The sequence below is a fragment of the Pseudomonas sp. FW300-N1A1 genome (genome assembly GCF_058789115.1).
In genome coordinates this window covers 1-108727 of the sequence record NZ_JBYTBK010000011.1, presented here as the reverse complement: position 1 = coordinate 108727, position 108727 = coordinate 1, and the positions used below count along the sequence as shown (strand labels likewise).

At 56.7% G+C, this 108727-nt stretch carries 128 protein-coding genes, 1 tRNA gene and 3 pseudogenes (1 of these 132 cut by a window edge); 84 read left to right on the top strand and 48 right to left on the bottom strand.

All coding sequences use genetic code 11. The annotated features are described in order from the left end of the window. The 5 genes and pseudogenes from AC3WQN_RS10745 to AC3WQN_RS10725 all read right to left on the bottom strand — a co-directional run. Window positions 1–195, bottom strand: partial view of an SGNH/GDSL hydrolase family protein gene (locus tag AC3WQN_RS10745; RefSeq protein WP_103399269.1) — the beginning only. It extends 531 nt beyond the left edge of the window; the window shows 195 of its 726 coding nt (coding positions 1–195); its start codon is at window positions 193–195; the stop codon falls past the left edge of the window. A 15-nt stretch (window positions 196–210) separates the two neighbouring features. Next, window positions 211–411, bottom strand: a pseudogene (locus AC3WQN_RS10740) (LysE family translocator); the annotation flags it as partial. A gap of 190 nt (window positions 412–601) precedes the next feature. Further along, window positions 602–1405, bottom strand: a complete 804-nt coding sequence (locus AC3WQN_RS10735) for a 2OG-Fe(II) oxygenase (RefSeq protein WP_103399268.1) — start codon at window positions 1403–1405, stop codon at window positions 602–604. 83 nt (window positions 1406–1488) lie between these two features. Further along, window positions 1489–2298, bottom strand: a complete 810-nt coding sequence (locus AC3WQN_RS10730; RefSeq protein WP_103399267.1) for a glycosyltransferase family 2 protein — start codon at window positions 2296–2298, stop codon at window positions 1489–1491. Window positions 2299–2800: 502 nt separating this feature from the next. Then, window positions 2801–2980, bottom strand: a pseudogene (locus AC3WQN_RS10725) (LysE family translocator); the annotation flags it as partial. A 242-nt stretch (window positions 2981–3222) separates the two neighbouring features. On the opposite strand from AC3WQN_RS10725, the gene katG reads away from it, so the two are divergent. Continuing rightward, on the top strand, window positions 3223–5418 hold the full coding sequence (gene katG / locus AC3WQN_RS10720; protein WP_103399266.1) for a catalase/peroxidase HPI: 2196 nt from the start codon (window positions 3223–3225) through the stop codon (window positions 5416–5418). A gap of 385 nt (window positions 5419–5803) precedes the next feature. On the opposite strand, the gene AC3WQN_RS10715 is transcribed toward katG, so the two are convergent. From AC3WQN_RS10715 to AC3WQN_RS10705, 3 genes are read right to left on the bottom strand one after another with little or no spacing between them, the layout of a single operon-like run. Further along, window positions 5804–6166, bottom strand: a complete 363-nt coding sequence (locus AC3WQN_RS10715) for a hypothetical protein (RefSeq protein ID WP_103399265.1) — start codon at window positions 6164–6166, stop codon at window positions 5804–5806. Further along, on the bottom strand, window positions 6163–6525 hold the full coding sequence (locus tag AC3WQN_RS10710) for a P-II family nitrogen regulator (RefSeq protein WP_103399264.1): 363 nt from the start codon (window positions 6523–6525) through the stop codon (window positions 6163–6165). Before AC3WQN_RS10710 ends, AC3WQN_RS10715 begins: the two co-directional genes overlap by 4 nt. Next, window positions 6522–8306 (bottom strand): DUF1538 domain-containing protein, encoded by a 1785-nt coding sequence (locus AC3WQN_RS10705; protein WP_103399263.1) that lies wholly within the window; start codon window positions 8304–8306, stop codon window positions 6522–6524. Before AC3WQN_RS10705 ends, AC3WQN_RS10710 begins: the two co-directional genes overlap by 4 nt. A 1050-nt stretch (window positions 8307–9356) precedes the next feature. Here AC3WQN_RS10705 and AC3WQN_RS10700 point away from each other — a divergent pair. Next, window positions 9357–9443: transfer RNA gene (locus AC3WQN_RS10700), tRNA-Leu, on the top strand. Between the two features lie 93 nt (window positions 9444–9536). Here the strand turns inward: AC3WQN_RS10700 and AC3WQN_RS10695 are convergent. Genes AC3WQN_RS10695 through AC3WQN_RS10655 form a run of 9 tightly spaced genes read right to left on the bottom strand, consistent with a single transcriptional unit; the run spans window position 9537 to window position 13431 of the window. After that, complete coding sequence (locus AC3WQN_RS10695) at window positions 9537–10568, bottom strand: site-specific integrase (protein ID WP_103399262.1); 1032 nt, start codon at window positions 10566–10568, stop codon at window positions 9537–9539. Beyond that, window positions 10569–10778, bottom strand: coding sequence for a DUF4224 domain-containing protein (locus AC3WQN_RS10690; RefSeq protein WP_103399261.1), 210 nt, complete (start codon window positions 10776–10778; stop codon window positions 10569–10571). It abuts the gene before it with no gap. Beyond that, window positions 10775–11059, bottom strand: a complete 285-nt coding sequence (locus AC3WQN_RS10685; RefSeq protein WP_103399260.1) for a hypothetical protein — start codon at window positions 11057–11059, stop codon at window positions 10775–10777. Before AC3WQN_RS10685 ends, AC3WQN_RS10690 begins: the two co-directional genes overlap by 4 nt. Continuing rightward, window positions 11056–11598 carry a phosphohydrolase gene (locus AC3WQN_RS10680; RefSeq protein ID WP_103399259.1) on the bottom strand — a complete coding sequence of 181 codons (543 nt, stop codon included), beginning with the start codon at window positions 11596–11598 and terminating at the stop codon, window positions 11056–11058. The genes AC3WQN_RS10685 and AC3WQN_RS10680 overlap by 4 nt, the downstream gene beginning before the upstream one ends. Further along, window positions 11595–12011 carry a hypothetical protein gene (locus tag AC3WQN_RS10675; RefSeq protein WP_103399258.1) on the bottom strand — a complete coding sequence of 139 codons (417 nt, stop codon included), beginning with the start codon at window positions 12009–12011 and terminating at the stop codon, window positions 11595–11597. The genes AC3WQN_RS10680 and AC3WQN_RS10675 overlap by 4 nt, the downstream gene beginning before the upstream one ends. Window positions 12012–12062: 51 nt before the next feature. After that, window positions 12063–12389: a pyocin activator PrtN family protein gene (locus AC3WQN_RS10670; protein WP_103399257.1), complete on the bottom strand. Its 327-nt coding sequence runs from the start codon at window positions 12387–12389 to the stop codon at window positions 12063–12065. Further along, window positions 12382–12522: a hypothetical protein gene (locus AC3WQN_RS10665; RefSeq protein ID WP_178081884.1), complete on the bottom strand. Its 141-nt coding sequence runs from the start codon at window positions 12520–12522 to the stop codon at window positions 12382–12384. Before AC3WQN_RS10665 ends, AC3WQN_RS10670 begins: the two co-directional genes overlap by 8 nt. A gap of 25 nt (window positions 12523–12547) precedes the next feature. Beyond that, entirely contained in the window at window positions 12548–12832 is a 285-nt protein-coding gene (locus tag AC3WQN_RS10660) for a phage antirepressor KilAC domain-containing protein (protein WP_103399255.1), read from the bottom strand. Window positions 12833–12840: 8 nt separating this feature from the next. Beyond that, window positions 12841–13431, bottom strand: coding sequence for a hypothetical protein (locus tag AC3WQN_RS10655; protein ID WP_103399254.1), 591 nt, complete (start codon window positions 13429–13431; stop codon window positions 12841–12843). Window positions 13432–13824: 393 nt separating this feature from the next. On the opposite strand from AC3WQN_RS10655, the gene AC3WQN_RS10650 reads away from it, so the two are divergent. Then, window positions 13825–15216: an AAA family ATPase gene (locus tag AC3WQN_RS10650; protein ID WP_103399253.1), complete on the top strand. Its 1392-nt coding sequence runs from the start codon at window positions 13825–13827 to the stop codon at window positions 15214–15216. Next, window positions 15216–16151, top strand: coding sequence for a DUF4435 domain-containing protein (locus AC3WQN_RS10645; protein ID WP_103399252.1), 936 nt, complete (start codon window positions 15216–15218; stop codon window positions 16149–16151). The genes AC3WQN_RS10650 and AC3WQN_RS10645 overlap by 1 nt, the downstream gene beginning before the upstream one ends. A 27-nt stretch (window positions 16152–16178) precedes the next feature. On the opposite strand, the gene AC3WQN_RS10640 is transcribed toward AC3WQN_RS10645, so the two are convergent. Beyond that, a complete protein-coding gene (locus AC3WQN_RS10640) occupies window positions 16179–16826 on the bottom strand; it encodes a LexA family protein (RefSeq protein WP_103399251.1) in 648 nt (215 codons plus the stop codon). A gap of 663 nt (window positions 16827–17489) precedes the next feature. On the opposite strand from AC3WQN_RS10640, the gene AC3WQN_RS10635 reads away from it, so the two are divergent. The 35 genes from AC3WQN_RS10635 (at window position 17490) to AC3WQN_RS10465 (ending at window position 46179) form a co-directional block, all read left to right on the top strand. Then, window positions 17490–18008: a phage regulatory CII family protein gene (locus tag AC3WQN_RS10635; protein WP_178081883.1), complete on the top strand. Its 519-nt coding sequence runs from the start codon at window positions 17490–17492 to the stop codon at window positions 18006–18008. Continuing rightward, complete coding sequence (locus tag AC3WQN_RS10630; protein WP_103399293.1) at window positions 18001–18228, top strand: TraR/DksA family transcriptional regulator; 228 nt, start codon at window positions 18001–18003, stop codon at window positions 18226–18228. The genes AC3WQN_RS10635 and AC3WQN_RS10630 overlap by 8 nt, the downstream gene beginning before the upstream one ends. Beyond that, window positions 18218–20434, top strand: coding sequence for a VapE domain-containing protein (locus tag AC3WQN_RS10625; RefSeq protein WP_103399248.1), 2217 nt, complete (start codon window positions 18218–18220; stop codon window positions 20432–20434). The genes AC3WQN_RS10630 and AC3WQN_RS10625 overlap by 11 nt, the downstream gene beginning before the upstream one ends. Beyond that, window positions 20427–20792 carry a PA0613 family protein gene (locus tag AC3WQN_RS10620; protein WP_103399247.1) on the top strand — a complete coding sequence of 122 codons (366 nt, stop codon included), beginning with the start codon at window positions 20427–20429 and terminating at the stop codon, window positions 20790–20792. Before AC3WQN_RS10625 ends, AC3WQN_RS10620 begins: the two co-directional genes overlap by 8 nt. 514 nt (window positions 20793–21306) lie before the next feature. Beyond that, a complete protein-coding gene (locus tag AC3WQN_RS10615) occupies window positions 21307–21651 on the top strand; it encodes a phage holin family protein (RefSeq protein ID WP_103399246.1) in 345 nt (114 codons plus the stop codon). Window positions 21652–21796: 145 nt separating this feature from the next. Beyond that, entirely contained in the window at window positions 21797–22399 is a 603-nt protein-coding gene (locus tag AC3WQN_RS10610; RefSeq protein WP_103399245.1) for a terminase small subunit, read from the top strand. A 4-nt stretch (window positions 22400–22403) separates the two neighbouring features. Then, the gene (locus tag AC3WQN_RS10605; RefSeq protein ID WP_103399244.1) at window positions 22404–24407 is read left to right on the top strand and encodes a phage terminase large subunit family protein; all 2004 of its coding nucleotides are present in this window, start codon (window positions 22404–22406) and stop codon (window positions 24405–24407) included. A gap of 1 nt (window position 24408) precedes the next feature. Beyond that, window positions 24409–24615, top strand: coding sequence for a phage head-tail joining protein (locus AC3WQN_RS10600; RefSeq protein WP_103399243.1), 207 nt, complete (start codon window positions 24409–24411; stop codon window positions 24613–24615). Next, window positions 24615–26096 (top strand): phage portal protein, encoded by a 1482-nt coding sequence (locus AC3WQN_RS10595; RefSeq protein WP_103399242.1) that lies wholly within the window; start codon window positions 24615–24617, stop codon window positions 26094–26096. Before AC3WQN_RS10600 ends, AC3WQN_RS10595 begins: the two co-directional genes overlap by 1 nt. Then, the gene (locus AC3WQN_RS10590) at window positions 26093–27244 is read left to right on the top strand and encodes a head maturation protease, ClpP-related (protein WP_103399241.1); all 1152 of its coding nucleotides are present in this window, start codon (window positions 26093–26095) and stop codon (window positions 27242–27244) included. Before AC3WQN_RS10595 ends, AC3WQN_RS10590 begins: the two co-directional genes overlap by 4 nt. Next, on the top strand, window positions 27241–27585 hold the full coding sequence (locus AC3WQN_RS10585) for a head decoration protein (RefSeq protein WP_103399240.1): 345 nt from the start codon (window positions 27241–27243) through the stop codon (window positions 27583–27585). Before AC3WQN_RS10590 ends, AC3WQN_RS10585 begins: the two co-directional genes overlap by 4 nt. A gap of 61 nt (window positions 27586–27646) precedes the next feature. Then, entirely contained in the window at window positions 27647–28642 is a 996-nt protein-coding gene (locus AC3WQN_RS10580) for a major capsid protein (protein ID WP_103399239.1), read from the top strand. Between the two features lie 2 nt (window positions 28643–28644). Further along, window positions 28645–28965: a head-tail joining protein gene (locus AC3WQN_RS10575; protein ID WP_103399238.1), complete on the top strand. Its 321-nt coding sequence runs from the start codon at window positions 28645–28647 to the stop codon at window positions 28963–28965. Then, on the top strand, window positions 28962–29618 hold the full coding sequence (locus AC3WQN_RS10570) for a hypothetical protein (protein ID WP_103399237.1): 657 nt from the start codon (window positions 28962–28964) through the stop codon (window positions 29616–29618). The genes AC3WQN_RS10575 and AC3WQN_RS10570 overlap by 4 nt, the downstream gene beginning before the upstream one ends. After that, complete coding sequence (locus AC3WQN_RS10565) at window positions 29611–30144, top strand: hypothetical protein (protein WP_103399236.1); 534 nt, start codon at window positions 29611–29613, stop codon at window positions 30142–30144. The genes AC3WQN_RS10570 and AC3WQN_RS10565 overlap by 8 nt, the downstream gene beginning before the upstream one ends. Next, complete coding sequence (locus AC3WQN_RS10560; RefSeq protein ID WP_103399235.1) at window positions 30145–30720, top strand: phage baseplate assembly protein V; 576 nt, start codon at window positions 30145–30147, stop codon at window positions 30718–30720. It begins immediately after the preceding gene. Between the two features lie 58 nt (window positions 30721–30778). Beyond that, complete coding sequence (locus AC3WQN_RS10555; protein WP_103399234.1) at window positions 30779–31057, top strand: hypothetical protein; 279 nt, start codon at window positions 30779–30781, stop codon at window positions 31055–31057. 5 nt (window positions 31058–31062) lie between these two features. Beyond that, a complete protein-coding gene (locus tag AC3WQN_RS10550) occupies window positions 31063–31389 on the top strand; it encodes a GPW/gp25 family protein (RefSeq protein WP_103399233.1) in 327 nt (108 codons plus the stop codon). Next, window positions 31386–32369, top strand: coding sequence for a baseplate assembly protein (locus AC3WQN_RS10545; protein WP_103399232.1), 984 nt, complete (start codon window positions 31386–31388; stop codon window positions 32367–32369). The genes AC3WQN_RS10550 and AC3WQN_RS10545 overlap by 4 nt, the downstream gene beginning before the upstream one ends. Then, window positions 32366–33091, top strand: a complete 726-nt coding sequence (locus AC3WQN_RS10540) for a phage tail protein I (protein WP_103399231.1) — start codon at window positions 32366–32368, stop codon at window positions 33089–33091. Before AC3WQN_RS10545 ends, AC3WQN_RS10540 begins: the two co-directional genes overlap by 4 nt. After that, window positions 33088–33774 (top strand): phage tail-collar fiber domain-containing protein, encoded by a 687-nt coding sequence (locus tag AC3WQN_RS10535; protein ID WP_103399230.1) that lies wholly within the window; start codon window positions 33088–33090, stop codon window positions 33772–33774. The genes AC3WQN_RS10540 and AC3WQN_RS10535 overlap by 4 nt, the downstream gene beginning before the upstream one ends. Window positions 33775–33778: 4 nt before the next feature. Next, entirely contained in the window at window positions 33779–34525 is a 747-nt protein-coding gene (locus tag AC3WQN_RS10530; RefSeq protein ID WP_103399229.1) for a hypothetical protein, read from the top strand. Between the two features lie 7 nt (window positions 34526–34532). Then, entirely contained in the window at window positions 34533–34997 is a 465-nt protein-coding gene (locus AC3WQN_RS10525; RefSeq protein WP_103399228.1) for a hypothetical protein, read from the top strand. 63 nt (window positions 34998–35060) lie between these two features. Beyond that, window positions 35061–35372, top strand: coding sequence for a hypothetical protein (locus AC3WQN_RS10520; RefSeq protein ID WP_103399227.1), 312 nt, complete (start codon window positions 35061–35063; stop codon window positions 35370–35372). Between the two features lie 87 nt (window positions 35373–35459). Then, window positions 35460–36623, top strand: a complete 1164-nt coding sequence (locus AC3WQN_RS10515; RefSeq protein WP_103399226.1) for a phage tail sheath subtilisin-like domain-containing protein — start codon at window positions 35460–35462, stop codon at window positions 36621–36623. Between the two features lie 12 nt (window positions 36624–36635). Next, a complete protein-coding gene (locus AC3WQN_RS10510) occupies window positions 36636–37139 on the top strand; it encodes a phage major tail tube protein (protein ID WP_103399225.1) in 504 nt (167 codons plus the stop codon). 12 nt (window positions 37140–37151) lie between these two features. Beyond that, window positions 37152–37466 carry a phage tail assembly protein gene (locus tag AC3WQN_RS10505; protein ID WP_103399224.1) on the top strand — a complete coding sequence of 105 codons (315 nt, stop codon included), beginning with the start codon at window positions 37152–37154 and terminating at the stop codon, window positions 37464–37466. A 149-nt stretch (window positions 37467–37615) separates the two neighbouring features. Further along, complete coding sequence (locus tag AC3WQN_RS10500; RefSeq protein ID WP_492589236.1) at window positions 37616–40696, top strand: phage tail tape measure protein; 3081 nt, start codon at window positions 37616–37618, stop codon at window positions 40694–40696. Window positions 40697–40705: 9 nt separating this feature from the next. Further along, window positions 40706–41551 carry a phage tail protein gene (locus AC3WQN_RS10495; protein WP_103399223.1) on the top strand — a complete coding sequence of 282 codons (846 nt, stop codon included), beginning with the start codon at window positions 40706–40708 and terminating at the stop codon, window positions 41549–41551. Next, window positions 41526–41732 carry a tail protein X gene (locus AC3WQN_RS10490; protein WP_103399222.1) on the top strand — a complete coding sequence of 69 codons (207 nt, stop codon included), beginning with the start codon at window positions 41526–41528 and terminating at the stop codon, window positions 41730–41732. The genes AC3WQN_RS10495 and AC3WQN_RS10490 overlap by 26 nt, the downstream gene beginning before the upstream one ends. Before the next feature lie 65 nt (window positions 41733–41797). Continuing rightward, entirely contained in the window at window positions 41798–42841 is a 1044-nt protein-coding gene (locus AC3WQN_RS10485) for a phage late control D family protein (RefSeq protein ID WP_103399221.1), read from the top strand. Window positions 42842–42917: 76 nt separating this feature from the next. Further along, on the top strand, window positions 42918–43481 hold the full coding sequence (locus AC3WQN_RS10480) for a glycoside hydrolase family 19 protein (RefSeq protein WP_103399220.1): 564 nt from the start codon (window positions 42918–42920) through the stop codon (window positions 43479–43481). Next, a complete protein-coding gene (locus AC3WQN_RS10475) occupies window positions 43463–44005 on the top strand; it encodes a lysis system i-spanin subunit Rz (RefSeq protein ID WP_103399219.1) in 543 nt (180 codons plus the stop codon). The genes AC3WQN_RS10480 and AC3WQN_RS10475 overlap by 19 nt, the downstream gene beginning before the upstream one ends. Window positions 44006–44155: 150 nt before the next feature. Further along, the gene (locus tag AC3WQN_RS10470; protein ID WP_103399218.1) at window positions 44156–44950 is read left to right on the top strand and encodes a DNA adenine methylase; all 795 of its coding nucleotides are present in this window, start codon (window positions 44156–44158) and stop codon (window positions 44948–44950) included. Between the two features lie 53 nt (window positions 44951–45003). After that, window positions 45004–46179, top strand: a complete 1176-nt coding sequence (locus AC3WQN_RS10465; RefSeq protein ID WP_146038361.1) for a HEPN domain-containing protein — start codon at window positions 45004–45006, stop codon at window positions 46177–46179. A 41-nt stretch (window positions 46180–46220) separates the two neighbouring features. On the opposite strand, the pseudogene AC3WQN_RS10460 reads toward AC3WQN_RS10465, so the two are convergent. The 4 genes and pseudogenes from AC3WQN_RS10460 to AC3WQN_RS10445 all read right to left on the bottom strand — a co-directional run. After that, window positions 46221–46553 (bottom strand): annotated as a pseudogene (locus AC3WQN_RS10460) (SOS response-associated peptidase family protein); the annotation flags it as partial. A 65-nt stretch (window positions 46554–46618) separates the two neighbouring features. Continuing rightward, window positions 46619–47125, bottom strand: a complete 507-nt coding sequence (locus tag AC3WQN_RS10455; RefSeq protein ID WP_103399216.1) for a HEPN domain-containing protein — start codon at window positions 47123–47125, stop codon at window positions 46619–46621. Continuing rightward, the gene (locus tag AC3WQN_RS10450) at window positions 47122–48261 is read right to left on the bottom strand and encodes a DUF262 domain-containing protein (RefSeq protein ID WP_103399215.1); all 1140 of its coding nucleotides are present in this window, start codon (window positions 48259–48261) and stop codon (window positions 47122–47124) included. Before AC3WQN_RS10450 ends, AC3WQN_RS10455 begins: the two co-directional genes overlap by 4 nt. 366 nt (window positions 48262–48627) lie before the next feature. Continuing rightward, window positions 48628–49560, bottom strand: a complete 933-nt coding sequence (locus tag AC3WQN_RS10445; RefSeq protein ID WP_256587221.1) for a methyltransferase — start codon at window positions 49558–49560, stop codon at window positions 48628–48630. A 599-nt stretch (window positions 49561–50159) separates the two neighbouring features. Between AC3WQN_RS10445 and AC3WQN_RS10440 the strand changes: the two genes are divergently transcribed. Beyond that, window positions 50160–50654, top strand: coding sequence for a hypothetical protein (locus AC3WQN_RS10440; protein WP_103399214.1), 495 nt, complete (start codon window positions 50160–50162; stop codon window positions 50652–50654). Window positions 50655–50899: 245 nt separating this feature from the next. Here the strand turns inward: AC3WQN_RS10440 and AC3WQN_RS10435 are convergent, their stop codons facing one another. Together AC3WQN_RS10435 and AC3WQN_RS10430 are read right to left on the bottom strand one after the other, a co-directional pair. Further along, window positions 50900–51115: a hypothetical protein gene (locus tag AC3WQN_RS10435; protein ID WP_103399213.1), complete on the bottom strand. Its 216-nt coding sequence runs from the start codon at window positions 51113–51115 to the stop codon at window positions 50900–50902. A gap of 169 nt (window positions 51116–51284) precedes the next feature. Then, window positions 51285–52610, bottom strand: coding sequence for a hypothetical protein (locus tag AC3WQN_RS10430; RefSeq protein WP_103399212.1), 1326 nt, complete (start codon window positions 52608–52610; stop codon window positions 51285–51287). Between the two features lie 567 nt (window positions 52611–53177). On the opposite strand from AC3WQN_RS10430, the gene AC3WQN_RS10425 reads away from it, so the two are divergent. Further along, entirely contained in the window at window positions 53178–54404 is a 1227-nt protein-coding gene (locus AC3WQN_RS10425; RefSeq protein ID WP_103399211.1) for a tyrosine-type recombinase/integrase, read from the top strand. Here the strand turns inward: AC3WQN_RS10425 and AC3WQN_RS10420 are convergent. Further along, on the bottom strand, window positions 54377–54619 hold the full coding sequence (locus tag AC3WQN_RS10420) for a helix-turn-helix transcriptional regulator (RefSeq protein ID WP_103399210.1): 243 nt from the start codon (window positions 54617–54619) through the stop codon (window positions 54377–54379). The two genes, AC3WQN_RS10425 and AC3WQN_RS10420, sit on opposite strands and share 28 nt — an antisense overlap. 308 nt (window positions 54620–54927) lie before the next feature. Here AC3WQN_RS10420 and AC3WQN_RS10415 point away from each other — a divergent pair, with 308 nt between their 5' ends. Further along, entirely contained in the window at window positions 54928–55572 is a 645-nt protein-coding gene (locus AC3WQN_RS10415) for a hypothetical protein (protein WP_256587220.1), read from the top strand. Window positions 55573–55595: 23 nt separating this feature from the next. On the opposite strand, the gene AC3WQN_RS10410 is transcribed toward AC3WQN_RS10415, so the two are convergent. Next, on the bottom strand, window positions 55596–57401 hold the full coding sequence (locus AC3WQN_RS10410) for a DNA cytosine methyltransferase (protein ID WP_103399208.1): 1806 nt from the start codon (window positions 57399–57401) through the stop codon (window positions 55596–55598). 82 nt (window positions 57402–57483) lie between these two features. On the opposite strand from AC3WQN_RS10410, the gene AC3WQN_RS10405 reads away from it, so the two are divergent. Then, window positions 57484–57981: a hypothetical protein gene (locus AC3WQN_RS10405; protein WP_103399207.1), complete on the top strand. Its 498-nt coding sequence runs from the start codon at window positions 57484–57486 to the stop codon at window positions 57979–57981. A gap of 1 nt (window position 57982) precedes the next feature. Further along, window positions 57983–58114 (top strand): hypothetical protein, encoded by a 132-nt coding sequence (locus tag AC3WQN_RS10400; protein ID WP_256587219.1) that lies wholly within the window; start codon window positions 57983–57985, stop codon window positions 58112–58114. A gap of 10 nt (window positions 58115–58124) precedes the next feature. Here the strand turns inward: AC3WQN_RS10400 and AC3WQN_RS10395 are convergent, their stop codons facing one another. The 8 genes from AC3WQN_RS10395 to AC3WQN_RS10360 all read right to left on the bottom strand — a co-directional run bounded on the left by AC3WQN_RS10395 (window position 58125) and on the right by AC3WQN_RS10360 (window position 61405). After that, window positions 58125–58490, bottom strand: a complete 366-nt coding sequence (locus AC3WQN_RS10395; RefSeq protein WP_103399206.1) for a hypothetical protein — start codon at window positions 58488–58490, stop codon at window positions 58125–58127. A gap of 90 nt (window positions 58491–58580) precedes the next feature. Then, complete coding sequence (locus AC3WQN_RS10390) at window positions 58581–59039, bottom strand: hypothetical protein (RefSeq protein WP_103399205.1); 459 nt, start codon at window positions 59037–59039, stop codon at window positions 58581–58583. Continuing rightward, entirely contained in the window at window positions 59036–59266 is a 231-nt protein-coding gene (locus AC3WQN_RS10385) for a hypothetical protein (protein WP_103399204.1), read from the bottom strand. The genes AC3WQN_RS10390 and AC3WQN_RS10385 overlap by 4 nt, the downstream gene beginning before the upstream one ends. Window positions 59267–59274: 8 nt before the next feature. Continuing rightward, window positions 59275–59838, bottom strand: a complete 564-nt coding sequence (locus AC3WQN_RS10380) for a siphovirus Gp157 family protein (RefSeq protein ID WP_103399203.1) — start codon at window positions 59836–59838, stop codon at window positions 59275–59277. Beyond that, complete coding sequence (locus tag AC3WQN_RS10375; RefSeq protein ID WP_103399202.1) at window positions 59835–60563, bottom strand: hypothetical protein; 729 nt, start codon at window positions 60561–60563, stop codon at window positions 59835–59837. The genes AC3WQN_RS10380 and AC3WQN_RS10375 overlap by 4 nt, the downstream gene beginning before the upstream one ends. Window positions 60564–60720: 157 nt before the next feature. Next, complete coding sequence (locus AC3WQN_RS10370) at window positions 60721–60909, bottom strand: hypothetical protein (protein ID WP_103399201.1); 189 nt, start codon at window positions 60907–60909, stop codon at window positions 60721–60723. After that, window positions 60906–61121 carry a hypothetical protein gene (locus tag AC3WQN_RS10365; protein ID WP_103399200.1) on the bottom strand — a complete coding sequence of 72 codons (216 nt, stop codon included), beginning with the start codon at window positions 61119–61121 and terminating at the stop codon, window positions 60906–60908. The genes AC3WQN_RS10370 and AC3WQN_RS10365 overlap by 4 nt, the downstream gene beginning before the upstream one ends. Beyond that, on the bottom strand, window positions 61118–61405 hold the full coding sequence (locus tag AC3WQN_RS10360) for a hypothetical protein (RefSeq protein WP_103399199.1): 288 nt from the start codon (window positions 61403–61405) through the stop codon (window positions 61118–61120). The genes AC3WQN_RS10365 and AC3WQN_RS10360 overlap by 4 nt, the downstream gene beginning before the upstream one ends. 170 nt (window positions 61406–61575) lie before the next feature. Between AC3WQN_RS10360 and AC3WQN_RS10355 the strand changes: the two genes are divergently transcribed. Further along, window positions 61576–62538: a lysozyme inhibitor LprI family protein gene (locus AC3WQN_RS10355; RefSeq protein ID WP_103399198.1), complete on the top strand. Its 963-nt coding sequence runs from the start codon at window positions 61576–61578 to the stop codon at window positions 62536–62538. A gap of 165 nt (window positions 62539–62703) precedes the next feature. Here the strand turns inward: AC3WQN_RS10355 and AC3WQN_RS10350 are convergent, their stop codons facing one another. From AC3WQN_RS10350 to AC3WQN_RS10335, 4 genes are all read right to left on the bottom strand, one after another. After that, window positions 62704–62904: a hypothetical protein gene (locus tag AC3WQN_RS10350; protein ID WP_103399197.1), complete on the bottom strand. Its 201-nt coding sequence runs from the start codon at window positions 62902–62904 to the stop codon at window positions 62704–62706. Continuing rightward, complete coding sequence (locus tag AC3WQN_RS10345) at window positions 62891–63388, bottom strand: hypothetical protein (RefSeq protein ID WP_146038360.1); 498 nt, start codon at window positions 63386–63388, stop codon at window positions 62891–62893. Before AC3WQN_RS10345 ends, AC3WQN_RS10350 begins: the two co-directional genes overlap by 14 nt. Before the next feature lie 421 nt (window positions 63389–63809). Next, window positions 63810–64058: a DUF1654 domain-containing protein gene (locus AC3WQN_RS10340; protein WP_103399196.1), complete on the bottom strand. Its 249-nt coding sequence runs from the start codon at window positions 64056–64058 to the stop codon at window positions 63810–63812. Window positions 64059–64390: 332 nt separating this feature from the next. Continuing rightward, window positions 64391–65113: a LexA family transcriptional regulator gene (locus AC3WQN_RS10335; protein WP_103399195.1), complete on the bottom strand. Its 723-nt coding sequence runs from the start codon at window positions 65111–65113 to the stop codon at window positions 64391–64393. A 108-nt stretch (window positions 65114–65221) separates the two neighbouring features. Between AC3WQN_RS10335 and AC3WQN_RS10330 the strand changes: the two genes are divergently transcribed. The 8 genes from AC3WQN_RS10330 to AC3WQN_RS10295 all read left to right on the top strand — a co-directional run bounded on the left by AC3WQN_RS10330 (window position 65222) and on the right by AC3WQN_RS10295 (window position 70148). Continuing rightward, window positions 65222–65422, top strand: coding sequence for a Cro/CI family transcriptional regulator (locus tag AC3WQN_RS10330; RefSeq protein WP_103399194.1), 201 nt, complete (start codon window positions 65222–65224; stop codon window positions 65420–65422). A 54-nt stretch (window positions 65423–65476) separates the two neighbouring features. Beyond that, window positions 65477–66097, top strand: a complete 621-nt coding sequence (locus AC3WQN_RS10325; protein ID WP_103399193.1) for a DUF8585 domain-containing protein — start codon at window positions 65477–65479, stop codon at window positions 66095–66097. A gap of 183 nt (window positions 66098–66280) precedes the next feature. Beyond that, a complete protein-coding gene (locus AC3WQN_RS10320; protein WP_103399192.1) occupies window positions 66281–67213 on the top strand; it encodes a hypothetical protein in 933 nt (310 codons plus the stop codon). Beyond that, window positions 67200–67994, top strand: coding sequence for a hypothetical protein (locus AC3WQN_RS10315; protein ID WP_103399191.1), 795 nt, complete (start codon window positions 67200–67202; stop codon window positions 67992–67994). The genes AC3WQN_RS10320 and AC3WQN_RS10315 overlap by 14 nt, the downstream gene beginning before the upstream one ends. Continuing rightward, window positions 67994–68494 carry a hypothetical protein gene (locus AC3WQN_RS10310; RefSeq protein ID WP_103399190.1) on the top strand — a complete coding sequence of 167 codons (501 nt, stop codon included), beginning with the start codon at window positions 67994–67996 and terminating at the stop codon, window positions 68492–68494. Before AC3WQN_RS10315 ends, AC3WQN_RS10310 begins: the two co-directional genes overlap by 1 nt. A gap of 9 nt (window positions 68495–68503) precedes the next feature. After that, window positions 68504–68974: a hypothetical protein gene (locus tag AC3WQN_RS10305; protein ID WP_103399189.1), complete on the top strand. Its 471-nt coding sequence runs from the start codon at window positions 68504–68506 to the stop codon at window positions 68972–68974. Beyond that, entirely contained in the window at window positions 68971–69558 is a 588-nt protein-coding gene (locus AC3WQN_RS10300; RefSeq protein ID WP_103399188.1) for a recombination protein NinG, read from the top strand. Before AC3WQN_RS10305 ends, AC3WQN_RS10300 begins: the two co-directional genes overlap by 4 nt. Further along, window positions 69555–70148 carry a hypothetical protein gene (locus tag AC3WQN_RS10295; protein ID WP_492589240.1) on the top strand — a complete coding sequence of 198 codons (594 nt, stop codon included), beginning with the start codon at window positions 69555–69557 and terminating at the stop codon, window positions 70146–70148. The genes AC3WQN_RS10300 and AC3WQN_RS10295 overlap by 4 nt, the downstream gene beginning before the upstream one ends. Window positions 70149–70562: 414 nt before the next feature. Here AC3WQN_RS10295 and AC3WQN_RS10290 read toward each other — a convergent pair whose 3' ends face one another. Both AC3WQN_RS10290 and AC3WQN_RS10285 read right to left on the bottom strand, forming a co-directional pair. Further along, complete coding sequence (locus AC3WQN_RS10290) at window positions 70563–70889, bottom strand: helix-turn-helix domain-containing protein (RefSeq protein WP_103399187.1); 327 nt, start codon at window positions 70887–70889, stop codon at window positions 70563–70565. Next, window positions 70873–71127, bottom strand: coding sequence for a type II toxin-antitoxin system RelE family toxin (locus AC3WQN_RS10285; RefSeq protein WP_103399186.1), 255 nt, complete (start codon window positions 71125–71127; stop codon window positions 70873–70875). Before AC3WQN_RS10285 ends, AC3WQN_RS10290 begins: the two co-directional genes overlap by 17 nt. 203 nt (window positions 71128–71330) lie before the next feature. On the opposite strand from AC3WQN_RS10285, the gene AC3WQN_RS10280 reads away from it, so the two are divergent. The 30 genes from AC3WQN_RS10280 (at window position 71331) to AC3WQN_RS10135 (ending at window position 98130) form a co-directional block, all read left to right on the top strand. Continuing rightward, on the top strand, window positions 71331–71657 hold the full coding sequence (locus AC3WQN_RS10280) for a phage holin, lambda family (RefSeq protein ID WP_103399185.1): 327 nt from the start codon (window positions 71331–71333) through the stop codon (window positions 71655–71657). A 128-nt stretch (window positions 71658–71785) separates the two neighbouring features. After that, complete coding sequence (locus AC3WQN_RS10275) at window positions 71786–72241, top strand: DUF1737 domain-containing protein (RefSeq protein WP_103399184.1); 456 nt, start codon at window positions 71786–71788, stop codon at window positions 72239–72241. A 543-nt stretch (window positions 72242–72784) separates the two neighbouring features. After that, the gene (locus tag AC3WQN_RS10270) at window positions 72785–73342 is read left to right on the top strand and encodes a terminase small subunit (RefSeq protein ID WP_095083716.1); all 558 of its coding nucleotides are present in this window, start codon (window positions 72785–72787) and stop codon (window positions 73340–73342) included. A gap of 4 nt (window positions 73343–73346) precedes the next feature. Then, on the top strand, window positions 73347–75353 hold the full coding sequence (locus AC3WQN_RS10265) for a phage terminase large subunit family protein (protein ID WP_103399183.1): 2007 nt from the start codon (window positions 73347–73349) through the stop codon (window positions 75351–75353). A 66-nt stretch (window positions 75354–75419) separates the two neighbouring features. Further along, window positions 75420–75626, top strand: a complete 207-nt coding sequence (locus AC3WQN_RS10260; protein WP_027923826.1) for a phage head-tail joining protein — start codon at window positions 75420–75422, stop codon at window positions 75624–75626. After that, a complete protein-coding gene (locus AC3WQN_RS10255; protein WP_103399182.1) occupies window positions 75626–77110 on the top strand; it encodes a phage portal protein in 1485 nt (494 codons plus the stop codon). The genes AC3WQN_RS10260 and AC3WQN_RS10255 overlap by 1 nt, the downstream gene beginning before the upstream one ends. After that, window positions 77107–78264: a head maturation protease, ClpP-related gene (locus AC3WQN_RS10250; protein WP_103399181.1), complete on the top strand. Its 1158-nt coding sequence runs from the start codon at window positions 77107–77109 to the stop codon at window positions 78262–78264. Before AC3WQN_RS10255 ends, AC3WQN_RS10250 begins: the two co-directional genes overlap by 4 nt. Beyond that, window positions 78261–78605 (top strand): head decoration protein, encoded by a 345-nt coding sequence (locus AC3WQN_RS10245; protein WP_103399180.1) that lies wholly within the window; start codon window positions 78261–78263, stop codon window positions 78603–78605. Before AC3WQN_RS10250 ends, AC3WQN_RS10245 begins: the two co-directional genes overlap by 4 nt. A 72-nt stretch (window positions 78606–78677) precedes the next feature. Further along, window positions 78678–79673 (top strand): major capsid protein, encoded by a 996-nt coding sequence (locus tag AC3WQN_RS10240; protein ID WP_103399179.1) that lies wholly within the window; start codon window positions 78678–78680, stop codon window positions 79671–79673. Window positions 79674–79675: 2 nt separating this feature from the next. Next, complete coding sequence (locus AC3WQN_RS10235) at window positions 79676–79990, top strand: head-tail joining protein (protein ID WP_103399178.1); 315 nt, start codon at window positions 79676–79678, stop codon at window positions 79988–79990. Beyond that, the gene (locus AC3WQN_RS10230; RefSeq protein ID WP_103399177.1) at window positions 79987–80622 is read left to right on the top strand and encodes a phage tail protein; all 636 of its coding nucleotides are present in this window, start codon (window positions 79987–79989) and stop codon (window positions 80620–80622) included. Before AC3WQN_RS10235 ends, AC3WQN_RS10230 begins: the two co-directional genes overlap by 4 nt. After that, window positions 80615–81178, top strand: coding sequence for a hypothetical protein (locus tag AC3WQN_RS10225; protein ID WP_103399176.1), 564 nt, complete (start codon window positions 80615–80617; stop codon window positions 81176–81178). The genes AC3WQN_RS10230 and AC3WQN_RS10225 overlap by 8 nt, the downstream gene beginning before the upstream one ends. Further along, window positions 81145–81705, top strand: coding sequence for a phage baseplate assembly protein V (locus tag AC3WQN_RS10220; RefSeq protein ID WP_103399175.1), 561 nt, complete (start codon window positions 81145–81147; stop codon window positions 81703–81705). Before AC3WQN_RS10225 ends, AC3WQN_RS10220 begins: the two co-directional genes overlap by 34 nt. A 56-nt stretch (window positions 81706–81761) precedes the next feature. Beyond that, complete coding sequence (locus AC3WQN_RS10215) at window positions 81762–81992, top strand: hypothetical protein (protein ID WP_256587216.1); 231 nt, start codon at window positions 81762–81764, stop codon at window positions 81990–81992. Between the two features lie 5 nt (window positions 81993–81997). Beyond that, on the top strand, window positions 81998–82324 hold the full coding sequence (locus AC3WQN_RS10210) for a GPW/gp25 family protein (RefSeq protein ID WP_103399174.1): 327 nt from the start codon (window positions 81998–82000) through the stop codon (window positions 82322–82324). Next, on the top strand, window positions 82321–83199 hold the full coding sequence (locus tag AC3WQN_RS10205; RefSeq protein ID WP_103399173.1) for a baseplate assembly protein: 879 nt from the start codon (window positions 82321–82323) through the stop codon (window positions 83197–83199). Before AC3WQN_RS10210 ends, AC3WQN_RS10205 begins: the two co-directional genes overlap by 4 nt. A 1-nt stretch (window position 83200) precedes the next feature. Then, the gene (locus AC3WQN_RS10200) at window positions 83201–83812 is read left to right on the top strand and encodes a phage tail protein I (protein WP_095148166.1); all 612 of its coding nucleotides are present in this window, start codon (window positions 83201–83203) and stop codon (window positions 83810–83812) included. Further along, window positions 83805–86375, top strand: a complete 2571-nt coding sequence (locus tag AC3WQN_RS10195) for a phage tail-collar fiber domain-containing protein (protein ID WP_103399172.1) — start codon at window positions 83805–83807, stop codon at window positions 86373–86375. The genes AC3WQN_RS10200 and AC3WQN_RS10195 overlap by 8 nt, the downstream gene beginning before the upstream one ends. After that, the gene (locus AC3WQN_RS10190) at window positions 86375–86806 is read left to right on the top strand and encodes a tail fiber assembly protein (protein ID WP_103399171.1); all 432 of its coding nucleotides are present in this window, start codon (window positions 86375–86377) and stop codon (window positions 86804–86806) included. Before AC3WQN_RS10195 ends, AC3WQN_RS10190 begins: the two co-directional genes overlap by 1 nt. A gap of 102 nt (window positions 86807–86908) precedes the next feature. Continuing rightward, window positions 86909–88072, top strand: a complete 1164-nt coding sequence (locus AC3WQN_RS10185; protein ID WP_103399170.1) for a phage tail sheath subtilisin-like domain-containing protein — start codon at window positions 86909–86911, stop codon at window positions 88070–88072. A gap of 12 nt (window positions 88073–88084) precedes the next feature. Then, the gene (locus AC3WQN_RS10180) at window positions 88085–88588 is read left to right on the top strand and encodes a phage major tail tube protein (protein ID WP_103399169.1); all 504 of its coding nucleotides are present in this window, start codon (window positions 88085–88087) and stop codon (window positions 88586–88588) included. A gap of 11 nt (window positions 88589–88599) precedes the next feature. Next, window positions 88600–88908: a phage tail assembly protein gene (locus tag AC3WQN_RS10175; protein ID WP_103399168.1), complete on the top strand. Its 309-nt coding sequence runs from the start codon at window positions 88600–88602 to the stop codon at window positions 88906–88908. Between the two features lie 143 nt (window positions 88909–89051). Continuing rightward, on the top strand, window positions 89052–91415 hold the full coding sequence (locus AC3WQN_RS10170) for a phage tail tape measure protein (protein WP_103399167.1): 2364 nt from the start codon (window positions 89052–89054) through the stop codon (window positions 91413–91415). A 9-nt stretch (window positions 91416–91424) separates the two neighbouring features. Then, window positions 91425–92282 (top strand): phage tail protein, encoded by an 858-nt coding sequence (locus tag AC3WQN_RS10165; protein WP_103399166.1) that lies wholly within the window; start codon window positions 91425–91427, stop codon window positions 92280–92282. Beyond that, the gene (locus AC3WQN_RS10160) at window positions 92257–92463 is read left to right on the top strand and encodes a tail protein X (protein WP_103399165.1); all 207 of its coding nucleotides are present in this window, start codon (window positions 92257–92259) and stop codon (window positions 92461–92463) included. The genes AC3WQN_RS10165 and AC3WQN_RS10160 overlap by 26 nt, the downstream gene beginning before the upstream one ends. 57 nt (window positions 92464–92520) lie before the next feature. After that, window positions 92521–93555, top strand: coding sequence for a phage late control D family protein (locus AC3WQN_RS10155; protein WP_103399164.1), 1035 nt, complete (start codon window positions 92521–92523; stop codon window positions 93553–93555). Between the two features lie 202 nt (window positions 93556–93757). Continuing rightward, entirely contained in the window at window positions 93758–94552 is a 795-nt protein-coding gene (locus tag AC3WQN_RS10150; RefSeq protein WP_103399163.1) for a DNA adenine methylase, read from the top strand. Window positions 94553–94740: 188 nt separating this feature from the next. After that, entirely contained in the window at window positions 94741–95838 is a 1098-nt protein-coding gene (locus AC3WQN_RS10145; RefSeq protein WP_103399162.1) for an ABC-three component system protein, read from the top strand. Continuing rightward, on the top strand, window positions 95831–96319 hold the full coding sequence (locus AC3WQN_RS10140) for an ABC-three component system middle component 2 (RefSeq protein WP_103399161.1): 489 nt from the start codon (window positions 95831–95833) through the stop codon (window positions 96317–96319). Before AC3WQN_RS10145 ends, AC3WQN_RS10140 begins: the two co-directional genes overlap by 8 nt. Next, window positions 96316–98130, top strand: coding sequence for a coiled-coil domain-containing protein (locus tag AC3WQN_RS10135; protein ID WP_103399160.1), 1815 nt, complete (start codon window positions 96316–96318; stop codon window positions 98128–98130). Before AC3WQN_RS10140 ends, AC3WQN_RS10135 begins: the two co-directional genes overlap by 4 nt. Window positions 98131–98583: 453 nt before the next feature. Here the strand turns inward: AC3WQN_RS10135 and AC3WQN_RS10130 are convergent, their stop codons facing one another. Continuing rightward, entirely contained in the window at window positions 98584–99525 is a 942-nt protein-coding gene (locus tag AC3WQN_RS10130; protein ID WP_103399159.1) for an RES domain-containing protein, read from the bottom strand. A gap of 684 nt (window positions 99526–100209) precedes the next feature. On the opposite strand from AC3WQN_RS10130, the gene AC3WQN_RS10125 reads away from it, so the two are divergent. Then, window positions 100210–101013, top strand: coding sequence for a DUF2971 domain-containing protein (locus tag AC3WQN_RS10125; RefSeq protein ID WP_103402325.1), 804 nt, complete (start codon window positions 100210–100212; stop codon window positions 101011–101013). A 342-nt stretch (window positions 101014–101355) separates the two neighbouring features. Here AC3WQN_RS10125 and AC3WQN_RS10120 read toward each other — a convergent pair whose 3' ends face one another. From AC3WQN_RS10120 to AC3WQN_RS10090, 7 genes are all read right to left on the bottom strand, one after another. Continuing rightward, a complete protein-coding gene (locus AC3WQN_RS10120) occupies window positions 101356–103419 on the bottom strand; it encodes a hypothetical protein (protein WP_146038407.1) in 2064 nt (687 codons plus the stop codon). A 213-nt stretch (window positions 103420–103632) separates the two neighbouring features. Further along, window positions 103633–103842 (bottom strand): hypothetical protein, encoded by a 210-nt coding sequence (locus AC3WQN_RS10115; protein WP_103402323.1) that lies wholly within the window; start codon window positions 103840–103842, stop codon window positions 103633–103635. A gap of 510 nt (window positions 103843–104352) precedes the next feature. Next, window positions 104353–105384 (bottom strand): tyrosine-type recombinase/integrase, encoded by a 1032-nt coding sequence (locus AC3WQN_RS10110; protein WP_103402322.1) that lies wholly within the window; start codon window positions 105382–105384, stop codon window positions 104353–104355. A 1-nt stretch (window position 105385) separates the two neighbouring features. Then, entirely contained in the window at window positions 105386–105592 is a 207-nt protein-coding gene (locus AC3WQN_RS10105) for a DUF4224 domain-containing protein (RefSeq protein WP_103402321.1), read from the bottom strand. A gap of 220 nt (window positions 105593–105812) precedes the next feature. Continuing rightward, window positions 105813–106148 (bottom strand): ASCH domain-containing protein, encoded by a 336-nt coding sequence (locus AC3WQN_RS10100; protein WP_492606941.1) that lies wholly within the window; start codon window positions 106146–106148, stop codon window positions 105813–105815. 166 nt (window positions 106149–106314) lie between these two features. Continuing rightward, window positions 106315–106896, bottom strand: a complete 582-nt coding sequence (locus AC3WQN_RS10095; protein ID WP_103402320.1) for a phiTE_072 family protein — start codon at window positions 106894–106896, stop codon at window positions 106315–106317. 882 nt (window positions 106897–107778) lie between these two features. Next, complete coding sequence (locus AC3WQN_RS10090; RefSeq protein ID WP_103402318.1) at window positions 107779–108585, bottom strand: glycosyltransferase family 2 protein; 807 nt, start codon at window positions 108583–108585, stop codon at window positions 107779–107781. Window positions 108586–108727 lie beyond the last annotated feature (142 nt).

Sequence of the window (108727 nt, the reverse complement as noted above, 5' to 3'; positions counted from 1 at the left end):
TTCGTCCTGGGTCGCTGCGCCGACACCGGCGGCCGCGGAATCGCCCAGAATCAACAGGCGCAGCGCCACGCCACGACCGGCCACGCCCTGGCGCTCGCCCTCGGCTTCCGGCAGCTTTGGGGTAACCCAGCGGGTGTAGAGGCCCTGAATCAGCAGCAATGGCCCCAACGCAATCCTTGCAAAGGTTTCAGTCATTTTTTTCGGTTCGCCTCAGGCGCGGCGCGCCATCAACAGTACGGTTGCCGCCGCCGACAACAACCCGGCGCAGCACCGATTGAACATCCGCTTGCCCTGGGGTCGGGCAAACCATCGACACATGTGCAGGCCCATGTAGGCGTACGCTGCGATGGCAATCCACTCCTGAAACTGCGGCAGGAAGGCGGTGAAAGTCAGGATCGCCTTGGGGTTGCCTAGGCTGAACGAGATGTTGCATCGACCGGTTGAATCCACAACCCAAAACCGACCGTCGGTAGTGCCGCGACTCTGAAAAGGGTGAGGAGATCAAAAAACTATTTTATAGCTGCGACCGAGCGTGGGGGGGGCATCCGGATTTGCAAGCTAACGCTTGAAATGCACGCACTCGATCGCCTGGCTATAGGGTTTAGTTTTTCTTCTTGATGAGTTTGCTCATGTAGTACTTGAGGCTTAAACGATCTTTTGGCCTTGGCTTGTAGTGGGTTTTGTTTCGTTGTGCGGGATCGATCGCCATGGTTCCTGCAGTGTAGTAATAAAGCGCTATAGACCTGCGTGTGATGTGCTCTGGAGTCATTAAAGGCTCTGGGTGCCCATGATTGCTGTCTTTGTCTGTGTTGAAAATGACGCATCGATTGTAAATGGGCAGGACTTTTTTAAGGCAGGTCTTCATGTCGACATCCCAAAGTTCCAGGTTGCCGCCGTACTCCTCTTGCCAGTCTGGATTCAGATAAATGATGACATTCAGTCTGCGCTCAACATTAAGCTTTTTGTTGAGCCTGAAGTCCGAGTGCACCCCCAGGAAACCACCGCTTTTCGTTTCATGCAGCCCGCCACCGGTAAAGTAGGGGTCGGGTATCAAACCCTCGATGCCTGTGAGCTTTTCAAGAAACTGCAACATGGGCGCCGAGTTAAAGGCGTTGAAAACAGTCTTCAGATAGGGGGTGCATTCGTTGGGGCTAATTTGACGTTTTCGTTGACCTTTATAGCCGCGCTCGTAGAGCATTTCGTTGTTGGTTGGCTCGACGGGGAAGTGAGAGCAGATACTCGCAATCAGGTCTTCGTCTAAGAAGTTATCGATGACAATGTGCGGAAATGGCGTAGCCTGAATATAGTGACTGGCCAATGAACAACCAAAAGCGCTGGCGGCGTTCTGGTCGAAATCAAGCTCCGGGGACAGAGTGATAGGTAGTACTTGAGTGATGGGTGCCATTGCCGCTCCAATAACTTAATATAAAGACCTGTGGGTGACTTCAAATACAGTCGAACGCACTGCTCGCTGTGTATCTTTGGCGCTTAATTTTTGCTGTCGACCTTGTTCAGACGCTTAAGGATGTCGTTGTACATTTTGGTTCGTCTATGAGTCTTTTCATAGCCGCCAGCCGCTGCGACAGTGCCGGACTGGATATGATCCAGATAGCTGAAAATTTTACGCGGTGATAACATTTCAATGACATAGCCAAACTCGGTCATGCGGTCTTGGAGGGTATAGCCAGGAACACGATCATCCATTGAAAAATGCATGCCGTGCTGTTTGATAAGTTTGCAGTTCCATAATGTACAGAAACTCTTCAAGTAGATTTCTTTGTACGGTTTTGGTTCTCTGGAGCGTAATCCTGCGGAGATTTTCAGGCGTCTGAAATGATGTTTGAATAGTCGTGAGCTAAAGCGCCAAAGCGTTCTAACGGTGCCGCGATTTATTTGCTCTACACAACCGACGGCTACGACGTTTTGGTTATTGATGCATTTATTCAGCATCATCGGGAAAACATTCTTATCGAAAATAAATGTGTCCGTGTGCATCAGGAATAAATAATCAGTTTCAATTCGCTCTAAAACCAGGTCAAGTGCTTTGCCATGCGCGATGTGCCCCGGCTCTGGTTCAGAAACAGAACGCTCGATTAAATTGATCCAGTCAAGCGTTCGCAAATATTCAGTGCTTTCATCGGCGGAATAGTTGTCAACTACCCATATTGGGACGTTGTTGCTGTCCACGTGCTGGTGCAATAAATCTAAACATATCTTGGTGATTTCTGGTGTCTTGTAATTTACTATAGCTATGCTGAAGGTTTTAGGGTTTTCAGTCGGAACGCTAGTGTTGTTCATCGTTCAGGCACTCAATATTATTGTATGTAGATGTAGAGATAATTTAATCTGTGTCTGGTTTTGCTTATTTGTCAGCTCGAAGTTTTTAGTGATTATAAAGCGTAATTTCTCAAGTCGTTTTGTCATACACTGAATAACCATGCTTTACTCAGGCCTGATTGAGAGCAGTCGATGCGGCTTCATCGTATAAGGATCTGCTCTATAGGTAAATATCCGTGAATTAATTCGTTACATCGGCAGGCTGGTTAGGCGAGCTTCTCGGGAAGGTGTGAACTGAGCTGCGTACGGCATTCTGGTACTTTGTTACGTCAGAACCGTCCCAAACAGGGGCGTCACGCGCCGCGTACATAGGCCGGTTGAGCGGGTGTGGGTGCACGCGATTCATTTTTTGGGTACGACCACATTGGTGAATGGAACCTCGGTTATAGACACTAGTAAGGGCTGCTGTTGGCCGATAGATAGTTGCCTGTCACCTAAATGTATATTGGGCATCGTTAGGGTTGCCCGCTGCCACCAGTAACTTTTGCCGGGCCAACGCCAGCAAACGCCCGACCCCGGCCAGGCAGGAGGTGCGATAGCCGTAGCGGGTTGCATTGCTGACCGACAGCGGGTTGTTGGGCCCAGGCGTCATGTTCAGGGCGAAGCAGGCGGGGAGAAACCGGGTGAGGGTGGCGAGATCCATGGACGGGTCCACACTTGTGGTTCTGTAAACGCCTGATTGTGGACCATGGGCGAAAGGTTTGTGAATGCCTTGAGCCGAGCCCGGTGGTCTGCGCAGGTCCTTCATGGGCGATGACCCACCGGCGACAAGGGGGCACATCCATAGAGGCTATCAATACCATTCCCAAAACCTATTGGATGGGGTGGGAACCGCGTTCCACACTGCACAGTGGATTAGTCTGAAAACAACAGTTGGAGTTAGCCATGTCAACCGAATCGAAGTGCCCGTTCGCGGGTGACGCTCGTAAACATGTGGTAGCACAAGCCCCGTCGAATGCCGACTGGTGGCCAGATCAACTGAAACTGAGCATCCTGCACCAGCACTCTTCCAAGTCCGACCCCATGGGGGAGGGATTCAATTACGCCGAGGCCTTCAAGCAGCTGGATCTGGATGCCGTGATCAAGGACCTGCATGCCTTGATGACCGATTCGCAGGACTGGTGGCCAGCGGACTTCGGGCACTACGGCCCCTTGTTCATCCGCATGGCCTGGCACAGCGCCGGCACGTACCGCATCGCGGATGGTCGCGGCGGCGGTGGGACCGGCAATCAACGGTTCGCCCCGCTCAACAGTTGGCCGGACAACGCCAACCTCGACAAGGCGCGCAGGCTGCTGTGGCCGATCAAGCAAAAATACGGCCGCAACATTTCCTGGGCCGACCTGATAATCCTGAGCGGTAACGTTGCACTGGAGTCGATGGGCTTCAAGACCTTCGGCTTCGCCGGCGGGCGTGCGGACATCTGGGAGCCGGAAGAAGACATCTATTGGGGTTCCGAGACCACCTGGCTGGGTGACAACCGTTACACCGGCGACCGGGACCTGGAAAACCCCCTGGGCGCCGTGCAGATGGGGCTGATCTACGTCAACCCGCAAGGCCCGAACGCTAACCCGGACCCGATTGCGGCAGCGCGGGATATCCGCGAAACCTTCGCCCGCATGGCCATGAACGACGAGGAAACGGTCGCGCTGATCGCGGGTGGCCACAGCTTTGGTAAAACCCACGGTGCCGGCGATGCACAGCTAGTAGGGCCCGACCCTGAGGCGGCCGACATCGCGCAGCAAGGCCTGGGCTGGAAGAGCGCCTTTGGTACCGGGATCGCGGGAGATGCGATCACCAGCGGTCTGGAAGTCACCTGGACCAGCACCCCAACGTCGTGGAGCAACAACTTCCTGTCCAACCTGTTCGGCTACGAATGGGAACTGACCCAGAGCCCGGCCGGTGCGCACCAGTGGAAACCCAAGAATGGCGCGGGTGACGGTACCGTGCCGGATGCCCACGACCCTTCGAAACGCCACGCACCGTCGATGCTGACCACCGACCTGTCGTTGCGGTTCGACCCGATCTACGAAAAGATTGCCCGGCGTTTCCACGATCACCCGGATCAACTGGCGGACGCCTTCGCGCGGGCTTGGTACAAATTGATCCACCGCGACATGGGGCCGATTGCCCGCTACCTTGGCCCGCTGGTACCGGCCGAGCAACTGCTGTGGCAAGACCCGATTCCCGCCGTGGATCATCCCTTGATCGACGAGCAGGACATCGCCGCCCTCAAGGCCAGGCTCCTCTCTTGCGGCTTGTCCGCACCCCAGTTGGTCACCACGGCTTGGGCGTCCGCGGTCACGTTCCGCGGCAGCGATAAGCGCGGTGGTGCCAATGGTGCACGTATTCGCCTGGCGCCGCAGAAGGACTGGGCGGTCAACGAACCGGCTGAACTGGCCAAAGTCCTGACGCAACTGGAGGCGATCCAGAACGACTTCAACAACGCGCAGTCCGGCGGCAAGAAGGTGTCGCTCGCCGACCTGATCGTGCTGGGCGGTTGCGCCGCCATTGAGGCCGCCGCGAAAAAAGCCGGTCACGACGTGAAGGTACCGTTCTCGCCAGGGCGCATGGACGCCGTGCAGGACCAGACCGACGTGGACTCGTTCGCCGTACTGGAGCCGATTGCAGATGGTTTCCGCAACTATGCCAGCAAGGGACTGGAGGACTGTGCCGCCGAGGTGCTGGTGGACAAGGCACAGTTGCTGACGCTTACCGCGCCCGAGATGACGGTGCTCATTGGCGGCCTGCGTGCGCTCAACGCCAACTTTGGGCAGTCCCACCACGGTGTGTTCACCCAACAGCCGGGAACACTGAGCAATGATTTCTTTGTGAACCTGCTCGACATGAACACCCAGTGGGCGAAATCCGCCACCGCTGAAGGCGTGCTGGAGGGGCGCGACCGGGCCACGGGCACGCTCAAGTGGACGGGCACTGTGGTTGACCTGGTCTTCGGCTCCAACTCCCAGCTCCGGGCACTCGCCGAGGTCTATGCCAGCAGCGACGCACAGCCGATGTTTGTGCGTGACTTTGTCGCGGCCTGGAACAAAGTGATGAACCTTGATCGATTCGACTTAACTTAAATAGCGGGGTATAGCGCAGAGGTTGTCATGATGTTGGCGTTTGCGGCAAAAAAGCGTCTCGGCGCGGCTGCCGGCTCCAACATCTGCAGAAGGCATACAGCGGCCATGAACTCTGGCAATCATTGTCCAGTCTTCATGGCCCAACTGCTTGGCTACCCACATTGGATGCTCTCCCGCCGAGAGCATCATCGATGCGTATGTGCGGCGGCTTTGGTATGGCCTGCGGTATCGGACCCCTGACTTCTTCATGGCCGGTACCCAGGCAATTTTATAAATTTGTCCTGCGTGCTCCCGTGACTTCCCGATGACTGGATTCATGAAGATCCTGTCACCCGCCAGCCAAGTCGAAGCTTTTTGTTGAATAAGCGCCTCGCGCGCCGGGCTCTTACGTTACGCCCGCAGGTATCGCCAGTGGCGTCGCGAAATTCAACGCAACCATGTACACCAAACCTCTGCCCGGCCCGGTCAGCCCGGCGTGTGCACAGATAAAGTCGAACACCGCTTCGGCCTGGGCTTCATCCACCACCACGTTGACCACCCGGGAGAGAACCGCTTCGGGCACTTCGTTGCGGGGAGCCTTGGCGGCCTGCAGTACGGCTACACCGCGGCAACTGACGCTGTCCGCGCGCGTAATGCCATGCGCCTCTCGCAACAGCAGCAACAACCTGCGCTCCGTGCCATCGTCGGGCAACACGCAGGTAATGAGTTTTGCAGCCCCGCCCGGTATACACGCAATCGCCACGCTCACGAGGCATTCCCTTGTTCCAGCATTTCGCGGGGGATGTAGGTGGCCACTTTTTCCACCGGTGTCGTATAGATCATGCCAGCGCCGGGAACATCCAGGTTGGCCGCGTGATAGATGGCCTCGAGTACCGCGTCCTGATAGTCGGCAGCGACCAGCAGGCTGACCACTTCTTTCTCCGCATCGATGGCGATGCTGAGCAGGCCGTGCCGCTCACGGGGGCCAAGCCCGTTGGCGTGGTAGACAATGGCGCCTGGCGCGCCCATGCCCTGGGCCGCACGGATCACCAGGTCTGCGCGCCCGACGGGGACAATGCAGGTGATCAGTGCAACGTCAGTAAGGTAGGTAATCCCTTCAGCTTTCATCCCGCTTCTCCCGTGCCCAATAATTGATTCGCAGGCTGTTTCGTGACGGCCTTTGCCTGTCTCCACAACTGGAAACGTGCCCACTGTCCGAGGAGCATGACGGTGATGACGGGTCCGACGGATGCCATACACAGAATTCCGAAGCCCTCGACTGCGTTGGTGGCATTGCCCAGTCCCAGCCCCATGGCCAGAACGAGCGGCACAGTGATTGGCCCCGTGGTGACACCCGCACTGTCCCAAGCCACATTGACAAACTCTTCGGTCGAAAAAACCGTCAGTACCACAGCGAATAGATAGGACGGCACCACCAGCCAGACCAGTGGCAGGCCGAACACCAGCTTGGCCACACCCACGGCAATACCGCAGGCGACGCCTATCGATACCGCACGTATCAGGCTGCGCTTGCGGATAAAGCCGTTGGTCAGGGTCTCTGCGGTGACTCCGAGCGCATTCAGCGCGGGTTCGGCGACGGTCGCGCCGTACCCGAGCACCCAGGCGAAGGCCAGGGCCAGCACCAGCCCCACCTGATACCTATAGAGCGGGGAGTCGTCCGAACCAGGAGTCTGCATGAAGGCCGTCGGAATCAGCGAACCGGCACTCCCTCCCAACTTCGACAGACCGTAGGTCAGCCCGAGATTGAACACGCACATGCCCACCACGGTCAGGGCGATACCGAGGAAGAACTCACCGCGCCGCGGCAGGCTCTGGCGCAGCAGCAGTTTCAGCACGATCAGTAGGAATACCACCAAAGGCACGATGGCCCGTAGCCCCGAAACAATCTCCAGTCCGGGGCTGACCTTGTGCCAGTGTGCAACCTGTTGTCCGGCGTCGGTAGCGGCCTGCGCCGCGGCGATGATTTCCGCCGGCGAGGAGATAGCCGCCACGTACAGGCCCAGCGCCATAACCCCGATGACGGGAAACAGCGAGGCCAGGGTGACAATACCGAACCCGGACAGCCCGGAACCGCCCTTGCCTGCGGCAGCCGCGATGCCGATGCCCAACGCCAGGACCAGCGGTACAGTGACTGGCCCGGTGGTGACCGCGCCAGCATCCCAGGCCAGGCCAATAACCTTTGCAAGTTCAGGGTCACTGCTCATATACACCGTCAGCAGCAGAACGGGCGCCAGCGATAAATAGATCAACGGCTTCAGGCTCCAGCCGTAGAGGAAGCGGAGCGTGCCGGTTACAGCGGCCAGACCGACGCTGGCCCCCACAACCAGGACCAGTTCGCTGGTCCACTGATTGAGTATCGCCCAGAGGTAGGGCGCGTGCTGCGCAGAAACGTTCTGCCCAGCGGCGCGCAGCGCGCCGATAGCGGGTTCAGCGAACGTCACCCCGATGCCCAGCAGCAGGGTAACCAGCAACACCACAGGCAGGGATAACTTGCGCGGAAGGTTGCTGCCGATGATTTCGCCGAATGGCATCAGGCCGAGTTTCAGTCCTTCCATGAACAGCATCAGGCCGACGATCACGGCGAACAGGCCGCCCGTGACAAGCAGCGAGTCCTCCACCAACTGGCGCAGGATGATGATCTGAAACAACACCAGGTACAGGGCCAGCGGCACCACGGCGCGAAGCTGCGCCATCAGCCGGACATTGATATAGGGCTTGATGATGGCGGCGATCTCGCCTCCGCGCAATTTCGCAGCTTTGTGGGGCGCGGCCTGCCAGCGGCCATCGGCATCGCGAACCGGTGCGGATACCAGTTCACGCATGGGTATTTCGCGGCGACCGGCGCCGATCATATGCATGTAGTCGGCGTAGCGAATGGGGTCTTTCATAGGGTCATCTGTTGAGGTTGATCTACCGGTGTACGATCAGCAGGCGGTCTCGCATTGTCGCGATTCTGGCTAAAAGCCTATTTTCTTTTCCTGTCGCATAGGATTTTGCCTGCCCTCGGCAAGCAACGTGATGACTTTAGTCATGATGTTGATTGATCTATCCCCCCTGCTTTCGCAGGCGTCCGAGGGGGACTTTTGTCTTTTTCGCCGTGGTGTTTTCAGCGTAGCCGCGTGGGACAGAGCAGATGGAGGGGTACGCTCGGAAGGACGTCTGTGATGGCTGGCTTGGCATTGCACAGCCCATTGGAGCCATTCAGGCCCCAATGGGTTCGAGCAATACCGCTACAGGCCGCGTGGAATAGGGCCCGAAAACCCACGGGATGAGGATCGAGCCTCGATCGCTTCGACCTCACGTAATCCCGGGACCTGGAGGCTTCTGTACCCACTGATCCCCGATCTGGCGCCGGATGCCCCGCGCCAGGTTGGGGCAGGAGGGCGCCTGCCAGGCTCGCTCCAGGGGTGATTCTGATCCGTATTTTTCGTTGCTGTCTGCTGCTGTAACGAACACCGTCCGCGCCGCACAATAACGCCACGACCGCAGACTGAAGAGGGTGGAGACCACATGTTGAAGATGGCCGTGTTTCTGGGTGGATTTCTGGCGTTAACCATCCTGATTGGTGTACTCGCCACCATTTCTCCGGTTTGACCGGAAGAGGGCAAGAGCCACGTTCGGCAACCCTGTCCCTTGCACGCCAAGGGGGAAGGCCTTTAAAAATCAGTGGCTTGCATAACAGCGCGCGTGCTAACCTACTGATTCTCAGGGTGTTATGGCTGGACCGTTCGCGACCTCGGCCGACCCTGTAGAAAGCTCTGTAGATCCATGATCTACAGAGCTTTTTTGTTTCGATTGCGTTGCAAGGTTTTGTCTTGAAATTAACCTCGACGAACTTGCTTAGCAGGGGATGGCTGTATATATTTCTCCCCCTGCCGCGAGAGTGGCAAAAACGACGGGTTTGCATCAGATCCTCGTGAACGCTTCACCGCGCTACCGCCCGAATGGCGAAACTGGTAGACGCATGGGACTTAAAATCCCCCGCTCGTAAGGGCGTGCCGGTTCGATTCCGGCTTCGGGCACCATATATATCAAGGGCTTGCGTGAGATACCTCGCGCAAGCCCTTATCTTTTTTTTCCGCAATAAAAAAATCTTTTCCGCAATTCGCTGCCGCCGGTCACTTTGTCGGGGTTACCTTCATGCCTTTGCGCATTCGAATGTACTGCTCAGTCATGCCTACGGTTGTGTGTCCCAACTGATCGCGGGCCTCACGTATGTTGCCTGTCGACTCTTCTTTGTCTGTTGCCGCTTTCGCTCGCAAGTCACGCATCTGAAAGTCGTTTTTTGGAATGCCAGCAGCTTCCCGTGCATCATCAAACCTCTTTCGCAGCATGCTCTTCGTCATCGCCTGGCCGGTGTCCATCACCACCAGTCGCGTTGATCGGATTCGGTGGCCAGTTTTGCGTGCCAGGATTCGATCAATGACCACTTTCAGTTCACCGATAATCTCGATACGCCGCTTTGCCCCGGTCTTGCCTTGTTGGACGTACAGCTTGTCGTCACGGATGTCGCGTTCGTCCATTTTCAGAGTGTCGGCGATACGTTGTCCGGTCAGATAGAACAGGTCGAGCGCGTCCCTGAGTGGCTGGTCGGCGTGTTCGTAGGCTTGTGCCAGCAGTTCATCTTCCACGTACACATCGCGCCCTGTTTCCTTGTTGCCCTTTATCCCTGCGCAGGGGTTGGCCAGCGAGGTATAACCGCTTTCACGGGCATAGTTCCAGATGGCACTGAGTAATGCCTTTTCCCTGTTTGCACGAACAGGTGCAGTCTTCCCACGGTGCCGCAAATACTGACTGACATGCTGGGGTTCAATAGCTTCGAGTGGTGCCGGTGGGTCGTTGAAGAACAGCAGCAGGTTCTTCAGTTCGCGTGCGTTGTCCTTCTGGGTGGCATGAGCTTTGGTGGGTACCACTTCATTCATGTAGCGCTCGGCCACATAGTTGAACGTCAGTACCGTTTGCGTGAGGGTCTGAGATACACGGCTTTTTTCGAGCTTTGCGTACTCCAAAATTGCTAGGCCGTAGTCTGTGCCTAAGGGGATTTCCTTGCGTGGTTTGCCGCCGGTGTCGTACAGGTAGTAAATGGTGTTGCCGCGTTTTCTCTCCCGCAACCGGGGAATGCTCCCCGGCTTTGTTGGTCTTCTACCCATTTATCCCACCAGGCGTGGTTGCCACTTCGGTTTGTCCGACGTGGTAACAGTTTCACCTGTCAGCGCGGAAGCGATGACGCACGGCCATCCATTGCGCTTGATGGTGTGGCGGATGCCATTGCGCTTGAGCACGGTGATCTGGCCGGCCTTGTTTTTGGCGCCAGTCAGTTCGCACACCTGTTCGTGGCTTAAGAACTGGATACTATTCACGGCTTGCTCCCTCGGTATGCCTGTATTCCCGGCACGATCATCACATGCTTGTACCCCACGGCAGGCTGCGCGGACCGGCTATTCCGAGCGATTAGCGTTGCATCAGGGTTGGCTGCCTCGCGCAGCTTTTCGTGGGGTACAAGTGCCTCGGTGGTGGCGCTGAAAGAAGCAGTAATGCCTACTGCTGCGCAGCAGAGACTCTTTGTTTCTGGCGCGTCGACGCTATCGATGGCGCGGAGCAAAGCGGACAGAGCTCCGGTGTTGTTCAGGTCTGTCTTCATGCCGCTTTCCTCCGGTGTTCGATTGCGAGCTGGTCCATTAGCCGCTGGTGGTATGTGAGTCTGGCTTCAGCAGCGGGCCATGGACGGATGGTTTCGGCCATGGGCTCAATGCCGACCAGGCAATCCCAGATGGCCGGATCGGTTGGCATGAGGTCGCGTCGTTCAGTGGCGAGCGCGATCAGGTCCGCCTGGCGAACGCAGGCGGGTAGTTCCGAGGCGATATCGAAGCGAACGCAGATGCGCTGCCAGATCCAGTCTTCAAAGTCCTGATAGGCGTGTATCCACTGTTTGAGCGGACGAGTCATGTCGCCCAGGTAGGCCTCCGTGGCGTTGTGGAGCAGAGCTGCAAGTTTGTGTTCTTCAGGTACCAGTTCGGCGACGATGCAGCTGTGTTGCGCCACGCTGTAAAACTCGCGGGTGTGGCTGTTGAAGCGGCACAGGTGCGCAAGCGAATGGGCGATGTCCCTTGGATCGATCATGTCAGCGTCGGGCTCGAACAGGTCGAAGCGCTTGCCGGTGCGGGTGAGGATGCAGTTCATGCGGCATCCTCCAGTGCTTCAGGCGCCAGAAGGGCAGCCATGGCCAGGGCCTGCTCGCGTAGTGCAAGTGAGTCGCGCTCAAGTTTTTTGCCGGTGCGGAATGCGCTGAATGTCTCGGCTGCGATCCTCAGTTTTTCGGCGATATCCAGCAGTGACTGACGCTCTTTCGCGCCGAATGCCTGACTGCTCTTGAGTGGTTTACAGAGCGGCGCCAGGTGTTTGTGATCGGCGCGAATGAACCGCAGTGAAGCGTCCAGCTCGTTGATGGTCTTGGTTTTGTTGGTGCGCTCGAAGTTTTTGCCTTCTTCTCCATCGACTCGGCCGTCGATCAAGCCACCTCGGTAGCCGGCCCAGTAGAGAAGAGCGGCGCCGATGCTGATGGTGATCAGTGCGCAGATTTGAATTGCAGTCATGTGGTGTGCTCCTGGTGGTTTGTTTGGCTGGTGGTGGCAGCCGTTTCTCGGTTAGTCGTCTTGCTCGGTTGCGGCGGTTTGCTTCCTGGCCAGTTCCTCGTCAGCCAAATAGGCCCTGGTATCGATCCATGCAGCCAAGTGACGGATGTGGATGTACTTCGGGGACTTTCGGCTGTCTTTCAGCGTGACTGGCGACAACGGGATTCGGCCGTTTTCTAGATCGGACGCAAACGTCTGTTCATTCAGATTGCGAAAGTACTGCACGCGTAGCTTTTCCAGGGGGATCAGAACGTCGCCAAAGGTGCGATAGAGCAGCTCAACGGTGGCCGATTCAGGTGCAGGCATTAGGCGCAGCGGGTTCTGGTTTGCGTTACTCATGGGCTTGGTCTGCCTCCTTGCGTTTAAAGCGTGATGGGTGATTCCAGGCATTCAGGCAATGGTGCTTGGTCAGCTCCCGCAGATGCTCGGGCACTTCGAGAAGCGCGGCGTTGCGCTCCTCGCGTGTACGCATGGCGACTATCTGGCGGGCGTATTCCCTAGGCCACGTCATGGTGATCGGCCGGGACTGCGGGTAGTTCAAGCCCCAGTTGCTCGGCCAGCCAGCGCATGCCGGCTTGCCGGACCTTGGTCGACTGGCTGTATTGCATGCCGGCGGTTTCGTGATACCAGGTGCCGTCTTTGACCCGTAGATACTCGCGATCACGAACAGGAAATGCAGGCAGGTTGCGGTCGTCGAGCAGGCCTTTCTCACGCATGAGTGCGATCAGCTTGGGTCGGGTGAGATCGAAGTACTTGGCAGCTTTTTCCAGGCTTCGTTCCATGTCGCCCCCTAGGCAGCGTGCGCGGCGGGAGTCGCCACGGCGGCCAGGTGGGTGATGGATTCGGCGACCATGGCGTACATCTCGACGTCGGTGCCGTACACGGTGAAGCACTTGGTACGGGGCTTCTTGACGCCGATGCTCATGATGGCCGTGACGCCGGCTCGTGTTTTGTTGCGGTGAATGGCCAGGTGGATGGGCAACTCGAAACCTAGGTCGAGGCTGATGGCACCGCCGGTGCACACCAGATCGAACACTTGCTGCTTGTGCTCTATCTCAAACGCACCATAGCGGCGGATTGCGTGGGGCAATGACGGCGGTTCGACCGGGTTGCTGTGATTGGCCGGACCATTGGCGATCTCTTCCATGAAGTCGGCTAGCTTGAGATGCATCTTCTTGTTGTTGGGCAGAGTTAGCGTGTGGCGTTCGCTGCTAACCTCAACGGTGAAGTGCGTGTCGGCTTTGCTACGTTCAACTTTCAGGCGCAAAGACAGCGACTGACGTTGTGGTGAGGAACGCAGAACATGGTTGAAGGTCTCGCTCAGGTGAACCTGAGCCTGGAGCAGGGCCAGGGCGCGGTTGTCGAGTTTGAATTTGCTCATGCTGCATGCCCTCCATCGTTCGGGTTGAACGGAGCAGGCGTTGTGTGCTGTTTCAATTTAGGTTTGGACGCGTTGAAGGTGCAGCCGCAAACCCGCGCTAGACGGCGAATCTCGAAGATGCGGAAAGGGTCAGTCGTGGCCGGGTGGACGTGCAAAGTGGCTGTGGTGTGCATGGTGTTGCCTCGCTCTGTGGTGGAAGAGTGAGACAATAGTTAACCTTTGAGGTTAACTGGTCAACGTTTTTTTATCCTTTTCCTTCGATGGCGCGTTTTCTGGTCAACGATTTACCGAGCAGTTCAATCTGGATTTGACAGAGCAATTGGATAGGGCGTTATGATGGCTTTTTGAAAGCGCGCTGGTACGTGCTTTGTTGTTGTCGAGGGAAGGCAGGGTATGGATAACGTAACGATTCGAAGTATTGAACTTGAAGGGATTCATCAGCGTTATGATCTTAATCTTCAATTTTTCGACAGTCTCAATGTTTTGCACGGGCAGAACGGAACTGGGAAGTCAACTTTAATTCATATTCTAGCAAATATAGCAAATTGTGATTTTTTGCGTTTCATTTACTTGGATTTTAAAAGTATAACAGTTGGGTATTCGAGTGGTCTTGTAATAAAGGTTTTGAAAAGTGAGGATGGGAATACGTATAGAATAAAAAATCTGAATGCCTTATTTGATCCTGGGTTTGTATTTTATGGTGAGGAGGCGATAAAGTCTCTGTCAATGGTGGAAGATGAGAAAGTATCTTCTCGAGAATACGTAACGGAGTTGATGGCGCGTCTTTCTGTTTTTATTGAGAAAAATGGCATTCCGAGGATTAAGACTTCATATTTTCCTGCCTTTAGAACAATGCTGGAGGCTTGGTCAAGTCAGTTTGAAGAGGATGTTAGGCGCTACAGTAGAGCTCCCTCGTACGCACTTCCAACTCAGAAAGTTACATCGTTCGCTCGGAATTTGTTTGGGAAGTTTCTTCCAGTAATTAATTATCCATCTCCTCTCAGTATTGAGCATAATTTGCGTGAGGAGATAAGGGATGCTCATTTAAAGATAGCTCGCTACGAAAGTTCGGTGTTTTCTGATTCGTTTGTTAAGGTGTTTTCGGCGATTTTGAGCGACGAAGAGGGTACGGCGCAAGAGGCTGAGAGGTTACTTGAGGAGATTTCAGAGCTTACTACCGAAACCGCTCTAAACAAACTTGCAAATCTTGAGGGGCCTTCTTATACGTATGTTCAGTTACAAAATTTGGTGGGAAGAAGTCGGGAATCAAAGGAATTGGCGAGTTCCGCGACAGGGGCGTTAACTGTCTATCGTGATGCGTTGAAGGAGCGTAGGGATTTCCAAGCGAACATTTTTGCAAAAATCGATAAGTATTTTGACGCTGTGAATGCTTTTCTTGAGCAGAAAGAACTTCACTATGTGCCGGATTCCAGCCGGAGAATCCCTAAAGTAGGTTTGAAATTTAAAGATGGCGCTTGGAGTAGCATAAGAGTTATGTCCTCGGGCGAGCGCCAATTGTTAACTATGCTATATGCAGTAACTAAAATGAGTGCGGATTCGCTGGTTTTAATTGATGAGCCAGAACTCTCGCTACATATAGATTGGCAAGAGGAATTGCTAGGTAAAATGATGGCGCAACTCGGAGGTCGTCAGATTATAGTGTGTACTCATTCACCTTCAATTGCATCAGATTACAGAGATTTTATGATTGAGGTTGTTCCTGTATTGTCAGATTCAGCAGCGTCTCGAACAGATATTTCTGATGATGATGAGGAGGTTATCTGATGGATCTTAAATATGATATCTCCGAATATATTGCTATGGCTAGAATGAGTTCTAAGATCAGAATATTGGTTGAAGGCAAGGACGATCGAGGGCATGTGCTTAATCTGCTTAAGGTGTTGACGCCAAAAGTTAAATTGAAGATTGATATCGCAGTTGACATTGCGGGCGAGTGCAAACTTACTAGTTCAAATAATCGCGCTAAAATTGAAAGTATTCATTTTCAATGCAAAGGGAATAATAGTCATCGTAAATTGTTTTTTTTGTGTGATCGTGAGTTTCGAAATTTTAGTATTGAGGATGTAGTAAAGGATTTTAGCTCGACACATGAAGTCGACGGTAATCTATCCTGGACCTTAGGGCACTCAATTGAGAACTATTTTTTAAGCCCTTACATGCTGAGTGAGGGTTTTAGGTATTTGAGTGGGTCTGGTAGTAAAGCCAGTGCGTTACAAGTTTTTTGCGATTTTTTTGATGATTCAATGAAAAAAATAGCAGCTATTACATTGGCAGCTAGAGAGCTTAACTGTGCGAACTATCCTGCAAGTATTATCAAGTGGAATAATATAGATATCGATGGTGGGGTTGTCGAGTTGGGGCTTCGTAAGGAACCGTCCCAAAATGACTTTATGGAGAAGTTTATCAGTACGTATGAGGCTTTTTTGAGCGTTGTAAGTAATACTGATAGTGAAGTCTGTGCCAGATTGTGCAGAGGTCATACAGCTGTGCTTATTTTGCAAAGGCTATACGCTGCAAGTTTGTATCATGCGGGAAAAGGTGATGATGAAGAGGCGGCTAGATACGACGCTAATCTTTTTAGTAATGTTGCTGAGTCAAGTGTGTCCGCAGCACTATCTGAGGCTTGGATCAGGAAGGTTTCTGAGGGCGGTACGTTATATCCGCAGCCACTAGTTGATTCCGTGTTGTCTGTTGCTTAGTGGAGCCTAAGTATTCTTGACCTTCGTTTATAGGTCAGAAATTTTCCAACGTGCACGACCACAAATGGACCATTCTTCGGTCATCTTTATTATGCGCTCAGGCCAATCGGGATTGAGTGCATAGAGATACTGTTCGCTTCCCTCCTGTTTTAACTGTTTCAAGGTGGTTGCTTGGTCTCTTGTTCTCTTGGCTACAACAAAGTGACCTGGGAGAGCATCAAGTGATGGATCAATTATAATTTTATCTCCCTCTACGAATTTTGGCTCCATACTTATACCCTCAACTCGAAGTATGAATGCTCGAGGGCCCACAGGTCCTGGAGCGTCAATCCATTCTTCTGCATCTCTTGGGTCGAAACCACCTTGAGATTCACACCAAGCCCCTGCTGCAATGGATCCTATTACGGGTAATTTACGTCCAGTATGGCTCAACACAGTGGCGTTGTTGAACTCACCGATCCCGTAGGGCATGTCGAGGTAGCCGTGGTGAAGGCCCAGTGCCTTTTCAATCTCGCGCGCAATCTGATCCCCGATTCCTTTCGTAGGGTTTTTTCCTCCGAACGCACTCACTTGAGCTGGTGCTTTACCTAGGAGGTCGGCGATATCCGTCAGACGGAGTTTCTTCTCGGCTAAGATTCTTCGGAAGTTTTGTAGGCGGGTGTCTGAAATTTTCATTTTCTGATTTTGGCTGGATTAACCTTCCTGGTGAATGTCCTGCGGGGTATTGCTAAAAATAACCTCATGGGTTAATTTGTTTTTCAGGAGGTACATCACATGAAACTGCGAGATTACATCGACCATCTGGACTCCAAGGCACTTACGGCTTACGCCGGGCGTTGCCGAATTGCTGAGAGTTACCTGCGGTTACACGTCAAATATGCGAGCAAAGACCCAAGTGTCTCTTTGATCAAGTCCCTAACCCGCGAGAGTGAGGGGGGCGTTTCACTAACAGAGGTTCTGGAACATTTCGGTATCACCGAGACAACACCGACGAACAAAGCAGCGTAGTAAGAAAAAAGGCGACCCAAGGGCCGCCCAGTTCCTCCCGACACGCACCACCACAGCGCTGTCGGGTCGCGATAAAGGTAGGCGGGCACACCACATGCGAACCGTCGATCTTTATCGCGCTTTCCAAGGCACGGATGCCTTGGGTTGCTGCCTTCTCCACCACAGATAGGGCAGCTGTTGCGCCAGAGGTGAACGACGGATCGTTCGCCTCGGCACGGTGCCGGTTTCGATCTTGCGGATCTAGCCGGCGTTTGGGCCCTTTCAAGCCACGCGGCAAATGTATCACCACTGCATGTCGCGCGGCACTGGCAACTTATAAGGATTAATGCCATGAGCCGAATCGCTCTGAGTTGCGTTGATCGAGCACAGCGGGAAATCCTGCCGCTCGATTTGGCGCTCTACCATGCCGCTCGGGACTATCCCGGCGGCGCTGCTGCCATCGCCGCCACCACCGGCCGTAATCCCACCACGTTGCAACACAAACTCTCACCTACGCAACCCAGCCATTCAGTGAATATTCAGGAGTTTGGCGAGATCCTGGAGCTGACCAAGGACCGCCGCATCCTTGATTCGGTGCATGCTCTGGTCGGCGACACGATCTGGCAGGAACTGGCTGAGGCCTATACAAACGATATGCCCGAGACTCTGACCACGGGTATCGCCGAATACTTCCGTCGGGTCGCTGATCTGGCCGACACCTGGGCCAAGAGCATTGGTGATGGGGTCGTGGATGATCGCGAGTTGTCCGAGATCCACCTCCAGGTGTTTCGCGGTATTCAGGGGCTGTTGGGCATGTTCAACCGTGCCACCTACGTTAATCAGGTAGTGCGGGGTGGCGACCGTGGCTGATATCGCCGATTTTGCGAATGATCTGGTACAGGAACGGATTGATCAGGCACTGGCTGCTCGTAACGCTTCCAAATCTCGCGCCGTTGTTCATTCCTTCTTGTTCTGCGAAAAGTGTGATGTACCCATCCCCGAGCCCCGTCGCATAGCCCAACCGGGTTGTACCTGCTGTGTTGAATGCCAGTCCATGGATGATCACAAGAGGGCTCGTTATGCTCGATGAAGTACTCAATCAGTTCGCGGATTATGGCCTGGAGCCGACGCAGCCATTGATTTACGGCAAGTTGACCCGCTGTAAGACCTCGCAGGACAAGGGCAAGGAAAAGAACGGTTGGTACGTGGTGCATGAGCATCGCACCGTGAAGGGCGAAGCACTGATTTTCGGTAGTTTTGGTGACTGGCGTTCCGGCGAGTCGCAGAAGATCAAGGTCAAGACTGGGCGCATGACAACTGAAGAGCGGGAGGTCATGCGCGCTCGGCAGGAGGATGCCAAGCGTCGGGCCGCCGAGATCGCGACCAATGCTTCACGCCGTGCAGCCAGTCGAGCGTCAGGGCTGTTCCAGCGCATGCCTGACAGGGGGCGTAGCGCATACCTTGATCGAAAGCAGATTGTTGGTTTCGGTGTTCGTTATGCCCCGCGCTCCGGCGCGGTTTTGGTGCCGATGAGCAACGTTCGGGATCAAATCGTCGGTCTGCAGGTCATCTTCCCTGAGAAACAACAGGACACTGGACGTGACAAATCCTATTGGCCTTACGGTATGTCGAAGGAGGGAGCCTTTCACCTAATTGGCGGTCACCCCGAGCCTGGTGAACCGGTGTTGGTGTGTGAGGGATACGCCACTGGCGCTAGCTTGCACATGGCGACATCGATGGCTGTAGCGGTTGCCTTTGATGCAGGCAACCTGATGGTGGTTTCCAAGGCCATGCGCGAACGTTTCCCCGGTTGCCCGATCATTCTTTGTCGTGACGATGACTGGAAAACCAAGCGCCCGAACGGCTCCGCTTGGAATCCAGGTGAAGAGAAGGCCAGCAACGCAGCGACGGTAGTCGGAGGACAGGTGGTTGCGCCGGTCTTCTCTCTTGAGCGGGAGGACAAGTGGACCGACTTCAACGATTTGCATTGTGCTGAGGGCTTGGAAGCTGTTCGGCGTCAGGTACTCGCAGTGGTCAAGCCACCAGCAGCTGGTGGTTGGAAGAATCAACTATCTCGAAGTGAAAACGGCTCGCTGATCGCTCACATGCAGAACGTTGAGCTGATCCTCGGGAACGATGAGCGCTGGGCAGGAGTGATCGGTTACAGCTCCTTCAGCTCCAAGATCGTCAAGCTGCGAGCCGCTCCATACGGTGGCGGTGTGGGTGAGTGGGCTGATATTGATGACATGCGGGTGATGAAGTGGCTCGCGCAGCAGTACAACTTGCGAGTGAAGTCGACGCATGTGATTGAGGCTGTCAGCGTTGTTGCTCATGACCATTCATTTCATCCCGTATGCCAATACCTCAATGGGTTGGAGTGGGATCGTGTGCCCCGGCTCAGCACCTGGTTGACAGACGTTCTGGGAGTGGAGCTGAACGACTACAGCGCCAAAGTTGGCAAGCGTTGGATGGTGTCGGCGGTGGGACGGGTAATGGTGCCCGGATGTAAGGCTGACTCCGTGATGATCCTGGAAGGTGCGCAGGGCGCAGGTAAGTCCACGGCCCTTGGTGTTCTGGGCGGGGAGTGGTTCATGGATACTCCATTCACTCTCGGTGATAAGGATGCATTTCAAGCTATCCGTGGCAAATGGATCATTGAGCTGGGGGAGTTGGACAGTTTCAACAAGGCCGAGTCGACCAAGGCCAAGCAGTTTTTCTCAGCATCTACCGATACGTACCGCGAAAGCTATGGCCGTAGAACGATGGACGTGCCACGCCAGTGTGTTTTCGCGGGTACAACCAACCAGGACGAGTACCTGAAGGACGCCACTGGCAACCGACGATATTGGCCCGTGGCCTGTACGAAGGTGGATCTGGATCTGCTGCGCGAAATCCGCGACCAGCTCTGGGCTGAAGCGGTGTTCTGTTATGAGGCCGGCGATATCTGGTGGGTCAATCGGGATGAGGCGCCGCTGTTCGCGGAGGCGCAGGAAGAGCGTTTTGTTGTCGATGAATGGGAAGGACCAATTCTGAATTGGCTTGAGGAGTCTCAGATCGGCGAGACGACTACCGGTAGTGAGATCTTGTCTGGGCCTCTGAAGTTAGACGCCGGTCATTGGGGAAAGCCCGAGCAGATGCGGGTTGGCGCAATCATGCATCGATTGGGATGGCGAAAGCGACGACTGTCGGCGTTACCCAAAAGCGGTGTGCGGCCCTGGGCCTATCAGAAGCCGGCTGGGTGGGGACGCTCCACAGCATTGGAGCAGGCACCGATAGAGGAGCCTTGCTTTGATTAAGCGAATCGATGAGATGCTCAAACTCTGGGCGCAGGATTTGCATTCGCCGATGACCGAAGCCTATGGTAGCGCGAGTGGCGGCAACATGATTGCCATGCTGATAGAGTGCAAAGGCGAGCTGATACGGGGGACTCGCGGCAGCCGGGTGTTGTTGGATGAGTCGGCGGATATCGAGCTGATCGTCAATAAGCACTTGCCGCCGCAATTGTCGGTGGTCGTGCGTGAACACTACTGCAACCATGAAAGCATTCTGTCGCAGAAGATGTTGCACTGTGGGTGTAGCGCACCGACCTACTACCGTCGACTGCATGATGCCCATGTGAGCATCGAAGGCTTGCTGATGGGGAAGGCTGCATGACCCTTGGCATCGATCCGTCTGCCACTGTCCTGCTGTCTGGCTTTGTCCTACTACCATTTAAGTTAGCAGGACAGGCGCAGGCCACGTCTTTACAGGGCCGTCCTACTGTCCAACCTTCACCCACGTCATGCACACATGAGCGCAGCGGGCACGTATTCGCACCTATGGCGCGGACGCGTGCTTTTAACTCTCTCTATACACGAGAGAAAAGTAAATAAGGTAGGACAGTAGGGTAGATCCTTGAATTTAGGGGGCTACAGCTGTCCTACTTCGACTCTGAATAGTGGGACAGGTAGGACAGCGCCGGAGGCGCTGAAAGCCGAAATAAAGATATTCACCGACATTGCCTAGACGTAGCCCAGACATTCACCGGGTGGCATTAAAACAGGCTTGCTGCCATGAGAATCCACCTGTAAAAAGTAGTCATCTTCGATAGGTGCGACCGCAGAGAGCGGCAGGCACCACACACCAAACCCGGCCATTGCGCCGGGTTTTTGCGTTTATGGGGTAGGCGATGACGAACGAGCAGCAAGCACTGGCAGAGATGCCGATCTGGATGGTGATTGTCCTGTCGCTGGTCGGCGGTGTGTCGGGGGAGATGTGGCGTGCGGACAAGGCCGGGGTGCGGGGCTGGTCGTTGATGCGCCGCCTGGCACTGCGGTCGGGGGCCTGCGTTGCTTGCGGATTGTCGACCATGCTGCTGCTGAACGCTGCCGGGGTTTCGATAGTGGCGGCGGGAGGCCTCGGATGTTTGACGGCCATGGCCGGAGCCGATGTCGCTATCGGGTTGTACGAACGCTGGGCGGCGAAGCGGTTGGGCGTATGCGATGTGCCGCCGACCGGCGATGGGCAGCCCTGAAATTGCCGGGGACCCTGGGGATATTCGAAGGACACGGGGTCGCAAACCCGCGGGAAAGCGTTAGCCGCAGGGTTGCCAGCTTACTGAAATTCAATCCATTGAAATTGAAAGGTTTCCATTGAAAAGCCGTTGAAAAGGAGGGCTTATGACGGATCCACTCTTCCTGTCTAAAAGCGCTTTCGCGGCTCGCATCGGCAGGACGCCGAGTTACATCACCTGGCTGAAAGACAACAACCGCCTGGTGCTGGCACCGAACGGCAAACAGGTCGATGTGCTGGCGACCGAAGCCCTGATCCTGGAAACCGCCGACCCAAGCAAGGCCGCCGTCGCGGCTCGGCACCAGCAGGACCGGATTCAGCGCGACGTTTACAGTCAACTGTCCCCCCTTGTCGAGCCGACTTCCACGGCTGCGCCGCAGCAACCGATTGGTGGCGACGGCAAGTCGCCGGACTTCCAAAAAGCCCGCGCCCTACGCGAGCACAACATGGCGAAGTTGACCGAGATCGAATTGCACAAGGCTCAGGGTTCACTGGTCGACCGGATTGCGGTCGAAACCGGGGCCTACAACGCGGGTCGCCTGCTGCGCGATCAACTGTTCGGACCATTGCCTCAGTTGTCCCATGACCTTGCGGCCATGACGGACCCCTGGCAAATCGAAAAACACCTGACGGCGACGATCCGTCGAACGCTGGAAGAGGCCGAGCGGCTGTCTTCAGCGGACCTTGAGCACGCCCTTATCCCGAGTTGAACCCATGCACACGGAATTTCCTGACGGTGCAAAGGTGTACCGTGAGTCGTATTTCCGTGGGCTGCGACCCGATCCTGACCTCTGGATCGATGAGTGGGCCGACGAGTACATGCGTATCCCACGAGACACCGGTGCCCCTGAACCCGGCCAGTACCGCACTTCGCGTACGCCTTATGCTCGTGAACCCATGCGCTGTTTGTCGCCGGCTCACCCTTGCAAGCGCGTGGTCACCATGGTGGCCTCGCAGCTGATGAAAACCCAGATCGCCCTCAACTGGATGGGCGGCTTGATTCACATGGCGCCGTCCAACATCCTGGCGTTGCTGCCCAGCCTGGGCCTGGCCAAGCGGGTCTCGGGACGGATCAGCAAAACCATCAAGGCCACGCCGGTGCTGCGTGAACGGGTGGCGGCCAGCCGCTCGCGGGATGCGCGCAACACCATGGACACCAAGGAGTTCGAAGGTGGTTCGCTGTACGTCACCACCGCCGGCTCGGCGGCCAACCTGTCGGAGTTGTCGGCGCGCTACATCTACGGCGATGAGGTCGACCGCTGGGAAAACGATGTCGGCCAGGAAGGCGACCCTATCGGTTTGGCGGAAACCCGGGCGACCAACTTTGGCCGCAACGCGAAGATCTATTTTTCCAGCTCGCCAACCATCAAGGGCGCTTCGCGGATCGCCGACTTGTTCGACTCCAGCGACCAGCGTCACTACTACGTGCCGTGCCCAACCTGCGGGCATATGCAGGTACTGGAGTGGGAGCGTTTGCACTACAGCCAGGACTTCAACACCGCGCATTACGAGTGTGCGGCCCCTGAGTGCGACGTGCTGATCGAGGAACACCACAAGGGCAACATGCTCTCCCGTGGTGAGTGGCGTGCCCATGGCGAAGGCGACGGCGAGACAATCGGCTTTCACCTCAACGCCCTGTATTCGCCGATGGGTTGGATGGACTGGCGCTCCCTCGCCAAGGAGTTCGAAGAGGCTAAGAAGGCCCAGTCCAAGGGCGACATGGGCTTGATGCAGGTGTTCTACAACACCCGTCTGGCCAAGGTGTGGGACAGCGCGCAAGAGCAAACCAAGGCCGAGGTGTTGATCGCTCGGGCACGGCTGGAAACCTACACCCTCGGCGCGATGCCGGTCGGCGTACTGATGCTGACCGGCTCCGTTGACGTACAGGTCAACCGCCTGGAACTGATGGTGATGGGCTTCGGCATCGGGATGGAACGCTGGGTGGTCGACCATCAGGTGATCTGGGGTAACCCGGCGGATGAACGCACTTGGGCAGTGCTGGATGAAAAGCTCAAGGTCCGGTACCGACATCCCTGCGGGGTCGGGTTGGCGATTCTGGCGACCGGCGTCGACTCCGGTGGGCACCACACCGACGAGGTCTACCAGTTCTGCCGAGTGCGTCGCTGGCGCAACATCTTTGCCATCAAGGGCGCGAGCAAGCCCGGCAAGCCGGTAATCGCTCAGCGGCCATCCATGGTCGATGTGACCTGGAAGGGGCAGACCGAGCGCAACGGTGCCGAGCTGTGGTTCGTCGGTACCGACACCGCCAAGGACTGGATCTACAACCGCTACCCGTTCGACAGCGGGCCAGGCGCGCTGCACTTTGCCAACGACCTGCCGGACGAGTTCTTCGCCCAGTGCGTGGCCGAGCGCAAAGTCGCCCGGTACGTCAGAGGTCACAAGCGTATCGAGTGGGTCAAGGGCAAGGCTGAACGCAACGAAGCCCTCGACCTGATGGTGTACTGCCTGGCCATGGCCCATTACCTGGGGATCAACCGCTACCAGGAGCACGACTGGGAACGGGTGCGGCAGTCGCTGGCGCAGGCAGGTCTGTTCGATGAAAAGGTTATCGCGGCTGAACGCGTCGCGGTCACTGTAGAGACAACCACAACACCGCAGCCGACACCGCAACCCATTGCTCCAGTTGCGCAACAGCGACCATCCACACCGCCACCGCAACGCCGCAGCTCCAGCAGCGGTTATCTGAAGAGACGCTGATATGTCCTTTACCCAGAAGCACCTCGACGCGGTTGAGGGGGCTATCGCTCGCGGTGAAAAAACCGTGCGCTATGGCGACCGCACCGTGGAATACCGATCCATTGACGAACTGCTCAAGGCTCGCGATGAGATCCGCACCTCGCGGGTCAACTCAGCCGGCCCGCGCTCTCGCGTGATCCGGCTATACCACGGAGGCAAAGGCATCTAATGGCTCGACATTATCCGACGCTGACCCGTAACGGATTCTTGTTGCCGTCGAACATCAAGGCCAGTTACGAAGGCGCCGGGGAGGGCCGTCGGTCCACTGGCTGGGATGCGCCCGACAACGGGATCAACAGCATCAACACCCCGGCATTGCGTAACTTGCGCTCCCGTTCTCGGGCGGCAGTACGCAATGACCCCTATGCCTTCAACGTGATCGACAAGCGCGTCAGCAATCTGATCGGCACCGGGATCAACCCTCGGCCGAAAACCGACGACGATGCGTTACGCAAAGTGTTGCAGGAGCTCTGGGAGGACTGGGTCGATGAATCGGATGCCGATGAGCGCACCGACTTTTACGGCCAGCAGGCGTTGATCGCTCGCACGGTCGAAACCTCGGGTGAGTGTTTTGTCCGGTTGCGACCACGCGGCTTGGATGAGGGACTCGCGGTGCCCTTGCAGCTTCAGGTGCTGGCACCGGAGTTCGTGCCGCATGACAAGTTCGAGACCACCAAAACCGGCAACTTCATCCGTGCTGGGATCGAGTTCACGCCGGGCGGCAAGCGGGTGGCGTACTGGATGTACCTGGCGCACCCGCGAGATGCGTCGTCGCTGAACGCCGGTTACAACCAATTGGTGCGGGTGCCAGCTGCCCAGGTATTGCACATCTTCGAACCCGTCGAGCCCGGCCAGTTGCGCGGTGTGCCGCGCTTGTCACCTGTGTTGAAACGCCTGCGTAGCCTCGACAACTACGACGACGCAGTGTTGTTCCGCCAAGAGGTGGCCAACCTGTTTGCCGGCTTCATCAGTCGCCCGGCACCGGACTCCGGACAGACGCCCAGAGATCCGGTAACCGGCCAACTGCTGAGCACCGACCGCGATGGCTTCACGCCGATGGTCGCGTTGGAGCCCGGCACCATGCAGGAGCTGGGGCCAGGTGAAGAGGTCGAGTTCTCCAAGCCGCCGGACGCGGGCAACAACTACCCGGACTTTATGCGACAGCAGCTGATGGCTGCCGCAGCTGGGACCGGGACGCCTTACGAGATCCTTACCGGCGACATGCGCGAGGTCAACGACCGGGCACTGCGGGTGGTGCTCAACGAGTTTCGGCGCCGATTGGAACAACTGCAATTCAGCGTGTATGTGCACCAGTTGTGTCGCCCAGTCCGCGCCGCGTGGATGGACATGGCGGTGCTGTCGGGCGTCCTGGTGCTGGACGATTACGCGCAACGTCGCCGCGAATACCTGCGCACACGTTGGGTACCGCAAGGCTGGGCCTACATTCAGCCGGTGCAGGACGTACAGGCTCGCCGGATGGAAGTGCAAGCGGGCTTCGCCTCGCGCAGCGAGATGGTCTTGCGCACCGGTTACGACGCCGAAACGGTCGACGCGGAAAACGCGGCGGATCTCGCCAGAGCCACGGCCCTTGGCCTCAATTACACCACTCTCGACGCCGTCGTTTCCCTCGACGACAAGGAGCAACCATGAGCAAAAAAGCGCTCCCGCGCATCTACGACAAGGCCGGCAAGCGCGTGCCGGTCCAGGACAAAAGCTGGTACGCCGTGCAAGCCAGCGGCGAAGCCGAACAACGCACCATTGAAGTTTTTGTGTATGGCGAGATTGGTTACTGGGGCGTCACGGCCAATCAGTTCGTGCTCGATCTGCAGGCAATGGATGACGGTGTGTCACCAGTCATCGTCGCCTTCAACAGCATCGGCGGTGACTTGTTCGACGGCTTGGCGATTCATAACGCGCTGTCGCGTCTCGGCGAACGTTGCACCGGTCGTGTCGATGCCTTGGCGGCCAGTGCGGCCAGTGTGGCGGTCTGCGGCGCGCACCGGGTGGTGATTGCGGCCAACGCCATGCTGATGATTCACAATCCCTGGACCTACGCTTCGGGCGATGCCGAGGACTTCCGCAAGGTGGCCCAGGTGCTGGATCAAACCATGGAAGCGATTATCGCTGCCTACAAGTCCAAGGCGCCGGACATCGACGAAACCGAGCTACGGCGGATGGTTGATGCTGAAACCTGGCTCACCGCTAATGAAGCGGTGGCACTGGGCCTGGCCGATGAAGTGGGCGAGGGCGTGAAGGTCAAGGCCTGTCTCGGCCAGGGTGGGGTGTTGCAGCGCTACCAGCATGCACCGGCAGATCTGCTGGCCCAGCTCGACGAACCACCCGAGTCAGATCCTGAATTGGAGCCTGTCGACCCACCGGCGCCGCCCGTGGTCGACTCGGCCAAGCTGGCGCTGATGATCACCCAGCGTTGCGCAGAGGCAGGGATCAGCAATTTGGTCGCGCCGCTGCTCAGCTCGACCAAACTCGAAAGCGAAGAGATCGTCCAGGCGGGCCTGACTCGGGCCAAAGCTGTGAATGACCTCTGTGTTGCGGCGCGGTTGCCGGAGTTCAGCGTCGAGTACGTCGCGGCAGGGCTAGACGCACCGGCGGTCCGTGCGCGTCTGTTCGACAAGATCGTCGGTAGTGGCAAGGGCTTCGAAATCGACAACAGCCTGCCACTGGATAACGACCCACCGTCGAAGGTGCAGGCCAAGCAAATCGATCAGCCTTCGATCTGGTCGGCCCGGCAAGCCGCGCATTCCGGCAAACCTCAATCTGCTACAGGAGCAAGAACATGACCATTCAACGCGAGTCCATGCATGCAGGCGAGTTTCTCCTGTCCGAAGCCCCCGGCACTATTTCCCGCGAGGCTATCAACGTCGCTGCCGGTCCCGCACTGGAACCGGGGCAGATCCTCGGTCTGGTCAGTGCCACCAGCGAGTTTGCCCCATACAACCCGACCGCTGAAGACGGTAGCGAAAACGCGTTGGCCATTCTTTATGGCCCGTTGGGCGAGTCGGATGTGGTGCGTCGCGGCCGTGCCGTGGTGCGTTTGGCTGAAGTCAGCGAGGCGCACCTCACCGGTCTCGATCCCGCCGCTGAAAAGGCCCTGGCCACTCATTTCTTGATCGTCCGCTAGGACGAGCACCCTGATTATCGAACCCGCCGAGTGCGGGTTTTTGCTTTTTGGAGATTGATTCATGGCTGATATTGAAATCTTTAACGATGACGCGTTCTCGGTCTCGTCGCTGACCGCCGCCATCAACGAACAGGAATACTTGCCGGGCCGTATCAGTAGCCTCGGCCTGTTCCAGGAAGAAGGCATCACCACCCTGACCGTGCAGATCGAAAAGGACGGTGACACCCTGGCCCTGGTCCCTGCGGGTGAGCGTGGTACCTCCGGTCTGGTGGTGGCGGGCACCAAGCGCAACCTGATCCCCTTCAACACCGTGCACCTGCCTCAGCGTTTTGCGATCAAGGCCGATGAGATTCAGGGGATTCGTGCGTTCGGTACCCGGTCCGAGCTGCAGGCGGTTCAGGATGTGGTCAACAAGCGCCTGGCCAGATGCCGGCGGCAGCTGGACGCCACGCACGAGTTTCAGCGCATGGGGGCGTTGAATGGGCAGATTCTTGATGCGGACGGTACGACCGTCCTGCTGGACATCTACAAAACCTTCGGCGTGACCCGCAAGAAAATGTCCATGGGCCTGAACAGCCCCGACACCGAGATCCGTGTCAAATGTGGTGACGCATTGGACCTGCAGGAGGATGCGCTGGGCAGCATTACCAGCAGCGGTTCCCGGGCGCTCTGTGGCAAGAATTTCTGGAACAAGCTGGTCGTTCACAAGTCGATCAAGGAAACCTTCCTCAACAGCCAGCAGGCGGCGGCATTGCGTGGCGATGCTCGTGAGAGCTTCGAGTTTGGTGGCATCGTCTGGGAGCGTTATCGCGGCAAGATCGCGGGCGTGTCCTTCGTTCATGACGACAAGGCACTGCTGATTCCTGAGGGCGTACCTGACCTCTATATCTCGGTGTTTGCGCCGGCAGACTACATGGAGACGGTCAACACCGAGGGTGTTCCGTACTACAGCAAGATCGAGCCGTTGCCGTTCAACAAGGGCATGGCCGGTGAAGCTCAGTCCAACCCGTTGCACCTGTGCACGCGGCCCCTGGCGCAGATCCTGCTGGAACTCTGAGTATGGCCTTTCGCGACCTAATCGCCGAAGTCGACGACGTGGTATTCGAAACCCTGGGCGACAGCGCGCAGATCGAGGGCCGGGATGAGCCGGTCCTTGGCATGTTTGCCGCGCCCTGGCTGCAGCCGAAGTTCGGCAAGCTCAACAGCGGGCTGCGTGAGCCGCGCTTCGAGATTCGCGTCAGTGACTCCCACGGCCTGAGTAAAGGCTTGCGGGTCAGCGTCGATCTGCCGGAGCTGGACGGTGGCGGCGACTATGACTTGCTGCAACTGGAACCCAGCGGTGACGGTCTGGTCGCCTTGATCCTGAGGAAACGCGCATGAGTATCGGCAGCTACTCGGAACAAAAACGCAACAGCGGGATGCTCACCATCCAGCCGTCAGCCGTGCATATTCAGGCCTTTCAGGACTTTGCCAAACTGCTACCGAAAGCTGCAGCAGCGGCTCAGCGGCGGGCAATCAACAAAACCTTGGGGCGGCTGCGTACGCACATTGCACGGGCGGTGGGCAAACAAGAGCGGATTGCCATTGCTGCCGTGCGGCAGCGTCTGCGCGCTTATCCGGTTACCGGCGGCGCCATGCGCGGCAAGCTTTGGTTCGGCCTCAATGCCATTGAGGCCAGTCGCACTGGTCGAGCGCGGCAAACCGGCAGCGGTGTCTCGGTGGCCGGTCGGCGGTATCAGGGGGCGTTTTATAAAAAGGTGTACGGCAGCAAAGCCGATATCTGGATCCGCACCGCGAGCAAACACTTTTCAGCGGATGACTATCCCGACACGGAGCAGGGTCGACGCCGTTCGGGTTTTGTCGAGGAAAACGACAACCGCTTCCCCCTGGCCAAGGCCAAGGTGTCGCTGGAGCAGGCGCGGCCGCACTTCGACAGCTGGATAAAACGTGCCGATGAAATCTTGCTGGGCATCCTCAAGCAAGAGCTCAACTTTGAACTGCAAAAGTACCTGAAGAGGACGGCCCGTGTCTGATGAACCTTTTAGCCTCGCACAGCTGTTCGGGGCCATTGAGCAGCACCTGGACGACAATCTACCCGGCTTGCAAATGGTTGCCGTGTGGCCGGATCTGAGCGGTCGGCAGCACATTCCGCTGCCAGCGGTGTTCCTTGAACTGGCCGAGTTTGAGCCAGGTCAGGACATTGGCACCGGTGAGACGGTACTGGTTTGCAAGTTCGAGGCGCGGATCGTCGTCGACGTATTGCGCGATGATCACCAGCGGCAAGCGGCACAGTTGGCGACTCAGCTCGCCGTGCTGTTGCGGGCACAGACCTGGGGCTTGGAGGTCGAGCCCGCAGAGTTCGTGCAGGCGGTACAAGACTGGACCCGGCCGGAGCTGGACGGTTACACCGTCTGGTTGGTGGAGTGGAACCAGCAGGTTTACCTCGGCAGCGAAGAGTGGCCTTGGCCGGCTCAGCCTTCAGGCACCTTGGTGTTTGGCTTTCACCCCGAGACCGGGCCAGGTCACGAAGCTGATTACGTTGCACCGGGGGATATGTGAATGAGCTACCCCGTCGCGGAGCACGACCGGATGATCGCCGCCATGCTGATGCCCTGCGTGGTGGTCGGGGTAGATCTGGCGGCCGGGATGGTGCGGGTGCAGTCCGGTGAATGGGTCAGCGCCTGGGTGCGCTGGCACAGCCAGGCCGCCGGCAAGGCGCGTCACTGGCGGGCGCCGAGCTTGAAAGAGCAGGGCGTGTTGCTCAGTCCGAGCGGTGTCGCCGGGATGGGTACCTTCATTCCTGGCTTGTACGGCAATGCCGGTGCCCAGCCGGACAACCGTGACCATGTCGAAGTCTGGCGCTTCGACGATGGCGGTTCGCTGGTCTACGACTGGAAAGCCCACAGCTACACCATCGATCTACCGGCCGGTACCGCGACCATCAAGGTTGGCGACTCGGTGTTTGAAGTCACGCCGGACCAGGTGCGGGTTGTTGCCAGTCAGATCACCTTGGTCGGCACGGTCACGGTGGATGGACCCGTAACCATCAACGGCACACTGAACACCTCCGGCGACATCAACAGTGCCGGCAAGGTCATCGATGCCGGCGGCAACACGCCGAACCACAAACACTGATTGACCGTCATTTTCTAGCCCGCCGCGTGCGGGCTTTTGCATATCTGGAGCACGCCTTATGAGTAAGTCAAAAGCTGATGGCGATCAGACCGAACCGGCCGAAGCTGTTGCAGTGCCGGGATTGAAACCAGCACCACTGGGATTCCCCGCAACCTCTGACGTGGTCACACCTATCGGATCGCCGCGAGTGTTTCGCGACACCGTGTACACCTCGCGCACTATGGTCTTTCCGGATGGCAGCACGGCACCGGTGCTTGAAGGCCGTGTCACGGCGCTGGGGGATGAGCAATTCGACTTCCTGAGCGCCCATCCTGATCTGGAGTTGCTGCAGGAGTAAACATCATGATCGGAATGGACCGCCGCACCGGCTTGCCCATCTCCGGCCGCGCACACCTTGCTCAGTCCATCGAAGACATCCTCACCACCCCGGTTGGTAGTCGGCGCATGCGGCCGGAGTACGGCAGCCAGCTGCGCCGGTTTGTCGACCTGCCGGTGACCGAAGGCTGGAAGAGCGCGGTACAGGCCGAGGTGGCTCGCTCGTTGGGCCGGTGGGAACCACGCCTCAAGTTGGAACAGGTGCGGGTGGTCGCCGTGGTCGGAGGGCGTATTGATTTTCGCTTGTCGGGTGAGTACCAGGGTGACGCCATCACATTGGAGGTGAGCGGATGACCATTGATTTATCGCTGTTGCCGCCGCCTGAGGTGCTGGAGTCGCTGGACTTTGAGGACCTCTATCAGGAAGTGCTGGCCAACTTTCGCTTGGGCATGGGGGATAACTGGACGGCTCAGTTGGAGTCCGATCCGATCATCAAACTGTTGGAGCTCGCGGCCTATCAGAAGCTGCTGGGGCGGGCTCGGGTCAACGATGCCGCCAAGGCCAGTCTGCTGGCGTACGCCCGGGGCACGGACTTGGATAATCGGGCGGCGGACTTCAATGTCACGCGGCTGACGCTCACCGCTGCTGACCCCGATGCCGTGCCGCCACGGCTGGCGGTGATGGAGACGGACGACGCCTTGCTGTATCGCACGCAACTGTCCCTAGAGGGGCTATCCGTGGCCGGCAGCAGCGGGGCTTATGAGTTTCATGCCCTGACGGCTTCGGCCAACGTCGCCAGCGTTTCGGTGGACTCGCCGACGTTCGTCGCGGCCGAGGTTAGCCAGGCGGTGCGTGCCCTGTTGCCGGCCGGCGCGATAGTGCTGGTCTGCGACTACGCCGCCGGCCTGACGAATCCGCTGCCGGGCGACGTGTCGTTGGCCTTGCTGCCGATAGTGGGCAGTGAAGTGTCCGCTGGTGAGTTGGTGGCCATCGTCCAGAAGGCGTTGTCGGCCGAGGACGTGCGACCGATCACTGACCGACCCCGCAGTCAGATCGGCCTGCCCACGGCGTACAGCGTGGAGGCTGATCTGGAGGTTAAGCCCGGACCTGACCGGGAGGTGGTGATGGCGTCGGCCCGGAGCAATCTGGATGCCACCGTGGCGGCGGCAAGAGCCCTTGAGGGCAAGTTGTCGCTGTCGGCCATCTATGCCGCGTTGCATGTCTCTGGGGTGGCTTCAGTGAAGCTGAAGAAACCGGCCGCTGACGTGATCTGCGATAAGCGGCATTTTCCCGATTGCACTGCGATCACCCTGAAACCGATGGCCAGCACATGAGCCAGTTACTGCCGCATAACAGCACGCAGTTGGAGCGGGCTCTGGCCACTGCCTGTGACTTAGGCATTGACCCAGAGATTATCCGGGGCGTTGCCGACTCGGCGCGCTGCCCGGTGAACTTCTTGCCGTGGCTCGCCTGGGCCATGTCGGTCGAAGGCTGGGAGGCGGCCGACACCGAAGAACAACAACGCGCCCTGATTCGTCAATCGATCCCGATTCACAAACACAAGGGCACGGTCGGCGCGATCCGCCGGGTGCTGAAGGCGGTCGGGGTGACCGCAGATTACAAGGAATGGACGCAAGTCCCGGGCGCAGTGCCGTACAGCTTTGAGCTGATCGCCTGGGCTAACGACAACCGCCCAGGTGAGGGGGTGATTCTTTCCCCGCAATTGTTCCAGCGTCTGCGCGCCCTGATCGATGCCACCAAGAACGAACGCAGCCACTACCAGCTCAAGCTCGGTGCCCGTTTCGATAACGCCCTGGGGTTGGCCAATGCCAGTCAGGTGCAGGTGTTGGACCGGCGCACCCTGGATCCGTTGCCGGTTCAGCCAGACACGCTGGAACAGCCGTTAGGTCTGGCGAACGCCTCGGACGTGCGTTGTGTCATTCGCCAAACCGCTGAGCTGCAGGCCGTGCCGGGGCAGGTGGAGCAGGGCTTTGCACTGGCCAATGCCGCCCGGACCCTCATCGTTGTCAGGGCCACTATGGAGGCTGTTTTATGAGTACCCCGTTACAACCCGTTATTACCAAGGCCGGTCTGCGCGCCATTTGGCGCCCAGACAACACCGGTTTGGCCGCTGAAATCACGCATGTCGTGGTGGGCACGGCCGGTTATACACCTTCAAACACGCAGACCGCGCTGCGCAGCCAGGTGGCCAAGATCCCAATCTCGGATGGGGAAAGGCTGAGCGACACCCTGTTGCACGTCACGGCAATCGCCGATGGGCCACAGGCGTACTGGGTGCGTGAGATTGGTTTTCTGCTGGCCGACGGCACCTTGCTGGCCGTCTGGGCGCACGCGACCGACGTGCTGGCGTACAAGCCGGCCGATGCCGATCTGCTGCTGGCCTATGACCTTTCGTTGACCGCGCTCCCTCCTGGCAGTGTCACGATCACTTCGACCGGCGCCGGACTCAACCTGACGCTCGCGGAGGAACTGGCCGCACTGGCTGCGGCGCAAATTGCCGAGATGCTGCGGGGCGTTAAGCAGCAGGAGTTGCTCGACGATCAAGCAAAGCTGCACCAGATGGGAGGTCAGCAAATTACCAATCTGATGGATCGGATGAGGGTCGCCGAGCAGCGCCAGGACTCGGACCGTGACGGCCTGTTAACAGCCATTGCAGCCAACGCCACCGGGCTAATTACCCTGCAAAACCTATTCGCTAAAACCATCCTTGGAGTTTGACTAAATGAGTCTCGAATCTGGAATCGCCGACCTGACCAAGGCGTCAACCGACCTAATCGCTACGTTCAATGGGAAGAAAAACGAAATCAATAAGGCGGTGGCGGATGCCATTGCAGCCATCCCGGAAAACTTGAAGATTTATCACGTAAACCAACAGACCGGGCTGGACACCAATAACGGCTTTACCGTGACGCCGTTGAAGACGATTCAGAAAGCGCTGGATAACACGCCCGTTGGCGGCATTTGCCGGGTGTATGTGCAGGGTGATTATCAACTAAGCGTGAATTGCCTGGTCGATGGTCGCTTTCTGACGGTCTTTAGTGATCAGTCTGGCACCCGCCGCAAAATCGCCCCGGCCTATTACCTGTCCAGTGACGGCACCGTTTCGTATATGGCCGGGTTTTCCTTGACGAACGGCGGCTCGGTCATGCTTCAGGATATCAGCATCCCTATGCCGAGTTCGCTGGGTTTGGCGGTAGCACCGTCTGGGTTCACCTGGTCGTTTTTCAAAACCACCTCAAACGGCGGCACGCCGTTTATGTCGATCAAGATGACCTCTTGCGATGTAACCGTGCCGGCTGATGGCTCTTTCCAAGGCTACATTGTCGGTGCGCCGCAAAGTGCCGTCATTTTAGAAGTGCTCGCCGTTTCGTTCCCGTCTGGTTTTGGCGGCCGCTATGTGGCCGGCATTCCGTCCGGTACCGCGCCGGCCACGCTGAGCAATATCCTGACCAACATTCCGGCCTTGTGAGGACAATATGCAAAAGCAAAATCTGAACTTCGACTTTCAAGGTCGCACGTTTATCGGCTTCAACTTTGCCGACTTGCCATTATCTGCGGCGCTGTTGGTTGCCGCGCAGCAGATCGACCAGGCCGCCGACCAAGCGCGTAACGCCGTATTGGGCGACCCGCTTCGCGCAGTGGAATATCAACTGACGGCAGATGAGGCTGAGCGCTTTGCGGCAGTCGATTACACCGGCCCCGTTCCGCTGACTGTTCAAGCCTGGATGGATGTGACCGAGCTGGACGCCAAGGCGGCTACCGATGACATTCTTGTCGAGGCCGCAGCCTGGAAAGTCGCGATCTACGCTCTGCGTGCCGCACGCCTGAAGGGCAAGCAGCAGGTGCTCAAGGCGCAAACTCACGACGCGGCCGAGGTGCTGGCAGACGAAGCCATCAGCGCCATTCGCAGCAGTGTCCAGGGCGTCGGAAACGCGGCCTAATCAACCCTCTTAACCCGCACCCGAGGCCGCTAAGCGGCTTTTTTTGTGTCTGGAGTAAGCACTTTGAATCGAACCAACTGGCAGCACGCCTTGGCGGGCCTGCTGATCATGGCCCTGGTCTGGGCCTTTCTGGCGCTGTTCGGCGTCCCGTCCGGACAGTGGGCCGGCGCCGCTGCCGGCGTCTTCTTTTTCTTCGGCCGTGAGTACACCCATGGCGAGCGCAAGCTGGCCCATGACGAAGCTGTACATCCAGCCAATCTGCGCTGGTATGACGGTCTACGCATCTGGCGTTGGACCCCAGGCGGTCGCCTTGCCCTGCTGTCCCCCCTAGTGGTCTGCCTGCTGGCCGCGCTGCTGATGTCGCTGCTGCTCTGACCGGCACTTCCTGCAGCCCCAATCCGGGGCGCCTTCTTTCCTCTAGACCGCGCACGTCGCGGTCTTTTGCTCTCTGGAGATTGCTACATGAGCGGATTTTTTCACGGCGTGACCGTCACCAACGTCGACACCGGATCGCGCAGTATCGCGCTGCCGTCGTCATCGATTATCGGGTTGTGCGACACCTTCACCGTGGGGCCTGGGGCCAGCGCCAAACCCAACGAGCTGTTGTTGATCACCCGCGAAAGCGAAGCGGTGGCGGCCTGGGGCCTCGACGCGGCGATCACCAAAGCGGTGAAAGCGATTTTTGCCCGGGCCAAGGCGGTGATCGTCGCCTGTGGCGTGGCCAAGGTGGCCGACGGCCCGCTGCAAACCTCGGCCATTATTGGCGGTGTGTTGGCCGACGGCACGCGCACCGGCATGCAGGCGCTGTTGGATGGCAAGAGCCGGTTTAACGCACAACCTCGGTTGCTGATCGCGCCGAAGCACAGCGCGACGCTGGCGGTCGGTACCGCGTTGGATGGCCTGGCTGGCAAGCTTCGCGCCGTGGCGATTGTCGACGGCCCGAACACCACCGATGAAGCGGCCCTGGCCTACCGTAAAAGCTTCGGCAGCAAGCGGGTGTTTTTCGTCGACCCGGGCGTCAAGTGGTGGGACACCGGCACCAGTGCCACGGTTGATGCCCCCGGTTCTGCCTGGGTCGCCGGACTCTTCGCCTGGACCGATGCCGAGTACGGTTTCTGGGCCTCGCCGTCGAACAAGGAGTTTGTCGGTATCACCGGTACCGGGCGGCCAATTGAGTTCCTGGACGGTGACGACACCTGTCGGGCCAACCTGCTGAACAACGCCGGTATCACCACGATCATTCGTGATGACGGTTTCCGTCTGTGGGGCAACCGCACCTGCTCGGCCGACCCGAAGTGGGCGTTTGTTACCCGGGTCCGCACCATGGACATGGTAATGGACGCGATTCTGTACGGGCACAAATGGGCAGTCGACCGCTCGATCACCAAGACCTATGTCAGTGACGTCACCAACGGCCTGCAGGCATTTATGCGCGACCTGAAAAACCAAGGCGCGATTATCAACTTCGAGGTCTTTGCCGACCCGAGCCTCAACACCGTCAGCCAGCTGGAGCAGGGCAAGGTGTACTGGAACATTCGTTTCACCGATGTCCCACCAGCAGAGAACCCGAACTTTCTGGTCGAGGTCACCAATCAATGGTTGGCCGAAGTCCTCGAATCCGCCTAAGGAGGCCGTTGCATGATTCCGCAAACGCTATTCAACACCAACCTGTTCGTCGATGGGGTGAACTTCACCGGCGACGTGCCCAGCCTGTCACTGCCCAAGCTGACCACCAAGACCGACGAGTATCGCGGCGGCGGTATGGCCGGCCCCATTGAAATGGCCCAGGGCCTGGAAAAGCTCGAAGCCTCGTTCGTCACCAAAGGCGTGCGCCGCGAGTCGCTGAAGCACTTCGGCCTGGCCGACGGCTCGGCGTTCAACGCGGTATTCCGCGGTGCATTCAGAGGGCACAAAGGCAAGATGACCGCCGTGGTCGCCACCTTGCGCGGAATGCTCAAGGAAGTCGACATGGGCGACTGGAAAGCCGGTGATGCCGCCGAGATCAAACATGCCGTGGCCGCCACCTACTACAAGCTGGAAATCGACGGTCGACTGATCTACGAGATCGACATGATTGCCGCGATCCAGGTGATCGATGGTGTGGACCAACTCGCCGAAATGCGCACCGCGCTGGGCCTCTAAGGAGTACTCAACATGAGCAACCAATCCCCTGATCTGAAACCGCTGCCAGCTTGGCTGAAAGTCACACCCGACCATGCGGTGGTGACCTTGTCGCGCCCCAGCGAAGTCAATGGTGTGAGCGTCGACACCCTGACCCTGCGCTCGCCGACGGTGCGCGAAGTGCGCGCTGCCGATCGGGCGTCCGGGGGTGATGAAGAACAGCGCGAGCTGATGCTGTTCGCCGGCCTGGCCCAGGCGGGTGTCGGTGACCTGGAAGGCCTGAAACTGGTGGACTATCACCGCCTGCAGGCCGGCTATTTTCGCCTGGTGCAGGACGTCGGGGTTTAACCCAGGGCTGCTGAAACTGGCGGCAAAACGTCTGGCGGCGGACACCGGTTTTTCCGCCGTCGAGATCCAGGCCATGCCGTTTGCCGAGATGCTCTGGTGGCTCACGGATTGAGCCGCTGCCGGTAAACCTCGCAACAGGGAGCCATGTCATGGCGAACAATATTGCCCTCGGGCTGGTTATTGGTGGCGCCGTCAGCCCCACGGTCGGCGCCGCGTTTAAAGATGTCGAAGGGCGCATCAAGCACCTGGAGGCACAGGGCACCAAAGCCCGGGTGCTGCAGCGCACCATTGGCGACACCATCCGATTGCGGGATGAGTGGAAAAAGGCCAACGACAGTGGCGCCGCTGGAGCGGGCACACTGTTACGCAAACTGGAGTCGAATCTCAGCAGCTTAAAAAAACAGGGTGTCGAGGTTCGCAACCTGGCCAAGGCCTATCAAACGATGGGCCAGGTAGCCCGTAAGTCGGAGCTGAAAGCGGTCGGGCACAGCCAAATCAAAGAAGGTAAAGAGGGCCTCAGCGGGACCATTGGGCGCGCTGCTGCGGCCACGGCGGTGATTGCTATCCCCACCAAGATCTCGGCGGATTATCAAACGCAGATCCGTCAGATGTCCCTCTGGGCGCACACCGCCGGCACCGATGCTGAACAGCAGATGGCCGACAAGATCAGCCAGGTCGCGGCGAAAAAAGGCATGGGCCAGCAGGCGCTGGCCCGCGCGGTCGGCGGGCTGATCGAGAAGGGGATCGACTGGGAGGAGTCGGTCGACTATGCGCCGCTGATTGCCGACCTGGTGGACGGGCAGGGCATGGAGGCGGAAACGGTGGCCACCTTGTTCAGCGCCTTCAAGGAAGCCGGGGTCAAGAAAGCAGACATGGGCGCGATGCTCGGCCAGGTCGCGGCGGCGGGGGACATCGGCGCCTTCGGTCCCAAGGACATGGCCAAGTACATGCCGGCACTGCTCGGCACGATCAAACGCCTGGGCATGGAAGGTCCGGAGGCGGTGCGCTTTCTCGGGGCCAGCCTGCAATCGCAGTTCTCGCAAACCCAGGACGCTGCAGCCGCCGCGACCAACATGAACAACCTGCTCAACGCGGTGATCAGCAGCACCAGCCAGGAACGGTTTGCCAAGGAAGGGTATGACCTCGCGGGTTCGATCCTGGCCGCAACCAACAGTGGCAAGGCCGCCAACCCAGTCGACGCCTTCATCATGCTCAGCGAAAAGCTGATCGCCAAGCAGGATCCGAAAAAGGCCAAACGCGTCGAGGCGCTCAAGGCCAAGATTCAGGCGTCCAAGGATGGCAGCGTCGAAGAAGAGCAGGCCATGGTCGCGCTGATCGAGGCGGCTGGCCTGGCCACAATCGTCAGTGACCAGAGCGCCAGTGATGGTCTGTTGGCCCAGATCAAATACGGCAGCAAGATCAAGCAGGACATGTCGACCATCAAGGACACCGATGGCCGGGTGAAGATTGAGCAGGATGCTGCCCGGGCACGGGAAACCTCCAATGCCAAATGGAGCGCCGCCACCGCGAGCATGGAAGCGTCGATGACCAGCGTCGGCAATGCCTTGCGGCCACTGACGGACATGGCCGCCGATGGCTTGACCAAGGTCGGCAATGGCCTTTCCAAACTGGCCGAAAAATTTCCCGAAGTCGTCAGCGGCACCACCGTGGCGGTTGGCGCCATTGGTGCGGTGGTCACTGCTTTCAGCGCTTTCAAGATGGGCAAGGGCTTGTTCAACCTGGCCCGGGGTTCCTTGGGGGGCAAGGACAAGGACATCCAGAAGGTGTTTGTCACCAATGCCGAAGACGGTCCTGCGGTTGACGGTGGTCGGACAGCCCCGAAGGGCAAGGCCGGGGTGGCCTTGTCACTGGTGGAAACTGGACTCAAAACGGTTGCCGCGATCAAGGGCAAAGCCCAGGGCGATGACGGTCCGGATACCGGCAAGGAAACGGGCGGCTTTGATGTGGTCTCGACCGGGCTCAAAGTGGTTTCGCTGATTCAGGATGCTACGGGTGATAACGACAATGGCGGGGCCGGTGGTGAGGTCAAGGACGGTGTTCAGCGGGTGTTTGTGGTCAACTCTCCGGTGATCGGCGGCGGCAACAAGCGCGGGCAGCGCCGAGGGCGCGGGTCGAACCGCGCTTCATCGCAGCGGCGCCGGCCAGCAGGGAACACTCGACCCACTCGTCCTCCCGTTCCCGTTCGTCCCGCACGTCCGGCCATTCCACCACGGCCTCCCGTTCCCATGCCTGCCGCACCCGGGATGCTGTCAAAGCTGGGCGGTGCCGTGGGCAAAGTGGGCCAGGTCGGCAAGCTGTTCCCGGGTGGCGCGTTGCTCGAGTCCGGGGCGATGGCCTTCGACACCTTCCAGAACGCCGAAACTCAGGACGAAAAGGCCGAAGGGTATGGGGCGGCAGCGGGTTCGTTGGCGGGCACCATGGCCGGTGCAGCGGCGGGGGCGGCGATTGGTTCGGTGGTGCCCATCATCGGTACCGCCGTCGGCGGCATGATCGGCGCGTACCTGGGCAGTCTGGGCGGTACCGCGCTCGGCGGTGTCGCCGGCAAGTCGTGGTTCGGCGCGGATGCTCCGGAAAAACCAGCGGCACCCATCACCCCGTTGGTGATGGCGGCGCGGCCAGGTCCTGCGGTCCCGGCGTTGTCGAGCATCGGGCAGTCTTTTGCACCTGTGTTGCCGATGCCGGCGCCTCATGCCCCACGTGTACCGGACTCCAATGCCGTGTTACTGCGCTCGCAGTTGGCGAACAAGGCAGGTGTCGAGGAGTCGGATTTGGAGCGTCCTAAAATCGCGCCACCTGAACCAGCCCCGAAGCTGGGGAGTGTGGTTCGTCCGGTCTCGGTACCGCCAGTGGCGCAGCCGGTGCCCAATGAGCCGCGCCGGTCGGATCCCAATGGTGCGCTGTTGTTGCCACCGAAAGCAGTGGCGCCTGAGCCGGACGCGAAGCTGGGGGATGTGGTGCGCTCGCTGACGGTACCACCAGCGGCGAAACCGGCGGTTGTCACCCTCCAGCCGCCGGCCCCGGGTAAACCGGTGCCGGCCAAGGTGGATCAGAAGTTTGAGTATTCCTTGAGCATGCCGGTGGCTGTTCACGGTGATGTCAAAGATCCGTACCGCCTAGCCCAGGAACTGATGCCGCATATGCAGCGCATGCTGGCCGATGCCGCCAAGCTGAACGCCGCCAGTAACCTGTTTGATCAACCTCACCTGTAAGGAGTGGCCATGGCCTATATGGAACAGATGCAAACCGGCCTGAAGTACCTGGTGGAAGCCGGGGAGGCGGGCCGGCGCAATGTGGATGGCATGCTGGGACCGGTGAACGGCGCGATCAGTGAGATCACCGGCGCGGTCTCGGAGCTGGAAAATATCCCGTTCATTGGGCCGGAGGTCAGCGCCAAGCTGCAGCGGGTATTGCGCGGTGTGAATGCCGCGCAAAGTAAAGTCGGTACGGTGCTGGCCACCTATGGCCGAGTCACCCGCGCCGCGAGCCAGGTGCAGGAGCGCATGGGCACGTTGAAGGAGCAGGCCGGCAAAGCGGCCACGGTGGTCAATAAGTTTGCCGGCCAGGTCAGTCCGTCGTTGACCAACATCTTGCCCACCGGAGGCATTGGTAAGGATGCCACGCCGATTCCGGCAGCGGTGAAACCGTTCCCGCACTTGCTGATTATCCAGCCGCTCAAGCCGGAGGCGAAGCCGTATTACTTCAACCTGGACACAGCGGCCTTTGATGAGTTGCGCCGGCAGACCGAGTTTCGCTGGGCCTCCCAGGAGCGACTCACGCGGCGACCCGCGCAGCAGGCCATCGGCATGGGCGAGGAAAAGCTCACCCTCAAAGGGGCGATCTTCCCGGGCTTCAAGGGCGGGCTCAAGCAGTTGGACACCCTGCGCAGTATCGGCGCCCAACTGATGCCGCTGGGCTTGACCACCGGCTACGGTGACGTGCTGGGCAATTGGTGCCTGAAGAGCCTGGAAGAAGAGCAGAGCGCTCTGCTGCAGGGCGGCATCCCACGTAAACAGTCTTTCACTTTGGAGTTTGTGCGCTATGGCGACGACATGCAGAACGTCTGATGGCGACCTGTTGGACGCGCTCTGTCATCAGGTTTACGGGCATTTAAACGGCACGGTGGAAGCGGTGCTGCAAGCCAATCAGAACCTGGCGGATGAAGCCCAGCCATTCCGGGCCAACGTGTTGATCCTGTTTCCGGACCTGCCACCACCGGCAGAGGCGAGCGTGCAGCTGTGGGACTAGCACCATTTTTTGACCCGCCCTTTGAGAGCCGCCTTGAGCGGTTTTTTGTTACCTGGAGATAACGCATGACTCCCACCTTTCGCATCGTGGCGGACGGCGCGGACATCACGGCCTTGATCAATGATCGGCTGTTGCTGCTGCGGACCCTCGATAAACCGGGCATGGACTCGGATGAATTCGAACTGCGCATCGATGACCGTGATGACGTGGTCGCACTGCCCAAGCGCGGGGCGAGCATTGAGGTTTATCTGGGCTATGCTGGTGCCTCTCTGACCCGTTTGGGCCGTTACACCGTCAACCGTGTGGAAGCGTCGGGGCCGCCCTCAACCCTGGTTATCCGGGGGCGGGCCAGTGATATGCGCGGCAGCGGCAAGACCACTCGGAGCGGCTCCTGGGAGAACGTACCGCTGTCGCGGATCGTCAATGACATCGCTATTCGTAACAGTTGGAAACCGGAGTGCCCGGTTGCCACCGTGGTGCCACGCGCCGACCAGCTAAATGAATCCGACTTCAACTTCATCACCCGTCTGGCTAAGGTCCACGATTGCACGGCGAAGGTCGCCGACAACAAGTTACTGGTCTTGCCGCGCCAAAGCGGTGCGACCGCCAGTGGCAAGAACATGCCCAGCATCACGATCCGCAAAAGCGACGTCAGTCGCTGGCAATTTTCGTTCGACGACGGCAGCACGCAGAAGGCGGTCCGAACCAAGTATCAGGACAAGAAAACCGGCGAGCTGGTCAACCTCAGTCTCGACAATGACGACGCACCCCCGGGGTTGCCGCCGGTGCACACCGACCGGCACATCTACCCCAACAAGTCCGCAGCCGAACAGGCGGCCAAAGCCCGGCTCGCGGCGTTCAACCGTTCGACGGCGGAGGTCAGGCTGGAAATGGTCGGGCGCACGGATCTGTTCGCTGAGCGGCAAATTCTGGCCATGGAGTTCAAGGTCGGTCTCGACGGTGACTACCTGGTGGACTCGGTCGAGCAGGTGTTCACCCAGGGCGGCTGGAGCACCACCGTCGGTTGCAATGCTGGCAAGAAAGGTAAGGCCAAGGCGGCCGGCAAGAGGAAGGCAAAAACCAAGGAAGTCAAAGTGCTCGACCTGTAGTCGGGCGTGTTCCCCCGTACTAATCCCCCCCATCCATCACCCGCCATTGAGCGGGTTTTTTGCGTCCGGAGAATCTATGTCCATCACCGAACACCAACTGCTGCGCATCATGCCGAATGCCCGAGACGCGTCATTGACGTTTGTCTGGGCGCTCAACCAGGCCATGGCGCGGCGTAAGATCGATACCCCCAAGCGCCAGGCCGCGTTCCTGGCGCAAGTCGGACATGAGTCTGGCCAATTGCAGCACGTCCGCGAGCTGGGTGGTAAGCAGTACCTGAGCAAGTACGACACCGGCACCCTGGCCGCCAGACTGGGAAACACACCGGAGGCCGATGGTGATGGCCAGCGTTATCGCGGTCGAGGGCTGATTCAGATCACCGGCCGCGACAACTACCGGCACTGCAGTCTCGCGCTGTTTGACGATGAGCGTCTGCTGACTCAACCCGAGCTGCTCGAGCAACCACAATGGGCAGCCGAATCCGCAGCTTGGTTCTGGGAGCGCAACGGTTTGAATGAGCTGGCTGATCGCGACCAGTTCAACAGCATCACCCGTCGGATCAATGGAGGGCTCAATGGTCTGGAGGATCGGCTGCAGCTGTGGAAGCGGGCGAGGGCAGAACTATGCGTATCGTCGACCTGATCCCCGCGCAGCTCCGGTTGTTCGCCATCGGCCTGCTAATTGCGGCATTGGCCGGTGGATCGGCCGCAGTGGTCTGGCAGGTGCAGGACTGGCGTTACGGTGAGCAGCTGGAGCAACAAGCCCGCCTGCAGGCGGAAACCCTCAACCAAATGGCCCTGGCTGCTGCAACGCGACAGCGTGCAGAACAGGACAAACGCCTGACGCTCGAGCAGCGCCTGTCGGCCAGCGACCAAACCCACTACAAGGCCCTGACGAATGTTCAAAAAGACCAGGCTCGCCTGCGTGATCGGCTTGCTACTACCGATCTACGGCTGTCAGTCCTACTCGATGCCACCGATGCAACCAGCAACTGCTCAGTGCCAGCCACCTCCGCCGCCAGCGGCGTGGTTCATGGTGCCGCACGCGCCCGACTTAACCCAGCGCATGCTCAACGAATTATCGGCATCACCGATACCGGCGACCAAGGATTGATCGCCTTGGCAGCCTGTCAGGCCTACGCCAAAGAAGTCTCAGCACCGAAGTAAAAAAGAGCGACCGGGGTGGATGCGTCAACATCCACCCCGGTCGCCGTCCCCGCAGATCGTCCCTGCAAGTCCAGCCAAGGCTCCTGCTTCGTGCACAAAGCGGAGCGAGCCTAGCACCTGTTTATTCATACAGTAAAGGTCTTGCTTTATATGTCCACTCCCATCATCCCTTGGATGGGCGGCAAACGCCGCCTGGCCGACCGCCTCATCTCACTGTTCCCACCCCACGAATGCTACGTCGAAGTCTTTGCCGGCGGTGCAGCGCTGTATTTCATGCGCCCCCAAGCGGCGCCCGTCGAAGTCCTCAACGACATCAACGGCGATCTAGTGACGTTGTACCGCGTCGTGCAGAACCACCTGGAAGAGTTCGTGCGCCAGTTCAAATGGGCGCTCAGCTCACGCCAGGTGTTCGAGTGGCAGAAGATGACCCGCCCCGAAACCCTCACCGACATCCAGCGCGCCGCCCGGTTCTTCTACCTGCAGCACCATGCCTTCGCCGGCAAGGTCTCCGGGCAGACCTTCGGTACCGCCACCACCGGCCCGGCGATCAACCTGCTGCGGATCGAGGAAAATCTCTCGGTCGCCTGGCAACGTCTGTCCGGCACCTACGTTGAAAACCTGCCCTGGCTTGAATGCGCTGAACGTTACGACCGTCCTCACACCTTCCATTACATGGACCCGCCTTACTGGCAGACCGCTGGTTACGGGGTGGATTTTCCGTTTGATAACTACGAGCGCATGGCCGACTTTATGCGTCGGTGCAAAGGCAGGGTGATGGTCAGCATCAATGATCACCCGGATATTCGGCGGGTGTTCGAGGGCTTTCATTTTGAGACGGTGGACATTCGCTACTGCAATACCAACCAACGGCAGGATAAGGCAGAGGTCAGTGGAGAATTGATTGTCATGAACTGGGAGCCCACAGTATTGGGAAGGTTGTTTTAACGCAAGTGTGATAGCTTTGGAATTTTATACTGGTTTCATAGGGGGGGATTTACATGAATGCGCAGGCGCTGGAAAATCTTAAGCTAAAGATTGCAGGAGTAGTAGGGAATTGTGAGTTGGACGAGTCGGTTATTTCAGGTTCTGATAACTGGAGCAGAATCGAGAATCTTGGTCGTCTAATAGCAAGGTTAAAGCCTGAGTGGATAAGTGAGCGCCAAGGAGAAATGCTTATATGTAATCTTATATATAGCTCGGTTAATGAGCTTTCACGTGAGACAAAGCTGAATGGGCGGCTTGCTAAGTTTGTTGATGTGGTAGCGTTGACGGAGCATATGTTAGGTCGGATCTCAGGGCTGCCATATGAATATAAAATATATTATGAGCTTCCGAATTTTTCTCTTCCGAACGGTTCGAGGATTGATATTGGAAATGAGGCATGTTTAGAGTTGTTAAGTGATAATTTTGTAAAAGGTCCGTCTTTATCCAGTGCTTTGGGGGTGCGCTCTAATACTGAAACTTGTTATTTCTGCACGAAGGTTACTGGATATTGTGATTATGATCCATCCGCAGAGACGCCTCAGGAAAGTTTGAAGATGTTCAAGGTGTTTGTAGAAAGAGGGAAAAGCTCTAATGTCCTGATGACTAATTTTTTCTTGGGGTGGTGGGGGGAAAGGGAGGCGAAACCGATAATTTATATTCATGAGATTGAAGGTGTAGATCCTGGAAGGGTTATAAGTTATTCGGTTTCTAAAGATATCGCTCAAGTTCTAACTACTCTTCAGTTGGGTCACGACTTAGAGGTGGGAACTAACGCTCAGGAGGCGTTTGCGAATGGTATGCGAGGCTTTTTGAAGTTGACAAGTCGTCGAGATGTATCTCTGGCTCGTGTAATCGCAGCTTGTGAATGGAGTTTTGATTCTGATTCTGAACATGTTTCAGCTATGAAAGTTGTTAAGGTGTGCATCGGTCTAGAGTCGATTTATGGTGAGGATAACTCTGAGGGTGGTTTAACAAAGTCACTTTCTGATCGGTGTGCTTATTCGCTTGCGAATGACGTTTTTGAACGAAAGCGCATCATGAAAAATTGTAGAGAGCTGTATAAAGTTAGATCCAGTATTGTGCATGGGGTAAAGCGAAAGCTCTCTGCTGCGGATTCTGATTTGCTTAAATTCGGAATGGAAATTCTGACGGGGTCTATTGACAAGGAAGTTACACTGCTCCCAGACTAGGATGCATAATAGAGCGTGCGCTATTGTGTTTTTTGGGGAGTTCAAGGATACAGCGGCTTAATTATATCTGATCCTTGGTTGCGTACGTTGCCAGCAGAAGGACTGACTCTGAACCACTCAAAGATTTCGGTCGGTTCGTCCTGATGACGCACTATCTGCTCGGCGCATTCCTTGGGGGCTCCTAAGCCCAGTCATTCCCGGGCCAAGTCTGGCGAGAGCACAACCGGCTGCCGGTTGTTGATGTCGACCACTTCGCCAACAATGTCCGCGGTGATGATCACAAATCCGTCAAGCTCGCCTGGCCCTTCATCGCTATCGGGAAACTGTCCGATAGCTGCGCATAGGTTCGGTGCGCTATCTCGACGACGGATCATTGCATACTTCAGATTTTTTAGTTGAGGGGTGTTAACACCCCTCCATCCGTGCTCAACTTTCAAAGCTAAAAATCGTCATAGTCGTAAGATACGCAGTTGTCTAGCGCTTTCAGAACTTCTATAGAGTCGCTAAAGTTCTCAATTATAATAGCGATATCCAAGTTTGGTGTTCCTCCATGAGCAAACTCGTTACGTGCCTCAACCAAGCAAGTCAGAGCACCTTTCAACTTTGGTTTGTCTGCTAAGCCCATGAGTTCGTCAAATCGACCGCGCCACCTATCGTCAAATTCAGATAGCATATTTTCAATGGCGCCTAGTCTGGGGTTGGTCGAACTGTCGCGAACTTTTCTTTTTATAAAATTCTTGACGTGAATCTCGCTGTTTTGATCAACTCGATCAGCGATGATTTGTTTGAAGCCAACTTCAATGCAGCCAGTTGCTCTCATTACTGCATACCTTTTTAGGTATGGCGTTGGCCTGGCTTCTTCACCATTGCCGACTATAAACGCTCTGATTCCTTCTAGCTCTTCAATGCAAGAGGTTATAGATTCTGCAACTTCAGCGTTATTCATTTTGCCTCACCTTCAAAAAGTGAGTAATACATGTGGTAGACCCGGCTTCTAATGTTTGGTACACGCATCGTTTCATGTGACAGGAGGCGCTGGTAGTCTGGGCTGCACAATAGAGTCAGACGTCTGTCTTCGATGCCAGCTACATATTTATCCGCTATACCTCGCCTAATGCCAAGATCGACGGCAGTCATTACGGAGTCGAAAATCGTAGGGCTAAAATTGGGTACTAGGCGGCTATTGTCAGACGGTGAAATATTATGAAATGCAGAAGGCCCTATGTGGCTAAAAATAAAATCGATGCTTGTCTCAAATCTAGTGCGGAAATCGTCGCAGCGATTTATATTATTAACGGAATCCATGTATTGGTTTAGATATTGTTTTAAGGATATTCTATTTGGGCTGTCAACATCCTGCTGTATTTTTCTTGAGGAGAGGGCAAAGAATCTCAAAATCATTTCGAGATCTCTCATGCGGGAATCTGCGGTGGGCTTTCCCCAAAGGGTTCTCCAACGCTCAAGTTTATTGAGCTCAAAAAGTAAAGAGTTCATTGGGCCTTGGTATACGCAGTTTCTTATCTCCTGAGGGAGCAGGGATCTGCCGCTTGAGTTTATTCGTTCAAAAACTTGATAAAGGCTAGTGTCCCCATCGGCAGGGTGTTTCTGCATGAAAATAATGGCATGAATAGTAGTGTTTCTTATTTTTCGCTGATCTTCTGGCGGAAGTTCGAGAAAAGACTTACCCTTCCAACGCTCATGAATTTTACCGCTTCTTGATAGCTTGAATATTGAGCCATCCTTTGAAAAGATACCCTTCACAAAATCCCGTACTGTCATTAGTCGTTGATAGCCATCTATTATCAATAACTTTTCGTCGTTTGTTTTTGCAAGGAAAATGCTAGGGACAGGTAGGCCTAGTAATACGGAGTCTATGAATCTAGATGCTTCGGCTTTGTCCCATACATAGTTTCTTTGTAGCTCCGGCTTTACTAATTCATCATCATCATACCGGGCGATTAATTCTCTAAAGCTTAAGTCCGCTCCCCAGGACGAGATATCAAACAGGTCGTCATCACTGTAATAATCGTCTCTTTCTTCTTCGGGAAGCTCGATTCCATCTTCGATGGTGATTTCGCTCATGCTCTCAACTCCTTAGGTCGTTTTGACTCAATCCGTCGTTAAAACTAGAATCAATTATCATTTTAAGTTTTATAAATAGGTGGTGATTTCAAGAGGCCATCATAGCGAAAAAGCGTGCGCCATTTGCAACGGGGGGGAAATTCTCCTGGTGGGTGAGGTGTCCTATGTGGATCGAAAGCTATTTTGGGTGGTGCTGAGCGCGTTTTTAGGGTTAAAAAACAATCCCCAAAAGCTCACTACACATAGCCAGGCTTGTTGGAGCCCAGCTTGATTTCACTACAGCTTTGATGGGGCTATCCAGCCTAGGGAGCTGCTTTCTCCAAAGCAGTCGCTTGGTCCTTTCTGCTGAGCTAGGGGCGACTCGGGTCATGCGCCCTTGTTCCTCCTAGCTCCGAGTGTTGCTGTCGGCCACAGTCCGTGGGTGCGTAACAGGCGCGCTGTAGTGAGGCCATCCATGAAAACGACCTGGCAGGGGGCTACGAAGCTGCGGGCTAACGCAAAGGCTTCGGCCTGCTTGCGAACAGCGGCGCCAATTAAGTGACAATGCTGAACCACGTAAATCTGCGCTGGGATATTGAACAGTCGGTAGAGCTGGTCACCGTTTTTTCCGAGGTCTGTGGGTCTCATCGGGTGAAAGCGCGCCGGCCCCTTGAGTAAGAAGGCGCCCACGTGACGGCGACCTTCAACCATCAGATTAGCTGACAACACGTCGCTTTCCTCACCGCCCCAGTCATTGGGTATGAAGTGGTCTCCAAGCAAATGGCAGATCAGTTGTTTGACCGTAAGCTCTGGAACCATTGCCATGCGTTTGAACTCGGTCGGAGAAGGAAACCAAGTCTCGTCCATACCGGCGAACTGTTCGATTTTCTCTGGGCGCAGTTCGAGCGTCGTAATAAAAGGCAGGGACATTACTTGACCGGTTGTGACCAGATCGCCTATGACATAAGGCACAGCACGAATGGTCGTCTCATCTATCCCGGCGATATAGCCAAAAACGAACAGACGCGTCGACCCGGATAGGCGAGTGTACGCGGTGTCGTTCACCAATCCGTTCTTGGAAAACTCGAAGATGAGCTTCCTACCGGATAGCGGTTCATCGAGTTTCGCGGTAAGGCTCAATATAGGGGATTTATTGGCGGCGCCAAAGCCTTTGCCAGATGCGTCACCGTTGTAGATGAAAGGGACACCTTCTCTCAGACTGCCCTCAAAGGCCAGTTGAGGCAGCGTATTTACCTTGCCAGATGCGATCGCCTGGAAAAGGTAGGTGCCGACAGCGTTGGAAAGGATAGCCGACGACATTTTCACATCCTGGCCTTGGAGCGCCGCCATCACGTGTGCAGGTAGACACTGATGATTCAGAAGCCCCAGAACTCGATCTCGACTTAAGTAGAAAGCCGTTAACCGCGCATCGTGTAACGCAGACTCTACGGACTCACGGCGTCCATCCACATGCACGTACGTTTCAAAGGCGGGCGGGCTGTTCGATGACATGATGGCGACCTCATGGGTGGTTCGCGGTGCTTATGATATGTATGGTCCGATAACACCGTCTTTGCTTTCGATAGCTGAGAGCCGGTCGCTGGGCAGAACCGACTTATGGATATCTGGGCAGGAATATTGACCAGCGACTGCTTTTAGCCGAAAGCTACATATCGGATCATTTTAGTTTGGGTATCGTTAGAATTCACGGCGGCCATGAGCTACCGGCTGCTCTTGTCCCGAAAGAGCATCAGGATCAGGACAATAAAGTGGTTTTTTCGACGTTTCCCGTCTCTAATGGAGGCAAGGTAGCCTCTGTTTCCACTACTTATGGTCGATCAGATGCACCATGGCAGTGCCAGAAGTTACTATAGAACGCGCTGAATACCATTTCTGAAGTGAATGTTACAGAGGGAATTATGAGTGATGGTTGGCTTGGGTTCTTAGGCGGTGTTTTGACAGCCCTGATTGGCGGGCTTATTGCTGGGGTTGTTCAGCGGGTAAATGAACATCGCAAGGAAAAAAATGCTGCTCGGCTGACGGCCTACTTTCTTTTGCTTGAGCTCAGCCAGCAGTATTTCTGGGTTGCGTCCTCGGAACTCAACGGGAGCGAGCCTCCAGAGGACATGCTGAGTGCCTGCCGTAAAACAGCTTGGCTGCTTGCGGATAAACTTCGCTCATTCGATGACATCGAGCACTTGGAGGAAACTCTCACAATACTATTCAGCTCATCAATCCCTACTGCAAACGAACGAGCCAAACGCTTGGACGATCTCTTGGAAAGCTACGGTCGGTTAGTTAATCCAAGTTACGCGAAGGCAATCAAAAAAATTAGCCAGGACAATCTGATAGGCCAGATGCAACGAGGGAGCCTTAAGACCAATGCACCGGGCGCGTGGCGGTACACACGTTGAGAGTTTTTCTTCGCCTTTCTCGGGGCTGCCAGGCTATTAGGATCATGCCACATTCACTGGATAGCCAGTTGCCTCCTAGCAGAGTCACGCGACAGTCTTGTCAATCTGATGCCCGTCAACAGTAGCGGGTTATGAGCGGCTGCAGATGGCCGAAGTTTTCCTGCCGACGCAGCTTAAATTGTGCATCACTAGGCTCGCCAGTGGTCATCCTGGATATTGAGCCTGCATGGCTCAACTGTGTTGTGCTATGTCGAGCTTCCTCCCTTCAACCTAGCAAGTCCCTGCTTGATATAGCCCGCGTTATCACCAAGCGCGTGAAGCGCCCCGCGGACATTGACACCAGCCTCTAATGAGCCTTGCTGCTCTGCCAATAATGTCAGCTCCATGAGAGCGGCTTCGAGGGCGAGTTGGTTCTCGTACATTCTTTCTAGGACATCCGGTAACGAATAGCTGCTTGGCATTGCTTCGATTCCTTTCGAGAAAATCCGAGCATAGCAGCGAGATTAGCTGAGTGCGCCACCCACCTTGAGGTCGGAGGGGTTTATGGAGCGCTTACAGTTCTTCGATGACCTGGGCGGTTTTGATGGAGCGGTTCTGCGCCACGCATTATGCCTCCCGGTCGCGGTGCTGCTATCGCCCCTCGGCTTGATCCATCCCGCAAATCCTTGCCGAAGGCAGCACAGATGGAAATCCACGATTCTCGTAGTCGATTCGCTCACCTGTATAGCCTACGATCGAGAAAAGGATTTCATAGAACAGTTTGATGTTGGCAAACGTAAGGTCCACCATCCTTTGCCAGTCCTCCCGAGCTTCGCCGGCAACCACCGCGTGTGCTGTTTCACTTCTGAGCCTGTTCCACTTGGCCGCAAGCTCAGGACTAATTTCGCCGGACTGTGTAAGGGCGCGAAGCGCTGTCTTGGGCTTGAAGTTGCCAGAGCCGCCAAGGCAGGAGCGAAGCAGGCTTTTTACACGATCATCTATCTCAAGCTGCATAACTGCAGGTACAGCGCGCCTGGATAGCTCGGCAAAATCACTATCAGTCCCAAGCGCCTCAAAATATGCTTTGAGCACCCCCTCGATACACACGCTCACGTTCAGAGCGGTCGACTCTAAGCCCGCTTGCCACGCTCTGTTCAACTTGTTCCAGTTGTCGTAGAAGGCCGCTCCGTTCTGCTGAAAAAAACCAACGAGCAGGTTGAAGACAGATCCAAAAAAATCAGACGGGCATCTGAAGGGGATTCCAACAGGGGGAAAGAGCCGTTGGTTGCTCAACTCAATGTCCCTTGAGTAGAGCTCGACAATGGAATGGCCCTCCCAGATTTTTTCGGTGACACCCAGTTGTAGACGAACGCCACTCAGCACGTTCAACGTCTTCTCGATCGCCTTTGCAAATCCGTCGCTCAGCTCGCCCCCCAGCACCGATACATCGCATCCCGACTCATCCTTCGCGATAGTGACGGTAGATTCGCCACATGCGAACTCAAGCCCTGGTGCTACCGACAAACGAGGTGAAGGGAAGTGAGGATCGTCAAAATAAACTTGGTGGATCGTACTCTGGCGGTTCCCAGAGAATGCGTGCCGAGAGCTGAGGAATTCAATAGAACCCTCGACCACGCAAAATTCAAAACGGTAGTTGCCACCAGAGGTATCCACCCCCACGGCAGTCCAGATTTTCCCCGCTACATCCACCCCCTCAAAATTGAAAAGAGAATCCTCATTTACCAGCTCTCCCGCTTGCCCCGCAAAACTCATGGTCATGTGCCGATTCGCTTCGTCGGTGACGCAGGTATGGTAGACCACGTACTTCAGACGTCCCCTATCAAGGTGTACGTGACCGGGCCCGATAAAAACGATGGGATTCTCGGTGCGCCGTTGGGTCAACGTAATACGGCTAAAGTGCAGAACCATTTCACCTTTGATATACGCTTCGACGTTCACACCATGAGCTTTGGTCATTCAGGATCCTTAAGTGTTTTCAAGAGTGAATCAGCGGTAAGCGTATCTTAAAGATGTGCTGACGCGGCTGCCGAGGCAGCGAGCAAGTGAGATCGGATAACTGCTGCTGCATGAATGGGTATCCGCCTAGCTTATGCAAGGTGTCTTCGGCAGACGCTTACACATTACCCACGACAGGCAGCTGCTGTAGGTTGCAGTGTGCGGCTGTACGATTGAGGAATTGACAGAAAAATACTTTCCGCAATTTTTCTAGAGGCCTCGCGTTTATTGGGCTGCAGAAAGGGTTGCGATCGATGGTTGAGGAAATATTCAGTACATAACCATCTGATTTATAAAGGTTTATTGTTGGACTTAAAATCCCCCGCTCGTAAGGGCGTGCCGGTTCGATTCCGGCTTCGGGCACCATTTACGCTTCCAAGGTTATACCAGACCTTCTCAAAAGCCCCGCAGGCATTGGCCTAGCGGGGCTTTTTCGTTATTGGCTCCCTCCATCATTTAGCACACCTTCTCGATTTTTTTAGTACATTGCTCAGCACATCTGAATTCGACTGCCATGGTTATGTACTAATGCCCCTCACTGATACAGCTGTCAGGCAAGCAAAGCCCAAAGAGAAGGATTACAGCGTCAGCGATACCGCTGGATTGTCCTTGTTCGTAGCCGTCAAAGGCTCGAAAGCGTGGCACTTCCGATTCTCATGGCATGGACAGCAGCCGCGCATATCCCTGGGCACCTACCCCGAAATATCCCTGAAAGAAGCCCGCGAACGCCGGGACCAGGCCCGCGCGCTCATTGCAAAGGGGATAGACCCTCGTTCGCAGCGCCGCGAAGAAAAGCGTGCAGCCATTAGCGGCGCAGTGAAGACCTTCGAGGTGGTGGCCAACGAATGGTATGCCTTCAAAGCGCCACGCATGCTGACTGCCAAAAAAGGTGGCGCCACCCAGTCGCGCATGTATCTGGACAAGGATCTGATTCCAGTGCTTGGCAGAATCCCGGTGGCTGATGTGAAACGCTCTGATGTACTAAGTGCCATGCGTCGAGTCGAGGCACGCGGCGCATTGAACGTGGCACGAAAGTGTCGTTCATGGCTCAACGAGATTTTCAGGTTCGCCATCGCTTCCGACTACATTGAAACCAATCCTGCCTCCGACTTGGATATCGTGGCCGTAAAAGAGCCACCGGAGAAGCACAACCCGATGCTTCGACAGGCAGAGCTGAAAGACTTCCTTGTGGCACTTCGCCAATTCAATGGGGCCGCCTACACGAAGAGCGCGATCCGCATTCTGCTCCTGACCGGTGTACGCACCGGTGAGCTACGCAATGCGACCTGGAGTCAGTTCAATCTTGATGACGCGCTCTGGACTATTCCGGCCGAGGGTGTGAAGCAGCTACAAAAGGTGATCAGGGCAAAAGGGGGGGATAAGGTGCCGGCCTATCTGGTGCCACTGTCGCGGCAGGCGGCTGAAGAGGTGCGTCAGGTCCATGAGATGACTGGCCGTTACAAACTGCTGATCCCGGGTCGGAGTGACCCGGGCAAGCCGATCAGCGACGGTACAGTCAATATGGCCCTAAAGCGCATGGGGTATGAAGGCAGACTGACCGGACACGGTATCCGCGCCACAATCTCAACGGCCTTGAACGAGATGGGTTACAACGAGGACTGGATCGAGGCGCAGTTGTCGCATGCGAGCTCGAGCAAAGTGCGGAAGACGTACAACCACGCGGAATACGTCGAGCAGCGACGGGGGATGATGCAGGACTGGGCCGATTATCTGGACAAGCTAGAGGGGAGGTAACCCTTCTGCTCGCGGGCAGCTGCACGACCGGCTGCCCACTGCGTGACTTCCGAACGAATCCAGGCGACTGCCTTGTCACCAATTTTGGCCTGACGCGGGAATTTTCCGCTGGTCGCCATACGGTAAATGGATGCCGTGCTGAGCCCGGAGATGCGGCGTACTTCTGGCAGGCGGATGTACTCGATAAAGTCTTCATTATTTCTTTCAGTATTCATTTGATGCTCCATGCCGCGCGTGGCGGCAGTAGGTGGCTGAGTGGCGGTGGTAGTTAGTTTGCTGAAGGCGTCAGCTCGTCGACTGTCGCGATCATGCTAATCAGCGACTCTGTGACGATGCTGCGGATCAGGGTGGATCGGTTTTCTGTGGGCATGAGGCGTCCTCTCGGTTTATATTTCGAGTCCGTTTGGAGTGATTGGGGTTATGTATGGCTGAGCGAAACCAGCATGGACTTGGCCGATATGTGCCGCAGGATGTTAGGCGAGAGATTCGTAGTAGATGCGGATTCGGATGCGTTCTGTGTGGTTTGGCATATTACGACTACGAGCACTTCGAACCTGACTTCAAAGATGCTAAGGAGCACAATCCGGAGGGAATGACTCTTCTTTGCATGCAATGCAATCAGAAGCGAGCCAGAGGAACACTCTCTGCTGCTACTGTTGCAAGGGCTAACGCTAACCCAAAGTGCAAACAACAGGGTTTTGCCTCTGAGTTGTTTGATTTCGGCCCGGAGCCAATCGAAGTACGGTTTGCTGGGGTCAGCTTCATTGATTGCAGAGTGCTGATTCAGGTCAAAGGGATTGATCTCTTATCTGTTCGCCCTCCTGAAGCACCCGGGACGCCAGTTCTGCTCTCTGGGTTTCTTGCCGACACAACAGGAGCAACCACGCTAAAGATCGTTGATAACGTATGGTCTGCTGGTGATGAGAATTGGGATGTCGAAGTTGTAGGAGCGCTTATAAAAATCCGTCGAGGGCCGGGAGACATAGCCTTGCAAGTGCGAGCTATACCTCCTCATGCGATCGCTATCGAAAGAGTTGACATGCAATTTGAAGGGTACTTTTTGAAAGGTGACGAAGAGTCTCTACGGATATCTAGGGACGGAAAGAACTGGAACACATTCTCGTCTGTTGGCATGCGTGGTTGTGGAGTCGGAATCAGTTTGCTTTAGCCATCCTCACTCAGTGGAATAGGTCAGGCTGCAAGGCGTTGATATAGGTCGATGATGTCGGCGGCGTTTGCCCGGACCAGGGCTTCAGCCTCATCCGGGCAGACGCTGTTGCCGATCAGCCGTACTTGGTCCGTCTTGTTGATGTCGCGCCACTCTTCGGCGCCAGTGACCGAGTCGACGAACAACCCGCGATCAATGATGTAGTCCTTGTCGAAGCCTTGGGCGGCCTTCAACTCAGGCGGCTGCAGCATGCGCAGGGTGATATCTACCAGCACATAGCCGCCAACCATCACCATTTCGGCCGGATCTTTGAAGTGTTCCGGCAGATGCTCATGCATGAAGGCGGCGCAGCGGCGGGCACCTTCCAACTGCTCCGGTGTCAACGTGTCTGGTACCTGAACCACCTCAACCAGTGCGACCCGGTCCTTCGTCGGCAGGGTATGCATCGGTTCGGTCAGCGAAATACCGTCCTTCTCATTGCCGTAGTACTTCACCAGATAGGCGTTCACCAGGCGCTGGTTGGCACCGGATTGGCAGATGGTCGAGAGTGGCGAGTCCGCAGCGCGGCCATCACCGTTGTAGAAGCCTCCGTTCGCCTGCTCGAAGAACGCGGCCGATAGCGCATGATGTCCGGTACTGGTGGCGACCACGCCAAGCGGGCCGGCAACGTCGGCGCCGACCGAGCCTTTCCGCAATGTCACCATGTTCGCCGCTGCCATCGCGAAGTGCCCACCTTTGACCTGCGCAACCTGTGTACGCAGCGGCTCCTGCACGTCAAAGTTTCGCTGTGATGATCCGTTGGCGCATTCGGTGAGGAACGGCGCTGCAACCGGTTGAACCAGAGCGTGGTGCGTGCCGCCGGCACTGATGGTCGAGAGCGCGTCGTCCACCCTGTGGGTGCTGGTGTGCGTGTCCGATGTACCACGCATTGGGACAATGAACGGCTTCGCGCTAGTCAGCACATGCCGCCAGCAGCCTTTGGCCACGCGGCGCATGGTGTTCTGTGCCATCGGCCTGTCGCGAAAAATGGTGCGGCCAAGGTTGCTCCAGTCGATGCATTCGGCAGCGGTGCGCCAAGGCTGTTGCTTTGCCGTCGGCACTTTGTGTCGCGTTGGTGCTGGCCAGACGATCGGCTTGCCGTCACTGCGTGCCACCAGGTACAGGCGTTTGCGGATCGTCGGGGTACCGGCGTTGGCCGCGATGCGCTCGCGCCATTCGACGTTGTAGCCGAGGCCGCGCACCAGCGCTTCCACCGAAACATACTCGCCGATTGATTCGAGGATCTCCGGCATGTCAGGGTGATCGGCCGGCAGGCCGGTGCTGAGCGCTGCAATGAATGACTTGAAGGTGCGCCCGCGCTCGGCCTTGATCGGTTGGCCTTCTTCGTCGATCGGGCCCCAGTCGCAGAACTCTTCGACATTCTCCAGGAACATCAGGCGTGGCCGGGTGGCGTGCGCCCAGCGTACGACAACCCAGGCTAGGCCGCGAACCCCGCGGTCGCGCGGTGCGCCGCCCTTGGCCTTGCTGTGATGCCGGCAATCCGGCGAGGCCCAGAGGATGCCGACCGGTTGGCCGCCGGTGGCGTGCGCCGGGTCGACCTCGAACACGTCGGCGACATAATGCGCAGTCTGCGGGTGGTTTGCGCGGTGCACAGCCAGGGCGATGGGGTTATGGTTCACGGCCACATCCGGCTCCCGATATGCCCGGGCAATACCAGTGCTGGCGCCACCGCCACCGGCGAACAGGTCCACCACCAGTTCTTTTTCGAACGGCAGGCCCATGCTTGGCTGGCGGTGGATGAGCTTGGGCAATTTCTGTTGTGCGGACATAGGGGATCCTCGCCGGCTGGCGTGATTCGTTGAAGTGGGGTATTGGTGTGCTTCGCGGCGTTGCGCCGAATAGGGACAGAAAATGTATCAATCTCAGTATTGGACCGAGATGCAGGAGTTGCGAACCCACGCTTACTATCTCGAGTTGTATCAAATAAGGTGTGAGCGCATCGAGCTTGGGATAAGCATTTTTCTTGCTGTAACATCGTCTGCAAGCATCGGCGCCTGGGCCATCTGGAAAGAAGCTGCCATGGTTTGGGGTGGAATTATCGCTACGAGCCAGGTCCTTGCAGTGGTTTATAAATTCCTTCCTTTCAAAGCCCGGATTAAGCCGCTTGGCGTTGCGAGTATTGAGCTGTTTGCGCTTGCTGATGAGGCTGAGGATGGCTGGTATGACGTATCGCAAAGCGAGCTGAAAGCAAAGGAAGTTCACGGCAAACGAATTGAGATTCGACGTAAAAAATCAGCAATCATGAAAGGTGCTTTTCCTGGGGGAACAATCCCAGTTAATGAACAGTTGATGGCTAAGGCTGAAGCAAAAATGGTGCTGTATTTTAATAACTATTATCCGGTGAGTTGATATGAGCAAAGATAAAAATGGGAAAGGTAACAATGAAAAGTCGAAGGGAGTTCCAACCTTTGATCATGCCCTGCCACCAGTAAAGAGCAGCACCCCCATGCCGAAAGTGAAGCCACTGAAGGAAGACGAATAGCCGCTTTTCTTCAATTTGGCGCAATGATTTCGTCCTCTGGCTCGCCGGGGTCTTTTGCTAGCGCGCGCAGGCTCTGCTCCTGAAATGCCATCGACACCTTTTCGCTATGATCATAAGGTGTCGTGACACACTTGAGCATCTGCGCCGCTGTTTCGAAGTCAGCGGCGATCACGTTCCGCAGCAGGTTCTGATATACCTCCTGCTGGCTGTTGAAACCGTGTTCTTTCATCAGACGCTTGAGGTCCGACTTGAATACGCCGGCCACCTCAACCGTGAACTTCTCGATACCCAGCGCAGCATTCTTTTCCGCTTCCTTCTCGCGCTTCCTGCGCTGCTTGATGGCTTCCGCCGTCGGCTCCTGCTGTTCTTCGGCCATGGCCTACCTCTTCAATTCCGCTGGCCGACAGATCCAACCAGACTTGTCGTTTGCGTTGCTGGGGGCGACTTTTCATGCTGCTCATGCTGCTCATGCTGCTTTCCGCTGATTCCAGGCACCTGCGGCGGAGAACACCTTGGCGGCTTGTTCCTCATCCAGCGATACGGCGTTGGGGATAGCGATCCAGCCGTACGCGACCAGGTGCTGCGGGTTGCAGCTGTCGCGCACCTCTGTGTAGTAATGCTCGATGGCGTCGGCGAGCTGGCTGGCCAGGTATATCCCCTCCGGAGCAATCTCCACCGATTTCAGGTACTCGCCGCCGGCCTGGTCGATGCACATGCCGCTGATGTAGATCGTCCAGCGGTGAGGCACGTCAAATATCGCGTCGACGATCTGCCGGCTTCGGATAATCCTGCGGTTCTTCCAGTTGATCATCCATTGCTGGCCGCTGGGGTCGATGTTGACCACTGCGACGTGGTTCGAGCTCAGCAGTGCCCGGCAGGAGCGCTCAATCCGGGTCCGCATGTTGTGAGGTTTGCGATTGCTCATAGGACCTCCGCGAGTTTCCGAAGGATCTTGCGCTCGGCCGGGGTTGGGGAGGTGCGACGCCGTTTGAGGACCGTTTCAGGATCTACCCAGTCTTTGCGAGCCGGTGCTGGCTTGAACTCGAATGACTCAAGTACTTTCACTGATTTGCCGCGGGCTATGAATGCTTCGCGCGCGGCGTCGATGCGCGCCTGTTCCTGCTGAAGGGTTAAGGGCCTGGATGCGTTCATGCTGTCACCTATTTGATTCGGATTGAGCTTTCACCGCGCTCCAGGTGAGCCCAGTGCGGTTCGGGGATCAGATCTGCTTCGACGTCTTCGCCGGCATCCATGCGTTTGCGGATGGCAGCGTTGTGCTCGCGGATCTCTTTGAGGCGCGTGGCTATGGCCTTCTTTTCGGGGGTGATCGCTGTGCTAACCGTCACAAAGTCGTCGGGGATTTCGTCCTCCTTGTCGACAATCACCTTTTCCGGGGCCAGTGCCAGGGTGATGGTGAACAATGGGCGTTTGATCGATTTGATATCGGCGGCTTCCATGTTGCGCCGTAGGTAGTCGCTGATCTGGCTGACGCTGTTTTTCTTGACCCGCTTGAGTTCGTTCAGGCGATCGACCTCTTTGTCGATGGCGTCAATATCACCTTCGATGTTGCGACGCAGCATGACGATGTTGTCGGCCTTCACTTCGAACTCGCCCTGGATCTCATCCATTGCGTATTGGAGCGCTTCCTTCAGGCCTTCGTCATCGGTGTCGGTCATGGCCGCCAGCTCGGCAAGCTTGCCGGTCAGTGCGTAAAGCTGGGTCATGCTGCTGACTCCTGGTCGAATTTAGGGGATAGCTTTTTGAACTCTTTGGCGATGCGTTTGACCGCCGTGTCGTCCTTGCGCATGGTGAGCCGGCGAACGGCATGGTCATGGAGCTTCTTGAGTTCCTGAAGGGACTGCGCGCCTTGCATGGTTTCGATCACTGAGTTGAAGTAGTCATGTTGTTCCTGTTTCTGCCGCCGCTCTTCGGCGGGTCTGTCTTCCGCACGCGCCAATCGCTGTTCATCCTTCAAATGGTTGACGTACTCGTCGTCGTCAAACATTCCAAGGAACACGTCAGCGCTGAAGCCAAGCATCGACAGGGATTTTTTGATGGCGTCGGTCAGGGACTTCTTCGGCGCCTCTCCGTCGGTTGTGGTGCCGTACTGCGATTTGTAGAGGTAGCGCGTGCAGCCGTACTGCTCCAACTCACCACGCTTGCCATCCAGGTCAAACCAGAACTTGATCTTCATGGTGTGGTTCAGTTCGTGACCAAGGCTGAAGCGTTTGTCGCCTTCGCCACTGAACATTTCGAAGCCTTTGTCGAAGCGTTCTTCCAGAACACTCCAGCCGAACCCAAGACCAACTGGTCCGAAGATCTCGGTGGCTTTCATGATCATCGCGGTGCCGCTGAGGCTTGTGATCTTTTGTCCGCCAACCTCGGCAGGCTTGGTGTAGCGGGTGTCGGTCTTGTCGACCCGATCCCAGATCCGCATATTCGTGGACATGAGGGCTCCTCGCTGCGATGCGCGCAGCGTTTAAAATGGTTTGGTTATTGAGTGATGCGGTCAGCGATGGCGTTGAGCAGCATCAGAAAGGTGAAAACGGTGAGGGCGGGGAATGAGCCGCGCCAGATCAGTAGCCGGCGGGCGCGCTGGCGGGATGTCACGGTCGAACCCTCACCGCAATCCGGCGGTCCTTCATGGTGGGTGCCAGGCGCTTGGGTAGAAGTGCCACCGGAAATTCACGGCTGGCCAGCTCCTCCGGAACAGAGACAAAGCCGATGACCGCCAGCTTCTGCTCGATGTCTTCGATCTGTTCGTCGATCAATGATTTAACCGGTGCGGTGCTCATGAGGTTCTTCCTTGCCGGCACTCAAATGTGCGGCGCAAGCGTTCGGTGTAGTGAGCGTCTTCCTTCGCGCTGATGACGTTCAGCGTTCGGAAGATCAGGAGCGCAGTGTTGGCTGATGCCCTGACTGCGATGGCGCTGCATTCGGGGTCGATCATTCGGGCGATGTAGCCGTCGAGCATGCCGATGGCCAGTTCGTGGTTTCCGTCGCTCATGCTGCCCACCGTTCCCGGCGTCGATTGGCGTCGATTTCAACCCACAGCGCTGTCTCGATCTGCCGTCCGTACTGTTTCGCCAGAAGTGGTAGGGTCCACGGATCAACATCCATTCGGATGCCTTCTTCGTCGTAGCAAATGCCCGAAACCATGTTGAACTCCAGCTCACGACAACCCTGCGCATCCCAGTCGCTGCTCCAGCTACCCGGGCACGGCGGTGTGTTCTCGCAATGGGTCACCTCCACCTGGAGGACAAACCCTTCAACAATCACTTCGTAAGTCATGGTCGCCTCCAGATCGGCGGGTATTGATCCAACAAAACTCGGCTGCACTCATCCATTCCGCTGGTTGCCGTTGGGCGCGGAGGGGAGTGCAGGCGGGTGGTGTCGGCCAAGTTATTTTTACGAGGGTGAGCTAAAGTAAGTACTCGATAATTACTTGGCTCGAGGCTATTTTGACGAAACAACTAAAGACAGGAATCGATAAGCAGGTTGCGGAAATACGCTCTCGATTACAATTTGGACATGTCGACAGTTCGCATTATGAAACTGCAACTAGACTTTTCAATCTCGTGGAAGTATTGCAGAGAGTTCAGTTTTCTGGTGAGTGCGAACTCTTTAGGTATTTTCCTGTTGCGTCTGTCGCGATTCTGGAGTCCCACTTTCGTGCCAATATATCCTTGATAGTCGATCAAGGTTCGCCATATTTTGAGCGGGGATTAAAGCTCGTAGGGGAAAAGTTAAAGGCTGTAGATGTTATACCGATGATCCATAATAAAGCTGTAACAGTAGGAGATTTAGTAGCTTACAGTCTTCCATTCAGCTCTTTGGCCCACCTGGTTGGCGCTTATGATGCAATCCTAGGATCTGATCTGAAAAAAATGGCAGCGACTGCTGAAGATCCTTATTTTGCAAGGCAGAATAGCGAGTTCAGGCAACCATTGATTCAGGATGTGTCTCTCGTTTGGCGCGATCTGGCGATGGCATTCGACGCAAGACACATACTTGCTCATGAGTCTGCATCACAATACGAGGTGAGCTTCGAAGGTGCCTCTGCTGCCGTCGAAAGCGTGAAGTCTTTTACGGAGGTGGTTGACGCTATTTTGTGGGCAACCATCTGGAAAGAAAAACCGTTAACGCAGTATGAAATGAATGTCAGTGCATACGAAAGATACAAGGCTACAAGATTAGCGCTAAGTAACGCCATTAGAGTAAAGCGTTCAGAACTTGAAGATGATAGCAGTAAGTCAAGATTTCGAAGGTTGCATTTGCAGTGGAAGAAGTGGTCGCTTGAGTGGTGCAATTTTAACGCAGACAGATTTTGGGGTGGTTCTATTCGGCCAATGATTTTGGCTGACAGCCTCCAAGAAAGCGCGAAAAATAGATTAAAAGAGATCGAGGATATGACTGGATACTAGTTTGTTGTATCCGCATTAGGGTGTGACCTGACCGCCGCTATGAAGCGATGCCACGACAACGGTCGGGCAAAACGGGTCTGGGTTAGATCATACTCAGATGCAGTCTGGCGATGGGGGTATCAGGCGCTCGGGCAGTTTCCTCAGGCTGACGTGGCGCCGGTTGTTCTATTCAGCTCCCTGCTCAAGCCAGGCTATGCGCGGTGCTTCTTTGCGAAGTGCGTAGTACTCGACCTGAACCTTGGCGCTGTTAATCATCTTGCCGCCTAGGTTGGCTAGCTCTGCGGCTTCGGTTGGCTTCAGCTCGCCAGCCTGAAGTTGGCGAAATACCTCAGATAGGTTTTTGCGAAGCTCTTCAGCATTCTTCATCTAATATCTCCTTTGCCCTGCGCCCAATAATCAATTGCAGTCGTTTGATTGGAATCAACTCAGAGGGCACCTGCGATTTTCTTAGGGTAGTACGATTGCTTAGAACATGCTTTATGTACGAATCTGTCATTTGTTCAGATTCTGCTTTTCGCTTAGCGACAAGAGCGCCTTTGTGTTCTAATTGGTAGCGTTTACTGTTTGCGATAATTTTGTCGCTGTTTGCTTCGTAGTAATTTGATCTTCTGGTTCTAATCTTTTCAGCATGGCTATCTTGGTAGATCCTGTCCCGCTCCCTAATTTTTTCTCTATTCTGCTTTATATACTTCCGATCTTTAGCGCGAATCTTCTCTAAATTCTGCGCCCTGTAAGCAAATCCTCGTTCTTTTGCGCACCCCTTGCATTGGCATGCTGCGCCAGGCTTTCCATTTCGTGCATGAAAACTATCTAGACTGAGGATTCGCTTGCATCTAGTGCAGGCCTTCATTCGATTCCTCCGCTGAATTCAACAATGCCGCCTCATCGAAGCGGCATCAGTAAATCTGCAGGGTGTCACTCGCGCCGCTTACCGAGTCATTCGCCAGTTCGGTCAACACCTCGACAGCCGTATGGGGTATCCCATCGTGGGCAGGCTTTCGTGCCTGTCTGTCGCCGGTCACCAGTAGTGGCAGCGCGTTTTTATTCACCTGACTTTCTCTCGCCCCACAGGTGTGGCCGGGGCTGACCTCCCAGCGGATCGCCGGGTAATCGTGTATGGCGCAGGTTGTTAAAGAGCGGCGCGGCTTTCGCTGCTGGGCCGGTGATGTTGGCTTGAGACATAAATTACTAGCGATAATATAAGCGGTCAAGACCGCAGGTAATAAAAAAGACGATAGATAGTAAAAAACCTGCTCAATTGCGGGTTCTCTTCACGCTTCGCAGTACTCTCGCCATCCGATCCTGACGGCGCCGTTCTCAAGCCGATCCATGCGGATCCCATTGGTTTCTTCAATTTCCTGAAGTACCTGCTGCCACACATCAGTAGGTTCTTCCTCTGACCTTGTGACGACGACGGATTGAGTTTTCTGCGCATGCGGTGCAGAGATCAGGCGTTGGATTCGTCGACGTACAAGCTCATATGAGGTCTCAGCTGGGCTTTGAGGAGGAGGGCGCCGCATGGAGTGTTCCTTGTTTTTACCGTTTGAAAACAAAGCCTTAGAATGTCAAATATCTGATGAGCGACAATGATTTTTCTCAGGGGATCTGGAAAAAGCTCTTGCCTGCTTTTTGTGCGCAAAAGAAAGCCCAGGCGCGGCGGGCTTATGAACGCTGTGAAAGGAGTAGGGGGATGCTTCATCCCTTGAGTGACTCGTGAAATGGATGTCGTGGATACGAAAAAGCCCGCACATGGCGGGCTCTTTATAGGCGGGGCCAAATCCCTTTGGCTGAGTGCATTGTGCGTATCTGGTGTGACGAAGGCATGACGGGATTGATATGAAAATCCCGATCACTACAATTTTTGTAATGCCCTGACCACAACACCGACAATCCGACAGTTCTCCGCGCACATCTCGGTGGGGTAGGCAGGGTTCAACGGCTTCAAATAGCGTCGACCACCATCATCTACGAGTTTTTTGAACGTGGCCTGGCCACTGTCAGCTAATTTGGCAATCACCAATTTCCCGGATTGAACATCAGCCTCGGTATCAACCAGGATCAGGGTTCCTTCAGTGATGCTAGTCCCGACTGGTGATGTCATTGAGTCGCCCTTGACCTCAAGCCAGAACGCGGGACCTTTTGAGTTGTAGTCCGAGAGTTCGTACCGATCTGAGAATCCAGGAGGGAAGGGTTCGATGGCCTCCGCCCATGCACCAGCGGCAACCCAGCTAATTACGGGGTAGCGGAAGGACTCGATGGGTTGACGAGTTGAACCGACATTAGAAGGTTCAGAGCTTGAAAGCATGTCGATTTCTTTGGCGAGGCGCTCGCTAAAGGCTGAAACAGGGACTTTCAAATAACGCGCAAAAACAGAGGCCGCCTCGATATTCAAGGCATTTCGCCCCGTCAAATAATGGCTCGCGGCGCTCTGGCTATTGGCCTTAAGGCCCTCGATAGCAATTTTTTCCTGGCTCAGGCCGAGCTCTTTTTTCTTCGCTTTATAGAGCGCGTTCAGCGCGGCGCATTCCTGCTGCTCTACGTCGCTCAAAGGGCGTTTTTTCAAAGGTTTATTCATCAGTTAACTGTATTACGTCAGGTAATATCAATCTAAGACCGCCGATATTGACTTAATAAAGACCGCAGGTAATACTTTTGCGCATGCATAGTGAAGGAGGACCCCCTTATGCAGCGCATACCACTCAAAGATTTTGTGACGAAAGTTGGCCAGCTAAAGGCGGCGACAGCTCTTCGTATGAGCCAGGGCGGCATCAGCAAAGCCTTAAAGGCGGATCGGGAAGTTTATGTGACCGAGTTTGATGACGGCAGCTTTGAGGCGGAGGAGGTGAAGCCCTTTCCTGCCCAAACCCAACGCCTCGCTGGTTAACCGGAATCTCCGCCCAGCGCTCAATTGAAGCCAGATTAGAAGAGAGCAGTCCCCATGGAAACGTCCAATTCAAGACACAGCGTGCAAACCCGTGACCAAGTGTTGGTCGCTCACGCAGCAAACCAGATCGCACGCACCAGCTTGAGCCAGGACGACTTTGCTCAGGCGCTGAGCCGGGAAATTTACCTGATCGTCCCTGCCGCGAAGATCGAGCTGGCGAAGGTTCCTGATTTCGATGAGCTGGCACGGCTGAATGATGTCGGCGAGTTCATGAAGGCAACCGGTCGCTGGCTCAAGCGTGTTCAACGCTGGTTGTCGGGCGAGCAGGAAATGCCATCTTGGCTGGAAGAGTCGTGGGTGAATGCGCTAGAGCCGGAGTTCCGCGATCACTGCATCAATGAACTGGCCGGCCGTCATGGGTTGATCGGAGCCCGGCAGATGCAGACCGAGCAATGCGCGAACAGAAGCTTCGGAGCACTGATCCGTGCTTTGGGGGATGTGATCGATACGGGCAGCGATGTATTCGACGATCAAGTGATGTGCGGAGAGGACTTGCCGCACCTACCTGCGTTTGCAAAGCAATGCCGTCAGGTTGAAGCGCGGGCAGGGGAGTTGGGCCGTAAAGCCGACGCTCTGCTTGCATTGCACCGACCGACTTTGAAATCCATCGCCTAAATCCCGGGCACAAAAAAGCCGGGATTCCGCCCCGGCTCATTCGCTACCACTTGATGAGTCCGATTATGCAGAGCCAACCCACTTCAAGCAATACCCCGCCCAATGTCGCGACACGTTTTCAGCGTTCGCGAAACGTGTCGCGCACGAACTCAGTCGCCTCATTGGCCGGGAAGGCGTGACGGCATGACTTTTCAGGAACTGCTTGATCGGCCAATCGCCTTTCAGCGCGCCTTTGTGACGCTTGGCGTAGGCATCACTGGCGCCCTGATGCTGTCCCAGGCGATCTACTGGTCCAATCGCACGGACAACACCGAGGGATGGTTCTACAAGACCATGGAAGAGTGGGAGGCCGAGACCGGTATGACTCGCTCGGAACAAGAGAGTGCGCGCAAAAAGCTGGTCAAGATTGGCGCGATTGAAGAGATGAAGAAGGGTGTTCCTTGCCGACTGTTCTACCGGGTGAACATCGCAGCGATTCACGCAAACTTGTCTGCTGATTTCCCGCAATCCAGTTTGCAGGATTCCCGCAAACAAGGACGCAGGAAAGCCGCAAGCAAGCCTGCGGTAAACCAGCAAGCTATTACAGAGACTACAGCAGAGATTACTTCAGAGACTACGGCAGATACTTTGCAGGACGGCTCGGGCAAGCCGACCCAGTCCGGCGCGCTGGCGGTGTTTGATCGCATCGAAGCACCACGAGTTGAATTGCCCGCCGACATGCCGGGCCCAAAAGATCAGTCATGCAAAACCTTCAAGGCTTGGGCGAATTACGCGATGGCCTACCGCAAGCGCTACGGCGCCTGGCCGGTGTGGAACGCCAAAGCGGGCGGTCAGCTCGGTCAGTTGGTGGATCGTCTCGGAGCCGATGTCGCCCACCACGTCGCCGCTCACTTCCTGAAAACCAGTGACGCTGCTGTCCTGCGTAAGTGCCACAGCCTCAACGAGTTGCTGACCAACGCCGAGAGCTATCACACCCAATGGGTAACCGGTCAGCGCGTCAACGGGGCAACCGCCCGGCAGATGGAACGCACTGAGGCAAACCTGTCCGCAGCAGAGAAGGCGGCTCAACTGGTGTTGGCCAAGCGCCAAGCGGGAGAGCGCAATGAGTACCTCTGAAATGAATGACGCCCAGGTCGCCGGGCTAGCTGCCGCCATCTGCGCAACGGCAGAGGCTATGGGGCAGGAGATGAATCCAGGTACCGCGGCGATGATGGCCGAAGACCTGTCTGCGTATCCGGTGCCAGTCGTTCGCGCCGCGCTGAAGGCCTGTCGGTGTGAAGTGAAGGGCAAGCTGGCCATGGCTGACATCCTGTCGCGTGTCCAGAGCAAGGACGGCCGCCCGGGCAAGGATGAGGCGTGGTCGATTGCGCTCACTGCCGGTGATGAATCCGAAACGGTGGTGATGACTGCCGAGATCCAGCAGGCCATGAAGGCTGCTGCGCCGATCCTGAAGCTCGGCGACAAGGTGGGTGCTCGCATGGCGTTCATGAGTGCCTACGAGCGGCTGGTGGTCGCTGCTCGAGCCGAAGCGTTGCCGGCCGCTTGGAGCGTTTCCCTTGGGTTCGATCCATCACGGCGGGTTGCGGCGATTGAATCGGCAGTCCGCATGCAGCTCATCACCCAACAAGCAGGCACCCAGTATCTGGCAGATCTACGCATCGCGCCCATCACTGCCGATGGTCAGGCCATAGCCGGGCTCATCACTGGCTCCACGGCGACACCGTCGCCACATCTACGCGAAAAGCTCGCTGAGGTTCGTTCGATTCTCGAGGCGGCCAAGGCCAGGCAAGACCGCGAACGACTCAAAAAGGCCCAGGCAGACCGGGTCGACACATATCTGCGCAAGCGCAAAGCCCGTGCGGCAATCACTGCCGTGCAACGCAAGGGGGGTTACTGATGAACCAATCAAGGCTGCAACAGATGCTCGCCGGGCAGACGGCCCTTGCCCGCAAGGTGTTCGATTTTGTCCCCATCCAGGAGTGCTGGGCGGCAATCGATATTCACAACGCGCTCAAGGCCTCCAACACCAGCAGTGCGCAGTTTCGCCCGGTGCGTGCATGCCTCGGTGAACTGAAAGAGCAAGGCCTGATTCGCGAGCCAGTTAATGGACGCTTCCAGCGTGCCGCCACAAACCCTAAACCGAAGAGAGAGCAAGTCATGTCGAAGGAAGCCAGTCAGACCGTGGTATTGACCAAGAAACCAGAGGTCAATGCCCTGGATGCACTGGCGGCACTTTCTGGCGAGGTGGTCAGTCTTGCCGATGAGCTCGGTCAGCGCATGAAAAAGCTGGCTGTACGCATCGAAGAGGTGGCGCTTTCGGTTGAGTCGGAGCGTGAAGGTAATGCTGAAGCGCTCGGCAAGCTCAAGCAGCTGCAATCGCTGCTGAAAAGCCTGTAGGTAGCAGCCATGACCGACCGTATAAGCGTCAATAGCTCGGCCCGGCTGTTCGAAGCGATCACCAAGCTCACCGCCATGTATCGGGACAAAAAGTTTGTCGTGGTCTCCCTGCGCCCTGGCAAGGACCGCACCCTGGACCAGAACGCTCTGTGGTTTTCCCTGTACCAGCGCATTGCTCAGATGACGCAGATCGGTGAAGTCGAGGACGCACGTCGCTACTGCAAGCTGCACTTCGGCGTACCGATCATGCGCTGCGATTGCCCAGAGTTCCGCGATGGCTGGAACCGGATGTTCCTGCACCTGACCTACGAGGAAAAGCTTGAGCTGATGGGGCCTTGTCCGCTGCTCGGCCCGGACGGCTTTCCGGTTACTCGGCTGTTCAACCGCGCCCAGGGCATCGCGTACACCGACCGTATCGTGGCTGAGTTTTCGGCCAAGGGCGTTTTCTTCGGTGATTTGTTGGGTGAGGTGGCTGCATGAGAGTAGCCCTCAAGGAACTCCGCAAGAAGAAGTGCAAGAACGGCGCCTGTGGCATTGAGTTCACCCCTGATCGTGGCCGCCCTTTGCAATCGGTGTGCAGCCCGCTGTGCGGCCTGGCCATCAAGGATGTGAATCAGGAGAAGGCTCGCAAAGCCATCGACCAGCGCGAGCGCCGAGAGATCCGGGTAGCGAAGGAGCGGATCAAGTCGCGGGCCGACCACATGCGCGAGACGCAGCAGGCGTTCAACGAGTTCATCCGCCTGCGGGACAAGGATCTGCCGTGTGTGAGTTGCGGGCGGCACCATCAGGGTCAGTACCACGCAGGCCACTACCGCACCGTCGGAGCGAACCCTGAATTGCGCTTCGAACCACTGAACGTGTGGAAGCAGTGTGCCCCCTGCAACAACCACAAGTCTGGCGACATCGTGAACTACCGCATCGAGCTGGTGAAGCGCATCGGCACCGAACGGGTTGAGTGGTTGGAAGGGCCTCATGAGGCCCAGCGCTACACCATCGAAGACCTGAAGGCCATCAAAGCCAAATACCGGGCATTGACCAGGGAACTGAAGAGGACGACAGCATGATGAAACTGAACTCGGCACGCTTAGCCTGGCACGATGCGCTGTACACCCCATGGGATAGTCAAGGCGCCCACGTAGAGCAGATCGGCCTGCTGGGCTGCTCTGTGCAGAAGACCGAGAAGTCCGTGAACAGTCGGCACGCCATGCACCAGGCGCTGTCGGGCCACATCCAACACGCTATCTGCACGCTGCCGGCCGCGCTCAAGGCTTTCGGCAACCACATGTACAGCCCGCTCGCCACCGACGACGACAAGGAAGAGGCAGAGGAGGTCCTATTTATGGCCGTGTACTCCATGGGGCCGAAGATGATGGCGAAGAAGTTCATCAAGGCGCGCTACGTGGCCTCGACTGTGTTGTTCCGGTACCGCCGCATGCACCAGGGCGGCCAGAGCGAGGGCATCGACCCGCTGCCAACCCCGGAGGCGTTCCGTGGCTGGATTTTCGCTGTGCACGGAGTGTCGTTGCCATCTGAGAACTGGGGTCGGGAATGGGAAGGGTTCGTTGCTCGGTGTTTCGATGCCTGTAACGATCTGGACAAGCAGGCACTGGTGCCGGTTTCCCGGTGCATCAACGTGATGAAAGAGGCGGCATGAGCGTTAAATGTTAATGCGCAATATATCGGTTGACCAAATGTTCGGCTGAGGGTATCGTTTCGCCATATTTAGAGTTTCGCCTTTGGCGAACTTGACCGAACTTTTAAAGCCCCGCCAGAGAAATCTGCCGGGGCTTTGTCGGCTTTGGCTACGGAGAAAGTTATGTCCAGAGCACAACGCCGACACGATACACGCCGCATCAAGGCTCGCTTTTATGCAAAGCAGCGCGCTTATGAGTGCTGGTCAACCAGCGAGAAAACCGCTGGTCTTTTTGCCAACCATGGGAAGGTGTGTTCCTGCTGGATGTGTGGCAATCCCAGAAAGCTGGGTTTGCTCACGATGCAGGAGCTACGAGCAGGTTTCCCGACTCAAGAGTGACTACAAAGCCCGGCCATTGCGTCGGGCTTTTTGCATTTACAAGTCCAGCAAATCACGATGAATGCCGAACGCATGAGCAATCTTGTCGAGGGTGGCCTTGCGCGGTTTTGCGGCTTGCTCTTGTTGTGCGTATGCCGCCTGGGTAATGCCGATGCGCGAGGCCACTTCTGCCTGAGTAAGGTTCAGGTGCTTACGCCATGCGCCGACAGCGGTCAGGTCTTCTTTGACCATGTATCCAACCACCTCATTCGGAATCAAATCCTCCTGCGGGTGGTTTGCAACATACTCCGCGTAGGGGATGACGACAAAGGCGGGCGCTCCGTCTGGCCCGCTGATGATCTGAATGTTAGTAGGTGCGTTCATCGCGCTTTTTCACCTCTTCAATGTTTACGATCTTGACCCCGCCATCCCAGTCAAACATGACTCGGTAGTTTCCTACCCTGAGCCGGTATCCATACTGGTGTTTGACTAGGGCTTTGACGTTGGAGACGTTGGGCATATGAGCGAGCGCCTGTGCTGCGTCATAAATCTTGCCTTTTTCATCTTTGTTGATCTTGGAGAGCTGCTTTACGGCTTTCCGGGTCCAGTTGATTGTATTCATGCTGCCTCGCAATCCATGACAAAAATATAAGTCATGTGATAAGTATTGTCGAGGTTTTTGTTGGGTTGTTGTCGGTAAATACTTATTGGTTTTGTTTTCGGTCTCTGCGTTGTGCAATGGCCAGAAACCAATTTATAGCCCTGCCACTGTGCGGGTTTTTTTGACTTTCTTCCGAGTCTCGGGAGGTAACAGAGACCCCGAACATGCCGGAAAAACCAGACACCTGGGCCATTGCTTTCGTGTGGCTCAGTCAGCATTCGCAAACCATTTGGGCGGCCTTTCTGTCGTTGTGCATGACCGTGCTGCGCGTGTTCTACACCGGCGGCACCTGGAAGGATGCGCTGATCGAAGGCCCCATGTGTGTGTTGCTCTCCCTGAGCATTATCTGGGGCTTCGAGCTGATGGGCTTGTCGCCATCACTGGCTCAGCCGGTCGGTATCTGGGTGGGCTTCCTTGGGGTGAAGAAGGTCGCCCACTGGGCTGATCGGATTGCTGAAAGCAAGTTTCCCAAGTCGGATTCGGCACCATGAAGCCCCGTCCGTGGGGGCTGCCTGTTGTGCTCCTGATGGCCTACGCCGTCACGGGCCATATCCACTGTGGTGAGTCGCCTGCCTGTCAGCCACTCACCGTTCAACCATTCAATTTTGAGGTTTAGATAATGGCCTACACCCAATATGACACCGTCGTTGCCAACAATCCCGAGGAGCTGGTGGCCAAACTGGCTGAGGCCATTGCCGATGGTTGGCAGCCTTACGGTAGCCCTGTCTCCATCACTGAAGGCTTTCAAGTGCTTCAGGCTGTGGTGAAGGGCTCGAGCAATGTCGGTGGAGCACCAGGCGATATCACCTCGGACAGCATCACGGACGCCTCTGATGTCGGTAAGGCGGTGCTGGTGAGTGTCGATGCTGCCGCTGCTCGTGCTGCTACTGGTAGTGGGACTTCGGACTTCTCGGGTAGCTACAACGATCTGACCGACAAACCAGTGATTCCGGCTGCTCCTGCCGAGGGTGATGCCGCGATGCTGGTAGCTGGCACTGACCTCGTCACCCGTACCTGGACAGCCCAGATGATCCATGACGAGATTGCCCGCCAGATTGCAGCGATACCAGCATGAGCCACAAACAAGCGATCTCATCGTGGGAAGTAGTGGTTTATGACGACTGCGTCCGTTTTAAACGCGTTGATCACGGGCGGATGCAGGAAGCATATCCGCCGGTCCCTACCTCAACGGCAGCGGTGTATGCCGCGGCGATCGTGAACGGTCTTCAACCGCCACGGGACATTCGCCCATGTGGCAAGCCGGTTGATTGAGCTCGGCCTGACCCGCGTGTGGATTTTCGAGGTTTCCAAATCCACCGGGGACCCTGGCAACTTCCAAGGAACACGGGGCATAAGACTCGCGCAAACGCGCTAGCGGCAGGGTCTGAAAGTTAGTTGACACAGGTTGACAGGTTGACAGCAAATCCCTGATTTCGAGCCGTCAAAGTTTGTACTTATCCCCCTCATCATTTCTCCGCACAGGCCCGCTACGACTGGTCGTAACGCCTATCTGCTCTATTCAGGTGTTCACAATGAAACTCCCGGATAAACGCTTGGGAAGCCTGTCAAGTAAGTTGACAAGGTTACGCGTTACCCGGAAATAAACAGGTGAGGGTGTATGGCTTTTTTAACTCGCAAGGAATACGGCGAACTGAAGGGCTGGTCGAGGCAGCACATCAGTAAACTGGTCCAAAATGAAAGGCTGGTTGTGAACGGCGCCGGGTTGATTGACGTGAATGCTAGCGATCAGCTCCTGGCGATGACCAGCGATCCGAGTAAAGCCGGCGTCGCTGCTCGACACGAGCAGCAGCGACTTCAGCGCGACGCTCCCAGCGCGGGCGAAGAAATCGAGGCTGATCAGCTGGGACTGGCGCCGGATTTTCAGAAGGCCCGCGCTATGCGGGAACACTATTTGGCCTTGCAAGAGCAGGCCAACTTTCATACCCAGCAGGGCACGCTCGTTGAGCGAAAGGCAGTGGAAAATGCAGCCTATAACGCTGGCCGCCTAGTGCGTGATCAGTTGCTGGGATTGCCTCCGCGCCTGGCCCCGGAAATGGCAGGGATGACCGACCCCTGGCAAATCGAGAGGCTTTTGACTGCGGCCATTCGACAAGCGCTGGAAGACGCCGAACGAGTGTCAAAGGCGGATCTAGAACACGCCGTCACCCCGAGTTAAATCTATGCCCTCAGAGATCCCGAATGGTGCAGCGGTGTACCGTGAGGCGCATTTCCGTGGGCTACAACCGGACCCAGATCTCTGGATCGATCAGTGGGCCGACGAGTACATGCGTATCCCACGCGATGCCGGCGCCGCCGAACCCGGCCAGTACCGTACGGCGCGGACCCCGTATGCCCGCGAACCGATGCGCTGCCTGTCACCGGCGCACCCCTGCAAGCGCGTGGTGACCATGGTCGCCTCGCAGTTGATGAAAACCCAGATCGCGCTGAACTGGATCGGTGGTTTGATGCACATGGCACCATCGAACATTTTGACCTTGCTGCCCAGCCTCGGCCTGGCCAAGCGGGTGTCTTCGCGCATCGGCAAGACCATCAAGGCCACTCCTGAGCTGCGCCAGCGGGTCGCCGCCAACCGCTCGCGCGACGCTCGCAACACCATGGACACCAAAGAGTTTGAAGGCGGCTCGCTGTACATCACCACAGCAGGCTCCGCGGCGAACCTGTCGGAGTTGTCGGCCCGCTACATCTACGGCGATGAAGTGGATCGCTGGGTGGTGGACGTCGGGGAGGAGGGCGACCCGATTGAGCTGGCCGAAACTCGGGGCAGTACGTTTGGCCGTAACGCCAAGTTCTACTTCTCCAGTTCGCCGACGATCAGGGGCGCCTCACGTATTGCCGATCTGTTCGAGACCAGCGACCAGCGTTATTACTACGTGCCGTGCCCGAGCTGTGGGCACATGCAAGTCCTCGAGTGGGAGCGCCTGCATTACTCGGCGGATTACCAACTGGTGCACTACCAGTGCGTCGGTCCTGACTGTGACGTGCTGATCGAAGAACACCACAAGGGCGAGATGTTGGCCAAGGGCGAGTGGCGCGCCCATGCCCAGGGCGATGGCGAAACTGTCGGTTTCAACCTCAATGCGCTGTATTCGCCTCCTGGCTGGACCGGTTGGGCCTCGCTGGCCAAGCAGTTCGAGAAGGCCAAAACAGCCATGTCCCGCGGCGATCTGGAACCCATGCAGGTGTTCTATAACACTCGTCTGGCCAAGGTCTGGGACAGCGCCCAGGAGCAGACCAAAGCCGATGTCCTGATGGCCCGGGCACGCCTGGAAACCTATGGCCTGGGTTCGATGCCGTTCGCGGTGCTGATGCTCACGGCGTCGGTTGACGTTCAAGCCAACCGGCTGGAGTTCATGGTGGTTGGTTGGGGCGCCGGTATGGAGCGCTGGATCATCGACTATCAGGTGATCTGGGGCGACCCCTCCGACGAACGAACCTGGGCGGTGCTCGATGACAAACTCAAGGCGCGTTATCCGCATCCCTGTGGCGTGGAGCTGACGATCCGGGCGGCCGGCATCGACTCCGGTGGTAATCACACCGACGAGGTGTATCAGTTCTGCCGGCTGCGGCGCTGGCGCAACATCTTCGCGGTCAAGGGCGCGAGCAAGCCGGGCCGCCCGGTGATTGCGCAGCGACCATCGATGATGGATGTCACCTGGAAAGGTTTGACCGAACGCAAGGGCGTGGAGCTGTGGTTCATCGGCACCGACACCGCCAAGGACTGGATTTACAACCGCTATCCGGTGGAAGACGGCCCTGGTGCGCTGCACTTTGCCAACGACCTGCCGGACGATTTTTTCGCTCAGTGCGTCGCCGAGCGAAAGGTGACCCGCTACGTCAAAGGTTTCAAAAAAATCGAATGGGTCAAGGGCAAGGCTGAGCGCAACGAGGCCCTCGACTTGATGGTGTACAGCCTGGCGATGGCGCATTACCTGGGACTGCACCGCTACAAGGAACACGACTGGGAGCGGGTAAGAGCCGCGCTGTTTCAGGCTGCGCCACCGGGCGAGAAACCCGTCACGGCCGAGCGTGTCAGCACGCCGGCAAAGCCACAGCAGCAACCTGCCGAGCCGGTACCGCAACGCACTGCACCGGCGGCGTCACCACCGCCCGTTGCACGTCCCCCACAACGGCGAAGTTCCAGCAGCGGCTACCTCAAGCGGCGCTGAGTGGCGGTGTGCTCAGGCGCAAAGATTTTTACCTCACGTTGTTTTTCTCTTTTAGAGCGATCCCTCATGGCCTTTACCCAACAGCAACTCGATGCGGTCGAGAAGGCAATCGCACGCGGTGAGAAAATCGTGCGCTACGCGGATCGAAACGTTGAGTACCGAGACATCGACGAACTGCTCAGGGCGCGCGACGAGATCCGCAGTTCGCTGATCGCGGCGGCCGGTCCTCGGTCGCGCATCGTGCGGCTTTACCATGGAGGCAAGGGATTGTAATGGCGCATCACTTTCCAACATTGGGCCGCGGCGGTTTCCTGATCCCGTCGAACATCAAGGCCAGTTACGAAGGCGCCGCCGAAGGGCGCCGTTCCGCCAGTTGGGATGCCCCCGACGCGGGCTTCAACAGCCTGGCCATTCCGGCGCTGCGCAACCTGCGTTCCCGCTCCAGGGCGGCGGTACGCAACGACCCCTACGCCTTCAACATCATCGACAAACGGGTCAGTAACCTGATCGGCACCGGCATTACGCCACGGCCGAAAACCCAGGACGATGAGCTTCGGCATCTGCTGCAGGAACTCTGGGCCGATTGGGTCGAAGAATCCGATGCCGATGGCCTGACCGACTTCTATGGTCAGCAGGCGCTGATCGCTCGGACGGTTGAAACCGCCGGTGAATGTTTTGTCCGCTTGCGGCCACGCAGCCTCGACGAAGGCTTGGCGGTGCCGCTGCAGTTGCAGGTACTGGCCCCGGAGTTTGTGCCGCACGACAAGTTCGAGGCGGCGCGCAACGGCAACATCATCCGCGCCGGGATCGAGTTCAGTCCGGACAGTCGCCGGGTCGCGTACTGGATGTATCGCTCCCATCCGGGCGATGCCTCGTCATTGAACAGCGGCTACAACCAGCTGGTGCGTGTACCGGCCAGTCAGGTGCTGCACATTTTTGAGCCGGTTGAGCCGGGTCAGTTGCGCGGCTTGCCACGCTTGTCACCGGTGCTTAAACGCCTGCGCAGCCTGGACAACTACGACGATGCGGTGTTGTTCCGCCAGGAGGTGGCCAACCTGTTCGCCGGCTTCATCAAAAAGCCGTCGCCGGATGACATTCAGACCCCGGTCGATCCGGTGACCGGTGCGCCGCTGAACCTGGCCTCGGACGGTTTCACGCCCATGGTCGCGTTGGAGCCCGGAACCATGCAGGAGCTGTTGCCGGGGGAGGAGGTCGAGTTTTCCACGCCGCCGGATGCAGGCAACAACTATCCAGACTTCATGCGTCAGCAATTGATGGCCGCAGCGGCCGGGGCCGGGATGCCGTACGAGATTCTCACCGGCGACATGCGCGAAGTGAATGACCGCGCGCTGCGCGTGGTGCTCACCGAGTTCCGGCGTCGTCTGGAGCAGCTGCAATTTGGGGTGTATGTGCACCAGTTGTGTCGCCCAGTGCGGGCGGCCTGGATGGACATGGCGGTACTCAGTGGCGCGGTGCTGCTGCCGGACTACGCCCAGCGCCGCCGTGAATATCTGCGTACGCGTTGGGTGCCACAAGGCTGGGCCTATATCCATCCGGTTCAGGATGTTCAATCACGCACGATGGAAGTCAACGCAGGCTTTGCCTCGCGCAGCGAGATGGTCCTGCGCACCGGGTATGACGCCGAAACGGTGGATGAAGAAAACGCCGCGGATGCCGAACGGGCTCGGGGCAAGGGTCTTAATTACAGCACGCTCGTCGATTTGCTTCAGGCACTCGACGACAAGGAGCAAGCATGAGCAACAACACGTCTCCGCGCATTTACAACAAGGCCGGCCAGCGGGTCCAGGTGCAGGACAAGAGCTGGTACACGGTGCAGGCCAGCGGTGATGCTGAACAGCGCACCATCGAAGTGTTCGTGTATGGCGAGATTGGTTATTGGGGGATCACGGCCAGTCAATTCGTGCAGGATCTGCGCGCCATGGATGATGGGGTATCGCCGGTCATCGTCGCCTTCAACAGCGTCGGTGGCGATCTGTTCGACGGCCTGGCCATGCATAACGCGCTGTCGCGTTTGGGCGAGCGTTGCACCGGCCGTATCGATGCGTTGGCAGCGAGTGCGGCCAGCGTCGCGGTGTGCGGTGCCCACAAGGTGGTGATCGCGTCCAACGCGATGCTGATGATTCACAACCCATGGACCTATGCGGCGGGTGATGCCGATAGCTTTCGCAAGGTGGCCGATGTCCTCGACCAGACCACGGAGGCGATCATTGCGGCCTACAAGTCCAAGGCGCCGAACATCGATGAGGAGGGGCTGCGCGCTATGGTGGCCGCCGAAACCTGGTTGACCGCGGGTGAGGCGGTCGCTTTGGGCCTGGCGGATGAAGTGGGTGATGGCGTTCAGGTCAAGGCTTGCCTCGGCCAGGGTGGCGTATTGCAGCGTTACCAGCATGCACCCGCTGCCTTGCTGGCACAGCTTGATGAACCTGCTGAGCTCGATCCGAAACCCGAGCCCGAACCCTCCGAGCTACCCGCACCTCCGATACTGGATACCGCCAAGCTGGCCCTGATGATCACTCAGGGCTGCACCCAGGCCGGGATCAGCAACCTGATCGAGCCCCTGATTCAATCCTCCGGACTCAAGGACGAAGCCACCGTTCAAGCAGCACTCACCCGTGCCAAGGCCGTAAATGACCTGTGTGTCGCCGCACGGTTACCTGAGTTCAGCGCCGAATATGTCGCGGCCGGGCTAGATGCACCCGCCGTGCGGGCGCGGCTGTTCGACAAGATCGTCAGCAGCGGCAACGGTTTCGAAATCGACAACAGCTTGCCTCTCAATCAAGACCCTGCACCGAAGGTGCAGGCGAAACAACCTGATCCGTCTTCGATCTGGGCGGCCCGTCAGACGGTCAAGGTTGGGCAATCCAAATCTGCAAAAGGAGCACGAGCATGACCGTAAAGTACGAAACGCTACACGCTGGTGAGTTTCTGCTCTCCGAAGGGGCTGGGAAAATCTCCCGCGAATCCATTCTGGTGGCGGCGGGCGCCGCCTTGAATGCCGGGCAGGTGCTGGGGCTGGTCGCGTCGACCAATGAATTTGCCCCGTACGATCCCGCCGCCACCGACGGCACCGAAGTGGCGGCTTGCATCCTCTACGGGCCGCTGGGCGAATCGACCGAGGAGCGTCGGGCCAGTGCGGTGGTACGACTGGCTGAGGTCAGCGAGGTGCACCTGACCGGCCTGGATGCTGACGCCGAGGCCTCGTTGGCCACCCAGTTTGTGATCGTCCGCTAAGTTCTTTCGCTCCTTTACCCCATTTCCAAACCCCGCCCAGTGCGGGGTTTTGCTTTTCTGGAGAGTCCCTTCATGGCCGATATTGGCATTTTTAACGACGATGTTTTTTCTGTGTCCTCGCTGACTGCAGCGATCAACGATCAGGAATACCTGCCGGGTCGCATCAGCAGCCTGGGTCTGTTTCGCGAAGAGGGCATCACCACCCTGACCGTGCAGATCGAAAAGAACGGCAACACCCTGGCCCTGGTGCCGGCGGGTGAACGTGGCACCTCGGGTCTGGTCGTCGGCGCGAGCAAGCGTCAGATGATTCCGTTTAATACCGTGCACCTGCCGCAGCGTTTCACCATCAATGCCGATGAAATTCAGGGCATTCGTGCCTTTGGTACGGCGACCGAGCTGCAGGCCGTACAGGGCGTGGTCAATGCACGCCTGAGCAAAGCCAAGCGTCAGCTCGATGCCACCCATGAATTCCAACGCATGGGCGCACTCAACGGCCTGGTATTGGACGCGGATGGCTCCACGGTCCTGCTGAACATTTATCAGGCGTTCGGCGTGGAGCAACAACGCCTGTCCATGGGCCTGAATGACTCGGCGACAAAGATCCGGGTCAAGTGCGCCGAAGCGCTGGACATGCAGGAGGATGAATTGGGCAACGTCACCAGCTCGGGTTCGCGGGCCTTCTGTGGCAAGAATTTCTGGAACAAGCTGGTTACGCACAAGTCGGTTGAGGAAACCTTCCTTAATACGATCCAGGCAGCGGAATTGCGCGGCGACGCGCGGGAAAGCTTCGAGCTGGGTGGCATCATCTGGGAGCGCTACCGCGGGCGTATCGCCGGGGTGGCATTTATCCATGACGATCAAGCGTTGTTGATTCCGGAAGGCGTGCCGGATCTGTACATCTCTTGCTTTGCCCCGGCGGACTACATGGAGACCGCCAATACCCAGGGCCTGCCGTATTACAGCAAGCTGGAACCCTTGCCATTCAACAAGGGCATGGAGGGTGAAGCCCAGTCCAACCCGTTGCACCTGTGCACCCGTCCACGGGCGCAGATCCTGCTGACGCTCTGACCATGGCTTTCCGAGACCTGGTCGAGGAGATCGACAGCGTGGTGTTCGACACCCTGGCCGATGTCGGCTACATCGAAGGCCGGCGCGTGCTGGGCATGTTCTCGGCGCCCTGGTTGCAGCCCAAGATCGGCCGCTTGAACACCGGTCTGCGCGAGCCGTGCTTTCACATTCGGGTGGCCGACGCGGCGGGCGTGGAAAAAACGCAAACGGTGCAGATCGAGTTACCGGCCCTGGACGGTGGCGGCGAGTACACCCTGATTCACCTTGAACCGGCGGGTGATGGCTTGGTGGGGTTGGTCCTGAGGTTAAAAGCATGAGTGCCGTCCCGGTTTCGCTGCAGCTCTCGGCCAAGGATATGCAGGCCTTCAAAAGTCTGGCCAAGGTGGTGCCCAAGGCGGTTGCGGCGGCGCAACGACGGGCTATCAACAAGACGTTGGGCTGGCTGGCCACACACATGGCGCGGGATGTCAGCAAACAGGAGCGGATTGCCGTCCGGGCAGTGCGTCAGCGTCTGCGCAGCTATCCGATCAAAGGCCAGGGCCAGTTGGGCAAACTCTGGTTCGGTACCAACCCAATGGAAGCCAGCCGGATAGGGAGTCCCCGTCAGGGCAAGGCCGGTGTTTCGGTGGCGGGGCGGCGTTACCAGGGCGCCTTTTACAAGCGTGTGTACGGCAACAAGGCGGATATCTGGATCCGCACCTCCAGCAAGCATTTCAACCCGGACGACTATCCCGGCAGCACGGTCTCGGCCAGTGGCGGCACCAGTTCGGGCTGGATCGCGGAAAACGATGATCGGTTTCCATTGGCCAAGGCCAAGGTTTCGCTCGAAGATGTTGAAGGGCCGTTTTATGCCTGGGCGAAAAAAGCCGACGAGCGCCTGCTGGTGGTGCTCAAGCAGGAACTGAACTTTGAACTGCATAAATACCTGAAGGGGAGCGCCCGTGGCTGATCCTGCCTTTTCGCTGGATGCGCTGTACGCGGCCATCGAGGAACACCTCCGCCAAGCGCTGCCCACGGTGCGATTTGTCGCGACCTGTCCGGACATTCAGGACCGGGTGGCGCTGCCGGCGGTGTTTCTGGAACCGGTTGAGTTTGAGCCCGGGCAAGACATCGGCACCGGTGAAACGGTGCTGGTCCTGCGTTTTGAGGCACGAGCTATTGTCGGGCCGGAGCTGGCGCGCCATCAGCTACTGGGCGCCCAGTTGGCGGCGCAAATCGCGATTTTGCTACGGGCGCAGACCTGGGGCTTGGATAACGTCGAGCAGGCGCAGTTCGTAGCCTCGCGCCAGGACTGGACCAAACCTGAGCTGGATGGTTACACCGTGTGGATGGTGGAGTGGACCCAGCAGATCTACCTCGGTGAGGTCGAGTGGTTATGGCCCAACGAGCCGCCCGGCACCCTGTACCTGAACGTCGACGGTTGTACCGGTATCGGCAATGAGGATCACTACTTTCAGCCGGAGGATCTGGCATGGGATACCCCAGCGCTGAACACGATCGGATGATCGCCGCCATGCTGCTGCCCTGCGTGGTGGTCGGCGTCGATCTGATTGCCGGCCGAGTGCGGGTCAAGGCCGGCACCTGGGTCAGTGCCTGGGTGCGTTGGCATAGCCTGGCCGCCGGCAAGGCCCGGCACTGGCGGGCGCCGAGTCCGGGAGAGCAGGGCGCGCTGTTCAGCCCCAGCGGTGACCCGGCGATGGGCACCTTTATTCCGGGGCTGTATGGCAATGCCGGGGCGCCGCCGGATAACCGCGATCACGTCGAGGCCTGGTACTTCGACGATGGCGGCTCGCTGATCTACGACTGGCAGGCCGGCAGTTACAGCATCGACTTGCCGAACGGCAGCTGCGCGACGATCAAGGTCGGTGAGTCGTTGTTCGAAGTCACGCCGGATCAGGTCCGGGTGGCCGCGAGCCAGATCGCGCTGGCGGGTGAGGTGACTATCGACGGATCGCTCAACGTATCCGGCGACATCAACGGAGCCGGCACGATCATGGATGCCGGCGGTAACAGCAACCACCACTCGCATTGAGTGCACATTCACCTTCAGCCCGCCGCGCGCGGGCTTTTTCATGTCTGGAGAAAACCATGACGAGTAAAACCAAGGATGCCTTGACCACGGTGGACGAAACTCCCCCGGCGGTACCCGAAACACCCTGCGTCTTTCGCGACACCCTCTACACCTCGCGGGTGCTGATCCTGCCTGAAGGCGGGCGCACTTTGCGCGTGGCCAAAGCGCAGGTCGCGGTGGCGTCGACGGATACGGTCGCGCTCGAGTATTTGCGCGGCCGTAAGGACTTTGTCGCGGTCGAGGGCTGATCGAGATGATCGGACTGGACCGCCGCACCGGGCAGCTCATCTCCGGCATCGATCACCTGCGCCAGTCCATCGAGGACATTCTGTCCACCCCGCTGGGCAGCCGGCGGATGCGCCCGGATTACGGTAGTAAGCTGCGCCGCTTTGTCGACCTGCCGGTGAATGACGGCTGGAAGAGTGCAGTGCAGGCCGAAGTGGCCAGCACGCTGGGCCGTTGGGAGCCGCGTCTGAAACTGGGACGGGTGCGCGCCGTGGCCATCCTTGACGGGCGGATCACGTTCGAGCTGACCGGGCAGTACCTGGGCAGTGAAGTGTCATTGGAGGTGTCCGCATGACCATGGAACTGGCGGCACTGCCGCCGCCACAAGTGCTGGAAGACCTGGACTTTGAAGCGGTCTACCAGGAGAAACTGGAAGCCTTCCGTCTGAGCATGGGCGACAACTGGACCGCAGAACTGGAAAGCGATCCAGTGCTCAAGTTGATCGAGCAGGCCGCGTATGGCGCCTTGCAGAACCGGGCGCGGGTCAACGACGCGGGCAAGGCCTTACTGTTGGCCCACGCCGAACGTGGCGACCTCGATCACCTGGCGGCAAACGTCAACCTGCAGCGGTTAGTGATTCAGGCCGAAGACCTGAGCACGGTGCCGCCGACACCGCAGGTGCTCGAGGAGGACGATGCCCTGCGCGAGCGGATTCAGCTGTCGTATGAAGGGCTGACCACGGCCGGGCCACGCAACAGCTACATCCTGCACGCGCGCAATGCCTCGGGCCTGGTGGCCGATGCCACCGCAGAAAGCCCATCGCCGGCCGTGGTGGAGGTCACCGTGCTCAGTCTTGAAGGCAGTGGCGCCGCCTCGCCGGAACTGCTCGAGCAGGTCCAGCTGCACCTCAATGATGAAGATGTGCGGCCAGTGGGTGATCGGCTCACGGTGCAGAGTGCCGTGGTCATTGATTACAGCATTGAAGCCGTGTTGTACCCGCAGGCACCTGGACCGGAAAACGAAGCCTATCTGGCCGAAAGCCAGAAACGCCTGAGCGAATGGATCAACCCGCGGCGCCGTCTGGGGCTGGAGGTAGCGCGCTCGGGCATCGATGCGCAGTTACACGTTCCCGGGATTGCCCGGGTCGAGTTGTTGGGCTGGACGGACATTAAACCGAGCAAGGCCGAGGCGGCGTACTGCACCGGTTACACCGTAACCCTGGGGGCCTGACATGAGCAGTCTGTTGCCGCTCAACAGCACCCCGCTGGAGCTGGCCCTCGAGGCCGCGAACTACGAAGACACACTGATTCCGCTGCGCAGCTTGTACAACGCCGACACCTGTCCCGAGCACTTGTTGCCGTATTTGGCCTGGGCCTGGTCAGTGGACCGCTGGAACAACTCCTGGTTGCCGGAGGCCAAGCGCTCGGCGATTCGTTCGGCGTACGACGTCCATGCCCGCAAGGGCACCATCGGTTCATTGCGCCGGGTGATCGAGCCCTTGGGTTACCTGATCGACGTCGTGGAGTGGTTCGACACCGTGCCAGAAGGCGTGCCCGGAACCTTCGCCCTGGAGGTCGGGCTGAATGATGCCGGCATTACCGAAGAGCTGTACGAGGAACTGGCCTGGCTGATCGATGACGCCCGCCCGGTCAGCCGGCACATGACCAACCTGGCCATCAGTCTGCAGACCCAGGGCGTGCTCGACATCGCCGTGTGTGTTTACGAAGGCGAAGAGATCGATGTGTACCCACCAGATCCGCAGGACATCGACGTGACCGGCGCCTTGGGCCCGGCGCTGTGCGTTGATGAAACCGATACTTTGGATGTTTACCCCTATGATTGATAAGAACAGTCAGTTTTTTGCCATCCTCACCGCGGTGGGCGAAGCCAAACACGCCAATGCCATCGCCATGGGCCTGGACTGGATGTTTACCGAGATGGGCCTGGGCGATGCCAACGGCACCGACCCGATCCCCGACCGCCTGCAAACCCAGCTGATCAACGAGTGGCGCCGCGCGCCGATCAACCAGATCCGCGTTGATTCAGCCAACCCCAACACCGTCATCACCGAGCAGATCATTCCGCCCGAAGTCGGCGGCGAGTGGATTCGCGAGATCGGCCTGTACGACGTCGACGGCGACCTGGTGGCGGTGGCCAACTGTGCACCGAGCTATAAGCCGCTGTTGGCCCAGGGCACCGGTAAGACCCAAGTGGTACGGATGAACTTCATCGTCAGCAGCTCGGCGAATATCGTGCTGAAGATCGATCCTGCGGTGGTGTTGGCGACGCGTGAATACGTGGACCTCAAGATCCAGGAGGAACTGGCCAAGCTCGATTACAAACAATCGGTACGGGTTTCCGCCACGGCCGCCATCACCCTGAGCAATGTGCAGACCATCGACGGTATGGCCCTGGTTGCCGGTGACCGGGTGCTGGTGACCGCGCAAGCCCAGGCTCAAGACAACGGTATCTACGTGGTCAGCACCGAGGCGTGGACCCGGGCGGCCGATGCCGACAACAGCCTGGAGGTGACCCCCGGGCTGTTCGTCCATGTCGAGCAGGGCACCACCCATGGCGACAGCCTCTGGCAGTTGGTCACCGACATGCCAATCACCCTCGACACCACCGGTCTGCAGTTCGCGATGATCGCGGGGGCTAGCGGGGTCAATGCCGGCACTTATCGCAGCGTCACCGTGGATACCCTCGGCCGGGTGATTGGCGGCAGCAACCCGACCACCCTCGATGGCTATGGCATCACCGATGCCCTGGCGGTCAGTGAGAACCTTGCCGATGTTGAGGATGTGGCTGAAGCGCGCGACAACCTTGGGCTGGGAACCGCCGCGACGGCGGATGTGCAAACCGATCTGGACGACACCACGGCTGGTGCGCTGATGAAGGTGGGCGCCTTCGGCTTGGGTGGGGCGGGTATCAGTCTGGCGGCCGGTACCGACCTCGACACCGTTCGCACGTCCGGGATCTATCGCATTGAAGGCACGCCAACCCATGGCCCGTCAGGGCTCACCAATTCGGTCATGATCGTCGGTGTCGGTCGGGACGTGCTGTTGCAGCTGATCATTCAGTACAGCACCGGCGTAATGTGGACCCGTGGCGCGAATGCTTCCGGTTCTAACTGGTCCGCCTGGAAAACCCAGTGGGACAGTGGCTCACTGGTCAAACAATCAAGCGCATGGGATGCCACGGCGGGCCGCGTGCTGCTCAATGGTGCTTTCGGCGTGGGCGGCGTAGCGCCCAATTTGCCAGGCAATGACTTCAATGCCGCTCAGGTCGGCGGCACCTATACGTTTGTTGCCGACACCCTGAACCGTCCGGACACCCCCGGCGGTGATCATGGTCTGGCGATCCATGTCGAGCGCTCTTTCGGCAACCTGGCCTATCAGGAAGCACGAGTGGCTAACAGCCCGACCTACTACCGGTACCGCACCGAGGACGTCGCTACCGGCACCTGGGGGGAGTGGGAGCACCAGTGGGACTCCAGCAATCTCACGAAACAAACATCGCCAGTCGACGACACGTCGGGCCATGTGTTGCTCACCGGCGCCTATGGCTGGGGGCAAGGCGGCATCAATATCCCCGAAGGGACCAATCTCGATACCATTACGGAGCCGGGTGTTTATCGAGTACAAACATCGCCTGAATATCCGGCAGGCGTTCATTGGTCCCCGATGATAGTGGCGGTCGGACAAGACACCTTATTCCAGTTGTCCATCAACAATCAGACCGGCACCATCTATTCACGGGGCGCCATAATTGGGGGAGCAGGATTTGGGCCGTGGGTGACGAACTGGAATGACAACAACTTTAACCCTGCGGCCTACCAGCCGGCATTGGGTTTCACGCCTGTGCAGCAAGGCGGTGGCGCGGGCCAGGGGGCCAGCAAAATCTACATTGGTTATCGACCCGATACGGGCGATGCTAGTTTACAGATTGATGCGGACAACCACGGGAGGATCTGGACCGAACGCAACTTTAACCCCAACGGCTACCAACCGTTGTTGGGTTATACGCCTGTTCAGCAGGGCACTGGTCCTGGACAACTGACCAACACGGTCAAAATCGGCTGGACCGCTTTTAATGCCTGCAACGTGACGGTTGATGACTACGATTTGGGCGCGATGTGGACCGACAACATCGGCGTGGAGAAAGTACGGGCGGCGGTTGTCAGCTTTATCGCCGGTCATGTCGGGAGCTACGGCATGTTTCGTGTCTACAACAACGTTGGCACCACTCCGGGGGAATTAATTGCCGGCGGCAACCTGATCTTTACCGATGCGGGCGCGCAATCCTCCCACGGCAACCCCGGGGGTACCTGGATGTTGATGGGTGGCCTGCAAAACGCCGATGGCACGGACGACGACTCTGCGGTTATTTGCTTGAGGGTGGCTTGATGAATTACACCGACGTACTGAACCCACAATGGGCCAATGCCGAACACACCGCGATTAACCTGCTGCTGGTTGCCGTGGGACTCGGTGCCATGCCGTTCACCGCGACACCCGATGATTCGACCGACTACGGGCCGGAGATCTTTCAGCGTGCGGTCGCTGGTGACTTTGGCGAGATCGCCGCCTATGAACCGCCCTCGGACGCTGCCTTGTTACCTGCTGCGCGCTCCCAGCAGAAGCGGCTGATGCAGGACGCCGGCCTGGCGGTGGCACCGCTGCAGGACGCGGTCGACCTGGGCGTGGCCACGGACGAACAGGTCGAGCAGTTGAGTACCTGGAAGTATTACCGCATCGAGCTCAGTGAAGTGCCGCAACAAGTTGGTTGGCCGCGAACGATTGAGTGGCCGGTCAAACCGGATCCATTGAGCCCATAACGCCCCGCACTGACGGGGCGTTTTCTTTTTCGTTACGCATCACATCGCACATCCCCACGGCCTCGCATATGCGGGGCCTTGTCGTTTCTGGAGCATCACTCTATGAGTTTCTTTCACGGCGTCACCGTGACCTTGGTGGACACCGGGGCCCGGCACATCGCCACCCCTTCAGCGTCGATCATCGGCCTGTGCAACACCTTCACCGTGGCGCCACCCGCGACCGCCAAGGCCAACGAGCTGCTGCTGATCACTCGCGAAAGCGAAGCGGTGGCGGCCTGGGGACCGGACGCGGCGATCACCCAGGACTGCAAGGCGATTTTTGCCCGGGCCAAGGCGGTGATTGTCGCCGTCGGCGTACCGCTGCTTGAGGATCCGGCCGAACAACTGTCGGCGATCATCGGCGGGGTCTGGGCCGACGGCACCCGTACCGGCATGCAGGCGTTGCTCGACGGTAAAAGCAAGTTCAACGCCCAGCCCCGCTTGCTGATCGCCCCGCAGTACACCGCAACGCTGGCGGTGGCCACCGAGTTGGTGGCACTGGGCGACAAGTTGCGAGCGATGGCCATCATCGACGGGCCGAACACCACCGACGAAGCCGCCATCGAATACGCCGGCAACTTCGGCAGCAAACACGCGTACATGGTCGACCCGGGCGTGCAGTTTTGGGACACCAAGACCAGTGCCACGATCAACGCGCCGGCTTCGGCCTGGACCGCCGGCCTGTTTGCCTGGACCGATGCTACCTACGGCTTCTGGGCGTCGCCGTCGAACAAGGAATTTGTCGGCATCACCGGCACCACCCGACCGGTGGAATTTCTCGACGGTGATCCGTCCTGCCGGGCCAACCTGCTGAACAACGCCAACATCACCACCATCATCCGTGACGACGGCTATCGCTTGTGGGGCAACCGCACGCTGTCCAGCGACCCCAAATGGAAGTTCGTCACCCGGGTGCGCACCCTGGATATCGTGATGGACGCCATCCTCTACGCGCACAAGTGGGCGGTCGACCGCTCGATCACCGCCACCTACGTCAAGGACGTGACCGAAGGCCTACAAGCGTTCATGCGCGACCTGAAGAACCAGGGGGCGATCATCAACTTCGAGGTGTATGCCGACGAAGAGCTGAACACCTCCAGCGAACTCAGCGAGGGCAAGGTGTACTGGAACATCCGTTTCACCGACGTACCACCGGCTGAAAACCCGAACTTTCGCGTGGAGGTGACCGATCAGTGGATCACTGAAGTGCTCGATACCGCTGCCTAAGGAGGCTGACCAATGATTCCTGAAGTGCTCTACAACACCAACCTGTTCGTCGACGGTATCAGCCTGCAGGGCGATGTACCGAGTCTGACCCTGCCCAAGTTGACCCTCAAGACCGACGAGTACCGCGCCGGCGGCATGGATGCAGCGGTGGAGATCGACATGGGTACCGAGAAGCTCGAGGCCAGCTTCACCACCAACGGCGTGCGCCGTGAGGTGCTGAAGTTCTTTGGCCAGGCCGACCTGACCGCGTTCAACGCCTCGTTCCGCGGCGCGTTCAAGGGCCAGAAAGGCGCGGTGAAGTCGGTGGTTGCCACCCTGCGTGGCAGCCTCAAGGAAGTCGATCCCGGGGAGTGGAAATCCGGCGAAAAAGGCGAGTTCAAGTACGCCATCGCCGTCACCTACTACAAGCTGGAAATCGACGGCAGCGTGATGTTTGAAATCGATCCCCTCAACTCGATCCGCGTCATTGATGGCACTGATCACCTGGCTGCTGTGCGGTCTGCCCTGGGCATGTAAGGAGCAACACCATGAGCAACACAACTCAAGACCTGCTGCCGAAGTGGCTGCAACTGGGCAGTGGCATTGCCACTGTGATCCTGTCCCGGCCGAGCCAGGCCAACGGCATTCAGGTCGACAAACTGACCCTGCGTGAACCGACGGTGCGTGAGATGCGCGCCGCCACCTTGCAGGGCGGTACCAACGAAGAAGAGCAGGAGATGGTCTTGTTCTGCAGCTTGGCGAGCATTGGCCGTGGTGATCTGGAGGGGCTGTTGATGCGCGATTACCGTCGTCTGCAGACCGCCTATTTTCGTCTGGGAGCAGACGACGGGGTTTAACCCCAGGCTGCAGAAGACCCTGGCCAAGCGCTTGGCCGTCGAGCTGAACTTCTCGGCGGCGGAGATCCAGGGGCTGCCGTTTTCCGAGATGGTCTGGTGGCTCACGGATTGAGCCGATCCCCGTCGCACACAGGTAACCCCCCATGGCGAACAAACTCTCACTCGGGCTGGTGATTGGCGGCGCCGTCGATTCGTCGCTCGGCGCCGCCTTCAAGAACGTCAGCGGCGAAATGAAAAAGCTCGAGGCGCAAACCACCCGCGCCAAGGGTTTGCAGAAAGTCATCGGCGAGACCATGCGTCTGCGCGATGAATGGAAAAAAGCCCACGACAGCGGGGCGGCGAATGCTGACGCCTTGCTGCGCAAGCTGGAAGCCAATAACAGTAGCCTGCGCAAGCAGGGCATTGAGGTAGGCCGCCTGCGTCAGGAGTACCTGGCGCTGGGCAAGGTGGTGCGCAGTGCCGAGTTCAAGGCCAAGGGCATGGGCCAGGTGCAGGAGGGGCGGGAGAGCTTGCGCAGCGGCATCGGCACCGCAGTGGCCGGTACCACCCTGGCCGCGGTGCCAACCAAGATCAGTGCGGACTTTCAGGCGATTATTCGCGACATTGCGATCAAGGCCAATATTGCCAACACCTCGAAGGAAGTTGCCCTGGTACAAACCGTGGTCAACACCTCCAAAGACACTGGCATGGCCCGCAACGAAGTGGCCGATCTGGTGAACCAACTGGTGGCCGGTGGCATGAAGGTGGACGAGGCGCAGGCGTACTTGCTGAACGCGGCGAAATTCGCGCTTGGACAAGGCGCGAGTGGCGTGGATACGGCGAAAATGATCGGCGCTCTACGGCAGAACGCCCAAATCACCGAGCCCGGTGAGATCTTGAAAGCGCTGGAGGCGATCGCCTTTCAGGGCCAGCAAGGCAGCTTCGAAGCCACCGACATGGCCAAGTGGTTTCCGGAGATGCTGGCCGGCATGGCCAACATGGGCGTCACCGGTCAGGACGCGGTGACACAGCTCGGCGCGATGCTGCAGGTGCAGATGAAGTCAGCGGGCAGTGCCGATGAGGCAGCCAATAACCTGAAGAACCTGATGTCCAAGGTCGGCTCAGGTGAGACGGTCAAAGCCTTTGATGACGCCGGGGTGAGGTACAAAGAGTCGATGGAAAAAGCCATCGCCAAGGGCCGGTCCCCTCTGGAAGCGCTGATTGATGTGACGCAGGCATACGTCCAGAACACCCAGCCCAAGAAAGTCGCGGCATTCAATGAGCAGGTCGCCCAGATCGAGCAGGAAAAAGACCCGGTCAAGCGCGATGGCATGATCAAAGCCTTTGAACAGATGCTGCGTACCGGCGACATCATCGGCGACATGCAGGCCCGGACCGCCCTGATCGCGGCCATGAAGAACAAAGACCTCTACAAGAATCTGAAAAGCCTCAAGAGTGACGACGGTGCTTCTGCCACTGGGGTGCTTGACAAGAACCTCGCCGAGCGTCGTGAAACGTCGTCGCAACGCTGGGCTGAAACCGGTCAGGCATTCAACGATTCGCTGCGTGCCATTGGTGATGCCCTGCGTCCGGCGACGGATGCGCTGGCTATCGGTATCGGTGACGCGGTCCGTGGCTTGACCGCGTTGTCGGAGGAGTCGCCCAAAGTGGTGATGGGCCTGGCCGCGGTAACCTCCGGGGCATTGATACTGGCCAAGGCGTGGGCCGCGCTGAAGATCGGCCGAGGGCTGGTGAACATCGCGCGCGGTTCGCTCGACGGCAAGCCCGACATCGTGCAGCGAGTGTTCGTGACCAACGCGGATGACGTCGGGGGTGACGGGCTGGATCCCAGCAACGACGGGAAGGGCGGAAAGGGCAAAGGCCCGGCAGCTAGGGCGTCCATGGGCACCCGGTTCATGAAGGGCCCCGGGCCGTTGATGGTGCTTGCTGCCGTGGCTCAGGCGCTAGACACGGCCCTGAATGCGACCACTCGCGATGAAAAAGCCGAGGGCTACGGTGAGGCGGCCGGCGGGCTCGCTGGTGGCCTAGCGGGCGCGGCTACCGGCGCGGCCATCGGTTCGGTCATACCGTTGGTGGGTACCGCAATTGGTGGGGTTATCGGCGGTCTGCTCGGTGCGTGGGGCGGCAGTGACTTGGGCGCGACCGTGGGCAAGGCGCTGTTTGGCGGGCCGGATACGTCTGCCGCTTTGTCAAAAGCACCACTCGGCATGTTCCCCATGCCCGCCGGTCAAGGGGTTGGCGACGTCGTGCGCTCGATGACCAGTACCCCGGCGACACCGGTTACGGCGGCTGCGCTGATGCCGGCCGCCACGGCAAAGCAGCCCGAATGGCCAAAGGTCGACCAGCAGTTCACCTTCGCCCCGGCGCCAAGCATTACCGTGCAAGGCGATGTGAAAGACCCGGCGCAGTTGGTCCAGGAGCTGATGCCGCACCTGCGCCGCCAGTTTGAAGACTTCGCCCGGGAAGCTCGGGCCCGCCAGTTGTTTGATGCGCCACACGTTGGCTGAGGAAGTGATATGGCGGATGAAAAATCCTACCTGGAACACCTACAGGGCGGGCTGAAGTACATGGTCGACGCCGGCGAGGCCGGACGCACCGACCTGGAGTCGATGACCGGACCAATGAATGGCGCGCTCAATGAAATCGGCGGTGCGGCGGATGCCATCGAAGGCTTGCCCTTTATCAGCGAAGACCTGAGCGACAAGACCCGACGCCTGCAGAGTGCGATCAACTCGGCACAGGCCAAGATCGGCAAGGTGGCCAGCCTCTACAACCAGACGCAGCGGGCGCTGGCGCAGTTTGATGAGCACTTTTCCGCGCTGACCGAGCAGATTGACCGGTTTGGCGCGGCGTTCAACAAGGTCGCCGGCAAGGCCAATGCTGCGTTGGGCAACATCTTCCCCACGGAGTGGTTTGCCGGCGACATGACGCCGATCCCAGAGGCGGTGAAACCGTTTCCGCACCTGCTGATCATCTACCCGCTCAAGCCCAACGAGCGGCCGTATTACTTCAACCTGGACACCGCGGCGTTTGATGAATTGCGCCGGCAGACATCGTTTCGGTGGGCCGCGCAGGAGCGCCTGACCCGGCGTCCGGCGCAACAGGCGGTGGGCCTGGGCGAGGAGAAGATCACCCTCAAGGGCGCGATCTACCCGAGCTTCAAAGGCGGGCTGAAGCAGCTGGATACCCTGCGCAGCATCGGCGCCAAGTTGCTGCCGCTGAACCTGACCACCGGGTATGGCGAGGTGCTGGGTAACTGGTGTTTGACCAACATCGAAGAAGAGCAAAGCGCTTTGCTCCCCGGGGCGATCCCGCGCAAGCAGGGCTTTTCATTGGAGTTTGTGCGTTATGGCGATGACCTGCAGAACGGCTGAGGGGGATCTGCTCGACACCCTGTGTCACCACTATTACGGCCACCTGAACCGCAGCGTCGAGGCGGTGCTGGCCGCCAACCAAGGCTTGGCTGATGAGCCACAACCGTTCCGGGCCGGCGTGTTGATCACGTTGCCGGATCTGCTGGTCGAGACCGACAGCGTGATTTCACTGTGGGATTGATTCTTAGCCCTTACCCAGCCCGCCGAGTGCGGGCTTTTTCTTGCCTGGGATGTCGTTATGCAACCGCTCTTTCGTATCGTCGCCGATGGCGCCGACATCAGCGCCCTGATCAATGATCGGCTGGTCTCGCTGCAGCTTGCCGACCGGCCCGGGATGGCCTCGGACTCGTTTGAACTGCGGATCGACGACCGCGACGGGGCGGTGGCGCTGCCCGCGCGGGGCGCGAGTATCGAGATCTACCTGGGCTATGCCGGTGCCGACTTGACCCGCATGGGCCGCTACACCGTGGATGAGGTGGCGGTATCTGGCCCGCCGGACACGCTGGTGATCAGCGGCAAGGCCAGTGATATGCGTGGCAGTGGCAAGAGTACCCGCAGCGGCAGCTGGGAAGACGTCAGCCTGGCGCAGATTGTCGGCGATGTGGCGGCGCGCAATGGCTGGCAGCCGTCGTGTCCGGTCGACACCCGCGTACCACGGATGGACCAGCTGAATGAATCGGACTTCAACTTCATCACCCGCTTGGCCAAGAAACACGACTGCACCGCCAAGGTCGCCGACGGCAAGCTGTTGGTCCTGCCGCGGCAGGGCGGGCAGAGCGCCAGCGGTAAGGCCTTGGCTGTCATCACCCTGCAACGCGGCGACGTCACCCGCTGGCAGTTTCGTTTGAGTGACCGGAGTACCCACAAGGGGGTCAGCACCCAGTACCAGGATCCAGCCAGCGGGGAACTGCTGGTCTCGCACCTGGACAACCCCAATGTGCCGGAAGGCATGCCGCCGGTGCACACCGACCGCCATCTGTACCCAGACAGGACGGCCGCCGATGAGGCAGCCAAGGCGCGTCTGGCGGCGTTCAACCGTTCCACCGCCTCGGTGCGCCTCGACCTGCCCGGGCGTACCGATCTGTTTGCCGAAATCATGATCCAAGCGCAGGGCTTCAAGCGCGGGCTCGATGGCGAGTACCTGGTGGAGTCGGTGGATCACACCTTCACCCAGTCGGGTTGGACAGTGTCAGTTGAGTGCAACGGCGGCAAGGAGGGCAAGGCCAAGGCGTCAGGAAAACCGCAGAAAGTCGTGCTCGAAGTGGCAGATTGATTACCCAGAAGGGGGAGCAGTCCAAGGTCAAAGAGGTTTCATCCCCGAAGTAAAAGGAGCGGCCAGGCTGGATGCGTCAACATCCCGCCTGGCCGCCGTCCCCGCAGATTGTCCCTGCAAGTCCAGCCAAGGCTCCTGCTCTGTGCACAAAGCGGAGCGAGCCTAACACCTGTTTATTTATACAGTAAAGGTCTTGCTATCCATGTCTACACCCATCATTCCTTGGATGGGCGGCAAACGCCGCCTGGCCGATCGCCTCATTCCGCTGTTTCCCCCTCACGAATGCTACGTCGAAGTCTTTGCTGGCGGTGCTGCGCTGTACTTCATGCGGCCCCAGGCTGCGCCCGTGGAAGTGCTCAACGACATCAACGGCGACCTGGTGACGCTGTACCGCGTGGTACAGAACCACCTGGAAGAGTTCGTGCGTCAGTTCAAATGGGCGCTCAGCTCACGCCAGGTGTTCGAGTGGCAGAAGATGACCCGCGTCGAAACCCTCACTGACATCCAGCGCGCCGCCCGATTTTTCTACCTGCAGCACCATGCTTTCGCCGGCAAGGTCTCCGGGCAGAGCTTCGGTACCGCTACCACTACTCCATCGATCAATCTGCTGCGCATCGAGGAGAACCTCTCGGCCGCCTGGCAGCGCCTGTCCGGCACCTACGTCGAGAATCTGCCCTGGCTGGACTGCGCCGAACGCTACGACCGAGCCCACACCTTTCACTACATGGATCCGCCTTACTGGCAGACCGCCGGCTATGGGGTGGATTTTCCGTTTGAGAACTATGAGCGCATGGCCGACTTCATGCGCCGCTGCAAGGGCAGGGTGATGGTCAGCATCAACGACCACCCGGACATCCGCCGGGTGTTCGAAGGCTTTCATTTTGAGACACTGGATATCCGCTACACCACGGCCAACCAGCGGCAGGGCAAGGCCGAGGTCAGTGGCGAGTTGGTAATTATGAATTGGGAGCCAGCGGCACTAGGAGGGTTGTTTTGATATGAGTGCTTTCGACCCATAGCTGACATTCGAGATATTAGGCTTTGTACGCGTGGCAATGGACGAAGCAGTGGCATTCTGCTAGCGTCGGTCCACCCCCGGCACGGAGGTTTTGGGATCCGGGGAGTGAAAATATCGGCACCTCAGATACTATGAGGGCCACTGCTCCAACATGGCAGGCGAGCATTGTGATTTCGGACATCGATCTACAAGAAATTACCCCGAGGGAACGGACATTTTCCGCATCCGCGACGCATGTAATAAGTGGTATTTTGGTACCTAAGCCTCTTCGCGTTCGAAGCTTCAGCCCAGAAGAGTGGGAGGAGTTCGTGGAGGAATGGGGGAGTAGCCTGAAGACTGAATACCCAAAAGTCCGACGCTTCGGTGGCTCGGGTGACTTGGGTGTGGACATCGCAGGCTTCTGCTCTACTGACGGGTTCAAAGGCATCTGGGATAATTATCAGTGCAAGCGATATGGTCACCCGCTCCGTCCTAGTGATATCTGGGTCGAGATTGGGAAGATTATTTACTATTCATTCAAGAGATATTATATCCCTCCACGTAAGCATTATTTTGCTGGATCTCAAGACATCGGAACCACTTTAGAGCAGCTTCTGAATAACCCTGAGGAACTGCAATTTAAGGCGGAGGAGAATTGGGACCAATATTGTAAGAATGGGATCACATCGACGATAGAGATTCCCTTATCAGGCGAGCTTCTCGATTACTTTCAGTCATTCGATTTTTCCATATTTTCGTCAAAATCTGTTGTCGAACTAATAGATGGTCATAGCCGTACCCAGTTCCATGCTGTGAGGTTTGGTGGTGGACTCCCATTCAGGCCTGACTCATTGATACCTCCGGTAGTGCCGACTGGCAGTGAAAGTCGCTACATTCAGCAAATGTTTGATGCTTATGGGCACTATTTGAGTAAGCCTATATCCAATGAGACTGACCTTGAGTCCCATGGCACACTAAAGAGAGATTATCTCCGTCAGAGAGAGCGGTTTTATCATGCCGAGTCTCTTAGGAACTTTGCTAGGGATACGGTACCTGAAGGTACCTTCGCGGCCCTGCAAGATGAAGTATTTTATGGGGTTGTGGATGTTTGTGAGGATGACTATGCAGACGGATTTGCACGAATGAAGGCCACTATTACCCATTCATCAACCATTGCTGCTTCAGCTAATCCCCTTGCCTCAGCATTTAAAACCCAGGATCGTCAGGGTATATGCCATCAGTTGGCAAATGATGATCGGTTAACGTGGGTGCCTGAAAATGAATGAGCCAACAGTGAAAAGTCCTTTCAATGGCCCTCTGGAGACTGGGGTACGGTCTCTAGCTATCCTAACTGCTGCCTTTCCGATGGCAATGGACCTACAGCGTTTAGTAGAGATGGACTATTTGGTAGTTCACTCTGAAGATGCGAGGGGGCCTAGTAGCCTACATGCACCATTGCCTTTACGAGCAGGTGAACTCCTCGTGCGCAGAGGATTGATAGAGTCAGGGCTGAAGCTGATGGTTAGACGGGGGCTGTTAAGTCGGATCGCGTCATATGAAGGGTTCAGCTACATCGCTACCGATGCTGCTCAGCCTTTAATATCCTCACTCACATCGACTTATTCGCTTAAGTTGTTAGACAGAGCCAAGTGGGCGTATGAGACGTATGGAAATACACCTACGGAAGAAGTTCGAAAAGTTACTCATAGAATCTTTAGGTGGGCCAGTGAGTTTCAGGCTTATAAACAGAAGGGCTCTGAATCATGAGTGAGTTCAGTTTCCAGTTACGATGTGTTCAATTCTCTGGCCCTACTGATGAACGACACGTAGATTTCTTGGACGGTGTTAACGTGATTTGTGGTTCGTCAGATACTGGTAAATCCTATCTGGCTGAGACAATCGATTACATGCTAGGTGGCTCTGAACTTAGAAAAATTGATGAGTTGCAAGGATATGACCGAGTTACCTTGTCGTTAGAGTCAGGCTCTGGCGAAAAGTGGAATTTGGAGCGGGCGCTAAGTGGTGGAGGCTTCAAGCTGATCGAGAGCGGTAAAGATGAATCGAAGGTACTAAAGGGTAGTCACTCTCACGGTGTTACAGATAATCTTTCAGGCTTTTTGCTCGACAAGCTTGGGCTGCTCGGCAAGAAGGTCCTGAAAAGCAGCGCAAAATCCACTTTGCAGAGCCTGGGATTCCGAAACATAGCAAGGCTAGTCATCGTCCAAGAAGAAGAGATTGCTACTAAAGGATCACCGTTTTGGAGTGGCCAATTCACTACGAAAACTTCTGAGTTGGCTACCGTTAAATTGCTTGTGACGGGGATGGATGATTCGGCAATCAATACCCCAGTAGTGAAAATGGTAGATAATTCAGGCAAGATTTCTTTGCTTGATGACTTGATTTCCGAGTTGGTTGCTGACATCGGTGATAGTAAGCGCGAAGAGCTTGAGGCTCAGCTTGAGAAGATCGGTGTTACGTTAGAGCGACATCGGAAATCAATTACCCTTAATGAGGGATTAATTTCCGAACTTTTGGAACGGCGTCAAAGCAACGTATTTCAGAGGCAGTTGGTTTCTGAGCGAATTGACGAAATCGCTGACCTTTTCACAAGGTTTGACCTCCTGCGTGATCATTATGATGTCGACCTTGCGCGCTTAGAGGCCATTGAAGAAAGCGGCTCCATGCTCGTCTATATAAATGAAGTAGACTGCCCTATGTGTGGTGCTGCACCTTGTAATCAGCATCTTGAAGATGACGATGAAGAGGATATACGCTCGGCTGTGCTGGCAGCCTCCGCCGAAATCGCAAAAATAGAAAAGCTCAGGAGCGAGCTAGTTCGAACTATTGATGAGCTTCAGCTTGAAAGTGAGAAACTTTCAAGTGACAACTTAGGTCGGCAGAACGAGTACGCTGAAATTGAGGCTTCTTTAAAGGAAGCGCTTTCCCCGCGTAAAGATGAAGAAAAAATTGATTTTGAAACTTTGGTTGAGTTACGGCAAGATGTGTCAAAGAAAATTAATGGTTTTGAACGTGTCGAGCAATTGACTCAGCGTAAACTCTCACTTGAAAAAGAAGGGGCTTCGGCTGGTGGCAAGACAACGGCTTTAGTCAGTATACCCGACACTATTGGCAACTCTTTATCAGACAAAATCTCCTCAATTCTGAATGAATGGAATTTTCCTGGAGAGTGTAAAGTTGTGTTTGACAAGGGCTCCAGCGATTTTATTATCGATGGTAAACCTAGGGGCAGTCGAGGCAAAGGCTTGCGGTCCATCACACATGCCGCGGTTAGTCTAGGATTGCTTGAATATGCGCAAGAGAACTCCTTGCCCCACCCTGGTTTCCTAGTACTCGACTCGCCGCTTCTTGCCTACTTCGCGCCGGAGGGTGATGATGATTTGCTTCTGAGAGGAAGTGATCTAAAAGAAAAATTCTATGAGTACCTGATCCGTCATCATAGTCGCGGAAGCCAGATCGTGATAATTGAGAATCAACACCCGCCTCTGGAAGCTTTGCGAGATGTGCATCTAACAGTGTTTACTAATAATCCGCACGAGGGCAGGGCGGGGCTTTTGTAGGCTCATCAATCAAGATGCACACCTCATGCGAAGTCGATGTCACGTCTGAAAGTGCGGATATCGCAAGTGGTGCTGAAATTTTGAGGGGGTTAGTCGCTCAGGCCAACCCTTAGAAGGAAACCAAAGCTGAAGTTGATGGTGGCGGGAATGGGGCTGCCGCGAAGTAAAGACAGCCAAGGATCAGTAACTAAGGTCGATTCGCTCACCTTACGCCTTAGATTTCGGGCTCTGCACTGGATTGGAGCCGAGGGTTTTCCATAGTTCCCATTATCCGCAGTCCTTGCGGATGTCGCCAGAGGCAGAATGTGGGTCAGTGGAAATCAGCAATCTGACTCAAATTCGCATCAGAGACGACAACCCTGCCAACTCTGGCTTTCAGGTAACGACTGCGGTGAGTTGAACGATCAATTTTGCGCAGTCGGCACTTGTTTATAGGATGTGCAGAACACAGGACTAGGGAATTAATCTGGTCGTCGTGTTTATGGTAGTCCTCTGCTCTAAGGTAGAACGGTCATTCGACGCGTAAATCCTTCGATGCTTTTTTATGAACTCTGCGAAACGTGCACCTGCTGCTTCAACTTCTGCGTGATATTTATAGGTTCCATCTTCTTGCAGTAGAAAATAACCTACAGGCATCTTTAACCCACTCTCTTTACCGTTGAACGCAAAAATCTCGAGCAACTCAAGCTTGTGTTGGGATTCGGGGCGGAAGCATACGTTCTCACCGCCTTGATAAACCGTAGATGGGTATGCCCAACCGTCAGGGCTAATATTTAAGATTGAGTTGGTAAACTCGCTGCTGAAAAGGTAAGCGCCTTCCCCGGCAGCCAGCAGGTTCTGGTTAATAAACTTCCGAATGATGGAGAGTTTTTTCCTAGTGTCCGACGGGAGGTTGGTATAGAACTTATTGCCCACCGTTGCAACAGTGAGTGTTTCTTTGGATTGATAGGCCATCAGGAGTACATTGGACTGTGGCTCGACTCTAACCTCTGCAAATGTTGTAGGTATTTGGCCCTCTGAGGTATAGAGCAACCCTTGAGACGGCCGGTTGACACGACCGTGGTATTTAACGCGATCGTTGGGGGCCGCCCAGAACTCTGACTCTGGAAGGTCTTTGAATTCAGAATCCAAAATTCGCGCACGGTAGAAAATGCCGCCAGGAAAGTATTCCTTCTCCTGGGCAGCGATGGTGCCCGCTCTCGCAGACCCTGTTGAAATCATGATGACGTCTTTAATTCGAGCGTAGATGTCTTGGGAGTTTAAATTTTTATAATTATCGTTAAATTTCTCGATTCTTTTTTTGAGTTCTTTGCTGCTGATATTGCGCAGCAAAAACACTATGTGGGCTAGGTCTTCATTTGACGCGCGTTCGCTATCCATTTCTAACATCGACATTTAAAGCCTCTAGATCTCTCGTGATCTGTATTGTAGTTTCCCCAGAAGTTTTGTTAATCAAAGTAACTAGCTTTATACCTGCTGGGGGCAAGATGGGAAGGGGCAAACCTAACATTTTAATATAACCTTCGGCTAGGAAAATTGCCTCTTGATTCAAGGCATTAACGGCTGGCTGCTTGTGGCCCAGAGTGTGTAAAAACGCATGCGCCGTTTTGAAGTCTGCGTTGCTACGTAAAATCTGCAGGTGCTTGTGTAATCAGCAGACCAGAAATTTGCGTAGGAGCGCGATTTTTGCTCCAACCCCGACGGTCAAACGTGTTCTAAAACGTTTTTACACAGCCTCGGCCGTTTGCTGCCCGTCGTGAGGGGCAGCAAACGACCAATCGCTACCGGTTGCGAAAGGCAGAAACCGGCCAGAACGTGCCGCTTCCCTATCTCCCATTGACTCATCAAGGACACCCATCACCTTTCCGGACGCCTCAGGTTGCGAATGAGCGAAAATATCACCTTAGATCCGGACGAACCGAGAGGAAACAGCCCTAATTCATCAGCCTGAAAGCGGAAGATCTGATGTTCTTAGCCCCACTGACAGAAGTTCTCCAGGAATTGGACACGCGGAACGATTTTCCTGAGACTCTTCGCGCCGATTCTTAGCCACCCTCTACCTAATTTTTAAGGACAGTCATGTCTCTCTTTCACTATACGGATGCTAACGCATTGTTATCCATCATCAGAGACCAGCAGCTCTGGCTGACGGATATTCGATTTTTAAATGATTCAGAAGAAGCAGCGGACGGCGCGAAACATATAGAGGCAGCGATTCGTGAGTTAGCGGATACGGATGATGAAGCCCACAAAAACGCCAAACGAAAATTAGCAGATTTTTCTCTATCCAGTGTACTGTCAGACTTTGACGATATGCAAATGTTCGTCACATCTTTTAGTCGCGCTCGCGATAGTTTAAGTCAATGGCGCTCATACGGGCTGTATGCTATTGAGTTCGAGGAAAAACACTTTGAAGAAAGTCCACATTTTCACGACTGCGTATACGACATAAGAACCAAGGAGAAACTAGCGAACGAACTAATCGTAATGGCACTACATAATCTAAAAGAAGTATCCCGATCTGGAAGCAATGCTCTCGTAATTGAAGAGCAAAGAGTTATCTGGGAGTTGGGAGACTCTGTATGCCTTTTCAAACACGAGAGCTTTAAAGAAGAGAGTGAGGCACGACTGATAACCCAATCAACCCTTGATAACAAAGAAATCCACTATCGCACGAAAAATGATTTGATCATACCTTTTCAGAAATTTTCATTTCCAATTGAAACCATCAAAGCTATACACGTTGGCCCGATGAAACATCAAAAGTTGGCAATTAGCTCTCTGAAGTCCTTGCTTAACAATTCAGTTGTCAAATCCGACGACTGCAGACCATTTCCATATATAGACATTATTTCTTCTAAAATCCCATATAGGATGCTGTAACCCTGGACAATCGCCCCCTGCCTGCCATTAAGCGGCCGCTTTTGGCGGATTGCTACCTGTCGCGAATGGCTGCAACCGACCGAGGCTGTGTAAAAACGTTTCAGAACACGTTTGACAGTCGGGGCTGGAACAAAGATCGCGCTCCTACGCAAATTTCTGGTCTGCTTATTACACAAGCACCAGCAGATTTTACGTAGCAACGCAGACTTCAAAACGGCGCATGCGTTTTTACACACTCTGGACCCAAAGCGGACATTCCCCCAATGTCGACCTTCGGCCATTAGCGGACGAAATAGTTGAGCGCCGGTCTACTAGTTACGAACGTGGACCGGCGCCTCATTCTTAAATATCTAGGTTCGACAAGTAGTCTTTCGTTTTTTGGGAGTATTCTTTGGCTTGGGCGTCTTGGAATGATATTCCAACTTTTGCACCAAGCTTGTTAGCGTCCAAGCAATACATTGGCCCTTCTGCCCAAATGATCCCGTCATCGATCAGCTTTTGAAGTAATGCTTCCCCAATCTTACCCTTGAGCATCCTGAAGTGGTCTATCTTGTCACGGAAGCGGGCGAGCTGGCCTTTGCTGTGAGAACGAAATGCCATAACCAATCGCCGGAGGGTACGTAATCCCTCTGAGACATGAGATGCTTCTCCCTGCCCATCTGTGACATTGAAAGAGGTCCATGGGTACGCTTCAGAGCCGGGCCAAGAGACTCTAAAAATTGCTGTAGGTCTTACTATCGGCGCTGAAACACTATTCCCAGCGAGTAGCTCCTGCGCCTCCAAAAGCACCACCTCCTCAGTACTTTTTGGATCCGTTTTCACAACGACTTGATCGCAGGCGAGAAAAAGTTGTTGGCATTGCACGATAGTTGGAGAAATAAGCTCCAGCTGACCTCCCAAGCCTAACTGAACGCTAGTGTGCTCACAGTCTATTGACACGCCAGAAACTTTCCGCCCTAAAGTGATCAACCCCTCCGCAGGCGAATTCAGCGCGTAGGAGTTCGAGCGTCCACTATCTCTTTCAACTATTATTTCGCTAACTAGTGTGTCATCTGCATTTTCACTTATATACAGTCGTACCTTATCTCCAGTGGTGGCTTTCGAAACTACAGAATCAAACAGAAAACCTAAATGCTCCGCTGGTGCGTTGCTCTGTCCATCATCAAAAGCCAGGTAGAAATCAAATAGGAACGGATTTGCGGTGTGCTTTGCAGAAGAGATATATTTTTCCGCGCTTTCTCTTACATTTTTAAGCTCGTTCTTAAGAGCTGCAGCAATGATTGCAGCTTCAAAAACGGAGCTGGAAGCGCCTTTGCCATCTCCGTTTAAAAAAGGATGCTGGGGAAGTAGATTCTTAACTGCATGCTCGTAAACCGCCACATGTTTTTGCGCCACAACATCGGGAACAGGTGGTGCTGGCAAATTAAGCATCTTACAAGCCAACCGATGTAGCTGTTCTTCTGGAGTATAAAGATCTTCAGGGAAGTCCGGGTGGGCATTTTTAAGCTGAATGGTTAGCTTACCCGCCTCTCGGATCAAAATCTCACTAGCAAGACTAGTGAGCACTTCGCCCTCAAGCACTCTCCGCATGTCTTCATTGATTCGAGCAGGATTTTGTTCGGCCGCGATCACCTTTGCCACTGCGTCCAACACTGGAGCATAGCCGACAAAACGATCTGCATCAGCCTGAGACAGCCTGCTTATCCCAGATATTACCTCTGTAACTGCCTCATCATAAACTTTAGCATGACTGATCAGCGAGGAAGATAAATGCGGATACTCTATTAGTCCATTTTGAGTGATGTTAGAAAGAGCAGCGAGCCTTGCAATTACGAACTTTTTTGCTTGCTCTGTATCAAAAAACTCAATATCAAAAATAGGAGCCGCGACTCCCGAATTTTCATTTATTAGTAACCAGGCTTCTTCGATTATCCCAACTCGACCAAGCAAAACAATCGGCGCACTACCTTTTGTTGCAACCCTTGCTACATCCGCAAGAAAATCTTCGAATCCAGATTGGGTTACTCGCAATCTGGCTTCATCGAGAGCATCTATTACAATGGTTGTAGTACCAGCTGACCACGCGGCGAGAAGGTCTGTATATACTAGTCCGCCTATTAGGTAGTTTCCTGCAACTGTGGACGCCTCTGCCAAGTCAAGATAGACAGCACCAGTTAAAGCGCATATTTCCTTTGCGAGTGTTGATTTACCTACTGCACCTGGTGCAGCAATCAGCCAAACGCTCTGGTTTAAATCTGAAAAACCGTCGCGCGGAACAACATTTGCGGGAACGAATGACTTCATTGGCGTCAGATCACCATACCAACCGGGGAGATCCAGTAGGTTTTCCCGTTTTATTACGCCGGCTAAATGAGTTGACCAAAATTCACTGAACGAATATTCCATTTCCTTCCCCACGTATTGATGTCAAATTGACAGTCGGCTGCAGCTTGCAGAGAACATTATCAGTTTTACGAACTTATGCCAGCAATATGCCATCTCCTACCTCGAAGGTCGTGTACGGCCTCAAACGCACTCTATTTTGGCCGATAGACGCCTTGGCCTGAGCGACTGCTATTGGCCGAAAACAGTCACTCGGTCAGCGAGCGGTGGGTGTTATCACTCTGGCGTCATGAGAACCGCAAGCGTCATCTTGATGAACTCTTCATTCCGGTCAATCGTGACCAGGGCGCCGCGAACGTTTTCGGCAACCTCGGCCGATCCGCGCTGCTCCACCCAGAGCGTGAGCTCCATGATGGCTGCCTCGAGGGCTAGCTGGTTTTCGTTGATCTTGAAAAGCAAGGAAGGGAGCAGGTCCGAGTTTGGCATCGTGAGTCCTCCGTGGAATTATCAGCTTAGCAGTGGGATTTCTTGATTGGAGAGAGGGGGGAGGATGTTGCGTCGGCAGGACGCCAAGAAGGGTGGAGTACTGTAGGAATATACAACGCTAAGCTATTGATTTTATAGGGTGATGCCACCATTTTTCATCTTGCTGTTAATTAATATTTTTTCTTTTTTATCAATTGCTTGCGCTTGTTTATGGGGCACCTTGACATGATGGGGACCTAATGCGGCGGATTGGTCGAGTGTGTTACCAGGTCGCCTTCAATGGGGTTAGAATCTGCCAAGACAACGACCTCAAGCGCCCCAGCATTCACAAAATAGTACAGTGACTAGTACATCTAATCCGAAGCAGTTAGGTTTCATTCAGTTAAGACGGTGATTTTAGGCCTTAATTAGATTCCGGCTTCGGGCACCATATAAATCAAGGGTTTGCGAGCGAAAGCTAAGCAAGCCCTTGTTCGTTTCTGGTCCGCAATTATTGGATTGGTCCGCAATTCACTTGGTTGGCGAGACTTTTTTCCCCTTCCGGTTGCGGATGTACTGCTCGGTCATTACGACGGTCGTATGCCCAAGTTGATCCCGGGCCTGCAAAATGTCGCCGCTTGATTCGGCCTTGTCCGTGCCGGCTTTAGCGCGCAGGTCGCGCATCTGGAACTCGGACTTTGCTACCCCGGCCGCTTCCCTGGCCAAATCAAATCTTCCCCGCAACATCGCCACCGACATTGGTGTGCCATCCTCTGTAACGATCAACCGCGTCGAGCGGACTTTGTGTTCTGACTTTCGGGACATGATTCGATCAATCGAAACCTTCAGCTCCCCAGTGATTTCGATTCGGCGCTTGGCGTTTGTCTTGCCCTGCGGCACCCATATCTGACCCTCGCGGACGTCCCGCTCATCCATCAATCGAGTGTCGGTCACCCGTTGGCCAGTCAAATAGGCAAGGTCCATCGCATCCCGTAGGCCGGCGTCCGCCTTCTCGTACACGCGCTTGAACAGTGAATCCTCGATGTAAATGTCCCGCCCCGTCTCCTTGTTGCCCTTGATTCCTGCGCAAGGGTTGGCGAGTGCTGTGTAGCCGATATCCCGGGCGAAGTTCCAGATTGCACTGAGCAGAGCCTTCTCCCAATTGGCGCGCACCGGCGCGGCCTTGGGCCAGGTAAGGTACTGGCGGACGTGCAGGGGCTGGATTGTTTCGAGCGGGGCCGGCGGGTCGTCGAAGAATGACATCAGGTTTTTCAACTCCCTGACGTTGTCCTTTTGCGTTGCTGGTTTCTTTGATGGCACCACGTCGACTAGGTACTTCTCGGCTACGTAACGGAAGGTGATCACCTTGGCCACCAGGTCGGTGGCGGTGCGATCACGCTCGAGTTTCGCGTACTCCATGATCGCCAGACCGTAATCGCTGCCGAGCGGAATTTCTTTGCGGTCCTTGCCGCCGGTGTCGTAGTAGTAGAAAACCCGGCCGCTGGCTTTCTTGCGCTCTCTCAGCCGGGCAATAGATCCGGGTTTGCTTGGTCGTCGTCCCATGTCAGCTAGCCTTGCGTGGTTTCCATGCGGGTTTCTCTGGCTCAAACATGCCGACCGCAGTCACAGCCATTGCTGTAACGCTTGGCCAACCATTCACCTTGATGGTGTGTCTGACGCCGTTCTTCTTCAGGTTGAGGATCTGACCTGCCTTGGTCCGCGCGCCGGTGAGCTCGCAAACCTCCTCGTGAGATAGAAACTGGATGCTCATGAGCGTCTCCATGCCGCGCGTGGCGACAGAAGGTGGGTTAGGGGAATCTGATGAAGGGAGTGAGGCAGATCCTGCGGGTGAGCTACTGTTGATGCGTTCGCCTCACCAGCGGCTGACCACTCAGCCCCCTTCCTGAGGTGGCTGGCGGGGCGAACCCGTCAAGATCAACGCCTTGGCCCCGTGTAGATGAGCCAGGCCATGTAGGCGAGGGCGGGGAGGGTCATGGGGTCACCAGGTCGTCAGGTACTTCGAAGAAGTTCAGCCGCCCCTTCATTGGCACGAACAGCAGGGGCTTCGGGTCAACCAGCAGGAACGCTTTTTCTCCCATGTGCCAGGGCGACGTGCTCGTATCGCGGCTATCGGCAAGAACCACGGAGCCGATGATGCCGCCGTGCAGCAAGTCGTCGCGATCTGGCAACGTCAGGCCTCGTTCAGAGCAGTACAGCAGCGCCTGCGTGAACTCATTACTGGTCATACCTTTGGCTGCATGCACCAGGAACCGGCCACGATACTTGGTGTGCCAACTGCGGTTCTCGACGTCCTTGCCGCCGTGGATGATCAGCCAGGCTCAGGGCTGGCGGATTTAAAGTGCTTTCATGCCGCTATAGCGGCTGACTTTTAAGGGGGAGAGAGTTATTGCAGGGTGGAGTACAAATGTGCTCCTGTCGGGGAATCTGCTGCTGTTCCTGGCTTAGCGCTGCCTGGATAGCCTCAACGATCCGTCACAGGTATGTGAAATCGTGGTTTTCTTCGACAGCCTTACCTTCGAGCGAGTAATGCCATTCCTCGCCGAACAGTTCGGTCAGCAGCTTGCTGTGATGCCAACATTCGTTTGGCGTCTCTATGTCGCTCAGAACGCCGATGTCGTGCCAAAGCTCGCGGGCCTCACCTTTGCTCAGTTCGCCCAGTTCCCAGTCGTGGCGCCCGGTCTGTTGCCGGCGGCGCTGGACGATACACTTTTTGGCAACGGTTTGGAGGGCGTCACCGCTGAATCTCGTGCTGCTGATCCCGCGATCCAGGCAGTTCAATACGTAGTCCCAGCCGCAGTTGGTGACGAACTCCGCGACGGTGCGCGGCCCCATACCGCCCCAGTAAGCGTTCCAGCTCTTGTCCCAGCAGTTGATGGTGATCTTGCCCTGTGCCGTCTGGTAGTGCGGATCGCCTTCAATGGGGCAGTCGCGGCGACCGAAGTCCTCGAGGAACACAGTGATCGGGTCAAGCCGCGGGGCTCCGGTGATCACCAGCTTTGTCACTGTCGAGCGCTCAACCTTCAGCGGCTCGGCCGGCTTGTTTTCTGTGGGCATGGGCCGTCCTATGCCGGGGCATGCCCGGGCGGTGAAGGGGTGGGAATCGTCTATAGTTAGGGGTCCAGCCAATGGAGGTAGATATGGAATGCCTAATTTGCGATGAGCCTGCTTCGGACGTCAATGTTGGTGATGATTACCAGGAAAGAGCATGCGCGAAGTGCGGACACTATCGAATTACCCATACAGCGCTTGTTTGGATGGAAGCCCATGGCTGGCGATTCGACGTGAAGCTGACTCGGACCTGGCTCGCACATCAACAGGGCTCGGGGCTGATCCCAACTATTGATTCGCAGCAGGCTAGCGTTCTGATCCAGGTTTAAGCTGCCGCCATGCCTCTATCATCTTCCTTTCTCGCCGGCTGGCGTGATTCGTAAATTGGGATGATGATTTGCACTTGGCGCAAACCTGACGGTGGCTGCGATGAGTGCGAAAACCGATGTGGAAGCGATTCGGCAACTACGCCTTTATTATGAATAAGAACGTCCGACCATTTCTGGACATTCTGCAGGATGTATCGCGCAAGCAGCTTTGAGCTCGAGAAGTCGAGTACACGCCCGACGCTACCCGTTGGAGCGTTACCTGTAAGTCACAGGCCTATGCCTATCAGCGTGAGTACCGTATGGGCGTTGGAGCCTGTTCTACCAGCGAGACGGAGCCGTTTGTTTTCCACCATCCTGATGGTTTCGGTAACCTGATTTATAAGAGTCCAGAGCTCACCATGAATGACAACCGGGATGGCGGCGTATGGTTCGATCTAGGTACGCTTTGACAGCTGGGTAATACTGCAAGTGATATGGCTCTGTAACCGTCGACCCAATCAAAAAAAACCACTGAACCGGCGACGGTTAGTGGTTTTTTGTGGGCTGGGTGCAGGTTGGTTCAGGATCTGGAAGTGTTCATGGCATTGAAGCGCTTGAGAATATTTTCGTACATTTTGGTGCGCCGGTGATGCTGGCCATAACCACCGGCGGCGGCGACGGTTCCTGCCTGGATGTGATCCAGGTACTTGAAGATTTTTCTAGGCGAAAGAAACACAACTTTATAGCCAAGATCGATCATCCGATCCTGCAGCGCATAGCCGGGCACTCGATCATCGATCTGGAAATGCAGGCCTTGCTGCTTCACGAGCCTGCTGTTCCACAGCGTGCAAAAGCTCTTCAAGTGGGTTTCTTTGTAAGGTTTCGGGTCTTTGGATCGCAGCCCCAGCGATAATTTCAGGTGTCTGAAATGGTGCTTCAGCAGACGCGAAGTGAAGCGCCAAAGCGTCCTTGGTATCCCTCGATTGAGTTGCTCGGTACAACCGACTGCTACGACTTTCGGATCGTTGGTGCAGTGGTCCATCATCATCGTAAACACGTGCGCATCGAAGACGAACGTATCGGTGTGCATCAGGAACAAATAATCGGTATCTACTTTTGCCAACGCCATGTCCAGGGCATTGCCATGGGCAATGTGGCCCGGCTCTTTAGTGGGTAGCTTTCGTTCGATCAGGTTGATCCAGTTGAGTGAGCGCAAATATTCAACACTGTCGTCCGCAGAACCGTTATCGACCACCCACACCGGGATCCCGGCTTTTTGTCCATGCTCATACAAAAGGTCCAGGCATATCCTGGTCAAATCAAGGGTTTTGTAATTAACCAGAACGATGCTGAAGCGTGGTTTGGGAGTTGTATCGACGGTGCCCATTTTCGAAATGCTCGACTATCCAAGAACGTCGAAGTGTAAAGAGGCAACCTTAGCCCAAGCTTAATTGTAGTGGTCAACTAATCCCGGACACGACTTTAAATTTTTCCTCGGCCCGCGCTGGAGCCAACCCATCGTTGAATTG

Bases quoted from the DNA above. Each gene is read 5' to 3' on its own strand.
- AC3WQN_RS10305 (WP_103399189.1), top strand. From the start codon at position 68,504: ATGACCGACCGTATAAGCGTCAATAGCTCGGCCCGGCTGTTCGAAGCG.
- AC3WQN_RS10550 (WP_103399233.1), top strand. From the start codon at position 31,063: ATGATCGGAATGGACCGCCGCACCGGCTTGCCCATCTCCGGCCGCGCA.
- AC3WQN_RS10535 (WP_103399230.1), top strand. From the start codon at position 33,088: ATGAGTACCCCGTTACAACCCGTTATTACCAAGGCCGGTCTGCGCGCC.
- AC3WQN_RS10370 (WP_103399201.1), bottom strand. From the start codon at position 60,909: ATGAGCACCGCACCGGTTAAATCATTGATCGACGAACAGATCGAAGAC.
- AC3WQN_RS10330 (WP_103399194.1), top strand. From the start codon at position 65,222: ATGCAGCGCATACCACTCAAAGATTTTGTGACGAAAGTTGGCCAGCTA.
- AC3WQN_RS10665 (WP_178081884.1), bottom strand. From the start codon at position 12,522: ATGCGTACACGCGAGGAGCGCAACGCCGCGCTTCTCGAAGTGCCCGAG.
- AC3WQN_RS10480 (WP_103399220.1), top strand. From the start codon at position 42,918: ATGTCCATCACCGAACACCAACTGCTGCGCATCATGCCGAATGCCCGA.
- AC3WQN_RS10505 (WP_103399224.1), top strand. From the start codon at position 37,152: ATGAGCAACCAATCCCCTGATCTGAAACCGCTGCCAGCTTGGCTGAAA.
- AC3WQN_RS10405 (WP_103399207.1), top strand. From the start codon at position 57,484: ATGTATCAATCTCAGTATTGGACCGAGATGCAGGAGTTGCGAACCCAC.
- AC3WQN_RS10245 (WP_103399180.1), top strand. From the start codon at position 78,261: ATGACCGTAAAGTACGAAACGCTACACGCTGGTGAGTTTCTGCTCTCC.
- AC3WQN_RS10650 (WP_103399253.1), top strand. From the start codon at position 13,825: ATGGATAACGTAACGATTCGAAGTATTGAACTTGAAGGGATTCATCAG.
- AC3WQN_RS10190 (WP_103399171.1), top strand. From the start codon at position 86,375: ATGAATTACACCGACGTACTGAACCCACAATGGGCCAATGCCGAACAC.
- AC3WQN_RS10610 (WP_103399245.1), top strand. From the start codon at position 21,797: ATGACGGATCCACTCTTCCTGTCTAAAAGCGCTTTCGCGGCTCGCATC.
- AC3WQN_RS10635 (WP_178081883.1), top strand. From the start codon at position 17,490: ATGAGCCGAATCGCTCTGAGTTGCGTTGATCGAGCACAGCGGGAAATC.
- AC3WQN_RS10140 (WP_103399161.1), top strand. From the start codon at position 95,831: ATGAATGAGCCAACAGTGAAAAGTCCTTTCAATGGCCCTCTGGAGACT.
- AC3WQN_RS10425 (WP_103399211.1), top strand. From the start codon at position 53,178: ATGCCCCTCACTGATACAGCTGTCAGGCAAGCAAAGCCCAAAGAGAAG.
- AC3WQN_RS10170 (WP_103399167.1), top strand. From the start codon at position 89,052: ATGGCGAACAAACTCTCACTCGGGCTGGTGATTGGCGGCGCCGTCGAT.
- AC3WQN_RS10670 (WP_103399257.1), bottom strand. From the start codon at position 12,389: ATGAGTAACGCAAACCAGAACCCGCTGCGCCTAATGCCTGCACCTGAA.
- AC3WQN_RS10315 (WP_103399191.1), top strand. From the start codon at position 67,200: ATGAGTACCTCTGAAATGAATGACGCCCAGGTCGCCGGGCTAGCTGCC.
- AC3WQN_RS10660 (WP_103399255.1), bottom strand. From the start codon at position 12,832: ATGGAACGAAGCCTGGAAAAAGCTGCCAAGTACTTCGATCTCACCCGA.
- AC3WQN_RS10430 (WP_103399212.1), bottom strand. From the start codon at position 52,610: ATGACCAAAGCTCATGGTGTGAACGTCGAAGCGTATATCAAAGGTGAA.
- AC3WQN_RS10435 (WP_103399213.1), bottom strand. From the start codon at position 51,115: ATGCCAAGCAGCTATTCGTTACCGGATGTCCTAGAAAGAATGTACGAG.
- AC3WQN_RS10675 (WP_103399258.1), bottom strand. From the start codon at position 12,011: ATGACTGCAATTCAAATCTGCGCACTGATCACCATCAGCATCGGCGCC.
- AC3WQN_RS10260 (WP_027923826.1), top strand. From the start codon at position 75,420: ATGGCCTTTACCCAACAGCAACTCGATGCGGTCGAGAAGGCAATCGCA.
- AC3WQN_RS10495 (WP_103399223.1), top strand. From the start codon at position 40,706: ATGGCCTATATGGAACAGATGCAAACCGGCCTGAAGTACCTGGTGGAA.
- AC3WQN_RS10105 (WP_103402321.1), bottom strand. From the start codon at position 105,592: ATGAGCATCCAGTTTCTATCTCACGAGGAGGTTTGCGAGCTCACCGGC.
- AC3WQN_RS10545 (WP_103399232.1), top strand. From the start codon at position 31,386: ATGACCATTGATTTATCGCTGTTGCCGCCGCCTGAGGTGCTGGAGTCG.
- AC3WQN_RS10280 (WP_103399185.1), top strand. From the start codon at position 71,331: ATGCCGGAAAAACCAGACACCTGGGCCATTGCTTTCGTGTGGCTCAGT.
- AC3WQN_RS10255 (WP_103399182.1), top strand. From the start codon at position 75,626: ATGGCGCATCACTTTCCAACATTGGGCCGCGGCGGTTTCCTGATCCCG.
- AC3WQN_RS10210 (WP_103399174.1), top strand. From the start codon at position 81,998: ATGATCGGACTGGACCGCCGCACCGGGCAGCTCATCTCCGGCATCGAT.
- AC3WQN_RS10525 (WP_103399228.1), top strand. From the start codon at position 34,533: ATGCAAAAGCAAAATCTGAACTTCGACTTTCAAGGTCGCACGTTTATC.
- AC3WQN_RS10510 (WP_103399225.1), top strand. From the start codon at position 36,636: ATGATTCCGCAAACGCTATTCAACACCAACCTGTTCGTCGATGGGGTG.
- AC3WQN_RS10450 (WP_103399215.1), bottom strand. From the start codon at position 48,261: ATGAGCGAAATCACCATCGAAGATGGAATCGAGCTTCCCGAAGAAGAA.
- AC3WQN_RS10710 (WP_103399264.1), bottom strand. From the start codon at position 6,525: ATGAAAGCTGAAGGGATTACCTACCTTACTGACGTTGCACTGATCACC.
- AC3WQN_RS10090 (WP_103402318.1), bottom strand. From the start codon at position 108,585: ATGGGCACCGTCGATACAACTCCCAAACCACGCTTCAGCATCGTTCTG.
- AC3WQN_RS10600 (WP_103399243.1), top strand. From the start codon at position 24,409: ATGTCCTTTACCCAGAAGCACCTCGACGCGGTTGAGGGGGCTATCGCT.
- AC3WQN_RS10490 (WP_103399222.1), top strand. From the start codon at position 41,526: ATGGCGACGACATGCAGAACGTCTGATGGCGACCTGTTGGACGCGCTC.
- AC3WQN_RS10320 (WP_103399192.1), top strand. From the start codon at position 66,281: ATGACTTTTCAGGAACTGCTTGATCGGCCAATCGCCTTTCAGCGCGCC.
- AC3WQN_RS10530 (WP_103399229.1), top strand. From the start codon at position 33,779: ATGAGTCTCGAATCTGGAATCGCCGACCTGACCAAGGCGTCAACCGAC.
- AC3WQN_RS10540 (WP_103399231.1), top strand. From the start codon at position 32,366: ATGAGCCAGTTACTGCCGCATAACAGCACGCAGTTGGAGCGGGCTCTG.
- AC3WQN_RS10175 (WP_103399168.1), top strand. From the start codon at position 88,600: ATGAGCAACACAACTCAAGACCTGCTGCCGAAGTGGCTGCAACTGGGC.
- AC3WQN_RS10440 (WP_103399214.1), top strand. From the start codon at position 50,160: ATGAGTGATGGTTGGCTTGGGTTCTTAGGCGGTGTTTTGACAGCCCTG.
- AC3WQN_RS10310 (WP_103399190.1), top strand. From the start codon at position 67,994: ATGAACCAATCAAGGCTGCAACAGATGCTCGCCGGGCAGACGGCCCTT.
- AC3WQN_RS10130 (WP_103399159.1), bottom strand. From the start codon at position 99,525: ATGTCGATGTTAGAAATGGATAGCGAACGCGCGTCAAATGAAGACCTA.
- AC3WQN_RS10300 (WP_103399188.1), top strand. From the start codon at position 68,971: ATGAGAGTAGCCCTCAAGGAACTCCGCAAGAAGAAGTGCAAGAACGGC.
- AC3WQN_RS10645 (WP_103399252.1), top strand. From the start codon at position 15,216: ATGGATCTTAAATATGATATCTCCGAATATATTGCTATGGCTAGAATG.
- AC3WQN_RS10240 (WP_103399179.1), top strand. From the start codon at position 78,678: ATGGCCGATATTGGCATTTTTAACGACGATGTTTTTTCTGTGTCCTCG.
- AC3WQN_RS10560 (WP_103399235.1), top strand. From the start codon at position 30,145: ATGAGCTACCCCGTCGCGGAGCACGACCGGATGATCGCCGCCATGCTG.
- AC3WQN_RS10615 (WP_103399246.1), top strand. From the start codon at position 21,307: ATGACGAACGAGCAGCAAGCACTGGCAGAGATGCCGATCTGGATGGTG.
- AC3WQN_RS10220 (WP_103399175.1), top strand. From the start codon at position 81,145: ATGGGATACCCCAGCGCTGAACACGATCGGATGATCGCCGCCATGCTG.
- AC3WQN_RS10185 (WP_103399170.1), top strand. From the start codon at position 86,909: ATGAGTTTCTTTCACGGCGTCACCGTGACCTTGGTGGACACCGGGGCC.
- AC3WQN_RS10575 (WP_103399238.1), top strand. From the start codon at position 28,645: ATGGCCTTTCGCGACCTAATCGCCGAAGTCGACGACGTGGTATTCGAA.
- AC3WQN_RS10555 (WP_103399234.1), top strand. From the start codon at position 30,779: ATGAGTAAGTCAAAAGCTGATGGCGATCAGACCGAACCGGCCGAAGCT.
- AC3WQN_RS10590 (WP_103399241.1), top strand. From the start codon at position 26,093: ATGAGCAAAAAAGCGCTCCCGCGCATCTACGACAAGGCCGGCAAGCGC.
- AC3WQN_RS10685 (WP_103399260.1), bottom strand. From the start codon at position 11,059: ATGAAGACAGACCTGAACAACACCGGAGCTCTGTCCGCTTTGCTCCGC.
- AC3WQN_RS10360 (WP_103399199.1), bottom strand. From the start codon at position 61,405: ATGACTTACGAAGTGATTGTTGAAGGGTTTGTCCTCCAGGTGGAGGTG.
- AC3WQN_RS10215 (WP_256587216.1), top strand. From the start codon at position 81,762: ATGACGAGTAAAACCAAGGATGCCTTGACCACGGTGGACGAAACTCCC.
- AC3WQN_RS10585 (WP_103399240.1), top strand. From the start codon at position 27,241: ATGACCATTCAACGCGAGTCCATGCATGCAGGCGAGTTTCTCCTGTCC.
- AC3WQN_RS10410 (WP_103399208.1), bottom strand. From the start codon at position 57,401: ATGTCCGCACAACAGAAATTGCCCAAGCTCATCCACCGCCAGCCAAGC.
- AC3WQN_RS10625 (WP_103399248.1), top strand. From the start codon at position 18,218: ATGCTCGATGAAGTACTCAATCAGTTCGCGGATTATGGCCTGGAGCCG.
- AC3WQN_RS10200 (WP_095148166.1), top strand. From the start codon at position 83,201: ATGAGCAGTCTGTTGCCGCTCAACAGCACCCCGCTGGAGCTGGCCCTC.
- AC3WQN_RS10680 (WP_103399259.1), bottom strand. From the start codon at position 11,598: ATGAACTGCATCCTCACCCGCACCGGCAAGCGCTTCGACCTGTTCGAG.
- AC3WQN_RS10695 (WP_103399262.1), bottom strand. From the start codon at position 10,568: ATGGGTAGAAGACCAACAAAGCCGGGGAGCATTCCCCGGTTGCGGGAG.
- AC3WQN_RS10605 (WP_103399244.1), top strand. From the start codon at position 22,404: ATGCACACGGAATTTCCTGACGGTGCAAAGGTGTACCGTGAGTCGTAT.
- AC3WQN_RS10270 (WP_095083716.1), top strand. From the start codon at position 72,785: ATGGCTTTTTTAACTCGCAAGGAATACGGCGAACTGAAGGGCTGGTCG.
- AC3WQN_RS10180 (WP_103399169.1), top strand. From the start codon at position 88,085: ATGATTCCTGAAGTGCTCTACAACACCAACCTGTTCGTCGACGGTATC.
- AC3WQN_RS10230 (WP_103399177.1), top strand. From the start codon at position 79,987: ATGAGTGCCGTCCCGGTTTCGCTGCAGCTCTCGGCCAAGGATATGCAG.
- AC3WQN_RS10155 (WP_103399164.1), top strand. From the start codon at position 92,521: ATGCAACCGCTCTTTCGTATCGTCGCCGATGGCGCCGACATCAGCGCC.
- AC3WQN_RS10125 (WP_103402325.1), top strand. From the start codon at position 100,210: ATGTCTCTCTTTCACTATACGGATGCTAACGCATTGTTATCCATCATC.
- AC3WQN_RS10385 (WP_103399204.1), bottom strand. From the start codon at position 59,266: ATGAACGCATCCAGGCCCTTAACCCTTCAGCAGGAACAGGCGCGCATC.
- AC3WQN_RS10485 (WP_103399221.1), top strand. From the start codon at position 41,798: ATGACTCCCACCTTTCGCATCGTGGCGGACGGCGCGGACATCACGGCC.
- AC3WQN_RS10165 (WP_103399166.1), top strand. From the start codon at position 91,425: ATGGCGGATGAAAAATCCTACCTGGAACACCTACAGGGCGGGCTGAAG.
- AC3WQN_RS10365 (WP_103399200.1), bottom strand. From the start codon at position 61,121: ATGAGCGACGGAAACCACGAACTGGCCATCGGCATGCTCGACGGCTAC.
- AC3WQN_RS10705 (WP_103399263.1), bottom strand. From the start codon at position 8,306: ATGAAAGACCCCATTCGCTACGCCGACTACATGCATATGATCGGCGCC.
- AC3WQN_RS10120 (WP_146038407.1), bottom strand. From the start codon at position 103,419: ATGGAATATTCGTTCAGTGAATTTTGGTCAACTCATTTAGCCGGCGTA.
- AC3WQN_RS10135 (WP_103399160.1), top strand. From the start codon at position 96,316: ATGAGTGAGTTCAGTTTCCAGTTACGATGTGTTCAATTCTCTGGCCCT.
- AC3WQN_RS10465 (WP_146038361.1), top strand. From the start codon at position 45,004: ATGAATGCGCAGGCGCTGGAAAATCTTAAGCTAAAGATTGCAGGAGTA.
- AC3WQN_RS10115 (WP_103402323.1), bottom strand. From the start codon at position 103,842: ATGCCAAACTCGGACCTGCTCCCTTCCTTGCTTTTCAAGATCAACGAA.
- AC3WQN_RS10730 (WP_103399267.1), bottom strand. From the start codon at position 2,298: ATGAACAACACTAGCGTTCCGACTGAAAACCCTAAAACCTTCAGCATA.
- AC3WQN_RS10445 (WP_256587221.1), bottom strand. From the start codon at position 49,560: ATGTCGTCGGCTATCCTTTCCAACGCTGTCGGCACCTACCTTTTCCAG.
- AC3WQN_RS10390 (WP_103399205.1), bottom strand. From the start codon at position 59,039: ATGAGCAATCGCAAACCTCACAACATGCGGACCCGGATTGAGCGCTCC.
- AC3WQN_RS10350 (WP_103399197.1), bottom strand. From the start codon at position 62,904: ATGAAGAATGCTGAAGAGCTTCGCAAAAACCTATCTGAGGTATTTCGC.
- AC3WQN_RS10285 (WP_103399186.1), bottom strand. From the start codon at position 71,127: ATGAATACAATCAACTGGACCCGGAAAGCCGTAAAGCAGCTCTCCAAG.
- AC3WQN_RS10235 (WP_103399178.1), top strand. From the start codon at position 79,676: ATGGCTTTCCGAGACCTGGTCGAGGAGATCGACAGCGTGGTGTTCGAC.
- AC3WQN_RS10470 (WP_103399218.1), top strand. From the start codon at position 44,156: ATGTCCACTCCCATCATCCCTTGGATGGGCGGCAAACGCCGCCTGGCC.
- AC3WQN_RS10325 (WP_103399193.1), top strand. From the start codon at position 65,477: ATGGAAACGTCCAATTCAAGACACAGCGTGCAAACCCGTGACCAAGTG.
- AC3WQN_RS10475 (WP_103399219.1), top strand. From the start codon at position 43,463: ATGCGTATCGTCGACCTGATCCCCGCGCAGCTCCGGTTGTTCGCCATC.
- AC3WQN_RS10735 (WP_103399268.1), bottom strand. From the start codon at position 1,405: ATGGCACCCATCACTCAAGTACTACCTATCACTCTGTCCCCGGAGCTT.
- AC3WQN_RS10400 (WP_256587219.1), top strand. From the start codon at position 57,983: ATGAGCAAAGATAAAAATGGGAAAGGTAACAATGAAAAGTCGAAGGGA.
- AC3WQN_RS10195 (WP_103399172.1), top strand. From the start codon at position 83,805: ATGATTGATAAGAACAGTCAGTTTTTTGCCATCCTCACCGCGGTGGGC.
- AC3WQN_RS10640 (WP_103399251.1), bottom strand. From the start codon at position 16,826: ATGAAAATTTCAGACACCCGCCTACAAAACTTCCGAAGAATCTTAGCC.
- AC3WQN_RS10345 (WP_146038360.1), bottom strand. From the start codon at position 63,388: ATGAAGGCCTGCACTAGATGCAAGCGAATCCTCAGTCTAGATAGTTTT.
- AC3WQN_RS10420 (WP_103399210.1), bottom strand. From the start codon at position 54,619: ATGAATACTGAAAGAAATAATGAAGACTTTATCGAGTACATCCGCCTG.
- AC3WQN_RS10395 (WP_103399206.1), bottom strand. From the start codon at position 58,490: ATGGCCGAAGAACAGCAGGAGCCGACGGCGGAAGCCATCAAGCAGCGC.
- AC3WQN_RS10205 (WP_103399173.1), top strand. From the start codon at position 82,321: ATGACCATGGAACTGGCGGCACTGCCGCCGCCACAAGTGCTGGAAGAC.
- AC3WQN_RS10275 (WP_103399184.1), top strand. From the start codon at position 71,786: ATGGCCTACACCCAATATGACACCGTCGTTGCCAACAATCCCGAGGAG.
- AC3WQN_RS10655 (WP_103399254.1), bottom strand. From the start codon at position 13,431: ATGAGCAAATTCAAACTCGACAACCGCGCCCTGGCCCTGCTCCAGGCT.
- AC3WQN_RS10455 (WP_103399216.1), bottom strand. From the start codon at position 47,125: ATGAATAACGCTGAAGTTGCAGAATCTATAACCTCTTGCATTGAAGAG.
- AC3WQN_RS10265 (WP_103399183.1), top strand. From the start codon at position 73,347: ATGCCCTCAGAGATCCCGAATGGTGCAGCGGTGTACCGTGAGGCGCAT.
- AC3WQN_RS10150 (WP_103399163.1), top strand. From the start codon at position 93,758: ATGTCTACACCCATCATTCCTTGGATGGGCGGCAAACGCCGCCTGGCC.
- AC3WQN_RS10375 (WP_103399202.1), bottom strand. From the start codon at position 60,563: ATGTCCACGAATATGCGGATCTGGGATCGGGTCGACAAGACCGACACC.
- AC3WQN_RS10295 (WP_492589240.1), top strand. From the start codon at position 69,555: ATGATGAAACTGAACTCGGCACGCTTAGCCTGGCACGATGCGCTGTAC.
- AC3WQN_RS10380 (WP_103399203.1), bottom strand. From the start codon at position 59,838: ATGACCCAGCTTTACGCACTGACCGGCAAGCTTGCCGAGCTGGCGGCC.
- AC3WQN_RS10290 (WP_103399187.1), bottom strand. From the start codon at position 70,889: ATGAACGCACCTACTAACATTCAGATCATCAGCGGGCCAGACGGAGCG.
- AC3WQN_RS10335 (WP_103399195.1), bottom strand. From the start codon at position 65,113: ATGAATAAACCTTTGAAAAAACGCCCTTTGAGCGACGTAGAGCAGCAG.
- AC3WQN_RS10095 (WP_103402320.1), bottom strand. From the start codon at position 106,896: ATGCCCACAGAAAACAAGCCGGCCGAGCCGCTGAAGGTTGAGCGCTCG.
- AC3WQN_RS10250 (WP_103399181.1), top strand. From the start codon at position 77,107: ATGAGCAACAACACGTCTCCGCGCATTTACAACAAGGCCGGCCAGCGG.
- AC3WQN_RS10570 (WP_103399237.1), top strand. From the start codon at position 28,962: ATGAGTATCGGCAGCTACTCGGAACAAAAACGCAACAGCGGGATGCTC.
- katG (WP_103399266.1), top strand. From the start codon at position 3,223: ATGTCAACCGAATCGAAGTGCCCGTTCGCGGGTGACGCTCGTAAACAT.
- AC3WQN_RS10160 (WP_103399165.1), top strand. From the start codon at position 92,257: ATGGCGATGACCTGCAGAACGGCTGAGGGGGATCTGCTCGACACCCTG.
- AC3WQN_RS10515 (WP_103399226.1), top strand. From the start codon at position 35,460: ATGAGCGGATTTTTTCACGGCGTGACCGTCACCAACGTCGACACCGGA.
- AC3WQN_RS10110 (WP_103402322.1), bottom strand. From the start codon at position 105,384: ATGGGACGACGACCAAGCAAACCCGGATCTATTGCCCGGCTGAGAGAG.
- AC3WQN_RS10500 (WP_492589236.1), top strand. From the start codon at position 37,616: ATGGCGAACAATATTGCCCTCGGGCTGGTTATTGGTGGCGCCGTCAGC.
- AC3WQN_RS10595 (WP_103399242.1), top strand. From the start codon at position 24,615: ATGGCTCGACATTATCCGACGCTGACCCGTAACGGATTCTTGTTGCCG.
- AC3WQN_RS10340 (WP_103399196.1), bottom strand. From the start codon at position 64,058: ATGCGGCGCCCTCCTCCTCAAAGCCCAGCTGAGACCTCATATGAGCTT.
- AC3WQN_RS10580 (WP_103399239.1), top strand. From the start codon at position 27,647: ATGGCTGATATTGAAATCTTTAACGATGACGCGTTCTCGGTCTCGTCG.